Genomic DNA, 112,937 nt, shown 5'->3' with positions numbered 1-112,937 from the left:
GGGCCAGACCCAGTGGAGCTTCCTCTCCGCCACCACCGGCTGGACCCACACGGACAAGAACCCATGGGGCACCAAGTTCAACTACGACGACCCCAAGTTCCAGGACACCATCAAGTGGTGGGCGGGGCTGGCCGATAAGGGCTACATGCCCAAGCTCGAAACCACCGTCGGCGCCAGCGTTGCGGACGCCTTCGGCGCAGGCAAGGCAGCCATCAACACCAACGGCTCCTGGATGATCGGCCAGTACACCAGCTACAAGGGCGTCGAAACCGGCATCGCCCCCACCCCCAAGGGACCGAACGGCAAGCGCGCCAGCATGTTCAACGGCCTGGCGGACTCCATCTTTGCCGGCACGAAGTACCCGGCGGCCTCGGCCAAGTGGGTCGAGTACCTCGCATCCTCCGCCTGCCAGGACGTCGTCGCTTCCAAGGCTGTGGTCTTCCCTGCCCTCAAGACCTCCTCGGACAAGGCCGCTGCCGCGTTCAAGGCCAAGGGCATCGACGTCTCGGCATTCACGCAGCACGTCAAGGACGGCACCACCTTCCTCTTCCCCATCGCTGACAAGGCCGCGAAGGTGGACGGCATCATGAAGCCGGCCATGGACGCCGTCTTGTCCGGCAAGAAGGACGCCGGCAGCCTCACCGACGCCAACGGCCAGGTCAACTCCCTCTTCAAGTAGTGGCCCAACTGGGCGAGAATCAAAGTCCAGGCATCCACACAGCACCATCCCTGCGGGGCCGGAACAGCGCACACCGCGCCCGGCCCCGCAGCACCCCACATACCTATCTGCTTTTCACGAAAGAGACTTACCTATGGATCCCCTGCACCTCCGTTCCACCGGCACCAGCCTGGTGATCAGCTTCAACAGCGGGGAAGCCGAGGTCATCCACTGGGGTGCCGACCTTGGCGGTGAGCTCCCGGACCTTTCCATCCTCACGCCGGCCATCCCCAACTCCGCGGTCGACGTCACCGTCCCGGCCGGGCTGCTCCCGCAGGCGTCCTCCAGCTGGCGCGGCCGGCCGGCCCTGCGCGGCCACCGGCTTGCCGACGGCGTCTCCGGACTCGACTTCTCCGTTCGCCTGCGCACCGTGCGCGCCACCGTCAACGGCAGCTCCGCCGCCGTCGTCCAGCAGGATGCCGACGCCGGCATCACGGTCGAATCCACGCTCACCCTCCACGACGGCGGCCTGCTGGAACTGCAGCACACCGTCACGAACACCGGAACCACGCCGTTCCAGCTCGACGAACTGGCCGCTGTCCTCCCGGTGTCTCCCGACGCCGTCGAACTTCTGGACCTGACCGGGCGCTGGTGCCGGGAACGGCACCCGCAGCGCCGCCCCATCCAGCAGGGCACCTGGGTGCGCAGCGGCCGGCACGGCCGCACCGGGCACGACTCCTCGCTGCTGTTCGCGGCCGGCACCGCCGGTTTCGGCAACCGCCACGGCCGGGTCTGGGCCACGCACCTGGCCTGGAGCGGCAACCACGAACAGTTCGCGGACACGCTCGCCGACGGGCGCACCGTGATCGGCGGCTCCGAGCTGCTGGGTCCGGCCGAGGTCATTCTTGAGCCCGGCGCACGCTACGCCACGCCCAAGCTCTTCGCCGCATATTCGGACCGCGGCCTGGACGGCATCAGCGAGGCGTTTTACAGCTGGTTCCGTGCGCGCCCGCACCATGTTCTCCCGGCTGCCGGCGGCGGCAAGCCGCGCCCCGTGGTGCTCAACACCTGGGAGGCCGTCTACTTCGACCACAACCTGGACACCCTGGTCGAACTCGCTGACTCGGCCGCCGACCTCGGGGTGGAGCGCTTCGTCCTCGACGACGGCTGGTTCCGCGGCCGCCGCGATGACACTGCCGGCCTGGGCGACTGGTTCGTCGACGAGACACTGTGGCCGGACGGGCTGACGCCGCTCATCGAGGCCGTCACGACCCGGGGGATGGAGTTCGGCCTGTGGGTGGAACCCGAGATGATCAACCTCAACTCGGACGTCGCCCGGGCGCACCCGGACTGGATCGTGGGGCCGGCCGCCGCCTCGCACAAGGACGGCGGACGGCTGCCGCTGGCCTGGCGCAACCAGCACGTCATCGACCTCGTGAACCCGGAGGCCTGGCAGTACGTCTTCGGCCGGATCGACGCGCTCCTGCGCGAAAACAACATCAGCTACCTCAAGTGGGACCAGAACCGGGACCTCACCGAGCACGGGCACGCCGGGCGTTCCTCCGTCCACGAGCAGACCCTCGCCGCCTACCGCCTGTTCGAGGAGCTCCGGAAGGCCCATCCCGGCGTCGAAATTGAAAGCTGCTCCTCGGGCGGGGCCCGCGTGGACCTCGGCATCCTGGACCGCACCGACCGCCTCTGGGCTTCGGACTGCAACGACGCCCTGGAGCGGCAGACCATCCAGCGGTGGACCGGCGTCGTGGTTCCGCCCGAACTGGTGGGCGGGCACATCGGCCCCACCACCTCGCACACCACCGCCCGCACCCACGACCTGTCCTTCCGTGCCATCACCGCGCTATTCGGCCACTTCGGCATGGAATGGGACGTACGGGAGGTGCAGGGCGGGCAGCGCGAGGAGCTCAAGCGCTTCATCGCGCTGTACAAGGAGCACCGGGGGTTGATCCACAGCGGCCGGATGGTCCGGGCCGACGTCCCCGACGATTCGCTGATGCTCCACGGTGTGGTGGCCGATGCTGCCAGTTCCGTTGTTTCGGGTTCGACGGCGGCACTGTTCGCCCTGGTGAGCACGCGCACCTCGTTCGCCGAGCTGCTGGGGCGGGTGGCCCTGCCCGGGCTGGACCCGGCACGCCGCTACCGGGTGGAGGCCATCTTCCCGGCCCCGGCGGACGCCGACTATGGCCACACCTTCACCCAGATCCAGCCGCCGGCCTGGCTAGGTTCGGGGGCGGAAGCCAGCGGACGGTTCCTGGCCGAGGTCGGGCTGCCGATGCCCAACATCAACCCGGAGCACGCCCTGGTGCTGAAGGTCACGGCGCTCTAGAAACCCGTACTCGAGCCCCGCACCGCCGGCCTTCCCGCCGGCGGTGCGGGCGCGGCGTTTCCGTAACGGCCGTGTTTCCGTAATGAAGGTCCCGCCCTCGAAAGACCGGCAGGCCGACGCGATAGATTGGCAGTCATGACTGAAGCCCCCTCTGCCACCGAAGCCGGCCGCGGCACCATCCTGGTCCTGAACGGCCCCAACCTGAACCTCCTCGGCACCCGCGAGCCGGAAAAGTACGGCACGGCCACCCTGGCCGACGTCGAACAGCTCGCCAAGGACGCCGCCGCCGCCCGCGGACTCGACGTCGAGTGCTTCCAGTCCAACCACGAGGGCGCCCTGGTGGACGCCATCCACGCCGCGCGCGGCAAGGCCATCGGCATCGTGCTGAACGCCGGCGCCTACACCCACACCTCGGTGGCCATCCGCGACGCCATCTCCGCGGTGCAGCTCCCCGCCGTGGAAGTCCACATCACCAACGTGCACGCCCGCGAGGAATTCCGGCACCACTCCTACCTCTCGGACATCAGCAAGGCCGTCATCGCCGGCGCCGGGATCCTGGGCTACCGGTTCGCCGTGGAGTACCTCGCCGACCTGAATGCCGGCAAGGCCTGACCATGCCGGCGGCGGGGTCCGCTGCCGGATCCGGCACCGCAGAGTGGTACCGGCACTTCGGCACGGTTGATGCCCCCGGTTCCTCGCCCTGCTACGCCGACTGGTCGCTGCACGTCGCCGACGATCCCGGGCTGATTGCGCGGATCGACGAGTGGCCGTACAACAAGCGCCAGCCCCTGCTGATGCTCGCCGCCGCCCGGTTCCTGGGCGCCCAAGTCTCCCCGTACCCCGAGTTCCGGACATTCCTGGACGAGCACTGGGACGCGGTCTCCCGCACCGTCCTGTCCCGCGCCACCCAGACCAACGAGGTGGGCCGGTGCGCCACCCTGCTTCCCTCGCTCGCGGCCATCGCGGCCGCCGAGGGCAGGCCGCTCGCTTTGATCGAGGTGGGCGCCTCCGCTGGGCTTGCCCTGTTCCCGGACCGCTACAGCTACGAGTACGACGACGGCTCGTCAGTTGCGCGCTTGGGTCCCGTCCCGTTCGGCGAACTGCCGGAACCTCCCGTCCTGCGCTGCCGGACAGCCGGCCCGGTTCCCCTGCCCGACAGCTTGCCTGAAGTGGTGTGGCGGGCCGGAATCGACCTGAATCCGCTGGATGTGCGGAATCCCGACGACGTCGCCTGGCTTGAGGCGCTGATCTGGCCCGAGCAGGAGTTCCGCCGCGAGCGGCTGCGCCGGGCGATCGCCGTTGCGCGTGAAGATCCGCCTTTACTGGTGGCCGGCGACCTGAACGAGCAGCTGCCCGCACTGGCCGGCCAGGCGCCGGCCGACGCCGCGCTGGTAGTGTTCCACAGCGCCGTAATGGGTTACCTCAGCGCCGACGGGCGGGCCAGATTCCGGACAGCCATGCAGGCGCTGGCACAGGACCGGGGTTGCCACTGGCTGTCCAACGAGGGCGAGACGGTGATCATCCAGCAGGACGGCTCGGCGGTTGTCCCGGAGATGGACCCCAGCCGCCTTCGCGGGAACTTCCTGCTGCTGCACAACGGCGGGCCGGTGGCCATCACCGGCCCGCACGGCCAGAGCCTGGACTGGCTGTAACCGGCTGAACCTGGTGCCGGCTGCCCTTACAGCCGGATGCCCCCCTTATTGCTGGATGCCCTTATTGCTGGATGCACTGCCCGGACGACACGGGGCTGGACAGGCCCGGCGCCTCTGCAGCCACCGGCCGGAGGTCGATCATCGGAATCGCGAAGCCCAGGGCCGCATTGGACGTTGTCTTGGCGAAGATGACACCCGCCACCTCACCGTTGGTGGTAAGCAGCGGACCGCCCGAGTTGCCGGGCTGGACGTCGCCGGCAAGCTTGTACACCTCGTCGGGAACGGGGTTGTTGCCATAGATGTCCGGCACCAGCACGGTTGAAATGCCCTGCACGGTGGCCGGTTTGGACTGATAGGGGCCGCCGTGCGGGTAGCCGGCAAAGGCGGCGGAGGTTCCTGCGGGCAGGTCGGAGCTCAGCGGCAGTGCCGCGGTGGGCAGGCCATCCACGGCCAGGACGGCGAGGTCGCGCTTGCTGTCGAAATACACCACCCTGCCGGGCATGGCGCCACCGCCGGGGACTTCCACCACCGGTTGCGAGACACCTGCCACAACGTGCGCGTTGGTCACCACGCGTCCGGGCGATACAACAAAGCCTGTTCCGGTCTGGTTCTGCCCGCACTGGAACGCGGTCCCGGCAATCTTCAGGACCGAACCTGCTGCCCTGTTCAGCGCCGGGGTGTCCGTGCTGGCGTTCGGAACCGTAACCTGCTGGTCCTGTCCGATGCCCTCGATGAGCGTCGGGATGCCGTCGCCGATAACCGCCGAACGCAGCTGCGCCATCGCGGATTTGACCGGGTTGGGCGTCAGCCCGTCTATGAAACGGATCACCTTGGACTCGGCCAGTTGCTGCGACACGAATGGCACGCCAAGGGAGCTGATACTGAAGGCCAGCATGGACATGACCAGCGCGGACACGACCAGGTTTACGCCGCCGCCGATGAGCCTGTCCACAGCCCGAAGCGGCTGCATGCGCACTGCGCTGCGGATGCTGCGCCCGATCATGGTGCCGAGCGCGTTGCCCAGGACCACCAGCAGGACGGCGGTGCCGATGATGGCGGTCAGGCGCCAACCGCTGTCCTCCACGAAGTCGCTGACCAGCGGAACGGAGAGGAAAGCGGCCACGGCGCCGGCCGCGAAGCCGGCAAGGCCGCCGACAGTCACCAGGAAGCCGTTGCGCAGGCCGTAGATCAGATAGGACAAAAGCGTGAGAATCAACGCAAGGTCCAGAACGGTCAGGCCAAACACCGGGTCTCCTCAAAAGCAGCTAAGCCCCGATTCTACTGGCGAAGTCTGACAGTTTGCCGTGGATCGGCGGAGCCTACGCTGGTCTCGCGGCGTCTTTTAGGGCGTTTCAGCTGCCAAGTACGTCACAGAACGTTGAAAATTCTGAAACAATGGCACAAGCGCCCCAGACGACACTTTTACTCAGGAGAATTCATGGACATCGAGGTATTGCGCCGCGCACCCCTTTTCGCCACGCTGGACGACGACGCGTTCCGCCTGCTGACGGACGAACTGACCGAGGTCGACCTGTCCCGCGGCGCATCCGTCTTCCGCGAAGGCGACCAGGGTGACCAGCTCTACTTCATCGTCTCCGGCAAGGTAAAGCTCGGCCGCACCTCCCCCGACGGCCGCGAATCCCTGCTGGCCATCCTCGGCCCGGGCGAGCTCTTCGGCGAGATGGCCCTCTTCGACCCCAGCCCCCGCACCGCCACGGCCACCGCCGTCTCGGAAACCCGCCTGGCCGGGCTCAAGAACGAGAGCCTGAACTCCCTGCTGCGGACCCGCCCCGAGGTCTCCGCCCAGCTCCTGCAGGCACTGGCCCGCCGCCTCCGCCGCACCAACGATTCCCTCTCCGACCTGGTCTTCTCCGACGTGCCCGGCCGCGTGGCCAAGGCCCTCCTGGACCTCGCCGACCGCTTCGGCCGTCCCGCCACTGACGGCGTTCTCGTCGCCCACGAACTCACCCAGGAGGAACTGGCCCAGCTGGTCGGTGCCTCCCGCGAAACCGTCAACAAGGCACTCGCCGAGTTCGTCCAGCGCGGCTGGCTGCGCCTCGAGGCACGCGCCGTCGTGATCCTGGACATGCAGCGCCTCCGCCAGCGCTCCCGCTAACTCAGCCGCAAACAGTTCGAGGACACACAAAAGGTCTGGGGACACGCACATTCGCGTGTCCCCAGACCTTTTGCGTGTCCGGTGGACTTTCCTACCGTTCGCGCTGGGGCTCTCCGGCTACTGTTTTGGCTGCTTCGACTTCGAGCATGAGCGTTCCGTTTTCGTCGACGAGCCGGGGCTGGTAGACGTGCGGCGTGCGCTTGTAGCTGAGGTAGGCGATGCAGCCGTTGGCCTTGGCCATCTTCTCGAGCATGATTTCCGAGCCGGGAACCATGAGCTGGCCGAGGGTGAGGCCGACGGTGTTGTCCTGGCCGACCTCGTCGCCGAGGACAGTCGTGTCGCGTTCGGCGATGACCTTGGTGGCGCACACCCACCGGCCCCAGACGCCCTTGCTCTCCAGGATGGAGGGCTGCTGGTTCATGGGGACGGTGGCCGCGAAGTACCGGGTATTGAAGCGCCGGTGCGCGAAGTCCGGGCTGAGCCAGTTCACGAGCGGCTTGAGCAGGTCGGTGCGGAGGGAGAGGCCGCGCTTGGCCAGTTCCTCGGTGAACGATTTTTCCTGCGACGCCACCGCTTCCCGGGCCTTCATCCACTCGGCTGTGGACGTGGCCTCCACAGTGGAGGACAGATCCGGGCCCGCCAGCAGCACGCCGGTCTCCTCGAACAGTTCGCGGACCGCGCCCACCACGTGGCGGCGGGCGAGCCCGACGTCGTCCGTACCCATCTGCTCAGCCCAGTGCTGGGGTGAGGGGCCCAGCCAGCCGACGGCGTCGTCGTCGGACGCGTCCAGGGAACCGCCCGGGAAGGCGACGACGCCCAGCGGCGACTCCCCCGGACGGTAACCGAGCCAGGTTTCCAGGCCCGTGGGCGAATCCCGGAGGAGTACCACGGAGGAGGCGAAACGGGGCTTGCGGGGAGTCCGCTCGCCGTGTTCGAGCCAGCTTCTTGCCGCCCCTTCAAGGTCGGGAGGAAGAACAAAGAGCCGGCGTGCTAGGTGGGGCAAAGGAACCTACTGCTCCCTAACTGAATTCGGCGATCAGTTCGACTTCCACGGGAGAGTCGAGCGGCAGGACTGAAACGCCGACGGCGGAACGGGCGTGCTGGCCAGCGTCACCGAAGACGCGGCCCAGGAGCTCGGACGCGCCGTTGATGACGCCGGGCTGGCCGGTAAAGGAAGGATCGGAGGAGACAAAGCCCACCACCTTGACGATGCGCGTGATGCGGTCGAGGTCGCCGATGACGCTCTTCACGGCGGCCAGGGCGTTCACGGCACAGACGGCGGCGTATGCCTTCGCGTCTTCCGGCGACACAGTCGGCTCGTCCGAGGTTCCCTCGGTGCCGGCGGACACCTTGCCCGTAGCTTCGAGTTTGCCGTTAATAAACGGCAGCTGCCCGGAAGTGTAAACGTGGTTGCCGGAGACGACGGCCGGCACGTATGCGGCGACCGGCGCGGCAACTTCCGGGAGGGTCAGTCCCAGCTCGGCGAGACGCTGCTCGACGGCGGACGAAGGCGCCAGATCAGCGCTGGAAGCGGTTTCCTGGGGGGTGGTCATGCTACTGCTTCTCCCTCTTAAGGTAGGCGACAAGGCCGTTGCCGTCGGGTCCGGGGACTACCTGAACAAGCTCCCAGCCGTCGTCTCCCCACTGGTCCAGAATCTGCTTCGTGGCGTGGATGATGAGCGGAATCGTGGCGTACTCCCATTTGGTCATGAAATAAAGCCTAATCGTTGCCGGTAAACTGGAGAACATGGCGACTCGTAAGAACCCCATATTCGACACGGCCACCACCCTCGGAAAAATTTTTGGCTTCCTTGGCGTGAGCGCTATTTGTGGCGTCCTCGTGGCCGGCCTGCTGGTTCCTGCAGCCGCCGTTTCGGGCAGCACAGCCAGCGGCTCGATCGAATTCTTTGACACCCTTCCCGCTGAACTCCAGGTGGACCCGCCCAGCCAGTCCACCAAGGTCCTGGCCGCGGACGGGAGCGTGATCGCCAACCTTTACGCGGAGAACCGCACCCGCGTCCCGCTGGACCAGATCTCCCCGTTCATGAAGGACGCGGTGATCTCCATTGAGGACAGCCGCTTCTACGAGCACGGCGGCGTGGACACCACCGGCATCCTCCGCGCCCTGGTCGCCACGGCACGCGGCAACAAGCAGGGTGCCTCCACCATCACGCAGCAGTACGTCAACAACGTCCTCAACGCCAACCTTGAAGCGGAGGGCAACTCCGACGAGGTCAAGCTCAACGGCGTTAACAAGGGCGTCGGCGACAAACTCCGCGAAATGAAGCTCGCGATCGCCCTGGAGAAGAAATTCACCAAGGAGCAGATCCTTGAGGGCTACCTGAACATCGTCTTCTTCAACCGTGACGCCTACGGTATTGAGGCCGCCTCCAAGTTCTTCTTCAGCACCACCGCGAAGGACCTGACGCTCCCCCAGGCTGCGCTGCTCGCCGGCCTCGTGAACAGCCCGTCGGCCTTCGACCCGATCACCAACCCGGACAACGCCAAGAAGCGCCGGGACCTGGTGCTGAGTGCCATGCTCAACCACAACAAGATCACCAAAGCGCAGTACACCGCCGCCGTGGCAACCCCGGTCAAGCCGAAGGTGACCCCGGCTCGGCAGGGCTGCGCCTACTCGCCCACTGCCCCGTACTTCTGTGACTACGTCCTGCACCTCCTGCTGAACAACCCGGCGTACGGTGCGGATGCCACCGAACGCGAGAAGAAGGTGTTCCGCGGCGGCCTGACCATCAAGACCACCCTTGATCCGAAGGCGCAGAAGGTTGCCCAGGACCAGGTGAACGCCGCCGCCGGCTCGAACCCGGACAAGTGGGGCGCCGCGCTGGTGTCCGTTGAACCGGGCACGGGCAAGATCACCAACATGGCCCAGAACACCTCATGGTTTGCGGGCAAGGGCAAGTTCGACTCGCAGATCAACTTCAGCGTCGACCAGTACGACGACCAGGGCAACGACCTGAACGGCCTGGGTGGCGCACAGCCCGGCTCCACCATGAAGCCGTTCACGTTTGCGGAGTGGCTGAACGAAGGCAAGTCGATGAACACCATCGTTAATGCCGCCCAGCGCCGGTACCCGCAGGACTTCCCCTGGCAGAACACCTGCCCCACCCCCACGGTGGGCTGGTATGACAGCACCAACGGCACGGAGGACCTGCAGAACGCCGAAGAGGGCTACTACCGGAACATGACGGTGCTCGACGGTCTGAAGAACTCCATCAACACCGCAACGTTCGCCTCGGCCTCGCAGGTTGACCTGTGCGGCATCCAGAAGGTTGTGGACGCCGTCGGGCTGCACGGCGGCCTGCCGATCCGTGACAAGGACACCAACGCGATCGTCGACGCGAATCCGAGCATCACCATGACCACCCTTGGCAACCTGCTCGGCTCCACGCAGACCGCTCCGCTGACCATGGCCAGCGCCTTTGCCACGTTCGCGAACGACGGCAAGTACTGCGCCCCGATCGCCATCACCTCGGTGACCGACCAGACCGGTGCACAGCTGCCGGCCCAGTCCCCGGCCTGCCGGGACGCCCTCAAGCCCGAGGTGGCGCGCGGCGTGAACTATGCCCTGCAGAAGGTGCTGAACGAGGGGTCAGGCTCCCTGATTCAGCCGCGGATCTCCACGCAGACCAACTTCCCGATCGCGGCCAAGACCGGTACGTCCAACAACAACGGCTCCACCTGGGTTGTCGGCCACACCATGGGCCTCGCGACGGCTGCCTGGTTTGGTGACGCACTCGGTTCCCAGGGCCGGGCGGGCCAGAACGTGACGGTCAACGGCAAGTTCTACACCGGCATCGACGGCTACATGATCGCCGGGCCGATGTTCTCCAATTTCATGTCGCAGATCGCCCCGGGCTACGGCACGGAAGCCTTCCCGGAACCGCCGTCGAACCTGCTTTACGGCACGCCGCAGTTCGAGCCCACCGTACCCAACAACCCGTCCCAGGGCGGCAACACCGGCGGAGACACCGGTGGGAACAATGGCGGAAACACGGGCGGCAGCACCGGGGGCACCGGCAACAGCAGTAACGGAAGTGGAAATGGCAACCGCCCCAAGGGGAACGGCTGACCGTGGCTGACCTTTCACGCGTGGCAAGCCGCGTCCGTGGCATCGGGCGCGGCTTTGCCGTCACCGCAGGCGCCGGGACCGCGGCCGCCCTCGCCGCCACGGCCTACGGGCTGTGGGAGAAGAACCAGTTCGTGCTCCGCGAGGAGACCGTTCCGATCCTTCCGGCTGGCCAGGCTCCGTTCCGGATCCTGCACCTGAGCGACATCCACTTCGTTCCGGGCCAGAAGGCCAAGGCGGAGTGGCTGCAGTCGCTGGCAGCGCTTCGGCCGGATCTGGTGGTGAATACGGGTGACAACCTCAGCCACCCCAAGGCCGTGGACCCGCTCCTCCACGCGCTGGCGCCGCTCATGGAGTTTCCGGGTGTGTTTGTTCCGGGCTCCAATGACTACTACGCGCCCAAGCTGAAGAACCCCGCCGCCTACCTGATGGGCCCTTCCAAGGCGGCACCGGACCGGCAGGAACTCGACTGGCCGCGCCTGCGCTCCGGCTTCGGCATGAACGGCTGGATCGACCTGACCAACCGGCACCAGTCCGTGGTCCTGAACGGCATGCGGTTCGATTTCTCAGGAGTGGATGATCCGCACCTCAACCGCGAACGGTACGCCGGCTGGCCGCGCGGCACCAGGGGCCAGAACGCCAAGGACCACCTGCGCGTCGCGGTCATTCACGCCCCGTACCAGCGGGTCCTGGACCACTTCACCGAGGACGGCGCGGACCTGCTCCTGGCCGGCCACACGCACGGGGGCCAGCTCTGCATCCCGGGGTACGGCGCCCTCGTCGCCAACTGCGACATCCCCACCTGGCGGGCCAAGGGCCTCCACGACTGGAGCAGCAATGGAAGCACGACGCCGGTCAACGTCTCGGGCGGGATCGGCACCTCGCGCTTTGCACCGGTCCGCATCGCCTGCAAGCCCGAGGCCGTTCTGCTGACGCTCACCCCGCGCGCCTGACCGCCGGCCCGCTGTCTCCCGGCGGGCTGTTGGTCCTCCGGCGACAGGTCACCTGTGAAGCGTGCCGGCCATGGCATAGGGTAGTTGCTACGGGAAACTACATCAGTTCGAGAAGCGGGCATGGCCAAGCAGAGTTCATTTTTTCGATCCGTCAGCCGTCTCTATCCGCATGTGAAGCCGGTCCTGCCGCGGCTGATCATGGGCCTGCTGTCCGCGCTCCTGGCCAGCGTGGTTGCCCTGGCCATTCCGCAGGTGCTGCGCGTCCTCGTCAACGATTCCCTCCGGCCGGGGGCCACCGCCGGAGCCGTCTGGAGCTCGGCCGGCCTTATCCTGGCCCTGGGCGTCGCCGAAGCGGTGCTGGTAGCACTGCGGCGCACCTTCGTGATCAACCCGGCCACCACCGTGGAGACCCGGATGCGGGTCTCGCTTTACGGCCACCTGCAGGACCTCCCGGTCGCCTTCCACGACCGCTGGGGCTCGGGCCAGCTGCTCTCCCGGGCCATGACGGACCTCAACTTCATCCGGCGCTGGATGGCGTTCGGGGCCATCATGCTGGTGGTGACCACCCTGACCGTGGTGATCGGCGTCGTCGTCATGTTCACCATGAGCTGGCAGCTGGCCCTGATTTTCCTCGCCGCCGCCGGCCCCGTGATGGTGTACGGCTTCCGGTTCCGGACCCGCTTCAGCAAGGTTGCCCGGCGCAGCCAGGACCAGGCGGGCGACCTCGCCACCACCGTTGAGGAGTCCGTCCACGGCATCCGCGTCCTGAAGGCCTTCGGACGCAGCCGCGAAGCACTGGAAACCTTCAACGGCCAGGCCGAGGAACTGCGTCAGACGGAGATCGCCAAGGCCCGGCACCAGGCAGTCTTCAGCATGGTGGTGACGCTCCTGCCCGAACTGGCCCTGGGCGCAGGCCTGGTCACGGGCATTCTGCTCGCCGCCAGCGGCCAGCTCAGCATCGGCTCCCTTGTGGCGTTCTTCGCCACCGCCGCGGTCATCGCCGCGCCCGTGGAGTTCTCGGGCATGCTGCTGGCCATGGCGCTGACGGCAAAGACGGCGCTGGACCGGCACTTCGAGGTCATGGACTCCCAAAACACCATCACCGGCGGGGCGGCGGAACCCCGCCGCCCCGCCGACGTCCAGGGCGCCCTCAGCTTCAACAACGTCACGTTCGCCTTCGACGATGCCCCGGACAAACCGGTCCTGAAGGACATCAGGCTGGACATCTGTCCGGGCGAAACCATGGCGCTGGTGGGCGTCACCGGCAGCGGCAAGAGCGCCATGCTGCAGCTCGTGCCCCGGCTCTACGATGTCACGTCTGGTTGCATTGAGATCGACGGCGTGGACCTGCGGGAGTTCAGCGTCGAGGAGCTGCGCACCCTCGTGTCCGTGGCCTTCGAGGACACCACCCTGTTCTCGAGCTCGGTGCGCGACAACGTGCTGCTCGGCGTCCAGTCCGGGGACACGGACACCCGGGAGAAGATCCTGGAGGAGGCCCTGGACACGGCGCAGGCGCACTTCGCCTATTCGCTGCCCGAGGGGCTGGACACCCTGATCGGCGAGGAGGGCCTGAGCCTGTCCGGCGGCCAGCGCCAGCGCCTCGCCCTGGCGCGGGCCATCGCGGCCCGGCCCTCCGTGCTGGTCCTTGACGATCCCCTGTCCGCCTTGGACGTGAACACGGAGGAGCTCGTGGAAAACCGGCTGCGGGAGGTGCTGGCCGGCACCACCACGCTCATCGTCGCCCACCGGCCGTCGACGGTGGCGCTGGCCGACAGGGTGGCGCTGCTGGAGGACGGCCGCATCACCGCCGTCGGCACCCACACCGAACTGCTGGCCGGAAACAGCCATTACCGTTACGTGATCGCAAGCCTGGAAACGGAACCCCGGGACCTGGACTCTGAGCTGTCCGCCCTCGATGACGCAGAGGAGATCAGCCGATGAGCGCCACAGCCTTCGGAACCGCCAACGAGGACAACGCCAACCTGAGCAAGAGCGACAGCAAGGCAGTCCGACGCCGGTCGCTCGCCTTGCTGGGGTCGCTGATCCGTCCCGTGCGGCTAAGGTTCTGGCTCACCATCGCCACGGTGGTCCTGTCGCAGGCCGCCCGGGTGGCCGGTCCGGCGCTGATCGCGTTCGGCATCGACCACGCGCTGCCCGCCCTCCGGGCCGGCGACAACCTGCCGCTGGTGCTGACCGGCGCCGCCTACCTCATCACGGCACTCGCGGCGGCCGGGCTGACGGCCCTGTACGTGACCTCGACGGCGAAGCTCAGCCAGGCCATGCTGCTGGACCTGCGCCTGCGGGTGTTCCGCCACACCCAGCGGCTCAGCCTCGAGTTCCACGAAAAGTACACCTCGGGCCGGATCATCGCCCGGCAGACCTCGGACCTCGAGGCGCTGCGCGAACTCCTGGACTCGGGTGTCAGCTCGCTCGCCTCCGGGGCGCTGTTCATGGTGTTCACCGCCGTCACCGTCTTCGCCCTCGACTGGCGCAGCGGGCTGGTGGTGCTGGCCGCGGCCGTGCCCATGTTTCTCCTGGCCCGCTGGTACCAGAAGCACTCACAGATCGCGTTCCGGCAGTCCCGGGTGGTCTCGGCCCGGCTCATCGTGCACTTCATCGAGACCATGACCGGCATCCGGGCGGTCAAGGCCTTCCGCAAGGAGCGCGAAAACGCTTCACGCTACGGCGAACTCGCCGAGGACTACCGGCAGGCGACAGTCCGCTCCATCAACCTGAACGGCGTCTTCCAGCCCGGCCTCGTGCTGATCGGCAACGTCTGCGTGGCTGCCGTGCTGCTGTTCGGCGGCTTCCGGGTGCTGACCGGTGACCTCGCCGTGGGCGTGCTGCTCGCCCTGATGCTCTCCACCAAGCGCTTCTTCCAGCCCGTAGACCAGATGGCCATGTTCTACAACTCCTTCCAAAGCGCGCAGGCCGCGCTGGAGAAGGTCTCCGGCCTGCTCGAGGAGGTGCCCACAGTCCGGCCGCCGCGGAACGCCGTGGAGCTCCGGGACGCCCGCGGCGCCGTCGAATTCCGGGACGTCGAGTTCCGCTACGGCAGCGGCCCCCTCGTCATCCCCGCACTGAACCTCACCATTCCGGCAGGCCAGACCGTGGCGCTGGTGGGCCAGACCGGGGCCGGCAAGTCCACGCTGGCCAAGCTGATTGCCCGCTTCTATGACGTGTCCGCCGGGTCGGTGATGCTCGACGGCGTGGACGTCCGGCAGCTGGCCACCGCGGACCTGCGGCGGAACATCGTGATGGTCACCCAGGAGGCCTTCCTGTTCAGCGGCTCCGTGGCGGACAACATCGCCCTGGGCAGGCCAGACGCACCGCGTGAGGAGATCGAGGCGGCCGCGAAGGCCGTGGGCGCGCACGAGTTCATCATGGAGCTCCCCGAGGGGTACGACACCGACGTCAACAAGCGCGGCGGCCGCGTCTCCGCGGGCCAGCGCCAGCTCATCAGCTTCGCGCGTGCGTTCCTCGCCCGGCCCGCGGTGCTGATCCTGGACGAGGCCACGTCCTCGCTGGACATCCCCTCCGAGCGGCTCGTGCAGAGCGGGCTCGCTGGGCTGCTGCGCGGCATGGACGGCAAGGGGCCGGCACGCGGAACCGCCCGCACGGCGCTGATCATCGCGCACCGGCTGTCCACGGTGGAAACGGCAGACCGGGTGCTCGTGGTCCATGACGGGCAGGTGGTGGAGGACGGCACACCGGACGAGCTGATCAGTGGCCAAGGCCGCTTCGCACGGCTGCACAGCGCTTGGAAGGACTCGCTGGTCTGAGCCGGCTGGTCCAAGCCGGCGGCCTTCCCGGACCTCGATTTCACATGTTGGCCAAGTATCGGATATCCTTGTTCAGTTGCTTTCGCAGCAACGGATCGGGATGTAGCGCAGCTTGGTAGCGCGCTTCGTTCGGGACGAAGAGGTCGCAGGTTCAAATCCTGTCATCCCGACCATAACGAAAGAGGGTCTCCCCCAGGGGGAGGCCCTCTTTCTGTTTCTTCAGATACGGCTCCCGCCACCCAAGTAGGTAGCAGTTGTGGGGGTTCCCAGGGCTGGGAACGCCCTGAAGTGCTACCTAGTTGGGTGCCTGCGGGTTCAGTTGCCGTTCAGGCTCTGGTGGTTGATGTTCTGGGTCGCCTGCCCGTCACCCAGCAGCGGGACCCTGGGCTGGCGTGATCCGTCGTCCGCCAGGTAGTCGCCGCGGCTGTCGTAGCTTTGGACCTGGTTCAGGTAGCGGTGGCGCAAACGGAGGCCGACGGCGAAAAGCACCACCGACTCCAGCAGCGCCGCAATGCCGATCAACCCCCAGACGAATGTCCCGGCGTCGGCCGTTCCCTGAAACACCTCGACGACGGCGGCACCGGCGGCGGCCGCCACGATCAGCGACGTGCCTGCGATGGTCCAGAGAAAAAAGGCCCGCTGCTGGCCGTCTGCCACTCTCCGCGCTGTCCGTGCCATGGTCCCCACTCCTTAGTTACGGCTGCTGTTTCTGGGAAGAAAAACGGCCCCGGAACATGATGTGCGCATGTTCCGGGACCGTTCTCCTCATGGAAGCTGTTTACATGGGATCGGGCCAGTTGCCAATGGTGGTCTCTGACACCATGGGATCAGGCCAATTGCCGATAGTGGTCGTGTTCACGTCCTTGACGCGCATCGGATCCGGCCAGTTGCCAATGGCAACCGAGGTGCCCGCGTTGTCCGCGATCGAGCCTGCAGACAGAACGGCGGGAGCCGCAGCAGAAAATGCGAGGGCCCCCGCCAAAACGGCAGCGGCTGCTATCTTCTTCAACATGTGAGAGTTCCTCAATACGAGTCGGATTCGTTACCAAGTCAGCACAGTCCTTGTTGACATACATTGTAAAATGTTTTCCACAGAGGGTGTCAAGCATTCTGTACAAAGGCTGTCCGGAATAGGAGGAACCCCAGTGGGTAACGGATTCGGGGAGAAGCTCCGCGCTGAGCGGCTGGAGCGCGGACTGACCCAGGCCGAACTGGGCAAGGATCTCTACTCCCCCAGCTACATTTCCTTGCTGGAGACCGGCCGGCGTGAACCCACCGCCGACGTCATCGAAGAGCTCGCCCGCAGGCTGGAGCTCGCGCCCAAGGCACTGGAAGCGTGGAGCCAGCCCATCTCCGTCAGCGACGCCGAATACGTCCTGGCCGGACTCTACGCCCGGCAGGCCTGGGACCTGCGCGACTACGCCCTCGCGGCCGAGCACGCCGCCAACGCGGCCCGGATCGCCCTCGACGGCAAGAACACCAGCGCCTGGTGGAACATGACCTACATGCAGGCCGAATGCCTCATGAAGCAGGGCCAGCTCAAGGAATGCCAGAAGATCATGGAGCACCTGTCCGAGCATCCGATGGCCACCGAATCCGCCGGCCTCGGGGTCCGGGCGCGCCAGATGCTCGCCGCCCTGTGCCACGGACAGGGCCAGCTGAGCACCGCCGTCGAACATGCCGAGAAGGCCGTGGAGCTGTGCGCGCAGCTGCCCAAGGGCTCCACCCTGATCATCGGCGCGCTGCGGGCGCTGATCGGTGCTTTGGCCGAGAGCGGGCGGCTGGACGAGGCCTGGAAGTACTGCCAGGACATGAACGAGCAAATGGACGAGCACTCAATGTCCCAGCTCGCCGGCGAGGTGGCCTGGGTGATCGGGAACGTCGCCTTCATGCGGCACGACTACCCGGAGGGCATCAAACACCACGAGCGCGCCGCCAAGCTGCTCTCCCCCGCGAACGACATCGAGCTCTGGGCCCGCTTCAACAAGGCGTCGGCCGCCGTCCGCCTCTCCTCCGGAATCGTCGAGCCGGAGACCCTGTCCGCGATTGAACGCGCGGAACTGGCCCTGTCCATCGTGGGCGGCAACAAGACGGACCAGCTGGAGGTGGCGTTCATCCGCGCCCGCTGGCTCTACCTCACCGGCGACATCGTGGCCGCCGTGCAGAAGCTCCGCGACATCCACGCCGAACGCGCGGACCTGGCCCGGCACACGGCCGGCGAGGTCTCGCTGCTCCTGGGCAAGTCACTGAAGGCCGCGGGTGAGGCGGATGAGGCGCTGGTGCACCTGGAGGAGGCGCAGAAGGAGTTCAGCGCGGCCGGTGCGCAGGACCGCGTCCAGCAGGCCCTCGATGCCGTGCTGGAGATCCGGCTCGCCCAGCGCCGCGCCGCAGCTGCCGAAGCCAGCTGACACCGGAGGCCAGCTGACACCGGAGGCCAGCTCACAGCAGTAGCCAAAACAAAAGGCGCCCTCCGAAGAGGGCGCCTTTTGCTTTGAACTTCGCCGGAATCTAGCTGAACGTGCGGCCGGTCAGCTTCTCGTACGCCTCGACGTAGCGGGCGCGGGTACGCTCCACGATGTCCGCCGGAAGGGCCGGCGGCGGTGTGTCGGAGGCCTTGTCCCAGCCGGACTCAGGGGACGTCAGCCAGTCCCGGACAAACTGCTTGTCGTAGGAGGGCTGCGCCTGGCCGGGCTTGTAGGTGGCGGCGTCCCAGAAGCGGGAAGAGTCCGGCGTCAGGACCTCGTCGCCGAGGGTGATGGTGCCGTTGACGACGTCGTAGCCGAACTCCACCTTGGTGTCGGCCAGGATGATGCCGCGTTCACGGGCGATCTCCTCCGCCCTGGTGTAGATGCCCAGCGTCAGCTCGCTCAGGCGCGCGGCGATGTCGTCACCCACTATGGAGACGACGGCGTCGTACGTGATGTTTTCGTCGTGCTCGCCCACCTCGGCCTTGGCGGAGGGAGTGAAGATGGCGTGCTCCAGCCGGGAGCCGTCCACCAGGCCTTCCGGCAGCGGGATCTCGCAGACGGTGCCGGACTGCCGGTACTCCACGAGGCCTGAGCCGGTGAGGTAGCCGCGGGCGATGCATTCCACCGGGAACATGTCCAGCTTCTTGCAGATCATGGCCCGGCCCTCGACCTCGGCCGGGACGCCGTCCTCCACGGTGGACGCCAGGACATGGTGCTCCACGTCCAGCTGGTCGAACCACCAGAGGCTCAGCTGGGTCAGGATCCGTCCCTTGTCCGGGATTTCGCTGCTGAGCACGTGGTCGTAGGCGCTGATGCGGTCGCTCGCCACCACCAGCACGCATTCCTGCCCGAACTGCTCGTTGATGGAGTCGCTGGCCGGGACGTACAGGTCGCGGACCTTGCCCGAGTAGACGTGGTTCCAGCCGGGCAGCTCGATGTGCGGGGTGTCGAGGCCGCGGGGGCCTTCCTGTTCAGCCACTGTCACGCCTTCTCATCCGATGCGGAGCCGGCCTGGGCAGCCGACGGGGCCGCGACGGCGGCCGACACCTTGATCTCACCGCGTGCCGCCTTGCCTGCGATATCCGTGCGGAACTGGGCGCCTTCCAGCTGAACCAGCTCCACGCCGTCGTACGCCCGTTCCCGCGCCTCCACGAGGTCGGATCCCAGCGCCACCACGGCCAGCACGCGGCCGCCGGCGGAGACCACCTTGCCCTCGTCGTCGAGCTTGGTTCCGGCGTGGATCACGTGGACGCCGTCCAGTTCGTCCACCTTCTTGAGCCCGCGGATGCGGTCCCCCGTGCGCGGGGTGTCGGGGTAGTTTTCGGAAGCAACGACGACGGCGACTGCCGTGTCCTTGGACCAACGCAGCTCTTCTGCCTGGTCCAGTTCGCCCTTGGCAGCTGCCAGGAGGAGGGAACCAAGCGGCGTCTTGAGCCGGGCGAGCACCGCCTGGGTTTCGGGATCGCCGAAGCGGACGTTGAATTCGATGACGCGGGTGCCGCGCCTGGTCAGCGCGAGGCCGACGAACAGCACGCCGACGAACGGGGTGCCGCGGCGGGCCATCTCGTCCACGGTCGGCTGGGCGATGCGGTCGATGACCTCCTGGACGAGGCCGTCGGGGGCCCAGTCGAGCGGGGTGTACGCGCCCATGCCGCCGGTGTTGGGGCCTTCGTCGTTGTCATAGATGCGCTTGAAGTCCTGCGCCGGGGACAGTGCCACGGTGTTGCGGCCGTCGCACAGGACGAACACAGAGACCTCGGGGCCGTCCAGGAACTCCTCGATGACGACGGTTCCGCCGGCGTCGAAGCAGCTTTGGGCGTGGGCCAGGGCATCGTTGCGGTCGTTGGTGACCACCACGCCCTTGCCCGCGGCCAGTCCGTCGTCCTTGACCACGTAGGGGGCGCCGAAGGTGTCCAGCGCCGCGGCTGCCTCGTCCGCGTTGGCGGCTACCAGTGCCATGGCGGTGGGAACGCCGGCCTCGGCCATGATCTGCTTGGCGAAAGCCTTGGAGGCCTCGAGCTGGGCGGCAGCCTTGCTGGGGCCGAACACCGGAATGCCAGCCTCGCGCACGGCGTCGGACACACCGGCGGCGAGGGGGGCTTCGGGGCCAACAACGACCAGGTCGACGTCGAGCCGGGTGGCGAGCGCCGCCACTGCGTCCGGATCGTTCCCGTTGATGGCGTGCGTGGGGACGAGCTTGCTGATGCCGGCGTTGCCCGGAGCCGCGTGGACTTCCGAGACGTTGGGGTCGGCAAGGAGGGAGCGGACAATGGCGTGTTCGCGGCCACCGGGGCCAATGACGAGTACCTTCACAGTCTCCAAGGGTACTTTGTGCACCGTGCTGGCTCCTAAGCTGAGGCCCGGCCCTCAGTTGTGAGTGGGCACCAATTGCGGTGCGCCTCAGTTGTGGCCGGCGGACCATCCGGGTGGCCCGCCGCTCCGAACCCATGTCATGAAGAAGCTCATGAGGTGGCTTAGGGGACCGGCCGCACTGGCGGCCCTCGCCGGGGTGGCCGCCGCCGCCGTCGTTCTTTCCGTTGCGGAACTCGTTGGGGCGTTCTTTACGGCCCGCGCCACTCCCCTGATTGCCCTGGGCTCGACCTTCATCGACTTCACGCCGCCGTGGCTGAAGGACTTCGCGATTGCCACGTTCGGCACCAATGACAAGGCAGCGCTCTTCGTGGCGATGGGCCTGACGATTCTGGTGCTGGCGTGCGTGCTGGGCGTGGCGGCGTACCGGCGATGGGCGCTCGGGGCAGCGGGCGTGCTGTTCATGGGCGCGGTGATCGTGGCCAGCGTGGTGACCCGCGCGGGCGTCAGGCCGCTGGATGCCGTGCCGACGCTGGTGGGGACCGCGGCCGGGCTGGTTGTCCTCCGGCTGCTGGTCTCGCGGCTGTGGCGGCTGCGGGCTTTCCCGGATTCTCCGGCCGATGTGGCGGCCAAGGAGCCCGAACGCCCGGCAACGTCCCGGCGCGCCTTCTTCGGGGCCGCCGGGCTCACCGCCGCCGCGGCGGGTATCGCCGCCGCCGGGGGCCGGCTGCTCAGCACAGCGCGCAGCAATGTGGCCCGGGCGCGGGAATCCCTGCGGCTGCCGGCGCCGGCCCGGCCCGCGGCCGCGGTGCCCGCCGGGGTGCAGTCGGCCACGCCCGGCGTGACGCCGTGGCTGACGCCCGGCAATGACTTTTACCGGATCGACACCGCCCTCAGCGTCCCGGAGATCAAGGCCGAGGAATGGGAACTGCGGGTGCACGGGCTCGTGGAGCAGGAGGTCCGGCTCACCTTCCAGGACCTGCTCGACGCCGACCTGGTCGAGTCCCATGTGACCCTCACCTGCGTCTCCAATCCCGTAGGCGGCAACCTCGCCGGCAACGCCAGGTGGCTGGGACTTCCCATCCGCGAAGTGCTCAAGCGGGCCAGGCCCACCGCCGGCGCGGACATGGTCCTCTCCACCTCCATCGACGGGTTCAGCGCCTCCACGCCGCTGGAAGTCCTGCAGGATGACCGCGACGCCATGCTCGCCATCGGCATGAACGGCGAACCGCTGCCGCCGGAGCACGGCTACCCGGTGCGCATGGTGGTGCCGGGACTGTACGGCTTCGTGTCAGCCACCAAGTGGGTGGTGGACCTGGAGGTGACCCGCTTCGCCGACAGCAAGGCCTACTGGACGCAGCGCGGCTGGTCGGAGCGCGGCCCCATCAAGACCATGGCCCGGGTGGAGGTGCCCAAATCCTTCGCCACGGTGCCCGCCGGGAAGGTGGCCATCGGCGGCACGGCGTGGGCACAGACCCGGGGCATCACCAAGGTGGAGGTGCAGATTGACGGCGGCGACTGGGCTGCCGCCGTGCTCTCGGACGAGGCCTCCGTTGACACCTGGCGGCAGTGGTCCTTCACCTGGGACGCCAAGCCCGGCCCGCACTACATCAAGGTGCGCGCCACGGACGGGACCGGGGAAGTACAGACGGAGAAGCGCGCCGATCCTGTGCCCGACGGCGCGTCCGGCTGGCAGTCGGTCATGGTCACGGTTCAGTAGGCGGCCGCACCATAGACTTGGGCCATGGCCCTAAATTCGCACGCCACGTTCACTGTGGATTCCGCTGTCGAACTCGCCGTGGTTGAACGAAGCGGATTCGTGGAGTCCCGCCACATCGGGGCTGCCGTGGTCCTCGCCGCGGACGGCCACGTGGTCACCCAGCTTGGCGACATCTCCACCCCCATCCTGGCCCGGTCCACGCTCAAACCGCTGCAGGCCCTGGCGGCCATGCAGTCCGGCGTTCCCCTGCGCGGCGCCCAGGTGGCCCTCGCCTGCGCCAGCCACACCGGATCGCTCGACCACATGGACGTCGTCGAAGGCATGCTCAAGGCCGCGGGCGTCAAGGAGGACCAGCTGCAGTGCCCCACAGCGTGGCCGCAGGACGAGACGGCACGGACCTGGCTGACCCGGTCCGAGCGGGGCAAGTCCCGGCTGGCCTTCAACTGCTCGGGTAAGCACGCGGCGTTCCTATGGGCCTGCACCGAAAACGGCTGGGACACGCACAGCTACCTTGAGCCCAACCACCCGCTGCAGCAGCGCATCCGCACCGTGATCGAGGAGTACTCCGGCGAGAAGATCGCACACCTTGGCATCGACGGCTGCGGCGCACCGGTGGCGGCCATCTCACTGACCGGCCTGGCCCGCGCCTACTCGCTGCTTGCCAAGGCCCCCTCCGACAAATCCGCCAACGCCCGCGCCGCAACCATCGCCACCTCCATGCTGGACTATCCGTGGGCGGTCCAGGGCAGGGGCGAGGCCAACACGATCGTGATGGAGGAGCTGGACGTCATTGCCAAGATCGGCGCGGAAGGCATCCTGGTCATGGCCACGTCCCAGGGGGTCTCCGTGGCCCTCAAGATGCTCGACGGCAACCTGCGGGCCACCTCGCTGGTCGGCCTGACGCTGCTGGCGGCCTGCGGGGCCGTCGACATCCCGGGCGTGTCCAGCGTGCTCGAGAAGGTGGTGGAGCCGGTCCTCGGCGGCGGCCGTCCCGTCGGCAAGATCCGCCTTGGCCATGCCGTCTCGGCCCTGCTGGATTAACGTACTCATCGCTTTTCAAGGAGGAACCCGTGGCTGTTGCGCGCCGCAGAATTGACCCGGCCGAGGGCCGGGCGGCCCTGAACGAATGGGCGGCAGGTGCCGTCCCGCCGTCGGACGCTCCCCCGGCCGTTCCGGCGGGGCCGACCGCTCCGGCCGTGCCCCGGTCGGTGATTGCGACGGCGGTCCGCTACTCCCTGGAGGAGGTCACCGCCCGCGCCCCCGGCAATTCGGTGGAGGTGCGGGTGCCGCCGTTCGGCGTCACCCAGTGCGTGGAGGGCCCGCGGCACACGCGCGGCACTCCCCCGAACGTGATTGAGTGCGACGCCGCCACCTGGCTCGCGATGGTGACCGGCCGGCTGAGCTGGGCGGACGCCGTCGGCGCCGGCCGCGTTGCCGCCTCGGGCCTGCGGGCAGACCTGTCAGCCCTCCTCCCCCTCTGAGCACGGCGTTACCGGATTTGGAGCCGCCTGACTCGGTTTAAGACGCAGGACCGACATAGAGGCAGGACCGGACAAAGAGGCAGGACCCCGCCCGAGGCCGAACTGCTCAGCCAAGGACGGGATCCTGCCTCTATCCTTTGGAGTTTTTGTCCAGATATCGCGACTTCACGGGCCTTTAGCGGCCATTATCTGGACAAAAACTCCGTAGGCTATTCGTGGTTGATGGCTGCCGACGGCCTGCTCATCTCGAAGTCGGGCATCTCACCGGGGGTCGGGCCGCCGCGGAACTTGGGCGAAGCCTGGCCGCCCCCGCTGATCCGTTCCAGTTCCTGCTCCTGGAAGTCCTCCTCCACACCGAGCATGACGGCGGAATCGTGGTTGGTGATCTCGCCGCGGAACGCCCGGACCATGACGCTGCGGTCGAACTGGCCCTCCCACTTGGAGACCACGAAGGTTGCCACGCAGTTGCCGAGCAGGTTGACCACCACGCGCATGGAGTCCATGAGCCGGTCTGCCCCGAGGAGCAGGGCGACGCCGGCCACCGGGAAGATTCCGAGCGCGGCCGCCGTGGCGGACAGTGCCAGGAAGGACGACCCGGGGACGCCGGCCATGCCCTTGGAGGTCAGGAGCAGGACGCCGAGGGCGGCGAGCTGCTGGCCGAGGTCCAGATGGTGGCCGAAGGCCTGGGCGAGGAACAGCAGGGAGATGGACAGATAGATGGCCGCGCCGTCCAGGTTGAAGGAGTAGCCCGTGGGAACCACCAGGCCGGTGGTGGCCCGGGAGCAGCCCGCATTGGTCAGCTTGGTCATGATGCGCGGCATTACGGCCTCCGTGGACGCGGTGCCGAGGGCCAGCAGGAATTCCTCGCGGGTGTACTTGAGGAACTGCCACAGCGGAACCCGTGCGAAGCTCCAGGCCACGACGAACAGGAGTCCGATGAACACCACGGCGGCGCCGTAGCAGGCGGCAATCAGCATCGCGTAGGTGCCCAGGGTGTCCAGCCCGTACTGGCCGATGATGAAGGCCATGGCACCGAAGGCACCGATCGGGGCAACCTTCATGATCCAGGACATGATCTTGAAGATCAGTTCCAGGACCGTCTCCATGAGGCTGACCACCGGCTGGCACCGCTCGCGGCCGATGACGACAATCGCAGCGCCGAAGAACACCGAGAAGAAGAGGACCTGCAGCAGGCTGTTGTTGGCAAAGGCGCCAATGACGCTGGTGGGGATGACGTCCAGGATGAAGGCTGCTGCGTCCTTCGGCACGGCATGGCCGGTCTTGGCGTCCACGGCCTCCTGGGACAGGGTGCTCGGATCGATGTTCAGGCCGGCTCCAGGCTGAACGATGTTGCCGACAATCAGGCCGAAGACCAGGGCAAAAAGTGTGGCCGCTGTGAAGTAGAGAAGAGCCTTGACTCCTACCCTTCCGACCGCTTTGACGTCGCCGACGGCTGAGATTCCCGTGACGATCACGAGGAAGATCAGCGGCGCGATGATCATCTTGATGAGCTGGATGAAGCCGTCACCGAGCGGCCTCAGTTGAGCGCCTAGGTCCGGCCAGAAATGCCCGATGAGAACACCTGCCACGACGGCGATCAGAATTTGGAAGAAGAGCGACCTGTACAGGGGCTTCTTCTTCGACGGCACCGAACTCGCCTTCAGCGCCGAGGAATCTGGGATCTTCATTGATCTGTACCTATCAATTGGGAACAGCCCCGGATCGGGGTCTGTTTCCAACGTAACCCCGGTCACACTATTCCGCAAGAGGAAATCTTGTTTTCACGATGCGGAATGGATTTGGCCGGTCACAATTGGAGTTTTTGTCCACTTGTTGGGACTTTGGCGCCCTCCAGCGGCCGATATCTGGACAAAAACTCCTAGCGTTGCCAGCCCTGCTTGCGCAGCGCCTGCTTCACCCGGGAGACGACCCATTCCCGCCCATGGCGCATGTCGACGGTATTGACTTTGACCTGGCGCCAGCCCGCGTCCGACACGCGCTGGTCACGGTACGCATCCAGCGCCTGCTGCTCGGGGGTCAGGTGATGCAGCCCCTCGTACTCGATGCACGTCCGGAACCTCGGGCAGCCAAGGTCCGTCCAGACCGGCCTGTTGAAGACGTCGTCCACGCGGCAGTTGGGCGTGAACTCCGGCAGCCCGGCGTCGTCCAGCAGCAGGCGGAGCTTGCTTTCCTGCGGCGAATCGACGCCGACGCGCAGCAGGTCAAGGGCAAGCCGCGCTTTACGCACGCCGTGGATGCCTTTGGCGCCGTCCACAAACTTTCGGAGCTCGGCCAGCGGCACCATGGCCAGCCTGGGTGGCCCGAAATGCCTGGCATGCTCGCTGACGATGGCGTCGCCGGCCACCACAAGGTCGTCAATGGGCAGGACGGAGCCGAGGTCCACCCACGTCCGGGCCAGGGAAGTCAGCCTGAGCCCGTCGATCTCCACAAGATCGCCCTCGCGGATCTTGAGCCGGTGCCCGGCGATGCCGCGGCGGCGCGGCAGCGTGCCGAAGCTCTCCCTGGCGAGGTGGAGGAAACGTCCGGGCTCCCGGAAGTGCGGGCCGCTCTTCTTGCCCCATGGCACAGGTTCGACGACGGCGGTCACCGGCCCGCCGCCGTCGGGCCTGAACTCCGCCCACGGCGGCAGCGGCACGCCGTGGACTTTCGCTGCGGTGACCAGGCTCGCGAAGACGTCCGGACCAAGTGCGGTGTGCGAGCTGACGAGGGCGGGAAGGTCCGGACTGCATGACCTTGGCACGCGGATGCTCCTGCTTGGGCGGTGCATGTCGCGGGCAAAGAGCCTGCCAGCGGGGACGCCGGCCTCGGCCGCCTCGGGCACGACGAAAGGCCGGCTCCTGATTTCCTCGGGCAGCGGTGACAATCTGGTCATGCTCCATTGAGGCACCTTAAAGAGGCCGCCGGGACGTTATCCACAGGACGGACTTGGGGGCGCGAGTTTTTGTCCAGATATTCGCCGCTGGAGGGTGTTTAAGTCGCGGTATGTGGACAAAAACTCCAATGACAAAAACTCCAATGGGGAGGGCGGCCGGTGATAGGCGAGGGAGCATTAGCCGCGGCCGATGAAGGGCATTCCCGCGGCCGTGATGACCACCGAGCCCACGCTGGCCGACGGCGGCATCCCGGCCATCATCAGCACCGCACGGGCCGCGTCCTCCACCGGGAACATCGGTTCCACCCTGCGGCTTCCGTCGGCCTGGAGCGCCCCCGAGCCGACCCCGATGGTGTCCATGATTTCCGTGGCGGTGTTGCCGATGTCGATCTGCCCGCAGGTGATGCCGAATTCCCTGCCGTCGAGCTCGATGCTCTTGGTCAGGCCCGTCATGGCGTGCTTGGTGACGGCGTAGGCAACGGTCCGTGGCCGCGGTGAATGCGCCGAGATCGAGCCGTTGTTGATGATCCGGCCGCCCTGCGGCGACTGCGCCTTCATCGCCCGGACGGCCGCGCCGGCGCACAGCACCGAGCCGGTCAGGTTCACCGCAACGGTGGCCTCCCAGTCCGCCAGGCTGATCTCGTCCACCGACGCCGCCGGTCCAAAGACGCCGGCGTTGTTGAACAGGACGTCCACCCGGCCCCAGCGCCGGAGGACGGAAGCGAAAAGGCGTTCGACGTCGTCGGGCACGGTGACATCGCACGGCACCGCCAGCGCCTCCGGGTGGCCGTCCGCCGTTTCCAGGAGCTGCTGCTGGCGGCGGCCCGCCAGGGCCACCCGGTAGCCGTTCGCCAGCATCTGCCGGGCAACCGCCCGCCCGATGCCGGAGCCGGCGCCGGTGATGACGGCGACGCGGCCGGGAGTGGCTGGAACGGTCATGCTGCTTCTCCTGAAATTGTCGAAAACCTAGGCGGTCGCCGGAACGCTATCGGCCACCAGCGGCCAGCCTATGACGGTCTTGGGCCGCGGTGTGGCGTACGTCCGCACCTTGGACGTGGAGAGCCGCATCCGGACCAGGGACTCCGCGATGGTCACGGCGGACGCAACGCCGTCGACGACGGGCACTCCGGCCCGCTGCCGGATCTGCTCGTCAAGGCCCGCCATGCCGCCGCAGCCCAGGACGATGACCTCGGCCTTGTCCTCCCGGACGGCGAGCAGCGCCTGGCTGATGATGGCCTCGACCGCCCGCTCCGGCTCCTCCTCCAGTTCCAGCACGGCCATCCCGCTGGCCCGCACGGATGCACAGCGGGCGTCGAGGCCGGCCAGCTTCAGCCGGTCCTCGATCAACGGCACGGCCCGGTCCAGGGTGGTGACCACGGAATACTTGTGGCCCAGGAACATGGCCGTGCTGGCCGCCGCCTCGGTGATGTCGACGACGGGCACGTCCAGCAGCTCCTGCAGCCCCTCCCGGCCGTGCTCGCCGTAGCCGGCCTGGATGACGGCGTCGAACGGCTCCGGATAGTTGACTACCCGGTCCATCACGGCGATCGCGGCCAGGTAGCTCTCGAAGTTGCCTTCGCAGGAGTCGGCGCCGAAGCGCGGCGTGATGCCGACAATTTCCGTGCCGGGTGCAGCGATGCTGCGCGCCTGGGCGGCGATCGAGTCGGTCATGGACTGGGTGGTGTTGACGTTCGCAACGAGTATGCGCATGGTTCCTCCAGGGATGAGTGGCTCTTAGTGGGTGCTGGCGACGGCGATCGCTTCGCCGTCGGCATCCTCAAACCGCTGCCTGCGGTCGGCGATCACGTAGTAGCTCAGCGCACCGACGCCGGCGCCGAAGAACCAGGCAAACGGTGCGGCCGGCTCGAAGACCGGGAGGAAGGCGACGAGGATGGCCAGGACGGCCGCCGGCACCAGTGCGATGATGGCCCGCGGGTTGACGCCCCGCTTGTAGAAGTAGGCACCGGCCGGGTCCTCGCTGTACAGCTCGGGGACGTTGACCTTGCCGCGGCGGAGCAGCCAGTAGTCGGCCATGACCACGCCGAACAGGGGTCCGAGCAGTGCGCCGAGGCCGCCCAGGAAGTACACGATGACAAGCGGATTGTTGTAGAGGTTCCACGGCAGGATGACCAGGCCGATGGTGCCGCTGACCCATGCCGCCCGGCGGAAGTTGAGCCGCTTGGGGAACAGGTTGGTGAGGGCATACACGGGGGCCACAAAGTTGGCCATGAGGTTGACGGCGATGGTCAGGATCAGGATCGCGAGGCAGGCCAGCACCAGGAACAGCGTGTTGGGGATGCTCTGGACGATGTCCGACGGCGTTTCGATGATGGTGCCGTTGATCTTGTACTGCCCGCCGGCCAGGACCACCACGATGGCGCCGAACAGGAGCATGTTGATCGGGATGCCCCAGAAGTTGCCCTTGACGATGGACTTCTTGGACACGGCGGAGCGGGTGAAGTCGCAGAAGTTCAGCACGAATGTTCCGTAGATGGACACCCAGAGGGCGCCGCCGGCGAAGATGGTGCGCCACATCTCGCCGCCCTCGAGGCCACGGATGCCGGTCCACTGAATGGAACCGTGCGCCTCGGTGAAGACCCAGATGGCCAGCAGGACCATGGTCAGCAGGATAATCGGACCGGCAAAGGCCTCGTACTTGCGGATCATCTCCATGCCGAAGCTGACGATGACGAGCTGGACGATCCACAGCCCCACGAAGGAGATCCAGCCCAGCGTGGACAGGCCGAGGACGGAGTTGGTGTCCATCTCGTGGAGGGACGGCACCATGGCCACCAGCATGACCCGGAGCACCACCGAGGCGAGGAACGTCTGGATCCCGAACCACGCCACGGCCACCGCGCCGCGGATCAGGCTGGCGAGCTGGGCGCCGCGGATGCCGAAACTGATGCGGCTCATGACGGGGAACGGGACACCCGTTTTCTGCCCCATAAAGCCGGAGAAGCTGAGCAGCACGAAGAGGAGTGCCGCCCCGATGGCCAGGGCCGTGAGGATCTGCCAGCCTCCGAGGCCAAGGGAAAAGAGTCCGACGGCGAACGCATAGTTCCCGAGGCTGTGCACGTCGTTCGCCCAGAGGGTGAAGATGCTGTAGGCCGTCCAGCGGCGCCCTTGCCGCTGGGTGGGTGCGAGGTCGGTGTTGTAGAGGCTGGGGCTGATGTCGCGGCCGGCCGCGGCGCTGGCCGCTTCGCACAGGTCGTCGGTGGTGGCGGCGGAATGGACCGGCTGGCCCGACAGCGGTGTCGGCCCGTCCGTTTCGACGCTGACAGAAGGGGTCGTCTGCATCTGATTCTCCGGTTTCTGGGATTTTCGCGGTGGTGAGCCCTCGATCGGACGATGTTTCATCGTCGGATTATCGCTGTTATTCCACATCGCGAAATAAACTTGTTGAATAGTGAAATTATGGTATGACCTGGATCACCTTGGGGTCAAGGTGCGCCTCGATACGCAACGGTCACAATCGGCGCGTTGGGCCAGGGCGGCTCCGTTGATCACCGAGAGTGTCCGCGAGGTTTGACCCAGCTCCAATGCTCCCGATAATCTCGAATAGCAAGAATGTTTTCTCACAATACGAAAACATGAGCCCAACATTCAAAGATGAAACGAGGCTGCCGTGGCTGCAGGAGAAGATACCTCCCATATCCTCAGCGGGTTGACTAACCAGCTGCCTGATCGTGATCCGGAAGAGACCGCCGAGTGGGTTGAGTCCCTGGATGCGCTGATCAGGGAACAGGGCACGGAGCGTGCCCAATACATCATGCGCAGTCTCCTGCAGCGTGCCGGCGCGCAGAGCGTCGGGGTTCCGATGGTGACCACCACGGATTATGTGAACACGATCCCGGTGGACCAGGAAGCGCAGTTCCCGGGGAACGAGGAGTTCGAGCGCCGGTACCGGGCGTACATGCGCTGGAACGCCGCGGTGATGGTGCACCGGGCGCAGCGGCCCGAGATCGGGGTGGGCGGGCACATCTCCACCTACGCCGGCGCGGCGACCCTGTACGAGGTCGGCTTCAACCACTTCTTCCGCGGCAAGGACCACCCCGGCGGCGGGGACCAGGTGTTCTTCCAGGGCCACGCGTCCCCGGGCATGTACGCCCGGGCGTTCATGGAAGGCCGGCTCTCGGAGGAGGACCTGGACGGGTTCCGGCAGGAAAAGTCCAAGGAAGGCCACGCCCTGTCCTCCTACCCGCACCCGCGGCTGATGCCGCACTTCTGGGAATTCCCGACCGTGTCGATGGGCATCGGCCCGATGAACGCGATCTACCAGGCCCAGTCCAACCGCTACCTGCACAACCGGGGCCTGAAAGACACCTCGGACCAGCAGGTCTGGGCGTTCCTGGGCGACGGCGAAATGGACGAGCCCGAATCCCGCGGCCTGCTCCAGCTCGCCGCGAACGAGAACCTGGACAACCTGAACTTCGTGATCAACTGCAACCTCCAGCGCCTGGACGGGCCGGTGCGCGGCAACGGCAAGATCATGCAGGAACTCGAGGCGTTCTTCCGCGGCGCGGGCTGGAACGTGATCAAGGTCGTCTGGGGCCGGGAATGGGACGACCTGCTCACCCGCGACGCCGACGGATCGCTGGTAAAGATCATGAACGAAACCCCCGACGGGGACTACCAGACCTACAAGGCCGAATCCGGCGGGTTCGTCCGCGAGCACTTCTTCGGGAAAACCCCGCAGACCAAGGACCTCGTCGCGGACCTCTCCGATGACGAGATCTGGAACCTCAAGCGCGGCGGACACGACTACCGCAAGGTCTACGCCGCGTACAAGGCCGCGACCGAATTCAAGGGCAAACCCACCGTCATCCTGGCCAAAACGGTCAAGGGCTACGGCCTGGGCCCGCACTTCGAAGGCCGCAACGCCACCCACCAGATGAAAAAACTCACCCTGGATGACCTGAAGGAATTCAGGGACTACCTCCGGATTCCCATTTCAGACGCCCGGCTCGAAGAGGATCCCTACCGGCCTCCGTACTTCCACCCCGGTGCGGACGCTCCCGAGATTGCCTACCTCCTGGAGCGGCGGCAGGCTTTGGGCGGTTCCGTCCCGGAACGCCGATCCGGCCAGGGGGCCGTGGAAATGCCGGACGCCAAAACGTTCGACGTCGCCAAGCGCGGTTCGGGCAAGCAGCAGGCAGCGACCACCATGGCGTTCGTCCGCCTGCTCAAGGACCTGCTCCGCGACAAGAAGTTCGGGCACCGGATTGTCCCCATCGTGCCGGACGAATCGCGCACCTTCGGCATGGACGCCTTCTTCCCCACCGCCAAGATCTACAACCCCGGCGGCCAGAACTACCTGTCCGTGGACCGCGACCTGGTCCTGGCCTACAAGGAATCCGCCCAGGGCCAGCTGATCCACCCCGGCATCAACGAAGCCGGCGCCGTGGCAGCCTTCACCGCCGCCGGCACCGCCTACGCCACCCACGGCGTACCCCTGGTCCCGGTCTACGTGTTCTACTCCATGTTCGGCTTCCAGCGCACCGGCGACGCCTTCTGGGCCGCCGCCGACCAGATGACCCGCGGCTTCATCATCGGCGCCACCGCAGGACGGACCACCCTCACCGGCGAAGGCCTCCAGCACGCCGACGGACACTCCCCCCTGCTGGCCTCCACCAACCCCGCCGTGGTCACCTACGACCCCGCCTACGGCTACGAAATGGGCCACATCGTCCGCGACGGCCTCGAACGCATGTACGGCCACGACTCGACCGACCGTAACCTGATGTACTACCTCACGGTCTACAACGAACCGATCGTCCAGCCCGCCGAACCGGAGAACCTCGACGTCGAAGGCGTCATCAAGGGCATCTACAAGCTCGCAGCCTCCACCACCGAAGGCCCCAAGAGCCAGATCCTCGCCTCCGGCGTCTCCGTCCCCTGGGCCCTCGAAGCCCAGCGGATCCTCGCCGAAGACTGGGGCGTCTCCGCCGACGTCTGGTCCGTGACCTCCTGGAACGAACTGCGCCGCGACGGCCTCGCCGCCGAAGAGGAAGCCTTCCTCAACCCCGGCAAGGACGCCCGCCAGCCCTTCGTCACCAAACAGCTCGAAGGCGCCCAGGGCCCGGTCGTCGCCGTCTCGGACTACATGAAAGCCGTCCCCGACCAGATCCGCCAGTTCATCCCGAACGAATTCGCCACCCTCGGCGCCGACGGCTTCGGCTTCTCCGACACCCGCGCCGCCGCCCGCCGCTTCTTCAAAAACGACACCCACTCCATCGTCGTCAAAACCCTCCAACTGCTGGCGGCGAGGGGCGAGGTGCAGGAGGGCGCGCCGTCGTACGCCATGGACCGCTACAAACTCCTGGACGTGACGGCGGGAACAACGGGAGGAGCGGGCGGCGACTCCTGACGCCCTGCCGGTGACTCCCCCGCCCAAACCCGAGTTTTTGTCCAGATAATGGCCGCAAAACGGCCTTGAAGTCGCGACATCTGGACAAAAACTCCGGAGGGGGACGTTAGTTGAGCTGGCCGAAACCCGGGTCGCGGTAAAAACAACAAAAACGACGCCGGCCCTCACCTCTCATGGTGGGGGCCGCCGTCGTGCTTCTTTTGGGTAGGGTCAGGGACGCCGGCGGTCGACGACGAAGCCTGTGGCTGCGCTCTCCCGGACTGCCGTGATCCCGGCGGTGACGGCCTTGATGTTTGAGAAGCTGGGCGAAACCGCAACCACGGTTCCGTCGTCCGCCGTCAGCCTGAACCGGTACTGTCCTGCGCCTGCCGTCTCGATTACGAATGTGCCTGCCATATACGCTCCTTCCGCCAACTGCACCGTTGCAGCTGCCATTACGACCCCCAATTGCCAACACGACATATCCGACGTTAGCCGCCATTCACTGGACGAACCACCCCTACTACCGGGTAGTATTCCGCCGCGCGCCCGCTCCGGCATGATTTATGGTGATTCCATGACCGACTTCCCCCTCCCCCGGACCACCGGCGTGCTGCTGGCGGCCGGTGCCGGCACCCGCCTGGGGCGGGGCCCGAAGGCGCTGCTTCCGTTCCGGGGACGCACGCTCGTGGAGGTCCTGGCGGACATTATGCTCGACGGCGGCTGCCGCGAGGTTGTGGTGGTGCTCGGCGCGGGTGCCGGGGACGTCCGCGCCCGGACTGACCTGGCCCGGCACAGGGTGGTGGAGAACCCTGCGTGGGCCGGTGGGATGGGCAGCTCCTTCCGGTCGGGACTGGAGAGCGCGCTGGAGGAGGACCATGTGCTGGTGGCGCTAGTGGACCAGCCCGGCCTGACCGCAGAGACCGTCGCCCGGCTTTTGGGGGCGCACCGCCCGGGCCGGGTGACTGCCGCCGGGTACGCCGATGATTCGGGGAAGCTCCGGCGCGGCCATCCGCTGCTGCTCGACGCGACGCTGCGTGGGGAAGCTGCCGCGGCGGCGGGCGGCGACGCCGGTGCCCGCCGTTTCCTGCAGGCCCACCCGGAGCTGATCGACCTGGTGGACTGCACTCTGCCGCCCGGTTCAGGCCGGTCCGGCGGGGAGGACCTCGATACCCCGGACCAGCTGCACCTGCTGGGCTGAACTACTGGACCATCCCCGCCGCAAGGAGCTCCTGCAGACCCTGCTTGAAGCGGGCCCTCCCGCCGTGGGCCGGATGCCTGATTTTCGGCACGTCCAGGCCGCTGCGGCCTAGGCTCCGGTGCGCCACGTTCCCCACGGCCAGCACGGTTTCGATGGGGAAGATCCCGGTCAGGGCCTGCCAGAACGGCGTGCCCAGGGCGGCTTCCGCGGGCGTGGGTGTCCGGTTGGACAGCGGCTGTCCCGGCACGTGCGTATGCCAGGGGCAGGCGCTCCAGAGCAGCGGGAGGAAGTCGAGTTCTGCCAGCACCTCCCACATGACGGTGGCCGTGGGTTCGGCGGCGACGCCGGTAGCCTCCGGCGGGAGCACGTAACTGCTCCCCGAGCCGAACAGTCCGAAATGGTTGGCGTGCCCCTGGAACATGGTCCGGTTGGTGAAGGGAACGCCGGTGATCCGCATGCCCCTGAAACCCGGCGCTTCCCCCACCAGCAGCACCTTCGGGGCCCGGTCCAGCATGTCGCCGAGGTAGGCCGCCAGGTTCTGCCGGCGCAGGGCATTCGCCGGAACGGAGTGGTCGAAGAAGTTGGTGCACCCCGGGGGTGTTTCGACGGCGGCGAGCCGGGCAATGAAGTCTTCGATCGACGATGATCCCATCCGCCCGCCTCCCTTCAGCCCGTGGATCCAAGCAACGCGGGGTCAGATATCGCCCAATGGAGGCCCTTCATTGGGCGGTAAGTGACCCCGCGTTGCTTTTACCAGCGGCCGTGACCCCGCGTTGTAGTTACCAGCGGGGGTGGATCGCCTCGCGGAAGTAGTGGTCGTAGATCCAGCGCACGCCCTCGTCGAACTCCGGGCTGAGCACTGTGGCGGCCGCGGCGGCGTTGGCCCGGGCCTGCTCCACGGAACGGGCACCGGGGATGACCGAGGTGACGCCGTCCTGCGCCGCCACCCAGGCGATCGCAGCCTGCGCGGTGCCCGAGCCCTCGGGCACCAGCTGCTCGAACTCGGCCACTGCCTTGAGCCCCAACTCGAAGTCCACGCCGGAGAAGGTTTCGCCGACGTCGAAGGAGTCGCCGCCACGGTTGTAGTTGCGGTGGTCGTCGGCGGCGAAGACGGTTTCCTTGGTGTATTTGCCGGACAGCAGGCCGGAGGCAAGCGGAACCCGGGCGATGATGCCCACCCCGGCGGACTTCGCGGCCGGGAGCACCTCATCCAGCGGCTTGAGCCGGAAGGCGTTCAGGATGATCTGCACCGAGGCGGTGCCGCCGTGGAGCAAGGCTTCGAGGGCCTCGTCGGTGCGTTCCACGCTGACGCCGTAGTTCCGGATGGCGCCCTCGGCGACGAGCGTATCCAAGGCGTCGTACACCTCGGCGCGGCTGTATACGGGGGTGGGCGGGCAGTGCAGCTGGACCAGGTCCAGGGCGTCGGTGCGGAGGTTGCGGCGGGACCGGTCCACCCACTCGCGGAAGTTGGCCAGGTTGTAGTTTTCCGGGCGCTGTTCCAGCCTGCGGCCCATCTTCGTGGCCACCGTGATGCCCGTGCCGGGGTTGTCGGCCAGGAACGCTCCGATGGCCTGCTCGCTGCGGCCGTCCCCGTAGACGTCCGCCGTGTCGAAGAAGGTTACGCCGGCCTCCGCCGAGGCCGCGAGGATGGCCTGAGCCTGGGCCGGGTCAACGTTGCCCCAGTCCGCGCCGAGCTGCCAGGTTCCCAATCCAACGACTGAAGCGTTCCGTCCGGTCTTGCCTAAGATGCGCTGTTCCATCCCCCGACTATATGTTGCCAACCCCACGTGGGGTCACTTCGGGCCCTCCGGCGGCGCTTCATTGGGCGCAAAGTGACTCCGCGTTGCCTGGACCTGCGGGAACACGGCCTGCGGGAACGCTCGCCGGAACGAGCCCCGCCTCCTTCAGCCCCAGGTAGATCTTGTCCCGGGCGATCGGCAGCTCCGCGAACCGCACCCCGGTGGCATTGCGGATCGCGTTGGCCAGCGCGGGTGCCACGGGGTTGAAGGGGCTTTCACTCATGGACTTGGCCCCGAGCGGACCCAGGGAATCGTTGGTGTCGGCGAAGTACACCTCGCTGCGCGGCACGTCCGCGAAGGACGGGATGTGGTACTGCCGGAGGATGTCCGTGGTGACCCGGCCGGCGTCGTCCACCCGGACCTCCTCATAAAGGGCGGCACCCAGGGCCTGGGCAATCCCGCCCTCGATCTGGCCCCGGCACTGCCGCGGATTCACCACGACGCCGGCGTCGGCCGCCTGCACGCTCTGCAGGATCCGCAGCTCCCCGGTTCCGGTGTTGACGGCCACGCGGAAACCATGGACGTTGAAGGCCACCGAGCGCGGCGTTCCACCCCAGCGCCCCTCGGCCTCAAGTTCGACGCCGGCCTGCCGGGCGGCGTCGGACAGTTCAGTGAGCGGCACCCTGGTTCCCTCGCAGACGACGGCGTCGCCGTCGAGTACGCAACCGGAGGACTGGATCTGCCGGACGCCGGCGGCGAACGCGCGGATCCGGACGGCCAGTTCCTCGGCGGCGGCCAGCGTCGCCTTCCCGGCCACCACGGTGCCGGCCGAGCCGAAGGCGCCGGTGTCATGCTCGATCAGGTCCGTATCCGACTGCCGGACGGCGACCCGCGTGGCCTCGGTGGACAGCGCCGTCGCCGCCAGCTGGGCGTGCACCGTGGTGGTGCCGTTGCCGAATTCGGCGGTTCCGACGTCGGCGGCGTACGTTCCGTTGGCCAGGAGCCGGAGCCTGGAATGGGCGAAGTGGCCGCGCGGCGGCACGGTGTCGATCATGGACAGCGCCGTGCCCTCCCCCGTGACCCAGTCCGGCCCCAGGTCGTCGAGGCCCGCCGCCCGGTAGCGTTCGCGGCCGCGTTCCAGCGCGTCCTGCACCAGGCGCGTGCACTGGTCCAGCCCGTAGCTGCCGTAGTGGACGTCCTCTTCGGGTTCGGAGTGGGTGGAGAGCATGTCGTCGCCCTCGCGGACCATGTTGCGGCGGCGGAATTCCAGCGGGTCCATGCCGATGCCCGCGGCCAGTTCGTCGATGGCCGATTCAATCGCGAAGATCATCTGGCTGAGGCCGTAGCCGCGGAACGCCCCGGACGGCACGGTGTTCGTGTAGGCCGCGACCGCGTCCACCTTCTTGTTGGCGCACTTGTAGACGGCCAGGGACTCGCCGCAGCCGTGGAACATGACGCCCGGGGCGTGGTTGCCGTAGGCGCCAGTGTTGGTGAGGACGTCCAGCTGCAGCGCCGTGAACCGGCCGTCATTGTTGGCGCCGGCTTTGAGCTTGATGGTGAACGGGTGCCGTGTGGTGCTGGCGGTGAACTGCTCCGTCCGGGTGAATTCGAGCTGCACGGGCCGCCGCAGTTTCAGGGCCGCGAGCGCGGCGATGTCCTCCGTCAGCACCTCCTGCTTTCCGCCGAACCCGCCTCCCACGCGGCCGGCCACCACATGGACCCGGTCCTCCGGCAGCCCGAACAAGCGGCAGAGCGTGCGGCGGACCAGGAACGGCACCTGGCTGGAGGTTCGCACCTGCAGCCGGCCGTCGTCGTCCACGGAGGCGATGGAGGCATGGGTTTCCAGGGCCACGTGCTGGACGCGCTGGGTGCGGTAGGTCTGCTCGTGGATGAAGTCGGCCGCCGCGAAGCCCTCGCTGACGCTGCCGAGTTCGGAGTGCAGCTCGGCCACGATGTTCCGCTCCGGCCGGGCGATCCGCGCCGTGCCGGCGTCCTTGTCCCCGTGCAGGGCTGGCGCGCCGGGCAGAACGGCGTCCTGCGGCGTGAACACCGCGGGCAGTTCCTCGTATTCAACGCGCACCGCGCGGACACCCGCTTCCGCAGCACCCACCGATTCGGCGACGACGGCGGCCACCCGCTGCCCGCGGAACCTCACCACGGTGTCCAGCAGCCGGGTGTCGTCGGGGTCGTCGGTGTAGAGCTCGTGCTGGGCACTGGAGTACAGCTGGTCCGGGGCGTCCTCGGCGGTGAGGACGGCCACGACTCCCGGGACCTCCAGCGCAGCCGAGGTGTCGATGGACAGCACCCGGGCGTGGGCATGCGGCGAGCGCACGAGTTTCATGTGCAGCAGGCCGGGCAGCGTCTCGGCCGCGACGTCAAGCGTGTAGCGGGCATGCCCCGTGACCACCGCGCGGCTGGCGGGGGCCGGAACGTCGTCGCCCAGCCGGCCGGGCTCCGGGGCGGGCTGGCCCGCACCGGCAATCCCCGAGCCGGGGCCTTCCGGGGCCGGGTGGCCCTCGTGGCCGCAGACGGCGTCCGCGATGGCGCGATATCCGGTGCAGCGGCACAGGTTGCCCTTTAGGTTGCGCGGCAGGTTTTCCTTCTGCGCGTCGTCGAACGTGGCCGCCGTCATCACCATGCCGGCCGTGCAGAAGCCGCATTGGAAGCCCTGGCGGTCCAGGAACTGCTGCTGCACCGGGTGCAGGTCAGTCCCCTCGCTCGTGGCCGCGAGGCCTTCGATCGTGGTGACCGCGTGGCCCTCGGCGCGAACGGCCGGGTAGATGCAGCTGTGCACCGGGGTACCGTCCACGTGCACCGTGCAGGCACCGCAGTCGCCGCCGTCGCAGCCCTTCTTGACGCCGAAGTTCCCCTGCTCCCGGAGGAACGTGCGCAGGCACTGGCCCGGCCGCGGCTGCGCCTGCACCGGCGCGCCGTTGATTTCGATGGCCATGCTCAGGCCCCTCTCGTTGTCTGTTGCGGCGGAGTCTGCCGGGTCTGCCGTGCGCTCTGCTGCGGCGGCCAGAAGTCGCCGGACACCGCCGTCGGCGCTCCGGCTGGCAGGCCGAGTTCCGCCCGGATTTCCTCGGCCAGGCGGTGCGTCATGTCGCGGCGCCATGCGGGCAGCCCGTGGATGTCGTCGTGGTACAGGCCCGCCGGGATGGCGGCCTCAAGTTCGTCCGCCAGCTCCGGCGCGTCCGGCAGCGATTCGAACCGGAGCTGCACGGGCCGCTTGGTGGCGGCGGTGACGGTGAGCGTGAACCGGCCTCCGCCGTCGAGCCTTCCGATCAGCAGGACGCCGGACCTGCCGAGGTTGCTCAGCGAGAGGCGGCGGAACGCCACCCGGGAGGACAACGACGACGCCGGCAGGCTGACGCTGCGGAGCAGCTCGCCGGGCGCCAGGGCGTTTTGCCCGTCCCCGGTGATGAGGTCGGCCACCGGCAGCTCGCGGCGGGTGCCGCCCGGACCGAGGATGGTGGCCGTGCCGTCCAGTCCCGCGCACAGCGAGATCATGGGGCCGGCCGGCAGCGACGTGCACAGGTTGCCGCCCACGGTGGACATGTTCCAGACCTTGAAGGACGCCACGAAGGAGTCACAGCAGGGCCGGATCAGGTCCAGCCCCGGCCAGCCCTGAGCATTCACTGCCCAGCCCGCCGAGCCGCTTTCGTCTGCCAGTTTTTCCGGGAGCGCGTAGAGTTCGGCGATCGTGCAGGTGGCGGCGAGCTCGATGCCGTCCGCGGTCACCGTGACGGCCTGCCATCCGGCGGAGCCGAGATCCAGCAGGCGCCGCAGCGGCTCGGGTCCGAAGGCCGTGCTGCCGTAGGAGAAGAGGACGGTGCCGCCCGCGAGCCAGGCGTCGCCGTCGCGCCAGTCGGCGGGGTCGGTGGTGCGGACCACCGCCTCGATGGTGTTCATGTCCATGCGATCTCCTGGGATGCCTGTTCTGTAGTGAGTGCCGGTTGGTGGCTTAGCGCGGGCTCTCTGCGGCCGGCGGGAAGGGAATGGATGGGTCCGCTGCCGTCCCGCAAGGGAGTGCAGGCGGCGGCACCGGTACGGGCTGCGATCAGCTCCGCGGTAATGGAGACGGCCACCTCCGCCGGGGTGACGGCGCCGAGATCCAGGCCGATGGGCGAATGCAGCCGGGCCAGCCGCTCCGGTGCCACGCCGGCCTCGAGCAGCCCGTCGATGCGCTGCCGGTGGCTGCGGCGCGAACCCAGGGCACCGACGAAGGCAACATCAAGCTCCAGTGCTTCCTGCAGCAGCGGAATGTCGAACTTGGGGTCGTGGGTGAGGACGCAGATGACCGTGCGGGAGTCGATCCGGCCTGCGGCGGCTTCCGCCTCGAGATACCGGTGCGGCCAGTCGGTGGCCACTTCGTCCGCGGCGGCAAAGCGCTCCTGCGCCGCGAACGCCGGGCGGGCATCGCACAGCGTGACGCGGTAGCCGAGCAGCTTGGCGGCCGGCACCAGCGCCGCGCCGAAGTCGTTGGCGCCGAACACCAGCAGCCGGGCCTGCGGCAGGCGGCTCTCCACCAGCACGGTCACCGGTTCAGGCAAGGCCATCGCGCCGTCGGTTCGGTTGTTTCGGTCAGAAACACTGCAGCCCTGCGGGGGCGCCAGCCGGACCAGCCCCGTCCGGCCGCCGCGCAGCAGCGGTTCGACCTGGGCCGCGGCCGCCAGGAGTGCTTCCCGCCTGGCGCCGGCGTCCAGGTTCAGGGAGTCCAGCCCGAGCAGGGCCGCGAGGCGGGCAGATCCCGCAGCCACAAAGGTGCCAGGATCAGGAACCACGACGACGGACGGCCGCTCGGCGGCCGCGTTCACCAGAGTTCCGTTCACCAGAGTTCCGGTCACCTGGGTTCCGGCAGCCTGGGTTCCGGCAGCCCCCAATGCGCTGCCGGCAACGGCTAGACCCGGCGCGTCGATGCGCCGGATCAGGGCCAGCGGCCGTTCGGGATCCCCGGCGGCGAACGTCCGGAGCGCGCCGAACCCGGCGGCGCTGCCGTCCAGCGGCTGGATGTGGACCTCCAGCTCCCCGCCGCAGGTGAGCCCGACGGCGAATGCGTCCTCGCTGCTGAAGCCGAACGCCTCAAGGCGGGTGCCGCCGTCGGCCATCACCTCCAGCGCCGATGCAACCACGGCGCCTTCAACACAGCCGCCGGAGAGGCTGCCGAGGATCTCCCCTGATTCGGACACCAGCATGGAGGTCCCGGGCGGGCGCGGCACGGAGCCGCTGGCGGCGATGATGGTGGCGACGGCGCACCGTTCCCCGGACGCCGCCGGGCGCCAGCCGGCCAGAGAAGGCATCAGATCCAGCATGGCAGCACTCCCTCTTCCCGTGCGATGGTGCCCATATTCTCGTTCCTATTCCTGGTAGTTGAAAGCATTCGACGCCGGTCCGGTCCGGCGACGCGCAAACGGTCCGGGGATGCGCGGATTCCCGTGTCCTCCGGCCGTTTGCGCGTCGCGGGGCATTTTGCGCGTCGCGAGCGGGTCTACGCCCCGAGCAGTGCCCCGATCGGACCCCGGGCGAAGTAGATGACGAAGCCCACGGTCACCACCCACATCAGCGGGTGGATCTTCTTCGCCTTGCCGGAGGCCGCGCCGATCACCGCCCAGGTCACGAAGCCCACCCCGATGCCGTTGGCGATCGAGTAGCTCAGCGGCATGGTGACGATCGTCAGGAAGGCCGGCAGCGCCACCGCGAACTTGCTGAACTTGATCTCGCGGATCTGCGCCATCATCATCGCGCCCACCACCACCAGGGCGGCGGCTGCCACCTCGAGCGGCACCACGCTGGTGAGCGGGGTGAGGAACATGGAGCCCAGGAACAGCGCGCCGGTGACGACGGAGGCCAGCCCGGTGCGCGCCCCCTCACCGATGCCCGCGGCGGAGTCGATGTACACGGTGTTGGAGGAACCCGACGTCGCGCCGCCCGCCACCGCGCCCACGCCTTCGACGATGAAGGCGGACTTGAGCCGGGGGAAGGTGCCGTCCTTGTGCGCCACGCCTGCGCTCTTCGCGAGCCCGGTCATGGTGCCCATGGCGTCGAAGAAGTTGGTGAACACGAGCGTGAACACCAGCATCGTCGCGGCCAGGCCGCCGATCCGGCCAAACGCGCCGAACAGGTCGAACTGACCCACCAGGCCGAGGTCCGGCGCGGAAACCAGGTGTCCGGACAGCACCGGCGTGTTCAGGTGCCAGCCGCCCGGGTTGGTTTCGCTGGCCGGGCCGATGTGCAGGAAGGCCTCGACGACGGCGGCGAGCGCCGTGGTGGCCACGATGCCGATGAGCAGGCCGCCCTGGACCTTCCGTGCCACGAGGATTCCCATGACCAGGAGGCCCACGATGAACACCATGGTGGGGATGGAGGTGATGGATCCGTTGTCGCCAAGCTGGACCGGAGGCCCGCCGGCGGTGGCCTTCACGAAGCCCGAGTCCACGAACCCGATGAAGGCGATGAACAGGCCGATGCCCACCGTGATGGCGGCTTTCAGTTCCTTGGGCACGGCCCGGAAGATCGCGGTCCGCGCGCCGGTGACGCCGAACAGGACGATCAGGATGCCGTTGATGACCACCAGGCCCATCGCCTCGGCCCACGTGACCTCGTGGATGACTGCCACCGCGAGGAAGGAGTTGATGCCCAGTCCCGCGGCCAGGCCGAACGGCAGGTTGGCGATCAGGCCGAACGCGATGGTCATGACGCCGGCTGTCAGCCCGGTGACTGCGCCCACCTGCGCGGCCGAAAGCCAGCCGCCGGCGACGTCCGTGGGGGCGTTGTCCGCGCTGAAGCCGCCGAGGATCAGCGGATTCAGGATGACGATGTAGGCCATCGTGAAGAAGGTGACCAGTCCGCCCCGCACCTCGCGGCCCACGGTGGAACCACGGCGGGTGATGTGGAAGAACCGGTCAAGGAAAGAGTTCGACGCCGGGGGCCTGGGGCCGCTGCCCCGTTGCGTTTTGGCGGTGGTCTGGTGCATTTCGAGTGCCGCTGTCTGCCCTGCGCCCTGAAGCGCAGCCTGCTGTTCAGCGGTATTGTCCAGGATTGTCATCTCAGCCACCGGGCCCTAGTAGTCAATCCTGGAGTCGAGCGTGTTCCAGGTGTTGAACGGTTCCAGGATGGCCGGGGCTTCGGGGTGGCCCAGTTCGAGCTTGGAGACCGGCATCAGGGCGTGCCGGTCCTCGTTGTCGAAGTACTCGTAGAAGACGGCGTCGTCGAAGCCCACGGAGGCGGCGTCGTGCCGGTCGGCGGCGAAGACAACCCGGTCGATGCGGGCCCACAGCGCCGAGGCGAGGCACATGGGGCATGGCTCGCAGCTGCTGTAGAGGGTGGCTCCGCGGAGGTCGAAGGTGCCAAGACCGCTGCAGGCTCGGCGGATGGCCGTGACCTCGGCGTGGGCGGTGGGATCGTTGTCGGCGGTGACCCGGTTGACGCCGTCGAACGCCTGACCGTCGGCGGAGACGATCACGGCGCCGAACGGGCCGCCGCTGTTCAGGACGTTGGCGGTTGCCAACTGGATGGACCTGGCCAGGTATGCCTCGGCCGTGACGGTGGTACTCATGATGCGACTCCCTTTGCTGTGGAAGCCGGTACCCCGCGACGGAACGGAAAGGACCAAGTGCGACGGTTACCAGGCTTCAGCATGTGCTTTTGAAGGTTAAGTTGCGCCTGGTAGATAGCTTCCCCGGAGTCCGGGTGCCCGCCTTTGGCAACATCGAGATTAGCACCGGAATGTGGTCCGCGCCATAGTTTTCTGGAAATTTAATTTCGCAATGTGAAATGAATGATGCGGAGCGCCACACCGGAGCGCCGCCCAAGCTGCCACCCGGGCCTGTCACAAAGCACCGCCATTGACCGCCTCGCCGCACCCGCCCTACGCTGGTGCCGACCGCCGCCCGGACGTCACCTTGCAGGGACGTCACCTTGCAGGGCAGCACGTCCCCTGGATCAGCAGACAGGACCACTGAGCTGGCAAGTATCAGCACGCTCAGACAAGGACCCCCATGACCCAGCCCTTTGATCTTCCACCGACGCTTCCCCAGCCGGCGCCCGAATCCCGGCTCTGGATCCGGAACCCGCTGGCGGCCTTCACCGCCAACGGCCTCGACGCCTCGGGCGGCCTCGTAATCAGCGGCGGCACAATCGTGGAGGTGCTCGGCGCCGGCCAGACGCCCTCCGTACCCTGCGGACAGACCTTCGACGCCGGCAGCCATGTGGTGCTGCCCGGTCTGATCAACACGCATCACCACTTCTACCAGACACTCACCCGCGCCTGGGGTCCGGTAGCCAACGCGCCGCTCTTCCCCTGGCTGCAGAACCTGTACCCGGTCTGGGCGAGGCTGACCCCGCGGGACCTTGACCTCGCGGCCACCGTGGCCCTCGCCGAACTGCTCCTCTCCGGCTGCACCACCTCCGCCGACCACCATTACCTCTTCCCCGCCGGGATGGAGGACGCCGTCGACGTCGAAATCGGCGCCGTCCGGCGCCTCGGCATGCGGGCCACGCTGACCCGCGGCTCCATGACGCTGGGAGAGGACGACGGCGGGCTGCCGCCACGGTCGACGGTGCAGGCACCGGAGGTGGTGCTCGCCGACAGTGAACGGCTCATCCGCGAGTACCACGAGCGTGGCGACGGCGCCGTGATCCAGACTGCGCTGGCGCCCTGCTCGCCGTTTTCGGTCACCAAGGAGATCATGGCCGAGAGCGCCGCCATGGCGGACCGGCACGACGTCCGGCTGCACACGCACCTCGCGGAGACCCTTGATGAGGAGCAGTTCTGCCTCGAGACATTCGGCCTGCGCACCGTGGACTACCTGGACAGCGTGGGCTGGCTGACGGACCGGACGTGGCTTGGCCACGGCATCCATTTCAGCGACGCGGAAATCGCCCGGCTGGGAGCGGCGGGGACCGCCGTCGCCCACTGCCCGACGTCGAACATGCGCCTCGCGTCCGGCACCGCCCGGGTGCTCGAACTGGAGGACGCGGGAGTTCCCGTGGGGCTGGGGGTGGACGGATCGGCGTCGAACGACGCCTCCAACATGATCCTGGAGGCGCGGCAGGCGCTGTACCTGCAGCGGCTGCGCTACGGCGCGCAGGTTCCGGTGGAGCGGGCGCTGGGCTGGGCCACGCGCGGGTCGGCGGCTGTACTGGGGCGGCCGGACCTGGGCCAGCTGGCGCCCGGGATGCAGGCGGACCTGGCCCTGTTCCGGCTGGACGACCTGCGGTTTTCCGGCAGCCACGATCCGCTCGCCGCCCTGCTCCTGTGTGCAGCCGACCGCGCGGACCGCGTGATGGTGGCCGGGCAGTGGCGGGTGGTGGACGGACAGATTCCGGGACTGGACGTGGCTGGCCTGATCGCGGAGCATTCGGCGGCGGCGCGGCGGCTGGTGAACGGCTGACGTCCCGGCATCTCCCGCCATTTCGACGGTTCCCCGTGCAGACGACGATTCGCAACGTCTAGTGCGCACGGAACCATCGAAACGGGGCCGGCCAACTGCTACCGTGGCGGCATGACTCCGTCGAAGACGCCGGCCGAGATCCTGGACATTGCCGGCACCGAGGTCCGCATCTCGAGCCCGGACAAGGTGGTGTTCCCGGAGCCGGGGCTGACGAAGCTCGACCTGGTGCGTTATTACCTGGCGGTCGCGGAGGGCGCGCTCCGGGGTGCCGGCGGCAGGCCGATGGTGCTCAAGCGCTTCCCGAAGGGCATCGACGCGGAGCCGTTCTTCCAGAAGCGTGTCCCGGACAACCATCCGGACTTCATCGACACCACGACGCTGCACTACGCGTCGGGGACGTCGGCGGAGGAAGCCGTCATCCGGGATGCCGCAGGCCTGGCGTGGGTGGTGAATCTTGGCTGCCTCGACCTGAACCCCCATCCGGTGCGCGCCGAGGACCTCGAGCATCCGGACGAGCTGCGGGTGGACCTGGACCCGATGCCGGGCGTCGACTGGTCGCAGATCGTCGACGTAGCGTATGTGGCGCGGGAGGTGCTCGACGACATGGGGCTTGCGGGGTGGCCGAAGACGAGCGGCTCGCGGGGACTGCACATTCTGGTGCGCATCGCGCCGCAGTGGTCGTACCGCGACGTGCGGCTCGCCGCCGAGACGCTGGCCCGGGAGGTTGAAAACCGCGCTCCCGGCCTCGCCACCGCGAGGTGGTGGAAGGAGGAGCGCGGCGAGAGTGTGTTCGTGGACTTCAACCAGAACGCGAAGGACCGCACCGTGGCCTCGGCGTACTCGGTGCGGCCGCTGCCGGACGCCCGGGTCTCGACGCCGCTCACCTGGGATGAGGTCCGCTCCGCCCGGCCGGATCAGTTCACGGTGAGGACGGTGGTGGAGCGTTTCGCCGAGGTGGGCGACCCCCACGCCGGCATCGACGACGCCGTCGGAGGGCTTGACGGACTGCTCGCGCTGGCGGCCGAACTCGGCCCCGCCGAGAAGGCACCGCGCGCCGGAAACGGCTCCGGCCGCCGGCAGTCGGTGATGCCGCTCATCGAGGTGGCGCGCACCAAGAGCAAGCCGGAAGCATTAGCCGCGCTCGAGGAGTGGAAGGCCCGGCATGCTGAAGTGGTGCCGTCGCTGCATCCGGCAGATGTGCTGGTGGACGGAATGCGCGGCTCGAGTTCGCTCTGGTACCGGGTGCGGGTGAACCTGCAGCATGTCCCCGACGCGGAACGTCCTGCGCAGGAGGAGCTTATTGCCGACTACGATCCCTGGGCCGGCAAGGAGTGGCCGGGGCGTCCCGGGTCTTCGCCTGCGGACTGAGGACGCGGATACTGCCCCGCGACACAGAAATGGTCCGGCGACACCTATTTTCGGGTGTCGCCGGACCCTTTGCGCGTCCTGCGGCGATTGCTGCGTCTTAGGGGCGTCGGCCGAAGACCGGAAGCGCCCACAGCCAGCGCGACAGGCCGCCGGAGCGCCGGTCGCAGTCGGCCGGGATGTAGAAGTCGGGATCCGTGGCGCCAAACGGCAGGTACAGCTCCTGGCCGGGTGCCGGGAATTCCGCGACGTTGTTCTGATCCTGCGAGTCCATCTGTTCCTCCTCGTTTCTTGCGCTGATCCGCTCAGAAATTTCGCTTAGCGGAAATTAGTTTTTGATATGTGAAATCTTACGGACGACCAGCGGGCGGCGTCAAGACCCGCCGGCCCGGCCATCCGACGTCGTCGGTCACAAACGGTTTTTTGAATTTGTGATGTACACCACCGGAATGCTGCGCTACGCTTGAAGGCAATTCGTGGCGCACGTCACGTAACCTGGGAGCAGCAGGCAGGGTCGTAATGAGCTGGCATCACAACTGATGTCGGCTCACTTTTTTGTTTGGGTCGACGCCACAGAAACGCGTGGGAAACACGCACTTAATTTCTATGTGGGACCTTCGTTCCACATACCGGAAGTTGGGAACAGACCATGAGCAACAAGATCGTCCTCGGCCACAACCAGTACGGCAAGGCTGAAGTCCGCGTCGTCAAGATCACCCGCGACACCGACCGGCACGAGATCGAGGACCTGAACGTCACGTCGCAGCTCCGCGGGGACTTCGAAGCCGCCCACCTCGAAGGCGACAACGCCCACGTTGTGGCCACCGACACCCAGAAGAACACCATTTACGCCTTCGCCCGGGAAGGGGTCGGCTCCCCCGAGGCTTTCCTGCTCCGCCTCGGCGAGCACTTCACCTCCAGCTTTGACTGGGTTACCGGCGGCCGCTGGGAGGCAGAGTCCTACGCCTGGGAGCGCATCCAGGCACACGGCAGCGCGCACGACCACTCCTTCGTCCGCAAGGGCCAGGAAGTCCGCACCGCCGTCCTGGTCCGCGACGGCGCAGCCACCCACCTGATCTCCGGACTCAAGGACCTGACCGTCCTGAAGTCCACCCAGTCCGGCTTCGTCGGCTACCCGAAGGACAAGTACACCACCCTGCCGGAGACCACCGACCGCATCCTCGCCACCGATGTCTCGGCCCGCTGGCGCTTCAAGGCCGGCACGGACTTCGCCTCGCTGGACTTCAACAAGAGCTACGAGGACGTCAAGAGCCTCCTGCTTGAAGGCTTCACCGAGAAGTACTCCCACGCCCTGCAGCAGACCCTGTTCGACATGGGCGCCAAGGTCCTGGAAGCCCACAGCGAGATCGAGGAAATCAAGTTCTCGATGCCCAACAAGCACCACTTCCTCGTGGACCTCTCGCCGTTCGGACTCGACAACCCCAACGAGGTCTTCTACGCCGCCGACCGCCCGTACGGACTCATCGAGGCGACCGTGCTGCGCGACGACGCCGAGGCAGCCGACGCCGCGTGGTCAGGCATCGCCGGCTTCTGCTAAAACGGGCGCCTGGCCGGCCCGCGGACACAGAGGTCTCCGCGGGCCGCCGGCACCCCACAAGCACCACCGGCTCCGAGTTTTTGTCCAGATATCGCGACCTCGGAACCCCTAAACCCCCAATAAGTGGACAAAAACTCCGGTCCCAGCCGGCCACTCGAGCCACGGGGCACCAGGAACATTCCACCAAGACTCAAATTGTTAGCCAGACATTGTTAGCCAGACGAAGGCGTCTGCCATGAACCAAGAAAGTCTGCCATGAACATCACCAAGAAAAGCCGCCCAGCGGCGACCCGCCCGGAAGATCAGCGCCTCTCGATCGGCAGCACTTTCGCCTACGGGTTCCAGCACGTCCTCACCATGTACGGCGGCATCATCGCCCCACCCCTGATCATCGGCGCCGCGGCCGGCATGTCATCCCAGGACATCGGCCTGCTGATCGCCGCCTGCCTCTTCGTCGGCGGCCTCGCCACCATCCTCCAGACCGTCGGCATCCGGTTCTTCGGCTCCCAGCTTCCGCTCGTCCAGGGCGTCTCCTTCGCCGGTGTCTCCACGATGGTGGCGATTGTCCACGGCGGCGGCGGAATCCAGGCGGTCTTCGGTTCGGTGATCGCAGCCTCGCTGATCGGACTGCTGATCACACCGCTGTTCTCCAAGATCATCAAGTTCTTCCCGCCGGTTGTCACGGGCACCGTGATCACCACCATCGGCCTCACGCTGATGCCGGTTGCCGCCAACTGGGCCATGGGCGGCAACAAGGCAGCCCCCAACTACGGCAGCATGGCCAACATCGGACTCGCTGCCGCCACCATGGCGATCGTCCTACTACTGAGCAAGGTGGGCAACGCCGCCATCTCCCGGCTGTCCATCCTGCTCGCGATGGTCCTGGGCACCCTGATCGCGCTTGCCTTCGGCATGGCGGACTTCTCCAAGGTGGGCACCGGCGAGATCGTCGCGTTCCCCACCCCGTTCGCCTTCGGTCCGCCGACGTTCGAGATCGCGGCCATCATCTCCATGCTGATCGTCATCCTGGTGACGCTCACCGAGACCTCCGCGGACATCATCGCGGTGGGAGAGATCGTGGGCACCAAGGTCGACTCCAAGCGGATCGGCGACGGACTGCGAGCAGACATGCTCTCCAGCGCCATCTCCCCGCTGTTCAACTCCTTCACGCAGAGCGCCTTCGCCCAGAACGTGGGCCTCGTGGCCATCACCGGCGTCAAGAGCCGCTTCGTCGTCAGCGCCGGCGGCCTCATCCTCGTCATCCTCGGCCTGCTTCCGGTCCTTGGCCGGGTAGTCGCGGCGGTGCCGACGCCCGTCCTGGGCGGTGCCGGCGTCGTACTCTTTGGAACCGTTGCCGCCAGCGGCATCCGCACGCTCTCCAAGGTGGAGTACCGCAACAACATGAACCTGATCATCGTTGCCGCGTCCATCGGTTTCGGCATGATCCCGATCGCGGCGCCGGCCTTCTACGACCAGTTCCCGTCCTGGTTCAGCACGATCTTCCACTCCGGCATCAGCTCGGCCGCGGTCATGGCCATCCTGCTGAACCTGCTGTTCAACCACTTCAAGGCGGGCAATTCGGACAACCAGTCAGTGTTCGTGGCGGGCACCGGGCGCGTGGTCAAGGAGGAGGACCTGCACTGCCTGGCCGACGGCGACCGGTTCGAAGGCGGGAAGCTGATCGACTGCGACGGCAAGGAAGTCCCCATCGAGACATCCTCCACGTCAGAGCACTAGCCAACGCCGGCACAGCGCGAACAAGCAGGTAATGCCCTCAAATCCAGGATTTGAGGGCATTACCTGCACGTTCGCGCTTCGTGCGCGCGGAGAAAGCGCGTCAGTTTTGGTTGAGCTCGTCCGAGATGGCCTGGGCTGCTTCGCGGAGGAGCGGCACGGCGCGGTCGGCGAAGGCCTGGTCCACACGGGAGACCGGCCCGGAGACGGAGATGGCGGTGGGGGTGGGCGCGTTGGGCACGGCCATGGCGAAGCAGCGCACGCCGAGCTCCTGCTCCTCCTCGTCGATCGAGTAGCCGCGTTCCCGGATCCGGTTCAGGTCGGCAATGAGGGAATCAAAGTCGCCGATGCTCTTGGCCGTGGGCGTGGGCATACCGGTGCGGGTCACGATGCCGCGCACCACCTCGTCGTCCAGCTGCGCCAGGATGGCCTTGCCCACGCCGGTGTCGTGCGTGTGGGCGCGGCGGCCCACCTCGGTGAACATGCGCATCGAGTGCAGCGACGGCACCTGGGCCACGTAAATCACCATGTCGGAATCCAGCACGGCCATGTTGGAGGTCTCCCCCAGCCGGTCCACGAGGGACTTCAGCTGCGGCCGGGCCAGGGCACCGAGCTGCTTGTTGGCGCCTTCGCCCAGGCGGATCAGCCGCGGGCCGAGGGCGTAGCGGCGGTTGGGCAGCTGCCGGATGTACCCCAGCGCCACGAGCGTGCGCAGCAGCCGGTGGATCGTCGGCAGGGGCAGGTCCGTGGAGGAGGAGAGCTCGCTGAGCGTCACGTCGCCGCCGGCGTCGGTGATCAGTTCCAAAAGTTCAAAGACGCGCTCAACCGACTGCACCCCTCCGCTGGCCTTCTCAGCCATGTAGCACTCTCCTGTTGCCTCGAATACGACAACTCTTATCCGCATCGTGAAAAAAGTTGCTTAGACAGCCAAAGATACAGCACGGCGCCCGGCCACGTCGATGGAAGCAATCAGGGCTTGTGTTTCCATAAAGTAGATAATAATATCCATAATACGAAAACATTCAGCTGACGAAACCGCCCCCACGGCGGACCTAACCAGGAGGACATTCAATGGCGAACCCGAGCCCCGGAAACTCAATCACCCTGCGCGTGGAGGCCCCCTCGAGCTTCTCCGCCACCAGCGAGCTCGCGGCAGCCGTCGGCGCGGCCGGTGCGGCGATCACCGCACTGGACGTCACCGAGTCCCACCACGAGACCCTGGTTGTCGACGTCACCTGCAACACCACCGACCAGGACCACGCGGACCGCGTGAAAGATGCGCTCAACGCGCTCGACGGCGTCACCGTCCGCAACGTCTCGGACCGCACCTTCCTGATGCACCTCGGCGGCAAGCTCGAAGTGGTGCCGAAGGTTGCCCTGCGCAACCGCGATGACCTCTCCCGCGCCTACACCCCCGGCGTCGCCCGCGTCTGCCTGGCCATCGCCGAAAACCCCGACGCCGCCCGGAACCTGACGGTCAAGCGGAACACCATCGCCGTGGTTACCGACGGTTCAGCCGTCCTGGGCCTCGGCAACATCGGCCCCGCAGCTGCGCTTCCCGTCATGGAGGGCAAGGCGGCGCTGTTCAAGCAGTTCGCCAACGTTGACGCCTGGCCGGTCTGCCTGGACACCCAGGACACCGAGGAAATCATCAAGATCGTCAAGGCCCTCGCGCCCGTCTACGGCGGCGTGAACCTCGAGGACATCGCCGCGCCGCGCTGCTTCGAAATCGAAAACCGGCTCCGCGAGGAACTGGACATCCCGGTCTTCCACGACGACCAGCACGGCACCGCCATCGTCACGCTCGCCGCCCTGGTCAACGCCCTCCGCGTCGTGGGCAAGAAGCTCGCCGAGGTGAAAATCGTGGTCTCCGGCGTCGGCGCCGCGGGCTCCGCGATCATCCAGCTCCTCAAGGCCCAGGGCGCGCAGCACATCATCGCCGCCGGCCGCTCCGGCGCCATCCACTCGGGTGAGAAGTACGACGACGAGCACCGCACCTGGATTGCCGCCAACACCAACGCGGAAGGCTTCGACGGCACCCTGCACGAGGCCCTCAAGGGCGCCGACGTGTTCATCGGCGTCAGCGCCCCGCACGTGATCGGCGAGGAGCAGGTCGCCTCGATGACCAAGGACGCGATCGTCTTCGCCATGGCCAACCCCACGCCGGAAATCGACCCGACCGTGGCCTCCAAGCACGCCGCCGTCGTGGCCACCGGCCGCAGCGACTTCCCCAACCAGATCAACAACGTCCTGGCCTTCCCGGGCTTCTTCCGCGGGCTGCTGGACGCCGGCGCATCCGACATCACGCCGGAGATGCTGGTGGCTGCCGCCGAGGCGATCGCCAACAGGGTTGCTGACGACGAGCTCAACGCCAGCTACATCATCCCCAGCGTCTTCGACCCGCACGTGGCCGCCGACGTTGCGGCAGCAGTCGCCGCCGCGGCCCACGCCGCAGCGGGTACTGGCGCCGCGGCAGCATCAGCGGAAGACTCAACAGAAGAGGCAGCGCCCGCGGACGCGGCCCTCGCCAACGCCTGAATCAGCCCTGGAAAGGACCCACAATGGCTATTACAGTCACAGACCCCCGGCCGATCGAGCGTGCGGAGGAAATTCTCACCCCGAAGGCCCTCGCGTTCGTGGAGGAGCTCCACAAGCGCTTCGCCGGCCGGCGCGGTGAGCTGCTCACGGCCCGGAAAGCCAAGCGTGAGCAGGTGGCCCGGACCGGCAGCCTGGATTTCCTGCCGGAAACCAAGAACGTGCGCGACGGCGACTGGAAGGTTGCGCCGGCACCGGCGGCCCTGCAGGACCGCCGGGTCGAGATGACCGGGCCGGCGTCGCCGGCCAAGATGGCCATCAACGCCCTGAACTCCGGCGCCAAGGTGTGGCTCGCCGACCTTGAGGACGCCAGCACCCCCACCTGGGGCAACGTCATCGACGCCATCCTCAACCTCCGCGACGCCGCCACCGGAACCCTGAGTTTCACCTCCCCCGAGGGCAAGGAATACCGGCTCCGCACCGACGCCCCGCTGGCCGTCGTCGTGGCCCGTCCGCGCGGCTGGCACATGGAGGAGCGGCACCTGCTGCTCGACGGCGAACCCGCCGTCGGCGCGCTGGTGGACTTCGGCCTGCACTTCTTCCACATCGCCAAGCAGTTGGTGCTCAACGGCCACGGCCCGTACTACTACCTGCCGAAGATGGAGAGCCACCTCGAGGCACGGCTGTGGAACGACGTGTTCGTCTTCGCCCAGGACTTTCTCGGCCTCGGCCAGGGCACCATCCGCGCCACCGTCCTGATCGAAACCATCCCGGCCGCGTTCGAGATGGACGAGATCCTCTACGAGCTGCGGGACCACGCCTCGGGCCTGAACGCCGGCCGCTGGGACTACCTGTTCAGCATCATCAAGTACTTCCGCGACGCCGGCGCCAGCTTCGTGCTGCCGGACCGCGCCACCGTGGCCATGACGGCGCCGTTCATGCGGGCCTACACGGAACTGCTGGTGAAGACCTGCCACCACCGCGGCGCCTTCGCGATGGGCGGCATGGCTGCGGTCATCCCCAACCGGCGCGAACCCGAGGTCACCGCGCAGGCCTTCGAAAAGGTCCGCGCGGACAAGACCCGCGAGGCGAATGACGGCTTCGACGGCTCCTGGGTTGCCCACCCGGACCTGGTGCCCGTCTGCCAGGAGGTCTTCGACTCCGTACTCGGCGACAAGCCCAACCAGCTGGACAAGCAGCGCCCGGAGGTTTCGGTCACGGCCGGCCAGCTGCTGGACATCGCCTCCGCCGAAGGCCAGGTCACGGAAGCCGGCCTGCGCCTGAACCTCTACGTCGCCGTGGCGTACACCGCCGTCTGGATCTCCGGCAACGGCGCGGTGGCCATCCACAACCTCATGGAGGACGCTGCGACGGCGGAAATCTCCCGCTCGCAGGTCTGGCAGCAGATCCGCAACGAGGTGGTCCTCGCGGACACCGGCAACAAGGTCACCCGCGAACTGGTCACCCGCATCCTCGCCGAGGAAACCGAGAAGCTGCGCGGCGAGGTGGGCGAGGAAGCGTTCGCCCGCTACTACCAGCCTGCCAGCAGCCTGATCGGCGACATCTGCCTCTCCGAGGACTACACGGACTTCCTCACCACCCCGGCCTACGAACTGGTGGGCTGACATGGCGGTACCCGAAGCATCGCTCACCGCGGCCGACCTGGCCCGGATCGACGGGCAGCTGGCGGACACCGACCGGCTGCTTGAGCAGAACTACCCGGGCGACGACGGCTCACGCCAGCCGGTCCACACCGTCTACGTCCCCGCCGACCGGTTCACGCCGTCGCTCGCCGCCGACTGGGGAACCCAGGCCCTGGCGACGGCGGCCGCCCACGGCGGGCTGGCCCGGCTCGGTTCGCTGCTGGGCCAGGACGCCGAACTCGCCGGGGCAGTCGCTTCCCGGGTGGAGGCGAAGCTGGGCAGCGAGCCGATCGAGGACCTCCGGCTCGACTTCGAGGACGGGTTCGGGGACCGGGGCGACGACGCCGAGGACGCCGCCGCCGTTGCCGCGGCGTCCGCCGTGGCCGCCGCAGTCTCGGCCGGCTCCGCGCCGCCGTTCATCGGGATCCGGTTCAAGTGCTTCGAGGCGCCCACCCGCGCCCGCGGGCTGCGCACCCTGGACCTGTTCGTCTCCGGCCTGGCCGCCGCGGGCGAACTGCCCGAGGGCCTGGTCCTGACGCTGCCCAAGGTCACCACCGTGGCGCAGGTGCAGGCGATGGACTACGCCGTCTCTCGCCTCGAGGAGATCCACTCGCTCCCGTCCGGCCGGCTCCGGTTCGAGGTGCAGGTGGAGACGCCGCAGCTTATCCTCGGACCGGACGGGACGTCACCGGTGGCACAGCTGCCGCATGCCGTTCCCGGGCGGATCAGCGGCCTGCACTACGGCACGTACGACTACTCGGCCTCCCTGCAGATCTCGGCGGAGTACCAGTCGATGGAGCACCCGGTGGCCGACTTCGCCAAGGAGGTCATGCAGCTGGCGGTGGCGGGCACCGGCATCCGGCTCTCCGACGGTTCCACCAACATCATTCCCGTGGGCGACAACGTGGAAAACGCGTGGCAGCTGCACGGCCGCCTGGTGCGCCGTTCCCTGGAGCGCGGCTACTACCAGGGCTGGGACCTGCACCCGGCCCAGCTGCCCAGCCGCTTCGCGGCAACGTATGCCTTCTACCGCCAGGGCCTGCCGGCTGCGGCGGCCCGGCTGCGGAACTACGTGGAGCAGACGGAAGGCGGCGTGATGGACGAGCCGGCCACGGCCCGCGCGCTTGCGGCGTTCGTGCTGCGCGGCGTGCAGTGCGGCGCAGTCGGTGCTGAGGAAGTGCTGGCCCTGGCCGGCGTCGCAATCCCCAAACTCACCGGACTGGCCCACCCACGGCTGGCCCAGACCACATCAAAGTAAGGATCCACTGATGGGCAACTACTACTACCCGCAGGGCGGCCTGCCGCCGCAGACCCACCTCACCACGGAACGGGCCATCGTCAAGGAGGCCTACACGGTCATCCCCAAGGGCGTCCTGACGGACATCGTCACGTCCAACCTGCCGGGCTTCTCCAACACCCGCTCCTGGATCATCGCCCGACCCATCTCCGGGTTCGCCACCACGTTCTCCCAGCTGATCGTCGAGATCGCCCCGGGCGGCGGCGCACCGAAGGCTGAGTTCGAGGCAGGCGTCGAAGGCGTTGTCTTCGTCACCAAGGGCAAGCTCAACCTGACGCTCGACGGCGAACTGCACCTCCTCGAGGAGGGCGGCTACGCTTATCTCGCCGCCGGTTCGGAGTGGGGCGTGGAGAACGTCTCGGACGACATCGTCTCCTTCCACTGGATCCGGAAGGCGTACGAGCGGCTGGAGGGGTACGAGGCCAAGTCCTTCGTGACCAACGAGAAGGACGTTGAGCCCACCGCGATGCCGGACACCGACGGCGTCTGGAAGACCACCCGCTTCACGGACTCCAGCGATCTGGCCCACGACATGCAGGTCAACATCGTCACCTTCCAGCCCGGCGGTGTGATCCCGTTCCCCGAGACCCACGTCATGGAGCACGGCCTGTACGTGCTCCAGGGCAAGGCCATGTACCTGCTCAACAATGACTGGGTGGAGGTGGAGGCCGGCGACTTCATGTGGCTGCGGGCCTTCTGCCCGCAGGCCTGCTACGCGGGCGGCCCGGGCGAGTTCCGCTACCTGCTGTACAAGGACATGAACCGCCAGGTCCGCCTGACGTAGCTCAATCCCCGCATCGCCGAAACCGCCGGAAGCCTGCCCGCACGCTGGAAGCTTCCGGCGGTTTCGCGCGTCTCCGGCGTTTTCGCCTCCGTCCACGTGAACGTAGCCAAACCCCTTGCGTCACAACTGGTCGCGCGGAAGCATGAAGGCATGCTGACGATCGGAACGACAGTCCTTGGCGTCGACGACGTGGCCCGCGCCACCGCTTTCTGGTGCGATGCCCTCGGCTACATCCCGCGGGACGACGGCGACGAAACCTGGGTGGTGCTGGTCCCGCAGAAGGGCGACGGCGCCCGGCTCGCCCTCATGCTCAGCGAGACCCCGGTGCAGTCCCATCCTCGCCTTCACCTCGATCTCTACGCCGATGACCAGGCCGCCGAGGTGGAACGTCTCGTCGAGCTCGGGGCGTCCCGGGTGGACTGGGACTCCTATCCGGACGACCCGGACTTCGTTGTGCTGGAAGACCCGGACGGAAACCGCTTCTGCGTGGTGGATGCGGCAGCCTGAGGACCTGAAAGGACGGACCGTGATCTTCTCGCCCGAATTCTCCCCCCGCACAGCCATCGTCACCGGCAGCGATTCCGGGATCGGCCGCGCCACCGCCGTGGCACTTGCACAGGCGGGGCTGGACGTCGGCGTCACCTGGCATTCGGACCGGGAAGGTGCCGAGCGGACGGCCGAGGAGGTCCGGGCGGCGGGCCGGAATGCGGTGGTCCGGCAGCTGGATACCACCGACCTGCTGACCTGCGCCGGCGTCATCGACGGCCTCGCGGAGGACCTGGGCGGCGTGGACGTGTTCGTCAACAACTCCGGCACGGGCGACGGCACCGGGTTCCTCGAACTGAATTACGAGACCTGGGCTAAGACTCTGGACACCAACCTGAACGGCGCCTTCCTGTGCATCCAGGCGGCCGCCCGCCGCATGGTCGACGCCGGGCGGGGCGGCCGGATCATCGCCGTCACCAGCGTCCACGAGACGCAGCCGCGGGTCGGCGCGTCAGCGTACGACGCGTCCAAGCACGGGCTGGGCGGCCTCATCAAGACCATTGCGCTGGAGCTGGCCAGCCACGGCATCACGGCCAATTCCGTGGCACCCGGCGAAATCGCGACGCCGATGACGGGTCAGACCGACGAGGACCCCCACACCAAGGACCGGCCCGGCGTTCCCCTCGGCAGGCCCGGCGACGCCCGGGAGGTGGCCGCCGTCATCGCATTCCTTGCCTCGCCGGCGTCGAGCTATGTCACCGGGGCATCCTGGGCGGTCGACGGCGGGATGCTCCAGATGGGGCCGCAGGCCGGCTCCCACATCACCGGCCACGAGTGGCGTGAGCAGTAAACCCAGTAAGAACAGGGCAGCCCTTAACGGAAAGCGGCTGACGGGTGAGTCGCCCGCCAGCCGCCGTCCCGGACCTCGCTGCTAAAGCCCGGCGTCTCTAAAGCCCGTCAGGGCTTGAGGACCACCTTGATACAGCCGTCCTCTTTCTTCTGGAACTTTTCATAGAGTTCAGGCGCCTCAGCCAGCCCCGCGGTGTGGGTGACCAGATCCATCACGCCCAGCGGATCGGCGTCGTCCTCCACCAGCGGAAGCAGCTCATCCGTCCACCGGCGGACGTTGCATTGGCCCATCCGCAGCTGGATCTGCTTGTCGAACATGGTGAGCAGCGGCATGGGGCTCGCCGTGCCGCCGTAGACACCGCTCAGCGAAACAGTGCCCCCGCGCCGGACCGAGTCGATGGCGGTGTGGACCACGGCGAGCCGGTCCACGCCGGCGGTTTCCATGGCCTTCTGCGCCACCTTGTCGGGGAGGAGGCCGAGTGCCTGGTGGGCGAATCCCGCCACCGGTGAGCCGTGCGCTTCCATCCCGACGGCGTCCACCACCGCGTCCGGGCCCCTTCCCCCGGTCATTTCCCGCAGTTCGTCGGATATGCCTTTGGCATAGTCCAGGACCTCGACGCCGTGGCGCGCCGCCATCTCGCGGCGCTCCGGCACGGGATCAACACCGATGACCCGCTGGCCGAGGTAGGTGCCCACACGGGAGGCGAACTGCCCCACCGGACCGAGCCCGAAGACGGCCAGCGTGCCGCCGGCCGGCGAGTCGGCATACTTCACGGCCTGCCAGGCGGTGGGGAGGATGTCCGAAAGGAACAGGTACCGTTCGTCGGGCAGCTCCTGCCCCACCTTCACGGGACCGTAGTCAGCGAACGGCACCCGCAGGTACTCGGCCTGGCCGCCGGGAATGGAGCCGTAGAGTTCCGAGTAGCCATAGAGCGCGGCGCCGGAGTTCTTTTCCCGGACCTGGCTGGTTTCGCACTGCGACTGGAGGCCCTGCGAGCACATGTAGCAGTGGCCGCAGGAAATGTTGAAGGGAATGACCACGCGGTCACCCTTGGCCAGGTTGGTGACTGCGCTTCCTACCTCTTCCACGATGCCCATGGGTTCGTGGCCCAGCACATCGTCCTTGTGCATGTAGGGGCCCAGCACCTCGTACAGGTGCAGGTCAGAACCGCAGATTGCCGATGACGTGATCCTCACGATCGCATCCGTGGGCTCCTGGATGACGGGATCCGGTACTTCCTTCACGCTCACCGAGCGCTTGCCCTGCCAAGTAAGTGCCTTCATGGAATGCCTTCCTGTCGCTGCACGTCGCGTCCTTTCGACCGTAGCCCGATCCGGCGCCGATGTGAAGGTCAGTATGCTTATCAATTTTTCCAGGTTACAAAAACCGGAAAGTAAGCATCCTTGCTTTTCTCTTGTTTCGGCCGGAGAACGCTCCTAGCGTAGGAACTGATCTTGCCCCCTAGGAAAGGCGCCCATCATGTCGCTCTACCAGCCCGAACCGGTGGAAATCTCCACGCGCATGCGTCCCGGCGAATGGACGGAGGCCAGCCTCGAGGAACTGGTGACCACCTACCGCGCGAAGATCCTCGCCATGGGGGCGGCGGTTTCGGAAGTGCTCACCCAGGTGGTCAGGAACGACGACGGCTCAGTCGCCGTCGCGGTGTCGTGGAACAAGGGCGCCTACGCCGACGAGCCCGGGGGCGGCGGGTTCACCAACACCGAATCCACTGTGGACACGGCCGAAGCCTGACCCGCTAACCCCCTATCCCTCGAGCAGCTTTCCGATCGCGCTGCGGCCCAGGTTGTCCAGCAGCTGCCGCGGACCGTCGTAGACCTCGACGGCCCCTGCATCGCGCAATTCCGCCTCACTGGTGCCGCCGCACGTGAGGGCAATGGTGGGCATGCCCAGCCTGCTGGCCGCCATGACATCCCACACGGCATCCCCCACATAGACCGCCCCGGAGGCCTGAACCCCCACGGCCTTCAGCGCCGCAATCAAGATGTCCGGCTCGGGCTTGCTGTTTTCCGCATCGTTGGAGCTCGTCGCCGCGTCGATGAAGTCATCCGCCGACAGGGCCGAGCGGAGTGCTTTCAGATCCTGCTCCCTCGCGGACGAGGCCAGCGCCACTGCCAGCCCGCCCTGGCTGCACCTGGCCAGCAGGTCCCGGGCACCGTCGAGGGCGCGGAGTGACGGCCAGAACGTGCCGAAAACCCCGGAATGGGCCGACAGGATATCCTCGTCAATTTCCTTGTCCCGGGAGTCCGGCAGCAGGCTGTCCACCAGGCGCGCCCCGCCCATCCCCACGCAGCGGTGGATCCGGGCCATGGGCACGTCGAAACCCGACTGGCGGAACGCCTGCCACCAGGCAAGGGTGTGGATGTAGGCCGAATCGATCAGCGTCCCGTCAACATCGAACAAGACACCCTTCCGCCCGGCCACCGGCTCCGGCCCGCCCGCCTGATCCGGCCCGTCCACCGGCCTCAGCGCTTCGCCAGCAGCGGTGCAGGCACCCGGGGAGCCGCGGGCACCCGGTCAGCCACGGCTTTCGGTGATCCGTAGCCGACGCCCACCGCCGGCTTCACCGGCTTTCGTGCCGGTTTTCCATGGCGCTTCGGGGCGGGGCGCCGCACTGCGTCCTTGCAGAGGTCGCGGATCAGGCCGGTACCGGCAATTTCCCTGGCCTGGGCGACCCCGGCAACGGCTGCACGCTTGGTCGGAAACGTGACGGACACCGCCATCAGTGCCCCCGTTCCGTCCAGCAGCCGGATCCTGTACCCGCCGTCGGGAGCGTCCACCAACTCGAAATATCCAGACATTTGGCTCTCCTCCTTCTTCACCCTTCGGTGACGTGTTTAGTAAGTATACTTACCTAACGCCGGAGGCGAGCGGCATCAGCCGGCAGCGGCCTTCGAGGGAAGCGGCTTGTCGCTCCGGCGGGGCCGCCGCTGGTTCAGCTCCAGGGCGCTGGTCACCAGCGCGAAGTGGCTGAACGCCTGCGGGGTGTTCCCCAGGTGCCGGCCGCTCTGGACGCCCCATTCCTCACTCAGTAGGCCGACGTCGTTGCGCAGCGACAGCAGCCGCTCGAACAGTTCCGTGGCTTCCCTGCGCCGCCCCGCCCCTAGCAGCGCCTCCACGAGCCAGAAGGAGCAGGCGAGGAAGACTCCCTCTCCCCCCGGCAGGCCGTCGTCGCTCACCTGGGGCCGGTACCGGAGCACGAACCCGTCCTCCGTCAGTTCCCGCTGGATGGCTTCGATGGTGCCGACCACCCGGGGGTCGTCGGGCGGGAGGAAGCCCACACGGGGAATGAGGAGCAGGCTGGCATCAAGTTCAGGCCGGCCATAGCTCTGCGTGAACGTGTTCCTGCCGGGGTCAAAGCCGTTCTCCATGACTTCGGCATGGATCGTGTCGCGGAGCGCCTCCCACCGGTCCGCGGGACCGGGAAGCCCCGAATCCCGGACACCTTTGACCATCCGGTCCGCAGCCACCCATGCCATCACCTTGGAGTGGGTGAAATGGCGGCGCGGGCCGCGCATCTCCCACAGCCCGTTGTCCGGCTGGTCCCAGGCGCCCTCGAGGTATTCCATCAGCGCCACCTGGACGTCCCAGGCTTCGTCCGTGTGCTTCAGCAGGGAGTTGCGGGTCAGGGCAAGGCAGTCCAGCACCTCACCCCAGACATCCAGCTGCAGCTGTCCCGCCGCCGCGTTGCCCACCCGGACCGGCGCCGAATTCTCGTAGCCGGCCAGCCAGGGCAGCTCCAGCTCCGGCAGCCTGCGTTCGCCGTGGATTCCGTACATGATCTGCAGGTCGGCCGGGTCCCCCGCCACGGCCCGCAGCAGCCAGTCGCGCCAGGCCGCCGCCTCGGAGGTGTAGCCGGCGGCGAGCAGGGCCTGCAGCGTCAGCGTGGCATCGCGGAGCCAGCAGAAGCGGTAGTCCCAGTTCCGGGGACCGCCCAGTTGCTCGGGCAGCGATGTGGTCACGGCCGCAACGATCCCTCCGGTGGGCGCGTAGGTGAGGGCCTTGAGGGTGATAAGTGAGCGCTGCACGGCGTCCTTGTACGGCCCGGACACCTTGCATTTGTCCGTCCATTCCCGCCAGAACCGTTCGGTGGAGTCAAGGACTTCCTCGGCGTCCACGGACCGGGGCCGGCGGACATGGCTGGGCGCCCACGTCAGCACGAACGGCACCCGCTCTCCGGCCTTCACGGTGAAGTCGCTGACGGTGTGCATGCGTTCGCCGCGCAGCGGGGCGGTGGTCACCAGGTAGGCAGAGTCCGGCCCGGCGATGGCATGGAGGCCGTGGCTGTCCCGGCGCACCCAGGGCATGATGTGGCCGTAGTCGAACCGCAGGGCGAGTTCGCTTCTCATCCTGACGTGTCCGTGCAGCCCCACGACGATCCGGACGATGTCCGCCACCTCGTCGCGGGGCGGCATGAAGTCGATGACCCGGACGGCGCCGTCGTCGGTTTCCCACTCGGTTTCCAGGATGAGGGTATGACGGCGGTAGCGGCGGCGCGTGCAGCCGCCCCCGGCCGCCGGGGCCAAGAGCCAGCGTCCCGCCTCGGGGGTGTCCAGGAGCGCATTGAAGCAGGCCGGCGAATCGAACCGCGGCAGGCACAGCCAGTCAATCGACCCTTCAGTGCTGACCAGGGCTGCCGTGTGCAGATCCCCGACCACCGCATAATCCTCAATGCGTACCATGCCCTTACAGTGCCACAGCAGGCCCCGCTGCACGAGAGGTGCCCGGGTGTAGCCTGAAGTTAGGCGGAGCGGCCGCCGGACCCAGTCAGCATTACCCAGCCAGCCGTAGCAGCCGGCATTGCCCGTCCCCGGCGGCGCCGGCACGGGGGCGGAAGTGGAGCCTTGCGTGGATAGTCCCGTGAACGAAGCCGACGTGGTGGGGCGCGTCCAGGACATGCTGCTGGACACCCAGGACGTGCAGGATTTCCTCGACGAACTGGCACGGTTCTCCGCCGAGAGCATGTCCGGTCCGCGCGGCCAGATCTATTGCGGCATCACCCTCCTGCGGCACCGTTCGGCGGCCACCGTGGCCAGCAGCGGCGAGCACGCCCAGGCCCTGGACGAAATCCAGTATCAGTTCGGCGACGGCCCGTGCCTCCGCTCCTGCCGGGAGGGCGTCCTGGTCCATGTTCCGGACTTTGAACTCGACACCGAGTTCCCGGATTACAACGACACCGTGCTGAAAAACGGCATCCGGTCGGTTCTGGCGGTCCCGGTCGAGCTGCCCGGCGCTGACGCCCGGGCCGGGCTCAATCTGTACTCCGAGAAGCCGAACGTCTTTGACCCCCGGGCCGTGGAGAGCGCCATCAGCTATGTCCGCCAGGCCTCCAAGGGCCTCCGGCTCGCGGTCCTGCTCGCCCAGCGCAACGACAACGCCGCCAACCTGAAGCGGGCCATGGAGTCACGGACCATCATCGACACCGCCGTCGGGATCATCATCGCGCAGAACCGCTGCAGCCAGGAGGACGCCATCAACCTCATCAAGTCGGCGTCGAGCACGCGCAACCTGAAGCTGCGCGACGTCGCCGCGGCCATCGTGGAGTCCGCCGGCGGCGGCACCGTGACCACCCACTTCGACTGACGGCCGACGGGTGAACATCCACATCGGCACGTCCGGCTGGAGCTACGACCACTGGGAAAACGTGCTGTACCCGCCAGGGCTTCCCACCAGGGACAGGCTGCAGCACTACGTGGCACGGTTCAGCACGGTTGAGCTGAACGCCAGCTTCTACCGCTGGCCGCGGGACACCACGTTCGCCGGCTGGCGGACCAGGCTGCCGCCCGGTTTTGCCCTGTCCGTCAAAGCCCCACGCGGGCTCACCCACGCCAAGAAGCTGTACGGCCCGGAAGTCTGGATCGAGCGGATCTCGCGGTGCTGGCACGAGCTTGGCGACAAGCGCGCGGTCTTGCTGGTCCAGCTGCCACCCGGCATGGAGCGGGATGACGCCCGCCTGGACTATTTCCTCGGCGCCATGCCCGGCTGGATCCGGGTGGCCGTGGAGTTCCGGCACCCAAGCTGGGAGCAGCCGGAGGTGTACGGGCTGCTGGAACGGCACGGTGCCGCGTACACCGTCATGAGCGGTGCCAATCTGCCCTGCAACCTGCAGGCGACCGCCCCGTTCGTCTACGTCAGGCTGCACGGGCCGGACCACCAGTACCTCTATGGCGGCTCCTACTCGGACGAGGAACTGGGCTGGTGGGCGGACAGGATCAGGGAGTGGCGCAACTCCGGCCGGGACGTCTTCGCGTACTTCAACAACGACGGCGGCGGGAACGCCGTGCGGAATGCGGCCACCCTGCGCGGCATGCTGGGAGACGGCGAGTAACAGAGCGCAGGCGGGCAGCCCATGGGCCGCTGCCCTGTGGCAGAGTGAAGGCATGGACATGGCGTCACAGGAATCACCGTTGTCAGAGGCGAGTTTGTCAGGGACGCGCGTCTTCCGCCTGGCCCACCGGCTATCCGATGCGATCAACACGGCGCGCCTGAAGGTCGCCCGGCGCTGGAAGTTCGAACCCAAGACCATCGCCTACCAGGGCTACGGGTCCACGGAGTGGGTCCGGGTTTTGGGCCGCGTCGTGCTGGCCAGCAAGCCCGTCCCCGGCAGCCGCGCCGACCATGCCGCCCGGAACGGCACCGAGAATGTGCGCGGCTGGCGCGCCTTCACCAGCGTCCCCATTCCCCGCTCGGACGTGGAAATCGAGATCGGCGGAACGGTCACGAAGGTCAAGGCCGACCGCGGCGGACTGGTGGACATCGACATTCCGGTGTCCCTCTCGCCCGGCTGGCACACCGCCATCCTCCGCTGCGAGGGCACCGAACCGGTGGAAGCCAGCATCTTCGTCATTGCCCCGGACACCAAGTTCGGCATCGTCTCCGATATCGACGACACTGTCATGGTCACGGCACTGCCCCGGCCCTTCCTGGCGCTTTGGAACACTTTTGTGCTGAGCGAGCGGGCCAGGATGGCCACCCCCGGGATGGCGGTGCTGCTGGACCGGCTCACCGTGGAGCATCCCGACGCGCCGGTCATCTATCTTTCAACGGGCCCGTGGAACGCGGCGCCCACGCTCGCACGGTTCCTGACCCGGAACATGTATCCGGCAGGACCGCTGCTGCTCACGGACTGGGGGCTGACCCAGGACCGCTGGTTCCGCAGCGGCCAGGAGCACAAGCGCCGCAACCTTGAGCGGCTGGCGGCGGAATTCCCGCACATGCGCTGGCTGCTGATCGGCGACAACGGCCAGCACGACGAGCAGATCTACTCGCAGTTCACGCAGCACAACGCGGACAAGGTCGCGGCCATCGCCATCCGGCAGCTGTCAGTGAGCGAGGCCGTCTTCGCCGGCGGCCACTCCGAGGACGGGGACCACAGCGCTTCAACGGTGCCGTGGATCTACTCCCCCGACGGCGCCGGCATAGCCCGCCAGCTCCGGCGACTCGAACTGCTCTAGCTGCACGAACTGGTGACCGGTCCGCCTAGGTGACCGGTCCGCCGTCGGGCGCGCCGCCGTCGGACATCCCGGCGTCTGTCAGCATGCCCTCAGCCACAGCGCTGTCCGGCCCGGCTGCCGCGGCGGCGACGGCGGCATCCGCCGAGGCTGCCAGCTTCCGTTCCTCCTGGAGTTCCTGGAACCAGTAGAACGAGGCCTTCGGCGTGCGCGCCTGGGTCTCGAAATCCACGTGGACCAGGCCGAACGGCTGCTTGTAGCCGCCCGACCATTCGAAGTTGTCCATGAATGACCAGACGTAATAGCCGCGCAGGTCGATCCGTTCGGCCTCGCCGCCGGGGGCCGTGGCACGGAGGGCGGTGCCGATGTGGTCGGAGAGGTAGCGGAGCCGCCGCTCGTCCGGGATGAAGGTCTGGTTGGTGGACTTGTCGCGGACTTTGACGTCCACGAAGCTCGCCCCGCCTTCGGTGATGATGACGGGCGGAAGATTCGGGTACCGTTCGGCCATTTCCTTGAGTGCGACGGCCATGTACTCCGGCTTCACGGGCCACCCGTAGGCAGTGGTTTCGGTGTCCGGCCATGGCTCGATGTGCAGCGGGGCACCGGGCGTGGCGTCCCTGAGGTCGTCCCCCATCGCCTCCGCCATGGCCGCCGGGACGGGGCTGTCGCCGCCGCCGGCCGCCACCCGGGTGGGCATGTAGTAGTTGAGGCCGTAGAAATCCAGCGGCTGGGAAATGATGGCCATGTCCTCGTCCGGATGGTCGAAGGACGAAAAGAACTTCCCGAGGCGAATGAGGTCAGGATATTTCCCGGTGAGCACCGGGTCCGCATAAAGCCGGTTCTGCGCAATGTCCATCGCTCCGGCGCTCATCCAGTCGAGAGGGTTGCCGGAGTGGGCCACCACGGGCGAGTACACGTTGGTCATGCCGATTTCGCCGGGCACCTTCGCGGCCCGCAATGCCTGCAGGGCCAGGCCGTGGCCCAGCAGCTGGTGGTGCACGGTGGGCAGGCCGTTGGCGAAGTCGGCCTTCCCCGGGGAGTGCAGGCCCAGGGCGTAGCCGTTGGTGGTCACGGTGGCGGGCTCGTTGATGGTCACCCAGCGGGCCACGCGGTCGCCGTATGCGGCAGCGGCGATGGCGGCGAACTCCCCCAGCCGGTAGGCGGTGTCGCGGTTGAGCCAGCCGCCGTCCTCATCGAGGGCCAGCGGCGTGTCCCAGTGGTAGAGCGTGACCATGGGCGAAATTCCGTTGGCCAGCAGCTCATCCAGCAGCCGGTCGTAGAAGTCCAGGCCGGCCCGGTTCACCGCCCCGCGCCCGTCCGGCTGGATCCGCGGCCACGCGAGCGAGAACCGGTAGGAGTCGATGCCCAGTTCCTTCATCAGGGCCACGTCCTGCGGCATGCGGTGGTAGTGGTCGCACGCCACGGCGGGGCTGTGGCCGTCCACGATCGTCCCGGGCCTGGCTGCAAAGACGTCCCAGCCGGCGGGTCCGCGGCCGTCCTCTTCGAGTGCACCTTCGATCTGGAACGCGGCGGTGGCCACGCCCAGGGTGAAGCCGGTCGGAACCATGGCGGCCAAGTCTTTGGCGGAAGGATGCATCGCTGGACCTCTGTGACGTTGTGAAAGGCCGGTGGGCCGAAACTTCAGATTGCCGGATTCTACCGCTCAGGGCGCGGCGCTGTCCGTGCCGGCGCTGCCCGGATTGATCACCGAAATCACGTTGCCGGCCGGGTCCTTGAACCAGGCGATGTCCGGGCCCATCCCGCGGGCAATTCCTTTGTCGTCCGTGGGCAGGCCGGGATCGTCGTAGATCTTGGTCTGCACGCCGGCCGCGTTGAGCTCATCAACGGCTGCCTCGACGTCGTCCACTACCAGGTTCAGGACGGTGAAGGTGGCCGGCTCGTGGTTGTCCTTGGGGTAGACAAAAATCGTGTGGCCCTCGGGCATGGACAGCTCCAGTGTGCCCATCGCGCCATCGGACACGGACAGGCCCAGCGTCTGCCCGTAGAACTCCCTGGCGCGCGCCACGTCGTCAACGCTGAAGCTGGAAAACGAATCCTTGGGCGCAAACATGGCCTTCTCCTTCGACGGCTCCGGTCCTTCGGCAGCTCGGGAGGATTGCGGCAGCTCCAGGCTGCGGCACCTCCGGACTGCGTACCTCCCAGAATGACACAGGCCGGGGCCGCTGACGAGGGGACCTTGACGGCCGCTGGTAGGGTCGGCGGCATGGATGAAAAATTGGGGAAGTTCATCGACAATTTCGCACAGCTGGTGGAAATCGCACAGTCGGGCCAGCACCGCGTCAAGGCCGGCACGCAGCTGCTGACAACCATCACCGAACATCTGGCCGTGCCGGCCGAATCACTCGCGGTGGTGGTGGAGGAGGTCCCGGCGCACCGGTTCGTCGACGCAGACATCCTGATGGCCGAACTCGCCGGCGAGGATCCTGGGTTCCGGCTGGTGGGCATCGGCGGTGGTGACCAGCGGCACCACCAGTCCCTGAGCGACATGCTCCAGCAGTCGCAGTTCTTCCCCCAGTTCCCGCTGTCCCAGCCCGATTACATCAACCTCGCGGTGGGCCCGGACGAACAGCGGCAGGCCGTGGCCCTGGGACTGTGGCTCTTCCGGCACGCGGGCAGCCCGGTTGCCGTCCTGCAGCGTGACGCGGCGCCGCGCTACGGCCGGCAAACGGCCTGCCTCGAGGTCCTGGCTGCGGATGCAAAGAACGCGGCGGACTTCCTGGCCGAGTTCGGCAGGCGGATGCAGCGCGGCAGCATCCTGAAAGGCCAGGTCATTTCGCTGGTCATGGGCGAGTACGGGCCCAGCAGCGGCGGCGTGACGTTCCATGCACGGCCGGAACTCACTGCTGCCGACGTCATCCTGCCGCAGGGGCTGCTCCAGAAGGTGGCCGATCACGCCCTGGGCATCGCCGAGCACCGGGAGTCGCTGAAGGAATACGGCCAGCACCTCAAGCGGGGCATCCTGCTGTATGGCCAACCCGGCACGGGCAAGACCCACACGGTGCGGTACCTGCTGAGCCAGAGCGCCGGCATCACGGCGGTCCTGCTGTCCGGAGGGTCCCTGGCCAGGATTTCCGAGGCGGCCGCCATGGCCCGCGCGCTGCAGCCGTCCATCGTGGTGCTTGAGGACTGCGACCTGATCGCGGAGGACCGGAGCTTCGGGCACGGGCCGCAGCCGCTGCTGTTCGAGGTCCTCGATGCCATGGACGGGCTGGACCACGACGCCGACGTCGCGTTCGTCCTCACCACCAACCGCGTGGACATGCTCGAGCGGGCCCTCGCCCAGCGCCCAGGCCGCGTTGACCTGGCCGTCGACATTCCGCTTCCCGCCCTGGATGAGCGCATCGGGCTCGTGACGCTTTATGGGCGCGGTATACCGTTCAGCCCGGACGCCGTCCGGGACGCGGCCGCCCGCACCGAGGGAACCACGGCGTCATTCGCGCGCGAACTGGTCCGCCGGGCCGTCGTGCGTGCCGCACTGGACGGTGCCCCCGTCTCGGACGGCCACCTGCTTGAGGCGGTGGAGGAACTGATGGCCGACGGCGAGACCCTCACCAGAAGCCTGCTGGGCAGCGGCCCCGCCGGCGGCGGGGACGGGCAGGGCGGTTTCGGCGGCCCCGGCTTCCCGGGACCGGGCTTTGGCGGGCCGGGCTTCTTCCCCGGGCCCGACTTTGGCGGCGTCGGCTTCACCGGACCGGGTTAGACGATATGAAGTGTGGTCGGGGTCCTACACGTCCGGGCCGGCCATTATCGCCGGGCGGTCCTGCAGCGCCAGCTTGATGTGGGTCGGTGCCATGTTCCGAGAGGGTGGCGCTGCAGGGCCTGTTCCCGGCGGTGATGTCCTTTATCCCGGGACGGGCAGGTTCTGGCAGGAGTACGAGGGGCCGGGGCCTTCTGTTTCACAGCGTCCGTGGGTTGCCATTAGCGGCTCCCGTGGCCTGCGAAGCTGCTGCGGGGTGCAATGGTAGTGCCACATGTGAGGTTGGGAGGTCCCGGCTATGTTCGAGCATACTTTCATTGGTCTTGATGTTCACGCGGTCAACGTCGTTGGGCACGCATTGAACCCGGACACTGGTGAGATCACACGGCATACCATGGCGCCTGACCCGGCCGTGGTGCTGGAGTGGGTCAGTCGGTTCGAGCCGCCCGTCAAGGTCGTCTACGAATCGGGCCCGACAGGGTTTGTCCTGGCACGCCATCTGCGGGTTGCGGGGATCAATTGCGTGGTCGCAGCATCCTCGAAGCTGCTGCGCGCACCCGGGGACCGGGTGAAAACCGACCGGCGGGACGCCAGGGTGCTGGCCGAAATGCTCGCGGTCGGTTCGGTCACCGAGGTCCGCATCCCGGACCCTGACGAAGAGTCCCTGCGGGATCTGTCGCGGCTGCGCTCCGGTGCGGCCAGGGACCTCGCGCACGCCCGCCAGCACGTGAACGCCATCCTCTTGCGCCACGGCATCCGCTATCCGAAAGCCACCCGGTGGACAAAAGAACACCGTCTTTGGCTGCACCGCCAGCACTTTGACGAACCGGCGCTTCAGTTCACCTACGAGGCCGATGTCGAGCAAGCCGAGCTGCTCGCCGCGCACCTGGCACGCATCGACAAACAGGTCGCCGCCACTGCCGGTGCGTGCCGCTATGCTCCAGTGATTGCCGCCCTGATGTGCCTTCGTGGCATCCAGCTCACGACCGCCTTCGGGCTGGCCGTGGAGATCGGCGACTGGACCCGCTTCACCGGCTCGACCATCGGGTCCTATCTCGGCCTGGTTCCCAGCGAAGAGTCCTCCGGCCCGTCACGCCACCAAGGCCCGATCACCAAGGCCGGGAACACCTACGCCCGCAAACTCCTGATCGAGGCAGCCTGGCAGCACCGACGCCCCTACGCCCGGCCCGGGGAACGGCTGCTGCGCCAGCTGGAGCTCGTCGCCCCGGCAACCCGCATCCGCGCCCTGGAAGGAAACCACCGGCTGCATCACAAATGGGAAGCCTTCGATCACCGCCACAAGATGTCAGTGAAGGCCAACACCGCAATCGCCCGCGAGTTGGCAGGCTGGTGCTGGTCACTGGCCACCCCGCTCCAGCAAAGGCAACCCATGGCAGAACCCTGACCAGAACGTGCCTCCGAAAACGGTGGAAATGCGCTGGCAAGCAACCGGAGCCAACTCGAGAATGGACTATGAGCAGGCGGATCCAACCGTCGACGCTCGACCTTAGACACCGATAACGCTCCCGGCCGAACACATCGTCATGCGGTACCCAACCCGCGAATATCAGTCTGACACTGCCCAGTCGACACAAGACCCGCCACCGCACACCCCACCAGACCGGACCGCACAGGATGAGCGGCCCCCGGAACCAAGTCCGGGAGCCGCTCATCTATGCCTCTTGACAACTGAAGCTACATATCAGTCCACCAGCGGCGGCGGGCCGAAGAGGAATTCGTTGGCGTGGGATACGGCTTTGCGGAAGGCGTCGTTGAGCAAAGCCACCAGGTTAGCGGAGCCGTCCTCGCCCGGTTCGAGGAAGCCGGTCAGGCCCGGGCGAAGCACCCAGATGTCCCCGGCCGGAGGCAGGTAAAAGACCCCAAAGGTGCGGTGCTGGTGGTCGTCGTCCGACCAGATGGGAACGACGGCCAAGGCAGCACCGGTTGTGGGATTGATCCACTGCGCGCGCGGAAGCGGCTCCTCGTGGGCCTCTGGATCCAGGAACGGGGCTGTACCCTTGCCCCAGCGTTGTTCGAAGCGCTCGTGGAAGGCCGGGATCAGGTGGGAGTCGTAGCGGCGCCAATCACTCATGGCCATGGTTCTCCTCTGAACTTCGGATCGGTTATCAGGCCCACGGTCCGCTCTCCCACCGGACAGGGGTGACACGAAACGGCGGCTCCCGGGGCCGGACTACGCGGACCGGAATGTCTTGTGGTTGCCTGGCGGAGTCGCCGGCGGCACTTGGAGTACCGGGAAACTCGGCGTCGTAGGCGGCGCGGCGCTGCGGATCCCGGAGCACGGCGAAAGCCTCCATGATCGGTTGCAGTTCGGCCGGCACCGCGTCACCGCTGGCGACATCCGGGTGGTGGCGGCGCATCAGGGCACGATAGGCGCGGGCGATTTCCTGCTGCGTCGCGCCGCGCGGAATCCGCAGCACGGCATAGTAATCCGGTGAGGGGCTTGTCATCGCTGAAGCCTGTTGCAGTTGCGTTGCTGGTTGCCGCGGCCCGGGCGGCCTGCGGGGTTCCGGCTGGAACCCCGCAGGTCGCCCTGTCTGCGCGCCGGCCGGCTACGTCTCGATCTGGTGCAGCTGGCCCTTGCTTTCGATCTCGATCTTCCGCGGCTTAGCCTGCTCGGCAACCGGGATCCGCAGTGTCAGCACGCCAAGATCGTAGCTGGCCTTGATGTTGTCTGCGTCCAGGGTGTCGCCGAGAATGAGCTGGCGGCTGAAGACGCCGCGCGGCCGCTCGGAGACCACCAGTTCAACGTTGGGCTGGGTGGCATCCCGGCGTTCTGCCCGGACGGTGAGGACATTCCTCTCGACGTTCAGGTCCACGGCGTCAGGCGAGATGCCGGGCAGGTCAAAGGCCACCACGAATTCCCCGTCTTCCTGCCACGCATCCATCGGCATGGCTGCCGGACGGGCTGCTGTTCCGAACACCTGCTGGGTGAGCCGGTCCAGCTCACGGAACGGGTCAGTACGGATTAGCATCATTTCCCACTCCCTTCAGCATGTAGGTTTTATGGCTACCCACCAGCTCATATCTATGGTGATGGATATAGATTTTTTATAGCACCAGTGACAAACTGGGGCAAGAGGAAAATCCAGGAAATCCGAACGGGGACTCACATGGCCAACCGGGGCAGCGCCGGTCGCGGGTTATACGCCATTTCCGTGGTGGCGGAGCTCGTGGGAACCGGCCAGCAAAACATCCGGCTCTATGAACGCCGCGGCCTGCTGACCCCCGAAAGGACCGACGGCGGCACGCGCCAGTACAGCGACGCCGACCTTGCGGTCCTGCGCCGCATCGCTGAACTCCTGGATGACGGCCTCAATCTGGCGGGCGTGGCCAAGGTGCTGGAACTGGAGCTGGACAACGCCCGGCTCCGCCTTCAGCTGCAACGCGCCCGCTCCCGCGGTGCCGGCCCGCAGCCAGGCACCGATCCCGACGCCGAGACGTAAAAACACCGGCGACGAAGGACCTACAGGCGGCCGCCGGCCAGCAGGAAGGAGTCTTCGAGCAGTTCGGCGAGCTGGTCGCCGTCGACCCTGGAAAGCCGGACAAGGACCAGCTGCGGCGACCGCTCATGGTGCGGTGTCCAAAAGTACGTCTCCGGATCCGTTCCGGACAAAGCCTCGCGCTCCGCTGTCTTGACCGTGAGCACACCGGTTTCCCAGATACGCGCCATCAGGGTCTTGGCGAACCACGCGGGCTGGTTCCAGCTGGGGCGCTCGGTTACACCCGGCAGGGCAAGGCAGATCCGGCGGACATCAGCTTCGTTGGCCATGCCGTCAGTCCGGGGAATCTGCCTTGGACAGCTCGCCGGTAACCCGTTCCCCGGGCACGCGGGCGGTGCGCCAGGTGTCCACGGCGATCACGGCACCGAGCACCACCAGCGAGAGCGCAACGGAGGCCACGGCGTCGCTCACCCAGTGGTAGCCGAGGTACAGGCGGCTGACGGACGCCAGAATGACTCCGATGATGGCAAAGACAAAACCGACCACCGTGGTCTTTGGTTTCCGGAGGCGTGAAAAGACCAGGAACGCCGTTATGAGCAGGAAGTCCGAGGCCCCCAGAACATGCCCCGACGGAAAGGAGAAGGTGTGGTCTGCGCCGAACAGCATCTGGTCCACCGGAGGGCGTTGCCTGTCCACGGACCTGCCGATGAGCTGCGCCAGTCCCACGCCGGTCAGCATTGCCGCCGCCAGCAGAATCGGACGCCAGGCGTGCTTGGCCAGAATGCCCCATGCCACCGTGACAACGAGGACGATGATGGGCAGCGCCACGGGCCCGAAAATGACAGCCAGGACAATCATCACCACGGTCAGCACCTGGCTGCGCGTAGTCAGGAGCCAGCTCCACGATTCTTCATCTGCGCTGGCCAGCCCGTCATGGTCCTGGACACCTGAGAGAGCAAAGAAGAAGACGGTTGCCCCCACAAGGGCAAGGATGATCGCCGTCACGTAAAGGCCTTTTCTGGCGCCGGGTTCCATATAGCGTTCTTCCACCACGAACTTGTCGTGGAAGACCCGCCACCGGCCCTGCTTGCGCGTTGATTCTTCTGCCACCTGAAAGACCACCTGTGCACTGAGGAAAACTGTCTAGATGTGAAGGTTATCCCCGGTGCCAGAAAATCCTAAGCCCCCTTACGGATGCCCTCCCCCGCTGTTACGGTAAAACTTCCAGCCCCACAAGGTCTCAGGAGACAACATGAGCACTGAAGGAACCGGCCAGGACCGCCAGAACAGCGGCACTTCACCACAGACTGATCCACCTCAGACCCAGGGCGACGGCGTCCCGGACTCCGGCTCCGGCGTCGCCGTGGGAGCGGGCGAGCCGAACACCTTCGAACCGGAAGAGGGCACGGACAGCACCGGAGCCAAAACCCCCAGCGACAGCCAGATTGCCACGGCGGAGGACACCCCGGACGTGGAGGAAACACCGGTGGATACCACCGAACCGAGCTGACCGGGCTGCAGCCCCGCCGACCAGGCAGAACCGATAGACCGGTTCCGGTAGCCCTGTCCGGAATGACAGCCGCGGTGGATAATTAGTCACACATTGAAGTGGCAACGGGGCTACGGAGGCTGCCGTGAGGATCATCGGAACGCTTGTGGTCATCTGGCTCATCGTCGGCGTGTTCGCCGCGTTCCAGCGGGGCTACTTCAGCGGCTCCCCGGACTCCTGCACGGAGGCCGGGACCGTGGCGATCACCATCGCCGCCGGACCGCTGAACTACATGGGCGCGAACCCCAAGCTGACCTGCGAAGTGCCCCAGCCGTCCAAGTAGCGTCGCTCAGCCTGGCTGCACGCCGCTTCGCCGGACGGCGTGTTACCGTTCACTCGCGATTCACGCGCGCGTCCTCGCCCGTCCAAGCTGCCTCGTTAGGTTCGGGGCCATGGACATTACGCGCAGAACACTCATCACCAGCAGCCTCGGCGCCGGCCTCGTTATCGCCCTGCCGGGCACCGCCGTCGCCGATCCCCGGAATGCCGAGGCGAGCCTTCCCACCGACCCCTTCACCCTCGGCGTCGCGTCCGGCGACCCGTGGCCCGACGGCTTCGTACTCTGGACCCGGCTCGCGCTCGAACCGCTCGCGGAAGACGGCCTGGGCGGCATGCCCTCCCGCGTGGTCACCGTGGCCTGGGAGGTCGCCGAGGATGCCGGCATGAGGAACGTGGTCCAGCGCGGCGTGGAGCAGGCCCTGCCGGAAAGCGCCCACTCGGTCCACGCGGAGCTGCGCGGCCTCAAGCCGGGGCGCGAGTACTTCTACCGGTTCCGCGCCGGCCGCCACATCAGCCCCGTCGGCCGCACACTGACCAGCCCGGCCTGGTACGAAACGCCGGCCGCCCTGGCCATGTCCTTCGCCAGTTGCGCCCAGTATGAGCACGGCTTCTTCACGGCATACCGCCGCCTCGCCGAGGACCAGCCGGACCTGGTCCTCCACCTCGGCGACTACCAGTACGAGTACAAGAAGGGCTCCTACGTGACCGCCGGCGGGAACGTCCGCGACCACGAGGGCCCGGAAACGGTGACGCTGGAGAACTACCGCCAGCGCCACGCCCAGTACAAGGCCGACGCCGACCTGCAGGCTGCGCATGCCGCCGCGCCGTGGCTGGTGGTCTGGGATGACCACGAGGTGGACAACAACTGGGCCGACGAGGTACCCGAAAACGCGGACCCGGCCCAGCTGAACGACACTGCGGCCAACTTCCGGAAGCGCCGTGCAGCCGCGTTCCAGGCATACTACGAGAACATGCCGCTGCGCGCGCCGTCCATGCCTGCCGGTGCGGACATGAAGATCTACCGCACGGTTCAGTGGGGCCAGCTCGCCAACTTCCACATGATGGACACGCGCCAGTACCGCGACGACCAGCTGGCCGGGGACGGCTGGCGGAAGAACGTCGAGGAGCGCCTGGCGGACAACCGCACCATCACCGGGGCCGAGCAGGAGCAGTGGCTGCTGGACGGTTTCCGGAAGTCCAAGGCGCGCTGGGACCTCCTGGGCCAGCAGGTGTTCTTCGCCGAGCGGGACCGCAACCAGGCCGCCGACATCGACGACATGTCCATGGACGGCTGGGACGGCTATGCATCCTCCCGCCGCCGCATCACCCAGGGCTGGGTGGACGCGAACGTGCGCAACGCCGTCGTCCTCACCGGCGACGTGCACCGCAACTGGGCCAACAACGTCAAGGTGGACTACAAGAACCCGGATGCACCCGTGGTGGGTTCGGAGCTGGTGTGCACGTCCGTCACCTCCACCGGCAACGGGACGGGTTCCGTCACAGACCCCACGATGGCCTGGAACGAGCATCTGAAGTTCTACAACGACCAGCGCGGCTACGTCCGGACCACCATCACCAAGGATTCCCTGACGGCTGACTTCCGCGTGCTGGACTACGTCAACGCCCCGGGTTCCGCGGTCAGCACCAAGGCGTCCTTCCGGATCGACGACGGCGTGCCCGGCCTCCAGCCCCGCGCCTGACCGCCCGCTCCCCGCGGGACAGCGCGAACGTACACTTGTGGCCCCTGGGAAGCGCTTCCCAGGGGCCACAAGTGTACGTTCGCGCTCAGCTCACGGCGCTCAGTCCTCGGTGGGCGTCGTGCGGTTGGAGTGGTAGGTCCGCCAACTGTGTTCGGGCGCGTAGCCGAGGAGCCGCTTGGCCTTGTCGATGGACAGCAGGGTCTCGTGCTCGCCCAGTTCCTTGGTCACCTGCACCTGCGGGAACACCTCTGCCGCCAGGCTGGCACTGGAGCGGCTCATGACGGTGTCCTCGTTGGCGACGATGAAGGCCTCGAACCCCGGCGTGCGGTAGTCCAGCGCGCGTGCCACCGCCTGGGCACCGTCGCGCGCGTCGATGTAGCCCCAGAGGTTCCACTTGCGCAGGGCGGCGTCCGAGTCGAAGGACGGGAACTCCTCGTAGTCCTCCGGGTCCATGACGTTGGAGAACCGGAGGCCAACGATGCTCAGCTCCGGGTCCCAGCGCGTCATCTGGATGGCCATCTGCTCCTCCAGATGCTTGACCAGCGAGTAGGTGCTCTCCGGGCGGGCCGGATACTCCTCGTCCACCGGGATGTAGGGAGGGTCGACGTCGAACGGCAGTCCCAGCACCGTCTCACTGGAGGCATACACAATTTTCTTGATGCCGGCCCTGCGGACCGCCTGGAACACGTTGTAGGTGGACAGCATGTTGTTTTCAAAGGTAGCGGCGTCGGGCACCAGGCCCGGAGCCGGGATGGCGCCCAGGTGGACCACCGCGTCGACGCCCTGATGCCTGTCGTCCAGGCCCAGGATGACGTCCACAACCTGCCCGTAGTTACGCAGATCCACGGCGGCAAAGCCAGGACCCCGGCTGCCGGTCCGGTCCAGGTTGAGGACCGAATGCCCGTCCGCCACAAGCCTGCGGACCACGTTCCGTCCGAGCTTTCCGCTGCCTCCCGTTACGGCAATTTTCACCGTGGCCTCCTCCTGTTGGCTGGCCGGCCCTGGCCCGGGCGGCCGTACTCCGATGGCCGCAGCGGCTTCTGCCGCCCGGCACCTTCCCCCAGCCTAGGGCCCGGGCCTGTAACCACGGCCATGGCGCGTGCGGTTCTGGTGTATATTTTCTCGGTACGGTTTAGCAGAAGGCCGTTGGATTGTTGTTCGATCCGGCACCTTGCTTGCTGCTACCGCCCCGGCCACGGGGTCCCCTGCGCTGCGCCCGCCGGTTCGTCTTGACCTGAGCGAAACGGTACCGAAAAATCGTGGCCAGCGAGTCGACCGCAAAACCTGAAACCTCAATCACGGAACACCTCAACGAGCTTGTGCTCACCAGCTCCGACGTGGGCGAATTCCTCCACGAGCTTGCCCGGATTTCCGCACGCAGCCTGTCCGAACCCGGTGACGAAGTCCTCTGCGGCGTGACCCTGTTGCGGCACCGCAAGGCAGCAACCGTGGCGAGCAGCAGCCCCGAGGCGCAGGCCATGGACGAGATCCAGTACGACTTCGGCGACGGCCCCTGCATGACGGCATCCAGGGACCAGGTCACCATCCACATCACAGACCTTGAGAAGCACGACCGCTGGGGCAGCTACGCGGAGAAGGTTCTGGGGCAGGGCGTCCGATCCATCCTCGCCATCCCGTTCGTCCTCGAGGGCGAGACCCGGGCCGCCCTGAACCTTTACTCGCACCGTCCGGGCCGCTTCGAGGGCCGGGTCCTGGAACTGGCCCAGGACTTCGTCAGCCAGACCTCAATGGCCCTGCGGCTGGCCGTGCGCTTCGCCCACTACAGCGACGCTGCCGCCAACCTCAAGGCCACCCTGGAAACCCGCACCGTCATTGACGTCGCCGTCGGCGTGATCATGGCCCAGAACCGGTGCAGCCAGGAGGAAGCCTTCGACCTGCTCAAGGCGGCGTCGAGCACCCGCAACATCAAGCTGCACAGCGTTGCGACGTCAATCGTTGACGCCCTCGGCCGGGGCCCGGCGCGGACGCACTACGAGGGCTGACATGCCGGCCTAGGGGCCGCCGAAACTCTGGCCTTGGGGGTCCTGCCCCGCAGGGCGCGCGGTACCCTCCGATCCCGCGCCGCGGGAGACGCGGATCTTGTGGCCGCCCGCAGCGGGCTCCTCGGTCAACGGAACGCGAACTTCCAGGACGCCGTCGGTGTACGAGGCACGGATGTCCTCCTGATTCACCGGGGCGGGAAGGCTTACGGTCCGTGAAAACGTGCCAAACCGGAATTCCGAACGGTACCCTTCCCGCTCCTTGTGCTCCGACTTTTCCTCACGGCGGACCGTGATCTGCAGCTGGCTTCCGGCGAGGGTGATGTCGACGTCGTTGTCGGGGTCGATACCCGGCGCTTCGGCCCGGACCACCAGGGAGCCGCTCTCACGGTATTCCTCCACCCGCAGCCAGGCGTCCAAATCTCCCTCCAGGAGACGCCGGAAGGGTTCCGGGATGTCGACGCCGGCACGCCTGAATATGTTGGTCATCGCTGTTACCTCCTGTCAGCTTCCGGCCCCATTGCAGGATGCGGAGGACCGGATCGGGTCCCAACACCAACAAAGCTACGCCCATGCGGGGCGCTTGTCTCTTGCCGAAGGCAGTCCACGGCCGCGTGAATCCTGAGAGTTTCCTTGTGAAAAACCCGGAACTTTCCCGCGGCAGCGGCCGCCGTCCGCCCTGGCCGATGCCTTTCCACCGCATGGACCCCCCAATTTCCGCCCGGCGCGTTCCCATCGAGGGGTCCCCGGAACGAGGTTTTCACAGGAGACCTGCCGCACATTGGCAGCATGCAAGAATCATGCCGCCGATGGAGGAGCCGCGATGAAGAACGCAGTGAAGACGCTGGAGGAAGACGCGACCACTTCCGGAGGTCCCGATGGACGCTAATGCCCACTCCCCTGCTGAGCCTGAAGGGGTGAAGACGGCCACGGAACCGGGCCGGTGCGCCGAGGATTCAGCGGACGCGCTGGAGGTCTTCTGCAGCGACTCGCTGAGGTCGATCGACCGGACCGTGATGCGCGCCCAGGTCATCGAGCTCATCCTGGACATCCTCGCCACCACGGATGTCCAGTCGGACGCCCGGCGCCGGCTGCTCCAGCACCTGGCCTCGCATCCCGGGTCCCCCGAGCAAGCGCTGCTGTGCCATCTGAGTGAGAACGCCTGCCTCCCGCCGGCAGCCGGCGCCTTGGAGGCGCCAATGGAAAGTGCTGAAAACCAAGCTGACGGACCAAAGCCGAAGTGGCTCCCGGCTCCGTTGCGGAACCTGTTGCGGCTCGACTGAACGGGCTGGCCGGCTCAGTTCCGGTGGTGTGCGATCAGCCAGCCGGCCATCTGCTGCGCCCGCTTGTTGGCGAGGAAGTCGCCTTCGGTCGCGGAAATGATGGAGCCCTTCATCAGGATGTGCCACGAGCGGGCAAATTCGTCAGTGCGTTCCAGGCCCGCCTCCTCGGCGAGTGCCTGGATGTGGCCGCGGATCCTGGCGAGGTAGCCTATGCTGGCCTCCCCCAGCGGATGCCCGGGACCCATCTCAAGGAGGACGTTGATGAAGGTGCACGCCTCGAAATCGTCCCGCTGGAACCAGTCGCCGAAGACGTCGAAGATGGCCAGCAGGCGTCCTTCGGGGGTGGTTCCCCGGCGCCTGGCCTCGGAGACAATCAGGTCCACGGTCCAGACTTGGTCGCGAAGTGCCAGGAATGCCAGGACCAGTGCGTCCTTGGACGGGAAGTGACGGTAGAACGTGGACTTGGCCACTCCGGAGCGCTCGATCAGTTCATTGATTCCGACGTCGCGGACACCGCGGTGCGAAAAAAGCTCGTAGGCGGTAGCGAGGATCCGGTCCACTGGTTCACTATGGCCGGTACGCACCTCTTCAGGCAGCAAGGCATCCCCGGTTGCATCAGGAGCACTCATCAGAGAATCAGTGTACCTTGGCACTGGCAGAGACAGACCTGTCTGTCTTATTGTTTTAGGAACATGACACTTCGTCTGGGAGCAGTTGCAGCTCCCCAGACAGTAGGAGTCACTGCAATGGGGCAGAAACAGGAGGGTACCGATGGACGAAGACATCCGCGCGGTGGAAGAAGCCGTGGCGACGCTGGAATCCGCAGCAGTAGAGCATGACCCCGCGGCTGCAACCCTGCAAAGTGCAGTTGCCGCGGCCGTAACGCACGGCAAGCCGATCCGTGAAGTGGCGGCAGCCGCGCACATGACCGCGCTGGAAGTGCTGGACGCCGCCGACGCCGCCACGTATCCCCAGCACGCGCTCCAGCCCTGGATGATGGCCCCCTGACGGCAGAACAAGTGGCTGCAGAACATCTTGCGGAAACTTGATTGGATCCCGGGCTAAACCTGCGGCAAGCCTGATCGGCCGGCGCCACCCTTAATGCATCAGCCCCTGGAGGAGCGATCCGTCCAGGGAAAGCATGCAACGAGGACCGCAAGGAAGCGGGGGGCCGTCATGAACCAGTCAGCAACTCTTGAAGAAGTCGTCGAAGTCGGCGGTGTCATCACCGACCGCCAGCCGCTGGACTTCTACCGGCTGGGGCTGGCCGGCTGCATCGACAGGCTCACGGTCCCCTTGCGCCGCCAGGGTACGTGCGTGCGCTGGGAGACACCGCACCACGGCGTGGAGATCTCATCCGGCTGCGCCTCCCTGCTCTACCAGTCTGCCCAGGAGGCGCTGAGCAACACGTTCAAGCACGCACACGCCACGGATGTGACTGTCCGGCTTGCCGCCGTCTTCCATGGCATCCGCCTCATGGTCGCGGACAACGGCACCGGCTTCGAATCCGTTCCGCCGGCGCCGGGAGAAGTCAACGGCCACGGACTGAGCACCATTTCACAGGCGGTCGAGGAAGCGGGCGGCACCCTGAGCATCACCTCGGCCCCCGGAACCGGCACGGCGATCACCATCACCATTCCGCTCGACTGAACCCCCTCGACTGAACCTCCGCCCGTCACCGCACACGCCTGCATCCCGGGCCTCGCCTAGGATGCTGTGCATGACCCTTCCGAACGCCGAGCCGCGGTCCCTACAGGCTTTCGAATCCGCGGAAATCCAGCAGGCCGTCGCCCAACTGCGCAGCCGACTGAGCGCCGGTACACGGCTTCTCCTCGGCGTAGCCGGCTCGCCGGGGTCCGGCAAGTCCACCTTCTCGGCCTGCCTCGCGGACGCCCTCGGCTCCGACGCCGCCCTCGTGGTGCCCATGGACGGCTTCCACCTGGGCAACGCCATCATCGACGGCACTCCGCTGCGGCAGCGCAAGGGCGCGCCGGACACGTTCGACGTCGGCGGTTACCTTTCGCTCCTGCAGCGGCTTGCGCGCCGGGACGAGGAGGTTGTGTACGCCCCGGATTTCCGGCGGACGCTCGATGAGCCGGTGGCCGCATCGCTGGCGGTTCCGGCCGCAGTCCCCGTCATCATCACCGAGGGCAACTACCTGCTCAACGACGATCCGCGCTGGCAGCAGGTGCGTGCACAACTGGACGAGGTGTGGTTCATCGACACGCCGCATGAGCTGCGCCTTGCCCGCCTGGTTGAACGGCACATGCTCTTTGGCATGGACCGTGCCGCGGCCGAGGCATGGGCCAACGGGCCAGACGCGGCCAATGCGCGCCTGATCGAAGCCACGCGCTCCCGCGCCGACAGGATCATCCCCTGGCTTTAGCTACCTGTCCTCGGCGTCCCACAGCCCCGATTCGTCCGCGGCGTCTTCCGGCTTGTGTCCGCCCTCCGGCGCCCCGCTGCCCACATAGCTGGCGGGCACCGTGCCTCCCGCCTGCGTCATCTGTTCCTCACGGATGTTGTGCGGCGTGCCGGCCTCGGGATGGGGCTGCGCCTGTTCGACGGCGTCCGGGTCGCCAGGGCCCCGAAGGTCGCTGGGCTCTTCCGGATTGCGTTTGCTGTCGGTCATGCCACTGCCTCTCACTCGGAAATGCCGGTCGCGTCCCAGTCTAGGCACAGCCGCCGGGACCGGCGCCGGAACTAGGCCAGCCGCAGCGAACTTACCAGGATCCAGAGCGTCCAGACCAGGATGAGAACGATGCCGGCGAGAGTGGGCACGGTGTTGCCGCCGGAGAAGCCTGCGGCCCCGATGATCCAGCCCTGGGCCAGGTATGAGACCCCGGATAGTCCCATGAGGTCGCCCACCGGCCGCGGGAACCCGCGCGAGCTGCCCACCGCGGCGCCAATCAGGATGAGTGCCGCCCCCAGCACGAAGCTTTGGCAGCTGCGCATCCGGGAGGAACCGTTCAATGCCAGTAGGTTACGCCTGCTCCCGGACTTCCCGCGGCGCCCATCCCAGGACCGGGGCCACGTGGCGGGCGATGTTACCCAGCAGCTTCGCGTTGTACTCCACGCCAAGCTGGTTGGGGACGGTGAGCAGGAGCGTGTCCGCCGCCTGCACCGCGGCATCCGCGGCAAGTTCCGCGGCGATGGCATCCGGCTCACCGATGTAGCTCTTGCCGAAGCGGGCCAGCGTGCCGTCGAGCGCGCCAACCTGGTCGCGGCCTTCGCGGAGGGCGCTCAGCCCGAAGTACTGGCGGTCCTCGTCGTCGGCCAGCGGCAGAACACTGCGGCTGACTGAGACCCGCGGCTCGCGGCCATGCCCGGCCGCTGCCCATGCCTCACGGAACATCGCAATCTGCTCGGCCTGCAGCTCATGGAACGGCACCCCGGTATCCTCGGTGAGCAGCGTGGAACTCATCAGGTTCATCCCGCGCTCGGCCGCCCAGACCGCCGTCTTCCGGGTCCCGGCGCCCCACCAGATCCGTTCGGAGAGCCCCTCGGAGCGGGGCTGGACGGGCAGCAGCCCGGTGGCCCCTCCGGCGTACCGCGGGTCGGCTTCCACCACACCGGCGCCGGCGATCGCCCGCCGGAACTCCTCGGCGTGCCGACGCGCCATGTCGGCATCCGTCTCGCCCTCCCACGGCGCGTAACCAAAGGCACGGGCGCCGTTGCGGGCAGGCTCGGGTGAACCGCGGCTGATGCCGAGCTGGAGCCTGCCGCCGCTGATAAGGTCCGTGGCCGCCGCCTCCTCCGCCATATACAGCGGATTCTCGTAGCGCATGTCGATGACCCCGGTGCCAAGCTCAATGCGGCTGGTGCGCGCCGCGGCGGCCGCCAGCAGCGGGAACGGCGATGCCTGCTGGCGTGCGAAATGGTGCACGCGGAAGAACGCGCCATCGATGCCCAGCTCCTCCGCGGCAACGGCCAGCTCGATACCCTGCAGCAGCGCATCACGCGCCGTCCGGGTGCGGGAACCCTGCACCGGGCCCCAGTGTCCGAAGGAGAGGAAGCCAATTCGTTTCATGCCCTGCACAACATCCCGGTCCCTGCTGCCATTCCTGCAGGCTACGCCCTGTGACGGGCCGCGCGCCGGCACTCAATCCCGTCCGGCCCGCGATCCCGATAGGTTGGTACCACCGCTTGAGGACGTCCGTTCTCACGAGACCGAAGGGAATGCTGACATGGCTTACATCACCGTTGGACAGGAAAACAGCACCGACATCGAGCTCTACTACGAAGACCACGGAACCGGACAGGCTGTTGTCCTCATCCACGGCTACCCCCTGGACGGATCCTCCTGGGAAAAGCAGACAGCCGCCCTGCTGGACGCCGGCTACCGGGTCATCACGTACGACCGGCGCGGCTTCGGAAAGTCCAGCAAGCCCACCACCGGCTACGACTATGACACCTTCGCGGGCGACCTCAACACCGTCCTCACCACCCTGGACCTGAACGACGCGGTGCTGGTGGGCTTCTCGATGGGAACCGGCGAGGTGGCCCGGTACCTCTCCACCTTCGGGTCGGCCCGCGTGGCCAAGGCCGCCTTCCTCGGGTCCCTGGAACCGTACCTCCTGCAGACCGACGACAACCCCACCGGAGTGCCTCAGTCCGTGTTCGACGGCCTCGCCGAGGCAGTCAAGGCAGACCGCTACGCCTTCTTCACCGAGTTCTTCAAGAACTTCTACAACAGCGACACCTTCCTCGGCACCCCCCGGCTCAGCGAGGAGTCCGTCCGGGCGAGCTGGAACCTCGCCGCCGGCTCCGGCGCGTTCGCCTCGGTGGCCGCCCAGCCCACCTGGATCACCGACTTCCGCGCCGACATCCCCAAGATCGACGTCCCCGCACTGATCGTGCACGGCACGGCGGACAACATCCTGCCGATTGACGCCACCGGCCGGGAGTTCAGCAAGGCCCTGCCGGAGGCTGAGTACGTGGAGATCGACGGCGCCCCGCACGGCCTCCTCTGGACCCACGGAGCAGAGGTCAACGAGGCGCTGCTCAACTTCCTGCGCCAGTAGCCCCGCGCACGGTGACGGCGGCCGGCGCCGGGACAGCCCGCCGTCGGCCGCCCTTCCGGCCTCTTTCCCGTAGCGGCCCACCGCCGTGAAACAACCGCTACCGGTTGACAATTCCGGTAAATAAGGGTTGACACCCACTTCTGGGGGTAAAATTTTGACACCGGACCCCGGCGAATTGCCTTGAAAGCGGATCCGGCTCCAGGGCCACCCGGCTCGTCCGGGTGGACGATCATAAAGCGGACATAAGTGGTTGATGGGTCTCCACGCGTCACGTGATCGGCCAGTGATGCCCGAACACACCTCGCGGGAGAAACAATGACAACCACCATGCCATCACGGCAGCGGCGCCCTCTGGCAGCCCGTCTCGCATTAGTATCAGCGGCATCCTTGAGCCTGATCGGGGGTTCCTTGGCGGTCGCGGGACCGGCGTCGGCTGCGGGCTACGACTACAAACCCGACAAAAAGATCGAGTGCTGGGTCAAGGCCAAGGACGTGAATGAGAAGGCGTACTACGGCAAGTACGCCAAGAACTCAGCGGACGTAAAGTTCGAGTTCAAAGTCTGGTGCAACAAGAAAACCGACGTGAAGTTTGACCACTGGATCTTCCAGAAGAAACACGGCAAGTGGGTGCTGATCAAGGACCGCTACGGCAAGATTGACAACGTCAAGGACAAGGTCACGAAGCACACCAAGGCCGAGGTCAAGGACACTGGCCGCAAGGGTGGCGAGGAGAAGGTGTTCCACGTCGTCAAGATCAGCTTCAAGGACAAGGACGGCAAGTACTCCCATACCGTAACCAAGAAAGACAGCGCCTACGGGACGGTCGATTTCGGCCACAGCTACTAACATTGCCAGCCGTTTCAGGCTGACCCTTCATCCAAGCAACTGAAAAGGCCGACGGCGGCACGCGGGTGCCGCCGTCGGCCTCTGTTTTGCCTGGCTCAGAGGGAACCGGTGGTGAACGACCAGCTGGCGGACTTCAGCGGGTTGCCCGCCAGGTCACGGACCGCCGCGTCGCCGCCGGTCACGCTCACCGTGTAGGCGGTCCGCGCGGCCAGGGTTGCCGAGGGGTTCAGGATCCACTGGTTCGTGGTGCCGTTGCGGGTAACAGTGGCGGTCACCTTGGCGCCGGTGGCGGTGTTTTTCAGCGTGACGGTGCCGGTGCCTGCACCCTGGATGGCCTCGCTGAAGGTCACCGCGATGTTGTTGGCGCGGCGCACCAGCGTGGCGCCAGGGCGCGGCGTCATGGCCATGATGACGGGGGCCGGGCCGGTGGTGAACGTCCAGCTGGTGGTGGCCAGCGGGGTGCCTGCGGCGTCGCGGACGCCGGCTGGCCCGCCTGTCAGGGTCACCGTGTACCTGGCGTCACTGGCGAGGTTGGCCGCGGGGTTCAGCGTGGCGGTCCGGGCGGTGGCGCTGTAGGTGACGGCCGCCGGAACAACGGTGCCGCCCGGGCCGTGCAGCACGAAGGTGCTGCCGCTGATGCCCTGTACACCGGCGCTGAAGGTGGCCGTAATGTTGCTGCCGGCCGCGACGGCGGTGGCGTTCGCGCCGGGCGTGCGTGAGGTGACCGTGGGGGCCGCGGCGGTGGTGAAGGACCAGCTGCCCGTTACGAAGGGGGTGCCTGCGGCGTCGCGGATGGCGGCGGTTCCGCCGGTCAGCGTGGCCGTGTATTTCTGCGATGCTCCGAGCAGGCCCTCGGGGTTCAGGGTTGCGGTGTGCGTGGCGGCGTCGTAGCTGACGGCAGCGGGCACCGTTGCTCCGGAGGCGTTCCGGAGGATGAAGGTGGAACCGCTCACGCCCTGGACCGCCGAGCCGAAGGTGGCGGTGACGTTGGTGGCCACGGCGGTGCCCGAGGAGTTGGCTGCCGGGCTGAGGGCCGTCACTGCCGGCGCGGTGAGGACCGCGGCGGCGGGGTCGGTGAACAGCAGGCGGTTGGGGGTTCCCGCGGTGGCGGCGGAGACTGCACCGGAGGTGGCGGCGGAAAGCAGCTTGGCCGTCACATCCGCGGGGAGCATACCCGGCGAGCGGGACAGCAGCACGGCTGCCGCGCCGGCCACGTGCGGGGACGCCATGGAGGTGCCGCTCATCAGCGCCGTGGCCGTGGTGGAGGCAGGGGAAGCGGACTTGATGCCGACTCCGGGTGCATACAGGTCAACGCAGCTGCCGTAGTTGGAGAAGGACGCCTGCTTGTCAGCGGAGTCGCTCGCGGCGACGGTCAGTGCGCCGGCCACGCGCGCCGGGGAGCTGTTGCAGGCATCGGCAGCGGAGTTCCCGGCGGCGACCACAGCAGTGACGCCGTCGTTGATGATGCTCTGCACCGCGGCGTCCACCATGGCGCTGGCGGTGCTGCCGAGGCTCAGGTTTGCCACGGCCGGGGTGCCTGCCTGGTGGTTGGAGGCCACCCACTCAAGCCCGGCGATGACGTCCGAGTTGAAGCCCGATCCGCTGCAGTCCAGCACGCGGACGGGGATCACGGTGGCCGCCTTGGCCACGCCGTAGGTCTTTCCCGCGATGGTGCCGGCGACGTGCGTGCCGTGGCCGTTGCAGTCTCCGGTGCCCAGCCCGTCGGAAATCGCCGTCCAGCCCTGTGCGACGCGGCCGCCGAACTCCGCGTGCGCAGACAGCACGCCGGAGTCGATCACGTAGGCGCTCACGCCGGCGCCGGAGGATGCCGAGGTGTAGGTCCCGGACAGCGGCAGGGCGCGCTGGTCAATGCGGTCCAGACCCCACGTTGCGGACTGCTGGGTGTCGGCGGCCGTCACGGGGGCATCGAGTTCGACGGCGGCAACGCCCGCCGCGCGCTTCAGTTCCGCGGCCTGACCCGGCGTTGCCGTCACCACGGCGCCGCGGATGGCCTTGGCGAAGGTGCGCCCTACGCCGATGTTCCGCGAGCGCAGATTCCGCACGGCCGAGGAAACGTCGGTCCCGGCGGAGTAGCGCACGATGTAGCGGGCGGGGGCTGCAGCCCCGGTTTCCGCGGCGGCGGCCGTACCGGCGTCGGCGGTGCCCGGCGTGACCCCCGCGAAGGCGGCGGCAAAGCCGGTGAGCAGCAGCGTGGCCAGGGCAGGACGGAGAACAGACGAAGCGCGAATTTTGGGGTTCCTTCGAAAGCTGAGGGCCGGCAGGAAGAGCCGGTGGACGGCTGATTCCAGTGTATTTTCCGCGGTCCCGCGCCGGAGCGGAGCTGCACGGAAGCTTCGATGAAGCTTCGGCTCCTGCGGAAAAACCGGTGTAAACCTGCGCTTTCCCTAGATCCAGTTGTTGTGTTTGAAGGCGGCGTACAGGATCAGCCCCATGCCGATCATCAGCCCCAGCGCCATGGGATACCCGAAGATCCAGTCCAGTTCGGGCATCGTGTGGAAGTTCATCCCGTAAATCGTCCCGATGAGCGTCGGCGCGAAGAGGATGGCCGCCCAGGACGAGATCCGTTTGACCTGCTCGCTCTGCGCGAAGCTGGATTCGGTGAGGCGGCGCATCTCGTCGTTCTGACGCTGGGCCACGAGTGCCGCATTGACGGCGAGGGCGTTCTGCAGCAGCGCCCGGAAGGACGCGATCCGGTCGTTGAGCCGCAGGACGTGGTCCAGCACGTCGCGGAGGTGGTCCTGGAGTTCAGGGCCAGGATGGTGGTCCGGCGCCCCGGTGATCAGGGCCTGCAGGATTCCGGCCAGCGGACCGGTGGCACGCTGCACGGTGATGACCTGGCGCGAGAGTTCGTAGATGCGGCGGGACACCTCCGGGTCCGCACCGAACAGCTCGTCCTCGATCTCGTCGATGTCGTTTTCCAGGCCTGCCGCAACAGGCTCGTACTCGTCAACCACCTGGTCCACGATGGCGTACAGCACGGCGTCGGGACCCAGGGCGAGGAACTCGGGCTGCGATTCCATCCGGCGGCGCACCCGCGCCAGGTCCGGTGATTCCGCGCGGCGGACGGTGACCACGAAATCCGGCCCGGCAAAGACGTGGATCTCGCCGAACTCCACCTTTTCGACGTCGTCGAGGTACCGTGCCGGGCGCAGCACCAGGAAGAGGGTTTCACCGTAGTGCTCAAGCTTGGCGCGCTGGTGGCCGGTCAGCGCGTCCTCGACCGCCAGGGGGCTGAGGTCGAACTCGTCCGCCACCGACCGCAGCTCATGGGGGTCGGGACGGTAGAGGCCGATCCAGGCCATGCCCTCGCGCTGCCGCAGCAGGAAGTAGGTCTCCTCCAGCCCCTCCGGATCAGCCGTCCGACGTCCGGCCACGTACACGGCGTTGTCGATAATGGCCATGACAGCGACTCCTCAGCTGGACCGGCACCCCATGGCAGTGACGTTATCCCTTCCGGGACGCCGTGCCAATAAGGGCCGCGGGCCAGGCCGCCGCGCGGGCCACTCAGATTCTGGCGTGCAGGCCGCGGCTGACCGGCCGCCCGAAGGACGCCGCGCCGAGGAATTCAACCGCCACGAACGGCTCGGACCCCACCACCCACTCATCGTGCCCCGGAGGAATCGCATATGTGTCATTGGCACGGATGAAGGAGCGTCCCCCCTCCGGTGTCTCCACCTCCATGGCACCGGAGATGCAGAACCCGAGGTGGTTGTGCTGGCAGAAGGGTGTCTGTTCCGTGGGCTTGGTGCATTCGGACCAGCGCCAGCCGGGGGCGAGGATCAGCCGGGCGACCGAGAAGTCGTTGACGCTGACCAGGTCAACCTCGGCTTTGTCCGGGCATCTCTTCTTGTCCGGTTCATCGAAGGACTTGACGGCTAGGGCAGTAATGAAATTGGCGGTCATGGACGGTACCTGCAGATTTGGTTGAGACCTGAAATATGAAGGTGGCTCCGGTGCGAAGCCCCACGCTGGCGAGGTGCGGACTGCCGCCGAGGCGTGACCGTGCAACAGCCGCATATTTTGGTGCGGCTGCCCCCTCGCCGCACGCGCACGCAACAGATCAATGTTGCGTAGTTCAACCGTAGACCTCCGCAGGCCGAAGTCAATGGGCAGCGTTGGGCGGCGAAAGATGGCCGCACGCGCACCATTTTGGCCACGGCCTCGGCGGCGGTCATCACCGCTTCGGCCATCGGCGGCACGGCCGTCGCACAGGCATCCCAAGGCGAGCGCCACTCGCCGGAAACCGCCGTCGCCGACGGGTTTGCCGCCGTCGACCGCGCTACGGCCTGGCGGCTGACCGGCAAGCTGAAGCTGGATTTCCACCCCGGGCAAGGGCAGGGCCACCTCTTGGTGGGCAACACCTGGGGTTCGCGCCGCTTCGTCGAGTGGAACCTGAAAGGCAAGGAACTGACCACGTGGCAGGCTCCGGACAACTTCATACAACGGCGAAGAGGGCAATGGCACCGAAATCCTCACCTACGAGGCCACGGTGACCCGGCGCACTAAGCGCCGTACAGCAAAACGGAAGCGGACGACGGCGGGGGCGTCCCGCCGTCGTCCGCCTGCGCTATCGCTGTGCTTACTTGCCGTAGAGCTTCACGAAGTTCCGCAGGATCTTCATCGGTTCGGTGGCCGTGTAGGTCCTGGCCTCGGCCATCAGCTGTTCGGCTGATTCGGGCGGGAAGTATCCGGCATGGCGGTAGATGTCGATCCTGGTCACCAGGCCTTCGGCGTCGAGCTCGGGGTGGAACTGAGTGGCGTACAGGTTCTGCTTGATCCGGAACATGTGCACCGGGCAGGCGGCCGAGCTTGCCAGCAGCACCGCGTGCGGCGGCAGCACCGTGCAGCCTTCCTTGTGGCCGGTGAAGGCGGTGAACTGCGCGGGCAGGCCGGCAAGCAGCGGGTCCGCCAGGCCTTCCGGGCTCAGGCTGATGGTCACCCCGCCCAGCTGCTCACCGTAGGTCCGGTCGATCACGGCGCCCTGGTGCAGGCCAAGGGTGCCCACGCCGTAGCAGGCGCCCAGGAACGGGAAGTCCTCCGCCACGATCCGGTCCAGCAGCCCGGACAGTTCGCGCTCCACTCGGTGCTGGGCCTCGCTCTTCTTCGCGGGCGGGTCGCTCGAGGTGAAGGGGCTGCCGCCGACGATGATGCCGGAATAGTCATCCAGGTCCAGCTCCGGCAGCGGCGCCCGCTCCATCCGGATCCGCTTCAGCTGGTCCGGCTCCAGCCCGCCAAAGCGCAGGTACGCCTCGTATTCGTCCTCCGCGGCGACGTCCTCGGCCCGCGAGGCGAGCAGCAGAAACGGCTTCACGGCTTACTTCAGCAGGGCGACGTCGGACACAAGGGTGATGTGGTCCAGCATGGCCGTCGCGGCGGCCTCCGAATCCTGGGCCCGGATGGCGTCCGCGATCTTGCGGTGCGAAGCCAGTGACTGCTCCGGCCGGCCGGGCTGCCCCAGCGACTCGAGCCGCGTTTCGAGGATCATCTCGGCAATGAAGGTCATGAGCTGGGCCAGCACGCCGGAGTGCGCCGCGGCGGTGATGGCCTGGTGGAACAGCTCGTCGCCATGCGCCCCCTTCGCGCCCGCAGCCACCTCCTCCGCCATGACGTCGAGTGCCTTGTCGATCGCCTGCATGTCCTCGTCCGTGCGCCGGACGGCGGCAAGCTCGGCCAGCTTGACCTCGAGCGTGCTGCGGGCTTCGACGATCTCGGGAAGACGGCTCCGGTGCTCGCGCAGTCCCTTAAGCACGGAGGGAACGTTCGGCCGGTAGACCAGGACCGCGCCGGTGCCGTGCTGGACGTCGATAACGCCGAGGACCTCCAGGGCCACCAGCGCCTGGGCAAGCGTGGCCCGCGAGACGCCCAGCCGTTCGGCCAGGTCCCGCTCTGCGGGCAGGGTGTCGCCGGGCCCCAGCTGTGCGGACTCGATGAAGTCCATCAGCTGCTCTACGAGCTGCTCGTAGAGCCGCGGGCGCGCGACGCGGGAAATCTGTTGCGTTGCGGTCTTCTTGGGCATGCGCATCCTTCCGGCGTTCTTGCATCAGCTTAGCGGAGGAGTATTGACAAAGTCACCTAGTGTCTAGGAGGCTAGGCCAGTGAGCCTGTAATCCCCATCACATCAACTCTCATCCCCGGAGGAACAACGATGTCCGCTCCCATCCTTTCCATCATCATCCTGGCGGTGATGTTCCTGCTGGCCACGGTGCTGCCCCTCAACATGGGCGCCTTGGCCTTCGTAGGCGCCTTCCTGCTCGGCTCGGTGGTCCTCGGAATGTCCACCAGCGACATTCTTGCCAACTTTCCCGGCGGCCTGTTCCTGACGATCGTCGGCGTCACCTACCTCTTCGCGATCGCGCAGAACAACGGAACCATCGACCTGCTGGTCCGCGGCGCGGTCCGGATGGTGGGCAGCAAGGTGGCCCTCATCCCCTGGGTCATGTTCGCCATCACCGCGGTCATCACCGCGGTCGGCGCCCTGTCTCCCGCCGCCGTCGCCATCATCGCCCCCATCGCCCTGAGCTTCGCCGCCAAGCACAAGATCAACCCCCTGATGATGGGCATGATGGTGATCCACGGTGCCCAGGCCGGCGGCTTCTCCCCGATCGCCGTCTACGGCGTCACGGTCAACGGCATCATCGCCAAGACGGACCTCGAGGCCAGCCCCATGGCGATCTTCCTCGCCAGCTTCGTCTTCAACCTCGCCATCGCCGTGGTGCTCTTCATCGTCCTGGGCGGCAGCAAGCTGCTCGCCACCAAGACCGGCCGGCTCGTGGAGCAGGCCGCCGAGTCCCGGATGGCCGTGAGCGTGGGCGCCCGCGCCGCCGGCGTCACCCTGCAGGGCTCCGGCTCCGACATCTCCTCCTCCGGCGTCGCCCGCAAGGGCACCTCCGGCTCCTCCGCAGCCTCTGACACCGCCGCCTCCGGCGCCCGGGCCACCGTCCCGCAGCTGGTCACGATTGCCGGCCTGATCGCGCTCGCCGTCATCTCGCTCGGCTTCAAGGTGGACGTCGGGTTCGTCTCCATCACCATCGCCATGGTCCTGGCCCTCGTCTCGCCCGCCGCCCAGAAGGGCGCCGTGAACAAGATCAGCTGGTCCACCGTCCTGCTCATCTGTGGCATGCTCACGTTCGTGGGCGTCCTCGAGGAAGCCGGCACCATCAAGTTCGTGTCCGACGGCGTCGCCCACCTCGGGATGCCGCTGCTGGCGGCCCTGCTGATCTGCTACATCGGCGCCGTGGTCTCGGCCTTCGCCTCCTCCACCGCCATCCTGGCCGCCCTCATCCCGCTGGCCGTCCCGTTCCTGTCCACCGGTGAGATCGGCGCCGTCGGCGTGATCGCCGCCCTGGCCGTCGCCGCCACGATCGTGGACGTCTCCCCGTTCTCCACCAACGGCGCGCTGGTACTCGCCAACGCCCCGGAGGACGTGGACAAGGACAAGTTCTACAAGCAGATCCTGGCCTACAGCGGCATCGTCGTCATCGCCGGCCCCGCCATCGCCTGGCTGGTCATGGTGCTCCCCGGCTGGATGTAGCCGCCCGAACGCAAATACCCCGGCCCAGCACCAGCAGCCCCTCAAGCAAGAGAAGGAACACCCAGCATGAGCCAAGAATCCACGCCCCAGCCCGAAGGCCCCCTCGCCGGCTACCTCGTGGTGGACCTGAGCCGGGCCCTGGCCGGACCGCACGCCGGCATGATGCTCGCGGACCTCGGCGCCCGGGTCATCAAGGTCGAGAACCCCGGCACCGGAGACGATACGCGCGGCTGGGGGCCGCCGTTTGTCGGCCCCGAGGACGATCCCCAGGCCACGTACTTCCTCTCCTGCAACCGCAACAAGGAATCCATCGCACTGGACCTGAAGAGCGACGACGGGCGGACGGTGCTGCGCGAACTGCTGGAACGGGCCGACGTCGTGATTGAAAACTTCCGGCCCGGAGTGCTGGACCGGCTGGGATTCTCCGCCGCGGAGATGCACGCACTGAACCCTGCGCTGGTGGTCCTGTCCATCACCGGTTTCGGCCACGACGGCCCCGAGTCCCGCCGCAGCGGCTACGACCAGATCCTGCAGGGAGAGGCCGGGCTGATGTCCCTCACCGGCTCCGGCCCGGACGACCCCCAGCGGGTGGGCGTGCCCATCGCGGACCTGCTCTCCGGCATGTACGGGGCGTTCGGCACGCTCGCGGCGCTGCTGCAGCGCGAACGGACGGGCCGGGGCCAGATCGTGCGGACCTCCCTGCTTGCCGCGCTGATCGGTGTGCACGCATTCCAGGGAACCCGGGCCACCGTTGCGGGCGAGGTGCCCAAGGCGCAAGGCAACCACCACCCGTCCATCGCGCCCTACGGCCTGTTCAACTGCCGGCAGGGCCGCGTGCAGATCAGCGTGGGCAGCGAGAAGCTGTGGCGCACGTTTGCCGCGGCGTTCGGCATCGATGCGGACCGGCCGGAGTTCGCGTCCAACGCCGAGCGCGTCCGGAACCGGGAAAAGGTCATCGAGGAGGTGGAGCGCGTCTTCGCCGAATATGAGGCGGAGCCGCTGCTGGCCATGCTGAACGAGGCCGGGATCCCGGCGGGCAAGGTCCGCACGCTGGACGAGGTCTACGCATGGGAACAGGTCCATTCGCAGGGCCTGGTGATCGACGTCGACCACAAGATCCTGGGGAACGTCACCCTGCCGGGGCCGCCGCTGCGCTTCTTCAGCGCCGCGGACACCGCGGAAACCACGCTCAAGGCTCACACGGCTCCGCCGCTGCTGGACCAGGACGGCGACCGGATCCGGCACTGGCTGGGGCTTGTTCCCGCCGACGCCGTTGCCGCCTCCGCCTCTGCGGGCGCCGCCGGGGAGGGCCGCCGAGCATGACTGCAGCCCACAAGGCCCGCCACCTGGACGCCACCGAACTCATTGCCGCCGTCCTCGACCCCGGTTCCTACCGCACCTGGGACTCGCCCGTGACGGACCCCGATCCCAGCCCGGAATACCGGCAGGAACTGGAGGCGGCCCGCGAAAAGACCGGCGTGGACGAGTCCGTCCTCACCGGTGAGGGGCTCATCCGCGGCCGGCGGGTGGCTGTCATCGTCAGCGAGTTCCGATTCCTTGCCGGTTCCATCGGCCTCGCCGCAGCGGAACGCATCGTGAACGCCGTCGAACGGGCCACCCGGGAGGGGCTTCCGCTCCTGGCCGGACCGGCGTCGGGCGGCACCCGCATGCAGGAGGGCACCATCGCATTCCTCTCCATGGTCAAGATCAGCGCGGCTGTCCGGGCGCACCGGCAGGCCGGCCTCCCTTATCTCGTGTACCTCCGGCACCCCACCACGGGCGGCGTCATGGCCTCCTGGGGTTCCCTCGGGCACATCACCGTGGCCGAGCCGGGCGCCCTCCTCGGGTTCCTCGGGCCGCGCGTCTACGAAGCCCTGTATGGTTCCCCCTTTCCGGAGAACGTCCAGGTGGCCGAGAACCTGTTCGACAAGGGACTCGTGGACGCGGTGGTCCCGCCGTGGCAGCTGTCCGACGTCGTGGACCGCGCTTTGAGCATTCTCGTCGCCGGCCCGCCGGCGCGGGTCCGTCCGCCGCGCACGCTGTCCGTGAAACCGTCCGACGCCGGCGCCTGGGAATCGATCGAAATCTCCCGGAACCCGCGCCGCCCGGACCTGCGGCAGCTGCTGGCCTACGGTGCCCGTGATGTGCTGCCGCTGAACGGCACCGGGCAAGGGGAAAAGGACCCCGGACTGCTGCTGGCGCTGGCCCGTTTCGGCCAGAAGTCCTGCGTGGTGATCGGGCACACCCGGCCCCGGCCCTCGCAGCAGACCGCCATGGGCCCGGCGTCGCTGCGCGAAGCCCGGCGCGGCATGCGGCTGGCCGAGGAACTCGGGCTGCCACTGGTGACAGTGATCGACACGGGCGGCGCGGCGCTGTCCAAGGAAGCGGAAGAGGGCGGGCTGGCCGGCGAAATCGCCCGGTCGCTCCACGACCTCATCGGGCTCAACTCCCCCACCGTCTCCGTGCTGATGGGGCAGGGCACCGGCGGCGGCGCCCTGGCGCTGTTCCCGGCCGACCGCACCATCGCAGCACAGCACGCGTGGCTGTCCCCGCTGCCGCCCGAGGGTGCGAGCGCCATCGTGCACCGCAGCACCGAGTTCGCCCCGGCGATGTCCGAGGCGCAGGGAGTCAACGTCGCCTCGCTCTACGCCCACGGCATGGTGGAGCACATCGTGGACGAGCGCGGCGACGCCGCCCTCGAGGGCAGGGCGTTCTGCCAGCGGCTGGGACAGGCCATCGAGTACGAGCTGGCCGCGCTCTCAACCGCCGGCGTGGCGGAGCTCCTGCCGCAGCGGCTCGAAAAGTACCGCCACCTCGGGGGCATGGTCCCCCTATTGGCTGTCCAACCCTGACCGAAGCCCGGGAGGATCATAGGGTCGGCCTCTTACGCTCTTGCAATGAGGCTTCTGTACATAACAGAAAGCATGCCCAACAGGGACCCTGTCCTCGGTGACGGCAGCTCGATGATTCCCTTCGAAGTGCTGGGAAACCTGCCTGCGGATGTGGCCGTGACGCTGCTGACCTTCGCAGGCCCCGTGCAATGCCCGGCAGATGTTCGCGGCCGGTGTGAGGCAGTACATGAACTGTCCCCGCGGGGGCATCCGTGGGCGTTGGCCCGGTCCGTGTTCAGCGTTCATGATGTCGGCGCCCAGGAACGTGCCACTGCCGCGGCAATCACAGCCGCATCGGAACTCTCAGCACAGTGCGACGCCACGCTGGTGCACGGGCCGCACGTCCTTTTCCTGGCCCACCATGTGCGCAGTCCCATGGTTCTGCAGACGGTTGACCCGTGGTCAATCCGGATCGGCATGGAGAGCGCCCTGGTGCGGGGATGGCGTGCGGCCTACAGAAGGTTGAAAGGAATGCTGGCCCTTCGGGCCGCACGTCAGCTGCCGGCAAGGGCACGTCTCTTGACGGTAGGCGCGCAGGATGCCGCCGAGTGGTCCAAACTCCTGGGCCGGCCGGTGCGCAGCATACCCAACGGCGCCAGGCCGGTGACCCGGACGGCGGACAGGGACGGCAGTCCCACCGTGTGTTTCGTCGGCAGCCTGAATTACGCTCCCAACATAGACAGCGCGAAGGCGCTGATCGGAAAAATTGCTCCCCTGGTGTGGCATGAGGTTCCCGAAGCCAGGTTTGTCATCGCCGGCCGCCTCCCCCCGCCGGAAATACTCTCGCTCGCCGGCCAGCGGGTGGACGTTCTCGCCAACGTCCCTTCGGTTGCCGAGGTGTTCCAGTTGGCGGACGTCGCCGCATTTCCGGACGAATTCGGAGTGGGCATCCGCAATTCTGTACGGGAGGCCCTGGCGGCGGGCCTGCCGGTCGTGGCAACGCCCGTGGCCGCCCGGGAACAGGACGCACACTGCTTGCTAACCGTGGAAGGGGATACTGGGAAGTTCGTTGAACACGTGCTGCGGCACCTGTCGGCGGAGCGCGCCGACCCGTGCAACGTTGAGGGCGATCTGGCGGCCGGCCGCACATGGAAGGCAGCAGCCCAGGACTACATGGACGAGCTGCGGGACGCCATCAGCGGGACAGTTCCTGTCCTAAAGGCCGCCGGGCATGAACTTCAGTAAGGGGAAACCGGGGGGAGCCGATCCTTCCGGAGTTGGTACAGACACAGCGGACAGCCGTCCGGCCCCTCCCGGAGAGATCGCCCGGGCAGGCGCCCGGGGCGCCCTCTGGCAGGGACTGGCATTCGCCGTCGGTAAGGCGATAGTCCTCGTCACCACCGTGGTGCTGGCCCGCCTGCTGTCCCCTGAACAGTACGGGCTGGTGGCGCTCGCCCTTGTCCTGATGGCATATGCCGAAACCGTCGCCGATGCCGGCGTGGCCCAGGCGCTGGTGTACTTGCCACGCACCCGGGACGCCGCGCGGGCGGCACTCCTGATCTCTGTTCTCATGGGCGGGCTGCTCACGGCCGGGGCAATCATTTCCGCCCCGCTTATTGCCGCATTTTTCGACCGCCCGGACGTAGCTCCCCTCGTCAGGGTCCTGGCACTGTCGCTGCTGGCGACGGCCTTGGCAGCAGTCCCTGAAGCCCTGCTCCGCCGCGAACTGCGGTTCCGGCAACTGACCGCCGCCACCGTCACCAGGGCCTGCGCCGCGGGCTCGGTCACTCTGGTGCTCGCGTTCGCGGGATACGGAGCGTGGTCACTCGCCATTGGCACCCTGGCCGGTTCTGCGGCGTACGCAACCGCGTGCTGGATCCTGCTTCGTGAGCAGCTGGACTGGCAGATATGGCGTGTCCGGAAGCAATCCCTACGGGAAAGCCTCGGCTTTGGTGCACCGGCGGCCGGGAGCACCCTGCTGGCCCGCCTGATCTTTGACGTCGATTACCTCATTATCGGCCGGGTACTGGGAGCATCCGCTCTGGGTTACTACACGCTGGCGTTCCGCTTGCCGGAGCTCCTGATCATCAATGTGTTCTTCGTCTTGTCCACGGTGATGTTCCCGCTGTACGCCCAGGTCCGCAACGATCAGGGCCGGCTCCGCTCCGGATACCTGAAGAGCGTCCAGCTCCAGTCGCTCTACGGCCTGACGGCCGGCGTGGGCCTGGCAGTCATTGCCCCCGTCCTTGTTCCTGTGCTGTTCGGGGGGCAGTGGACGGACGCCGTGCTCCCGCTGGTCTTCCTGTCGCTCTACGCCGCGGCCCGGTCCCTTGGAGCCGGTGCCAACGACCTGTACAAAGCCCTGGGCCGCCCCGGACTTTCGATCTGGATCTCCCTCGTTCGGCTGGTCATCCTGCTGCCGGTTCTGGTGCTCAGCACCCGGTGGGGCATACCGGGCGTCGCGTGTGCCCAGTTTGCCGTTGCTGTGCTGTTCGCCATCGGGATGCAGGCCGTGGCCGCCAAGGTAATGCGGCTGCAGGCACGGCAACTGCTGGCGGCCGCCCTCCCCGGCCTCGTTTGCGGAGTGGCCGTTGCCGTGACTGGACTGGCCGTGCGGGCGATTCCGCTGCCCGGCGATGTGCTCTCGGCGCTAGCCGTGATCCTCACGTGCGTCGGCGTGGTCTACGCGGTTCTGCGGTGGGCTTTCCCGTCCCTGCACGATGAACTTCTGCAGCTCGTCCGGCATCGCTAGCCGGGCCGCTGCCATGGGGCGTCCACTACGTGGCGCCACAGCCAGAAATCCCGGTCTGAGAAGACCGCCGCCCGGACCTGGCCCGCGCTCTGGTCCTCCTGAACCAGTAGCCGGTCCGCCAGCGTGGCCGCCGACCGCGCCCAGGTGGCGATGATCAGCAGCGGGATCAGGTCCTGATCGACGCCCCTCATCTGCAAGTGTTCGCGCAGTGGCTCACGTCCCCATCCGGCAGGCCCGAAGGCCTTGTCAAAAGCCTTCAGCTGATTGCTTCGCGTAAAGGCATGCTCGAAGGATTCACTCAGATACTGCAGGTAGAACACCAGATCGTGTCCGGGCACGCCGTCGGACGACGCCCGCTCCCAGTCAACCACCTGCAACTGGCCACTATCCGGAAGGAACAGGTTCGGATGGCTCAGGTCACCGTGTTCGACGACCGCCGGCAGCTGCACCGACCGCAGCGGTGCCAGAACCTTGTGGGTCCGCTCCACCAGTGATCCCACCTCTCCGTCCCCTGGCAGCATGCGGGACAGTCCGTGCAAGGGACGGCGGATTTTTCGCTCGTACCATTCCTTGTTGGAGTCCGCGGGCAACGTCCGCGGCAACTGCGACAGGAAGCTCGTACCGGCTTCCACAGCGCCCGCCAAGTCCCCGGCAACCTGCCGCGGATCCAATTGCGCGCCTGCCAAGGCGGTTTCCACCAGCACACAGTGGGGACCGACGTCGAGCAGCCCGACCACCTCCGGGATGCCCGGCATCCCGCCGCCTCCGGCGGAGCGCAACTGGCGCAACACATCTGCCTCCCGCCGGACACCTCCGTTGTCTCCGGGCCGCCGCGGGATCTTCACGACGAGGACGGGCTGCCGGGCATCACGCGCAAAGACCAACGCCACCACATGCCGCGAAGTCACGAACTGCGGCGTGAGGAGCACGCTGGCCCATTTCCTGCCGAGACCGTACCGGCCCAGGCCAAGTTCCTCGTAATGGTCCTGAAGGATCCGGTCAGCGAAGTTCATGGCAGCCGGCTCCCCGGACGGCGGCCCGTCACAGTACCCTCCGGGATGACCAGCTCGAACACCCGAAGCGCCAAGGCCAGCCGCCCAATCAACTCTTTGACGGCACCGAACGGGATGGCTTGGTGGCGAGCCAGCGTATCCCTCACTGCGGACCCTGAGGCCAGCGGCACCATACGCGATGGATGCCTGAGCCCGGGCGCATGCCACTGGACGGAGACGTCACGGAAGCCGTTGCGCACAAAAGCGCGCCTCCACCCGTACAAAGTGCGGGGACGCGTTGAGCCGGAGAGGGACCGCCTGAACTCGGCACACATCCAGCCGCCCGGCTGCATCCTCTGGGCGGCGGCCTCGAGGAGTTGCAGATCTGGTGACGAGAGCAGGACGACGTCGAACGTCGGGCCCGGGGGGCCGCCGTCGGAATCAATGCGTCCGGCGCCCGGATCGAGCAGCCGCAGGGCGGCCAGACTCTCACGGTCCACGGCGCCGCCGTAGCCCAGGTTTCGGGGCTGCACGACGGGAAGCAGGAACCGCCAGTCGAGGAGTCTCCACTGTTCCAGAGAAAGCGGCCCGGCGTTTCCCGCTTCTGTTGGCGGCGTGACGTCCGTCATCCCGGTATTTCCTTCCGCTGCTGCGGGCGCTTTCCTCCCGAACTGCCGGCTTTTCCGGCAAGGCTTCCCCACACGATGTCGGCGGCCTGCGTCCGGAGCATCTCCAGCGGTTGACACGCGTCCAGGACCCGGGATCCGGGCAGCCTTCGCGCCAGGTCCAGATAGGCGCGTCTCCGCTGCTCCAGAACTTCGGCGGAATGTTCCCCTTTCCTGGAAAACATCACCTCGCCCGGTGCATCCAGGACCATCACGACGTCAGCATTCGGGACCAGACGGAAGGCAAGGGCCGCAGCTATCCGGCCGCCGGCGCTGCTATCCACCGAGCCAGGCAGTATTGCGTCGTAGGGCAAGCGATCCAGAAGGACCAGACGTCCCCGTACCCTGTGGTAGCGCGCAACGACGGTTGCCCGGGCGAGCCTGACCATCTTCTTACCCAGCCGTCCGCCCGGAACCCTGCGGAGCAAAGGGTCCCAGGAGCCGGTGCTCCACATCCCCATGTACACATACTTTCCCGGAACAGGAAAAGTGCCTGCCAGGAGGTGCAGCAGGCTTGTCTTCCCGGCGCCGTCGGGTGCCATCACTCCCACAACCAGACCGGAGCCGGACCGCCCCTGAAGTGCCGGACCCAGCAGGCGCAGTGCCCGGTTGACGGCCCCTCGCCCCCGCGAGCCGACTGGAACCGCGGCAGTCCAGGCGGACCGTAGCTTCTCCGCCACCGCCGGGACATCGCCCGGGTTGGCCGATCGGAACGCATTCAAGACGGACGCCGCGCTTCCCTCGCCGAGTCGTTGATCGAGGAACTGGGCGACCGCATCGTCGGCAGTTGCAATCCCGGCGGCACGCCCGGCGGCCTCGGCACGGGCCAAAGGAATCTGCCCTTTGTCCATGACCAGGTGAAGCAATTGCAGCCATGCCTGGTCGGCAGGGGCCGGGAGCCACAGACCACATGTCCGAATTCGGCGTGCGAGGCTGGGTGCTCCGAGCGGGGTCCGCCATTGCTGGTACGGGCCAAACGCGATCTCGGTGACGATGTCCAATTTGACCCAAAGATCGTCAGCTCCGGCGTAACTGAAGTAGAACCGGTGGGTGCCGTGGCCTGGGGCCACTACGCGGTGGAAGCCAGCCTCCCTCATGAGGCTGTCAAGATCCGCTGGCTGTTTTTCCGCGACGAGGATGTCAACATCCCCTGCAGGACGGGCCAGGTCGTTCTCGCCACGCAACAGCATCCAAGGCGCGCCCCACTCCTCGAGGGCCTCGAAGGCCTTGGCGACCAGTGGATGAATCCCTCCCGACGGCGGCCTATCGAGTTGGTTCGTAGGCATACTGCACCACCCAATCTATCTGCAAGTGCCCATCCGGAGCGCTTTCCGGTGCGGGCGTGCCGTCCCTGGTTTCGGCCTGCAATGTCCAGCGCAGCTTCGTGAACGGCACACCGGATGGCAGCGATGTTTTGCTGACCAGGACACCGTCCCAGAACCACTTCACACCTCCTGGAGTCCATTCGGTGGTGGCCACATGCCAGTCCGTGGCATCCGTCGACGAGTATCCCCGGACAGGTGGATCGAATTCCATTCCAGACCCGTCGAATGATCCCCTGACTGCCGAAGTGGCGTAGAATTTTCTGCGGTCCAATGTCCCTTCAGGCCAGTCAATCTCGCCTTCATTCCAGTCATTGCTCAAGGGCCAGAGCATAAAGGCAACTTTATAGTCAGGCAGAATGTCCGAGCGGAAGCGAATGGAATATCGTCCGTATTTCTGGCCGGAATAGCCAAAGGGAACCACGCAGGCCACGCGCGGAATTTCATCCTTCAAGTGGAGAAACAAATCAAGCTTGCCATCGGCCACGGAAACCACTGAATCGGGGTCATAGACGCCACGTTTTGATGTATCCGGAAACCCCGAATAACCGCGCATATCTTCGCCATAAATCTCCCCAATCCGCCCCAGTGCAGCTGGAGTTGCGAAATCCTGGGCCTGGGTCTGCCGCCACCCGGGGAGATCGCCTATCGGCATATCGGCTGCATTCCTGCCGGAAGAAGCGAGGACCGTACCTGCAATTACGAGAATGACTGCCCCTCCCATCAGGTGCATGCCGGGCTTCATCTTTGTTCAACTCCAATGGGCTTGGGCATCTGGCCTATCTCATAGATTCGTACGGCTCCATTGTTGAAGACAATGTGTGCACTGCTGTCTGCAGCAAACTCCCGTTCGAGCCTGGGCAGCATGGCTGCATCGAAGAGTTGATGCGCAACAGCGTGCCGCTGCTGCCGGTCGGAGAATATAACAAAAGCCCTTTCATAGCTGCGAACTGTATTCGCATGTTTCCGCACTTCGTCGGGTGTGACAGTGTTCGTTGAGGATTTCAGGAAACTGGACAGTGATGATACGCGCCCGGACTCCAGGTAAAGCGGATAGTTGGAACCGATAAGCAGCGGGAAAAAGAAGTTTGTTTCGAAGATCAGGTCGCCTGGTTCGACTCGGGCATCAAGCCAGCGTCCTGCAGCCACGTCATCGCTGGAAACCCGGTAGTCCGCCTCCGGCTGGAAATAGACCGCAGTGAACAAGAGCGCCGTCGCCGTCAGCGAGGCACTGGCACCCAGGAGGGCTTTGCGGGTTCGTACTGGCCCTGACCAGAAAAGCCAGGCAACCCCGATGGCCAGCCACGGCAACGCGAAAAGATAGACCCGGAAACGCCCCTCGCCGCCGTACGACTGGCCGACCAGCCCGAGAACAGGCGCAACCGCCAACCACGCGACCATCACTGTTGTTCGGACCTCGCCCCGCACCAGCCGGCGAACATAGCCAGCCATCGCCAGGACACCAATCACACCCGAGAGCACCTGCGCAGCCCGTGCCTGCCATCGGCCCGCATCGGTTAGCTGCCCAGCTTGCGGGGGGTTGTAGCTGGCATTGGCAAACACATCGAAGCCGCTGAACAGCCCGTAATTCGACCGGACATAGTCGAGATTGGGAAGCAGGTACGCCACGGCGATCACCAGCAGCGCCGGCCCCAGCCATTTGGGCCTGAAGTATCCGAAAACAAAGAGCGGGAGGAGCCCCACGACGGCCAGGTAGGGGGTCAGCTGGTGGCTCACGACGATCACCGCCTGGAGGACCAGGATTCCCGCGATTGCCGCATTGCGGAGCGCCCGGCCAACAGGCGCCGCCGGCTCCTCCAGGTCCGGGTGATGCCGCCGTTTCCTGAGCCTCTCCTCGATGAAAGTCACCCACCGGACACGGGTGCCCCGGAGAAAGGTCAGTGCGGCGAGGCACACGGTCAGATACAACGTGAACGAGATGGCCTGCGGGGAGTAATAGTTCTGATTGACCCAATTGCCCAGGGTAAACACGAGCGTGGCGGTCCAGTGGAGGCGGGGGTTCCGCGTGATTGTCCTGGCGATGGCCAGGACAACCACAACATCGATGAGGGCAAAGCCGAGTTCGGCCCAGGGCGCGTAGTCAATGGCGTCCGGCAGCCCGACTGCTTCGCCGGTGAACGCACTGAGGGCGAAGAAGCCGGGCCACCGGTTGTAAATGTCGACCGACGGATCCACCCGTCCTGTAACGGCGATGAAATCCGTCACCGCGATGTGCTTGTAGGTCCAAGGTAGCCGGGGGACGCTGGAGAGCAGACTGGCCGACGCGTACAGGATTAGGACCAGTCCCGTCATTGAGACGCTCATGAGCCAGGGTGAAGCGACCCTGCGTGCCACGACCCCCCGGATGCACTGTGCAGACACAAGGGCTACGGCGACATACCAGGCCGGTCCCAGCGCCGGCAGCAGGCCCAGGTCGCCCAGCTGCCCGTCACTGGTGCCCGCCAGGCCGATGACCCAGAGCACCATTCCCACCACCACCATGAACCACGGAAGCAGGCCCCCGAAGGTTGGGCGGGCACTTAGGGCCGGGCGTCTGGCAGAAGGCAACGGCCGCCTCACGTAACCTGCCGGCACGAGCACAACGGCGGCGGACGCAAGCACCAGTGTGGCCGCGGCTATCGGACGGGGGTACCAAAACTGTGACCATACAAGCGACACGGCCAAGACGCTGTACAACGCCGCGCTGGAAACCAGCGTCCAGACCAGCCGGGCCACAGGGTCGGCCTTTGCAAGCTGACGCATGAGGGACCACCCGGGCAAAATAAGGCACGCGCCGAACTTGAAGGGGGCGGCAGCCGGGCCGCCGGCGTCAAGCAGGATGGCGGCAGCAGCCACCAGGCCGTAGAGGGCGAGGGAAGATTCCAACGGGCTACGCACCGCCCACTTCGATCCGCTCTGCAGCAGCGGTGGTGGCGCGGCGACATCAAGCTGTCCGAAACTGCTCATCTGGCATGCCACCTTTCTGGCCAGGGCTCGGCCGGCTCCGGGGACGGCGCCAGGAGGACGAGGCCATTCATTCGTCCGCGTCCTCCCCCGACCTGCGTTGCAGCAGGTAATTTATGGGCCCGATGGCAACCCAAAGCACTTCCAGCCAAAGCGCCATGGCAATTCGTGGACCCCATGAATCAAGCAGCAGGTCACGCTCCGGCGTGTCGCCGGAGGAAGGACGCCGGGCGTTCCGCCAAAAGCCGCGGACTGCCCGCGGGCTCCGGGCGAGTGCCAGTCTTGCCGTGCGCGGGTTGAGCAGAATTTTGGTGATCCAGGCACCTAAGCCGTTGCCGTAACCCTTGGCCTGGGTGCGCAGTGCCGCCAGGTCGTCGCGGTGGCGGTGCCAGACGATCGCTGAAGGCTGGAACACAAGCGAGTGCCCGCCCAGGATCACCCGCGTAAACATATCGATGTCCTCGCCGCCGCCTGTGCGGGTTCCGACGCCCAGTGACGTGTCAAAGGCGCCCAAGGCCAGTGCAGCGCAGCGATCAACAGCGAAATTTGCGCCGGTACCGAAAGCACCGACACAAAACGGGAAGGTTGGCAGGTCAACGGGCGGTTCTGCGAGCGAATATACCCTTGGTGACAGGCGCTTGGACCAGCTGACCCTGTCCTCGAAATACCCCTGGGCCTCTGAACGCATTTCGCCGGCGGGAACAAGGCCCGTGACACACTTCACGTCACCGGCCCGCGCAAAGCCGGCTGCGAGCTCCCGCAGCCACCATTTGTCGACCACGACGTCGTCGTCGGTGTACGCGACAATTTCCGACTGCGAATGGCGAAGCCCCGCGTTGCGCGCGTGGGACAACCCGGGAACCGGCTCGGTGACAAGGCGTACCCGCGGGTCTGGAAAAACGACCCGCACCAGATCACTGGTGGCGCTGTCTGTCGGTGCGTTGTCCACCACCACGACGTCAAACGTTGGGTAGTCCAGGCGTAAAACCGCGCTGAGCGATTCACGCAGCATCTCTGCCCGGTCCCTGGTGCAGATGACCACCGTGATGGCGGGCGTCGGTGCGCTATCGGGTACGGGCTCCGCCGCAGGAAGTGAGGCCGCCGCAGCCTCAAGCGCCCGCCGGTCTAAGATTCCGCCGCGGGCCTGGACGTCGACAAAGCCCCGCACGGAGAGTCCTTCCCGAACGAGCAATCGCGCCCGGGAGTAACCTTCGGAGTTTCGCAGTTTGAGGACTGCATGGCCTAAGAGGCAGTCGATGTCAATCGCGCCGATCCATCTGGCCCCCTGCCATTTGGGCTTCACATGGCTCGGCATGGCCTGGACAAGTTCCAAAACAAAATTTTTTGCGGCGGGAAGAAGTTCCCTGTCCTGCTCGGCCATTTCATTTTCTTCCCGATATTTGCACGGGTGCATTAATCATGGCCCTGACAGAAGCCTTCACGGTGAATGTATCCGTTTCAGGCAGAATTATGGAAGGTTGAGGTAAAAACGCCACGAGTCTCACCACTTCATAACAATCACGATCCGGAGCCGGCGTGGGTTATGGCACCGTGCCATTCCTGACCAGTTCAGAATCCTAAGGACGATACGGAATTGTTAATGGATATTTGAGCGAGACCCTTGAAGCTTGCAAACACATAAATCTGGCACTGGACCGGTGTTGGCCAGGCCTTCTCCCCTGATTCGCACTGCGGCTGGGTATGCCGTGCAGAATAGCCTAGGGCGTCCTCAATCCATCGTCGCGAGTAGCAGCTACTCGTCTTCCCACCAGACCGACTACTTACTTTCCTGCTTTCAGGCGGACACTACTTGTTTTCCGTCAGGCAGCGAGGGCAATGATGGGGCAACCTCCTTCCAAATGCCGGAAAAATGAATATAATCGGACATCCGGGGCGCTCGATTTAATGATGGTGAAGCAAACCGAGACTTCGCTCTACCATCCGGGGCTTTGTGCCTAATTCATTCGAACGCAAACCCGAACGCTAGGAAGAAATCGGCGATGGAGAAGAATAATATTGCCGGCAGGTTTGGACAGTTCCTCGTCCTGGCTCTCATCACGTCCGGCAGCATGCTGGGGATACCCGGTGGTGCAGCGGCCGAGAGCAGTTACGGCTTCCAAAGCATCAGTTACTCGGGGGTGAGCAACCCGCCGACGTCGGATAAGCCGCAGAGCAAACTCTGGTGGAACGACGGCTCCTGGTGGGCGGACATGTGGACAACAGGCAGCGGGTGGCATATCTACCGCCTGGACAGGGGCACAAAGACCTGGGTCGACACCGGCCTGCTCAATGACAGCCGCAACACCACGTTGGCGGACACCTTGTGGGACGGAACGCATCTTTACATCGCGTCCCACGTCGTCACTGTCTCCGGCGACAACGCGACCGTGCCGTCGGAGTCAGGCCAACCGGCCAAGCTGTACCGCTACAGCTACGCCAATGGAACGTACACCCTGGACATCGGTTTCCCGTCCGTCATCTCCGACCGCAGCAGCGAGTCCATGACAATCGACCAGGATTCGACCGGGGCGATCTGGGCGACCTGGACGCAAGTCTCCGGCAGCTCGTCAACGGGCTACACGAACACGGTCTACGTCAATTATTCTGTGCCGGGGGGTTCCAGCTGGGCCCAGCCCTTCGTGATACCAGCTCCCGACGCCCACCCTGCTCCTGATGACATCTCGGCCGTCGTGGCCTATGGAAACAACAAGATTGGCGTGATGTGGAGCGACCACCTCGACGGAACGGTGTACTGGGCAACCCGCAACGACCGGACCGCCCCCGAGGCTTCCTCATCCTGGAACGTCCAGCCGGCCATCCGCGGACCAGGCCTGCCCGATGATCATCTGAACCTCAAGGCACTGCTGTCCGACAATGCCGGCCGGGTGTTTGCCGCGGTCAAGACCAGCCTCAATGATTCTTCCTCCGACCCAAACCTGCCGCAGTTGCTGCTGCTCGTGTTCAAACCCGGCACGGGGTCCTTCTCCCAATCGGTCATTTCCACGACCGGTGACTGCGTCTCGCGTCCCCAGATCCTGCTGGACACCCAAAACAACCAGGTCCACGCATTCCACACCGCACCCTCCACCTCGGTCAGCGGCTGCGCCTTTTCCGGAGTGGCAGGGAGTATCTACGAGAAAACCGCGTCCATGGACAATCCGGTCTTTGCACCGGGGCGCGGAACGCCTGTGATCCAGGACGCCGGCTCAGCGAACATGAACAACGTGACCACCACAAAGCAGGGTGTGGACAGCGTAACGGGCCTGGTGGTCATGGCGAGCGACAACGTGGCTAAGCGCTACTGGTTCGCCGACAGGAGCCTGGCTCCGGTTGTACCCCCCGTTGCGGCCTTCACTGCCACCCCGGGCTCAGGCACGGCACCGCTGACGGTGAACTTCACCGATAATTCCACTGCCGCCCCGACGTCATGGGCCTGGACCTTCGGCGACGGAGCTACGTCAACACTCCAGAACCCCAGCCACATCTATTCCGACGCCGGAAATTACGCCGTGAAGCTAACGGTCTCCAACAGCGGGGGGTCCGCGTCCACCACCTCGACGGTTACAGTTGCACCGGCCACGGCGCCGACTGGGATAAGCGTCCGGAGCTCGAGCAGCGCATTTTCAGCAACCGCAGCATCCGCCGTCACGCTGGCAGCACCGGCCGGAACCTCGGCCGGTGACGTGCTGGTCGCGTCCATCACGGCGGACTTGAACCCCAGCATGGCGTCCGCGCCGGCAGGCTGGACTCCCATGGTCAGCGCCCTGTCCATCAATAGCTCATCCACCTCCGGCGCACGCGTATTCGCATACTGGCACGCTGTGACGTCCAGCGATCCGGCAAGCTATCGCTGGACCCTGAGCACGGCGGTGAAGTGGGGCGCCGGGATGACTGCCTACCGCGGCGTCAACACCGCGACACCGGTGGACAGCACTGTTGCCACTGCCGTAGACACAAGCTACTCCGCCACGAGTATTACTGTCCCGAGCGTCACTACTGCCAGTAACGGCGCAATGCTGATCGGCGGGGTCGGCGTGGACGCCGCCGCCCCGGCCATCACCGCCCCCGCCGGCTGGACAGAGCGCTGGCAGGCCGCAGGCGGCCAGATCGCGGCACTGGCTGACAGGGCGCAGCCAGCGGCCGGCGTCTCCGGCACCGCAACCTGGACACTCGGGGCGGCCAGGGCGGCTGCCGCATGGCGTACTGCCCTTAAGCCAGCCGGCTGACGCTCCCCCGGTGAGGCAGCGCGGAGCCGGTTCTTGACAGCCCTGCCGGTGCGGTAGCTAGATGAACCTAAGCGATGGCCACCAGCACACAACCGCAACAGAGGAGCGGCAGTCATGAGCGAAAATCCGGAGATGCTGCAGCGCATCCACAGCGAAGCCCCCGCCGAAGGCGATGAAACGGCCGACCCCACCGACATCCGCATGCATTCGCAGGATCCGGCCGAGGGCGCTGACGACGTCGGCGGAACCACGTCCTGACCTGCGTCGTGATTTCGTCCGACGGCGCTGCCCGCCGTCGGGCGGTCCGGTGCAGTCACGCGGTCCGGGACACTTGAGAAAATAGCCGCATGGACGTTGCCCTGGGGTTGTTGGCGCTCGCCGCCGTGGTCTGCGCGGTTAGCGCCCTTGGCCGGAAGCTTGATATATCGGTCCCGCTGCTCCTGGTACTCGCCGGAGTGGCCGGCTCCTTCCTCCCGTTCATCCCCCGGGTCGACCTCAACCCTGAGCTGGTCCTCGTAGGGCTGCTGCCGCCGCTGCTGTATGCCGCGGCCCTGCAGACGTCGCTTTACGACTTCCACTCCAACAAAAGGGCCATCGGGCTGCTCTCGGTGGGCTACGTCATCTTCGGCACCGCCGCCGTCGGACTGGTGGTCTGGTGGCTGTTCCCTGAGATACCGCTTGCCGCGGCCATAGCCCTGGCTGCCGTGGTGGCACCTCCGGATGCGGTGGCCGCGACGGCCATTGCACGGAAGGTGGGGATGCCACGCCGGATAGTCAGCATCCTGGAAGGCGAGTCGCTGGTCAACGACGCAACCGCCCTGGTTTGCCTGCGCGCAGCCGTCGCGGCCATCGCAGGAAGCGTGTCCGCGCTGGAGATCGGTGCCGACTTCCTGCTCGCTGCGGGCGGCGGCCTGGTGGTGGGGCTCGCCGCGGCCTACGTCCTGACCCAACTGCGCCTGCGGATCCGCAACGTTGCCATCAATACCTCGACGTCGCTGATGGCACCCTTCGTGGCCTACCTGCCGGCGGAGGCAATCCACGCGTCCGGCGTCCTGGCCGTGGTGGTCACGGGCCTGATCATGGGAACCAAGGCGCCCTCCATGCCCAGCGGGGCCGCCCGGCAGAGCCAGCGGAGCAACTGGGAGACGGTGCAGTTCCTGCTGGAAAACTCGGTGTTCCTCCTCATCGGGCTGCAGGTCCGGACCATCATCGACGGCGTCCAGGATGACTCCCTGGGCGCCGCCAGGATCTGGGCCGGGTGTGCGGTGATCCTGCTGTCCGTGCTCCTGCTCCGGCCTGTCTGGGTTTTTCCGGCCACCTACCTGCCCAGGCTCATCCCGGCCGTGGCCCGTAAGGACCCGGCTCCGCCCTGGCAGTACCCCGCCATCATCTCGTGGGCCGGCATGCGCGGGGTGGTCACGCTCGCCGCGGCCCTCACCCTGCCCGAGGAGCTGGAGCACCGCACGGTCCTGATCCTGGCGGCGCTGGTGGTGGTGGGCGGGACCCTGGCGCTGCAGGGGTTCACGCTGCCCGCCCTGGTCCGGCTGCTCCGCGTAGAGGGTCCCGATCCGGGCGAGGACGCGCTGGCCCAGGCGGACCTGACGCAGCAGGCCACAGCAGCGGGGGTGGAGCGGCTGCACCAGCTGCAGACGGATGACGACCCGCCGGAGGTGGTGGCCATGCTCAAGCGGAGGACGCAGGAGCGCGGGCTGGCGGCATGGGAGCGCCTTGGGAGGCCGACGGCGGAAGCCGCCACCCCCAGCCAGCGCTATGCCCAACTCCGGCTGGCCATGCTTGAGGCGGAGCGGGCGAAAGTCCTCGAACTCAGGAGCGGCGGGAACTACCCGCACGAGGTCCTCAGCAGCGTCCTGGAGCGGCTCGACGTCGAAGAGTCGATGCTGGACGCCGTCATCGAGGAGGCCGATGTTACCGGCTCCCGCGCCGTCTCCAGGCCGGGCGGCGAGTGCGAGCACCTGGAGGCAGCCCGCGAACCCGAAGTTCCCGGCGATGCACGCTGTGACGCCTGCCTCCGCGAAGGGACCACCACCGTCCACCTGCGGATGTGCCTGGAGTGCGGCAACGTGGCCTGCTGCGATTCCTCGCCTGCCACCCATGCCTCCCGGCATTTCCAGTCGACTGGTCACCCGGTCATGCGCAGCATCGAACCGGGTGAGGACTGGCGGTGGTGCTACGTGGACGACCTGCTCGGGTAGCCCGGGACAGGATCGCCAAACGGACCTAACAGCCCCGTAACCCGCCGTTAATCCCGCTCCGGGAGACTGGAGGCCTAGGATCCGCACGACTGGCCTTGCAAATTTGGGGGCAGCCACTCGACGAGGAGCTCACCAGACATGAACCAATTCGACGACGACAGCAAGCCAGTAGCCGACGGCCCACCCTCCGTTCTTCCGGCCGGCAGCACGGAACGGCCCGATCTCAGAAGCTTCCATGTCCGCGAAGACGTGGCCTTGGCCGGCCATTGCGGCAATGTCCACCTGGCCACCGGCCGGACCTGCATCCTGCCCGAACGCCACCCGGGCTCCTGCGACTTCGTGGGCCCGGAGGATGCCAGCGCGGTGGCAGGCTAGGAGGACGGGCCGTACCTCAGCCAGCGGGCAGGTGATGATCCCCCGATGCCATCGGCACGGCCGGCACCGATTCACCCGCAAAGTCCGCGGCCGGGGTGAGGACCCAGCGTTCCCCGGCCTGTTCATAACTGATCACCATCGGCATGGCGGCCGTGCTGGCCTCATCCACGGCGAGCAGCAGTGCCGCCTGCATACGGCCGGCATGCCCGAACCGTGCGTTCGAGGTGCCCTCAAGGTCGCTGTTGTCGATCAGAATGTAGGCCTTGCCCTCGGCCACGGCCTTGATCGAATACCCGCGTTCCTCGTGGACCGATCCGCGGGATGCGGCAATCTCCGTGACCCTGTCGGCCCGCACCAGTCCATGGTTGATCGTGCGGATCCACACGTCACCCATGGCCACTCCTTTGCTGCCGTCGGGCTGGAAATTGCCTCTACTTGCAAACGGTAGTCCGTGACAGCCCGGTTGTAAGCCCCCCAAACGGTGCAACCGCCGTCGGACTCCATCCCGCCAGCAAGTTTTCCCCAAGCTCCGGCAGGGTTTTCCCAAAGCTCGTTGGGAAATAGTGGTCTGGACCAGGGATTATCCCTGGACGGTCTCAGAGCATCGCCCAACGCGCAGCGTTCGGGCGATGCCCGCGACCGCCGGGTTCCTAGGGGGAGAGATGTTTCAAACCTTTTGGCGGTTCCGCGGGGCGATAGCCCCACATGTCTGGGCGCTGGCAGGCGGTGCCCTCCTGGTGGTTTTTGTCGCCGCCATGGAAGTGGCCCTGCCGTGGCCCATGAAGGTCATCGTCGACGACGTGCTGCAGCCGACGGGCAGCTCCAAGCTCCATGAGATGCCCGCCTTCCTCGGACTGGCCGGCCTGAGCCAGCTCCAGCTGCTCCTGCTCGCCGCCTCGGCGCTGCTCGCGATGACGGTGCTGAATGCGGGGGCGGACTACCTCGGCACCCGCCTGCTCAACGGCGTCGGTGAGAGGGCAATGGCCACGATCCGGGCCGAAGTCTTCACCCATTTGCAGCGGCTGTCGCTGGCCTTCCACGACAAGCAGCGGCTGGGCGACCTGGTCACCCGCACCACCACGGACGTCGACTACGTGCGCGCCCTCATGGTGTCCATCCTGTCGGTGCTGCTGCCCAACATCTTCATCCTCGGCTTCGTGATCACCATCTGCGTGCTGATCGACCCGACCTTTGCAGTGATCGGCCTGGCGGTCTCGCCGCTGCTGTTCATCACGGTGCTCTTCTACCGGCGCCGCATCAAGGGCGCGTCGAAGGAGGCCCGCAGCAGGGACAGCGACATCGCGGCGGCGATGTCGGAGACGTTCGCCTCGGTCCGGGTGATGCAGACCTACACAAGCGAGGCGCGCCACGAGGAGGACTTCCGGACGCGGAACGACGGCCGGCGTGACGCCGGGCTGAGGGTCATCCGGCTGCAGTCCATGTTCTCGCCGCTGGTTGACATCATCGCGACCCTGGGGACGGTGCTGGTCCTCTGGATCGGCGCCCAGCGGGTGCTGGACGGGTCCCTGACGCTGGGGCTGCTGCTGGTCTTCCTCGCCTACCTCAAGGCCCTGTACTCCCCCATGAAGTCGCTGGCCAAGCTCACCACCGTCATCAGCCGCGGCCAGGCCAGCGCCGAGCGCATTCAGGAAATCCTGGACACCGCACCTGCCATCTCGGACCTGCCCGGTGCCCGGCCTGCGCCGCGGCTGGCCGGCGCTGTGGAGCTGCGCTCGGTGAGCTTCGGCTACCAGGGCGACCGGCACGTACTGCACGGGATCGACCTCAAGGTGGAGCCCGGCAGCGTCGTGGCGATCACCGGCCCAACGGGAGCGGGCAAGTCGTCTGTCGTCAGCCTGATTCCACGGCTCTACGATGCGGCGGAGGGGGAAGTTCTGCTTGACGGCATCGACGTGCGGGAGCTGCAGGTGGCCACCGTGCGCAGGCAGGTCTCCATGGTGCTGCAGGAATCCATCCTGTTCCGCGGGACCATCTACGACAACATCGCCTACGGCTCGGAGGGCGTCACCCGCGGGCAGGTCCTGGCCGCGGCCGAGGCAGCCCACGTGGACGAGTTCGTCCGCGCCCTGCCCCTGGGATACGACACCCTGGTGGCCGAGCGCGGCGTTACGCTCTCCGGCGGCCAGCGCCAGCGGATCGCCATCGCCCGCGCGCTGGTCCGGGATACCCCCATCGTCATCCTCGATGAGCCGACGTCGGGCCTGGACGCCATCTCGGAGCAGTACGTCATGCGGGGCCTCGAGCGGCTTATGGCCGGGCGCACGGTGATCGTCATCGCGCACCGGCTCTCAACCCTCAAAC

105 protein-coding genes and 1 tRNA gene (2 of these 106 running past the window's edge) are annotated in these 112,937 nt (G+C 67.0%); 54 read left to right on the top strand and 52 right to left on the bottom strand.

Features of this window, described 5'->3' with window-relative positions; translation table 11 throughout:
* From R5O87_RS17770 to R5O87_RS17755, 4 genes are all read left to right on the top strand, one after another.
* Positions 1 to 679: the 3' portion of an ABC transporter substrate-binding protein gene (locus tag R5O87_RS17770; protein WP_410557224.1), read on the top strand. It extends 665 nt beyond the left edge of the window; only the last 679 of its 1,344 coding nucleotides appear in the window; the start codon falls outside the window, past its left edge; the stop codon is at positions 677 to 679.
* 133 nt (positions 680 to 812) lie between these two features.
* The gene (locus R5O87_RS17765; protein ID WP_410557223.1) at positions 813 to 2,999 is read left to right on the top strand and encodes an alpha-galactosidase; all 2,187 of its coding nucleotides are present in this window, start codon (positions 813 to 815) and stop codon (positions 2,997 to 2,999) included.
* 135 nt (positions 3,000 to 3,134) lie between these two features.
* Positions 3,135 to 3,611 (top strand): type II 3-dehydroquinate dehydratase, encoded by a 477-nt coding sequence (gene aroQ / locus R5O87_RS17760; protein WP_377948473.1) that lies wholly within the window; start codon positions 3,135 to 3,137, stop codon positions 3,609 to 3,611.
* A 2-nt stretch (positions 3,612 to 3,613) separates the two neighbouring features.
* The gene (locus R5O87_RS17755; RefSeq protein WP_410557222.1) at positions 3,614 to 4,651 is read left to right on the top strand and encodes a DUF2332 domain-containing protein; all 1,038 of its coding nucleotides are present in this window, start codon (positions 3,614 to 3,616) and stop codon (positions 4,649 to 4,651) included.
* A 61-nt stretch (positions 4,652 to 4,712) separates the two neighbouring features.
* Here the strand turns inward: R5O87_RS17755 and R5O87_RS17750 are convergent, their stop codons facing one another.
* The gene (locus tag R5O87_RS17750; protein ID WP_410557221.1) at positions 4,713 to 5,897 is read right to left on the bottom strand and encodes a MarP family serine protease; all 1,185 of its coding nucleotides are present in this window, start codon (positions 5,895 to 5,897) and stop codon (positions 4,713 to 4,715) included.
* A 192-nt stretch (positions 5,898 to 6,089) separates the two neighbouring features.
* Here R5O87_RS17750 and R5O87_RS17745 point away from each other — a divergent pair, with 192 nt between their 5' ends.
* Complete coding sequence (locus R5O87_RS17745; RefSeq protein WP_003797871.1) at positions 6,090 to 6,767, top strand: Crp/Fnr family transcriptional regulator; 678 nt, start codon at positions 6,090 to 6,092, stop codon at positions 6,765 to 6,767.
* Positions 6,768 to 6,858: 91 nt separating this feature from the next.
* Here the strand turns inward: R5O87_RS17745 and R5O87_RS17740 are convergent, their stop codons facing one another.
* The 3 genes from R5O87_RS17740 to R5O87_RS17730 are packed head-to-tail and all read right to left on the bottom strand — an operon-like array spanning position 6,859 to position 8,477.
* Complete coding sequence (locus R5O87_RS17740) at positions 6,859 to 7,770, bottom strand: NUDIX hydrolase (protein ID WP_410557220.1); 912 nt, start codon at positions 7,768 to 7,770, stop codon at positions 6,859 to 6,861.
* 16 nt (positions 7,771 to 7,786) lie between these two features.
* Positions 7,787 to 8,320 (bottom strand): RidA family protein, encoded by a 534-nt coding sequence (locus tag R5O87_RS17735; RefSeq protein WP_378001071.1) that lies wholly within the window; start codon positions 8,318 to 8,320, stop codon positions 7,787 to 7,789.
* Between the two features lies 1 nt (position 8,321).
* Positions 8,322 to 8,477 (bottom strand): DUF4177 domain-containing protein, encoded by a 156-nt coding sequence (locus R5O87_RS17730; protein WP_003797879.1) that lies wholly within the window; start codon positions 8,475 to 8,477, stop codon positions 8,322 to 8,324.
* 37 nt (positions 8,478 to 8,514) lie between these two features.
* Here R5O87_RS17730 and R5O87_RS17725 point away from each other — a divergent pair, with 37 nt between their 5' ends.
* From R5O87_RS17725 to R5O87_RS17705, 5 genes are all read left to right on the top strand, one after another.
* Positions 8,515 to 10,857, top strand: a complete 2,343-nt coding sequence (locus R5O87_RS17725; protein ID WP_410557219.1) for a transglycosylase domain-containing protein — start codon at positions 8,515 to 8,517, stop codon at positions 10,855 to 10,857.
* A 2-nt stretch (positions 10,858 to 10,859) separates the two neighbouring features.
* Positions 10,860 to 11,807 (top strand): metallophosphoesterase, encoded by a 948-nt coding sequence (locus tag R5O87_RS17720; RefSeq protein ID WP_410557218.1) that lies wholly within the window; start codon positions 10,860 to 10,862, stop codon positions 11,805 to 11,807.
* Between the two features lie 120 nt (positions 11,808 to 11,927).
* Positions 11,928 to 13,748, top strand: a complete 1,821-nt coding sequence (locus R5O87_RS17715) for an ABC transporter ATP-binding protein (protein ID WP_410557217.1) — start codon at positions 11,928 to 11,930, stop codon at positions 13,746 to 13,748.
* Positions 13,745 to 15,589 carry an ABC transporter ATP-binding protein gene (locus tag R5O87_RS17710; RefSeq protein ID WP_410557216.1) on the top strand — a complete coding sequence of 615 codons (1,845 nt, stop codon included), beginning with the start codon at positions 13,745 to 13,747 and terminating at the stop codon, positions 15,587 to 15,589. The genes R5O87_RS17715 and R5O87_RS17710 overlap by 4 nt, the downstream gene beginning before the upstream one ends.
* 96 nt (positions 15,590 to 15,685) lie before the next feature.
* Positions 15,686 to 15,762: transfer RNA gene (locus R5O87_RS17705), tRNA-Pro, on the top strand.
* 142 nt (positions 15,763 to 15,904) lie between these two features.
* Here R5O87_RS17705 and R5O87_RS17700 read toward each other — a convergent pair.
* Both R5O87_RS17700 and R5O87_RS17695 read right to left on the bottom strand, forming a co-directional pair.
* Positions 15,905 to 16,267: a hypothetical protein gene (locus tag R5O87_RS17700; RefSeq protein WP_410557215.1), complete on the bottom strand. Its 363-nt coding sequence runs from the start codon at positions 16,265 to 16,267 to the stop codon at positions 15,905 to 15,907.
* 100 nt (positions 16,268 to 16,367) lie between these two features.
* The gene (locus R5O87_RS17695; RefSeq protein ID WP_102971609.1) at positions 16,368 to 16,601 is read right to left on the bottom strand and encodes a hypothetical protein; all 234 of its coding nucleotides are present in this window, start codon (positions 16,599 to 16,601) and stop codon (positions 16,368 to 16,370) included.
* A 133-nt stretch (positions 16,602 to 16,734) separates the two neighbouring features.
* On the opposite strand from R5O87_RS17695, the gene R5O87_RS17690 reads away from it, so the two are divergent.
* On the top strand, positions 16,735 to 17,997 hold the full coding sequence (locus tag R5O87_RS17690) for a helix-turn-helix domain-containing protein (protein WP_003797893.1): 1,263 nt from the start codon (positions 16,735 to 16,737) through the stop codon (positions 17,995 to 17,997).
* A 100-nt stretch (positions 17,998 to 18,097) separates the two neighbouring features.
* On the opposite strand, the gene R5O87_RS17685 is transcribed toward R5O87_RS17690, so the two are convergent.
* A complete protein-coding gene (locus R5O87_RS17685; RefSeq protein ID WP_410557214.1) occupies positions 18,098 to 19,036 on the bottom strand; it encodes a phosphoribosylaminoimidazolesuccinocarboxamide synthase in 939 nt (312 codons plus the stop codon).
* A gap of 2 nt (positions 19,037 to 19,038) precedes the next feature.
* Positions 19,039 to 20,370, bottom strand: a complete 1,332-nt coding sequence (purD, locus tag R5O87_RS17680) for a phosphoribosylamine--glycine ligase (RefSeq protein ID WP_410557274.1) — start codon at positions 20,368 to 20,370, stop codon at positions 19,039 to 19,041.
* Between the two features lie 139 nt (positions 20,371 to 20,509).
* Between purD and R5O87_RS17675 the strand changes: the two genes are divergently transcribed.
* The 3 genes from R5O87_RS17675 to R5O87_RS17665 are packed head-to-tail and all read left to right on the top strand — an operon-like array spanning position 20,510 to position 23,568.
* A complete protein-coding gene (locus R5O87_RS17675) occupies positions 20,510 to 22,087 on the top strand; it encodes a molybdopterin-dependent oxidoreductase (RefSeq protein WP_410557213.1) in 1,578 nt (525 codons plus the stop codon).
* 24 nt (positions 22,088 to 22,111) lie between these two features.
* Positions 22,112 to 23,128, top strand: coding sequence for an asparaginase (locus R5O87_RS17670; protein WP_410557212.1), 1,017 nt, complete (start codon positions 22,112 to 22,114; stop codon positions 23,126 to 23,128).
* A 29-nt stretch (positions 23,129 to 23,157) separates the two neighbouring features.
* A complete protein-coding gene (locus tag R5O87_RS17665; RefSeq protein ID WP_410557211.1) occupies positions 23,158 to 23,568 on the top strand; it encodes a sterol carrier family protein in 411 nt (136 codons plus the stop codon).
* Between the two features lie 209 nt (positions 23,569 to 23,777).
* Here R5O87_RS17665 and dctA read toward each other — a convergent pair whose 3' ends face one another.
* From dctA to R5O87_RS17640, 5 genes are all read right to left on the bottom strand, one after another.
* A complete protein-coding gene (gene dctA, locus R5O87_RS17660; RefSeq protein ID WP_410557210.1) occupies positions 23,778 to 25,256 on the bottom strand; it encodes a C4-dicarboxylate transporter DctA in 1,479 nt (492 codons plus the stop codon).
* Between the two features lie 191 nt (positions 25,257 to 25,447).
* Positions 25,448 to 26,461 carry an endonuclease domain-containing protein gene (locus R5O87_RS17655; RefSeq protein ID WP_410557209.1) on the bottom strand — a complete coding sequence of 338 codons (1,014 nt, stop codon included), beginning with the start codon at positions 26,459 to 26,461 and terminating at the stop codon, positions 25,448 to 25,450.
* Positions 26,462 to 26,638: 177 nt separating this feature from the next.
* On the bottom strand, positions 26,639 to 27,400 hold the full coding sequence (locus tag R5O87_RS17650; RefSeq protein ID WP_410557208.1) for an SDR family oxidoreductase: 762 nt from the start codon (positions 27,398 to 27,400) through the stop codon (positions 26,639 to 26,641).
* Between the two features lie 27 nt (positions 27,401 to 27,427).
* Positions 27,428 to 28,171: an aspartate/glutamate racemase family protein gene (locus R5O87_RS17645; RefSeq protein WP_410557206.1), complete on the bottom strand. Its 744-nt coding sequence runs from the start codon at positions 28,169 to 28,171 to the stop codon at positions 27,428 to 27,430.
* Between the two features lie 24 nt (positions 28,172 to 28,195).
* Positions 28,196 to 29,761 carry an NCS1 family nucleobase:cation symporter-1 gene (locus R5O87_RS17640; RefSeq protein ID WP_410557205.1) on the bottom strand — a complete coding sequence of 522 codons (1,566 nt, stop codon included), beginning with the start codon at positions 29,759 to 29,761 and terminating at the stop codon, positions 28,196 to 28,198.
* 328 nt (positions 29,762 to 30,089) lie between these two features.
* On the opposite strand from R5O87_RS17640, the gene aceE reads away from it, so the two are divergent.
* On the top strand, positions 30,090 to 32,831 hold the full coding sequence (gene aceE, locus R5O87_RS17635) for a pyruvate dehydrogenase (acetyl-transferring), homodimeric type (protein ID WP_462836327.1): 2,742 nt from the start codon (positions 30,090 to 30,092) through the stop codon (positions 32,829 to 32,831).
* Between the two features lie 210 nt (positions 32,832 to 33,041).
* On the opposite strand, the gene R5O87_RS17630 is transcribed toward aceE, so the two are convergent.
* Entirely contained in the window at positions 33,042 to 33,227 is a 186-nt protein-coding gene (locus tag R5O87_RS17630) for a YegP family protein (RefSeq protein ID WP_102974445.1), read from the bottom strand.
* Positions 33,228 to 33,387: 160 nt separating this feature from the next.
* On the opposite strand from R5O87_RS17630, the gene nboR reads away from it, so the two are divergent.
* Positions 33,388 to 34,011, top strand: a complete 624-nt coding sequence (gene nboR, locus R5O87_RS17625) for a nicotine blue oxidoreductase (protein ID WP_410554324.1) — start codon at positions 33,388 to 33,390, stop codon at positions 34,009 to 34,011.
* 1 nt (position 34,012) lies between these two features.
* Here the strand turns inward: nboR and R5O87_RS17620 are convergent, their stop codons facing one another.
* The 7 genes from R5O87_RS17620 to R5O87_RS17590 all read right to left on the bottom strand — a co-directional run bounded on the left by R5O87_RS17620 (position 34,013) and on the right by R5O87_RS17590 (position 43,305).
* The gene (locus tag R5O87_RS17620; protein ID WP_410554325.1) at positions 34,013 to 34,663 is read right to left on the bottom strand and encodes a uracil-DNA glycosylase; all 651 of its coding nucleotides are present in this window, start codon (positions 34,661 to 34,663) and stop codon (positions 34,013 to 34,015) included.
* A gap of 127 nt (positions 34,664 to 34,790) precedes the next feature.
* A complete protein-coding gene (locus tag R5O87_RS17615) occupies positions 34,791 to 35,771 on the bottom strand; it encodes an aldo/keto reductase (RefSeq protein WP_410554326.1) in 981 nt (326 codons plus the stop codon).
* Positions 35,772 to 35,829: 58 nt separating this feature from the next.
* A complete protein-coding gene (locus R5O87_RS17610) occupies positions 35,830 to 38,700 on the bottom strand; it encodes a molybdopterin-dependent oxidoreductase (protein WP_410554327.1) in 2,871 nt (956 codons plus the stop codon).
* Between the two features lie 2 nt (positions 38,701 to 38,702).
* Positions 38,703 to 39,668, bottom strand: coding sequence for an FAD binding domain-containing protein (locus tag R5O87_RS17605; protein ID WP_410554328.1), 966 nt, complete (start codon positions 39,666 to 39,668; stop codon positions 38,703 to 38,705).
* Complete coding sequence (locus R5O87_RS17600) at positions 39,659 to 41,062, bottom strand: XdhC family protein (RefSeq protein ID WP_410554329.1); 1,404 nt, start codon at positions 41,060 to 41,062, stop codon at positions 39,659 to 39,661. Before R5O87_RS17600 ends, R5O87_RS17605 begins: the two co-directional genes overlap by 10 nt.
* Positions 41,063 to 41,238: 176 nt before the next feature.
* Complete coding sequence (locus R5O87_RS17595; protein ID WP_410554330.1) at positions 41,239 to 42,804, bottom strand: NCS2 family permease; 1,566 nt, start codon at positions 42,802 to 42,804, stop codon at positions 41,239 to 41,241.
* Positions 42,805 to 42,810: 6 nt separating this feature from the next.
* Complete coding sequence (locus R5O87_RS17590; protein WP_410554331.1) at positions 42,811 to 43,305, bottom strand: nucleoside deaminase; 495 nt, start codon at positions 43,303 to 43,305, stop codon at positions 42,811 to 42,813.
* 442 nt (positions 43,306 to 43,747) lie between these two features.
* On the opposite strand from R5O87_RS17590, the gene R5O87_RS17585 reads away from it, so the two are divergent.
* Together R5O87_RS17585 and ligD are read left to right on the top strand one after the other, a co-directional pair.
* Positions 43,748 to 45,142 carry an 8-oxoguanine deaminase gene (locus R5O87_RS17585; RefSeq protein ID WP_410554332.1) on the top strand — a complete coding sequence of 465 codons (1,395 nt, stop codon included), beginning with the start codon at positions 43,748 to 43,750 and terminating at the stop codon, positions 45,140 to 45,142.
* Between the two features lie 111 nt (positions 45,143 to 45,253).
* Positions 45,254 to 46,510 (top strand): non-homologous end-joining DNA ligase, encoded by a 1,257-nt coding sequence (gene ligD, locus R5O87_RS17580; RefSeq protein WP_410554333.1) that lies wholly within the window; start codon positions 45,254 to 45,256, stop codon positions 46,508 to 46,510.
* A gap of 97 nt (positions 46,511 to 46,607) precedes the next feature.
* Here the strand turns inward: ligD and R5O87_RS17575 are convergent, their stop codons facing one another.
* Positions 46,608 to 46,781: a hypothetical protein gene (locus tag R5O87_RS17575; protein WP_410554335.1), complete on the bottom strand. Its 174-nt coding sequence runs from the start codon at positions 46,779 to 46,781 to the stop codon at positions 46,608 to 46,610.
* Between the two features lie 375 nt (positions 46,782 to 47,156).
* Between R5O87_RS17575 and pucL the strand changes: the two genes are divergently transcribed.
* Both pucL and R5O87_RS17565 read left to right on the top strand, forming a co-directional pair.
* Entirely contained in the window at positions 47,157 to 48,065 is a 909-nt protein-coding gene (pucL, locus tag R5O87_RS17570) for a factor-independent urate hydroxylase (protein WP_410554336.1), read from the top strand.
* Positions 48,066 to 48,320: 255 nt separating this feature from the next.
* Positions 48,321 to 49,802, top strand: coding sequence for a nucleobase:cation symporter-2 family protein (locus R5O87_RS17565; protein ID WP_410554337.1), 1,482 nt, complete (start codon positions 48,321 to 48,323; stop codon positions 49,800 to 49,802).
* A gap of 100 nt (positions 49,803 to 49,902) precedes the next feature.
* Here R5O87_RS17565 and R5O87_RS17560 read toward each other — a convergent pair whose 3' ends face one another.
* On the bottom strand, positions 49,903 to 50,658 hold the full coding sequence (locus R5O87_RS17560) for an IclR family transcriptional regulator (RefSeq protein ID WP_377952783.1): 756 nt from the start codon (positions 50,656 to 50,658) through the stop codon (positions 49,903 to 49,905).
* Positions 50,659 to 50,870: 212 nt separating this feature from the next.
* Between R5O87_RS17560 and R5O87_RS17555 the strand changes: the two genes are divergently transcribed.
* The 6 genes from R5O87_RS17555 (at position 50,871) to R5O87_RS17530 (ending at position 57,394) form a co-directional block, all read left to right on the top strand.
* On the top strand, positions 50,871 to 52,337 hold the full coding sequence (locus R5O87_RS17555; protein ID WP_410554338.1) for an NAD-dependent malic enzyme: 1,467 nt from the start codon (positions 50,871 to 50,873) through the stop codon (positions 52,335 to 52,337).
* Between the two features lie 23 nt (positions 52,338 to 52,360).
* Entirely contained in the window at positions 52,361 to 53,959 is a 1,599-nt protein-coding gene (gene aceB, locus R5O87_RS17550) for a malate synthase A (protein WP_410554339.1), read from the top strand.
* Position 53,960: 1 nt separating this feature from the next.
* A complete protein-coding gene (locus tag R5O87_RS17545) occupies positions 53,961 to 55,235 on the top strand; it encodes a DUF6986 family protein (RefSeq protein ID WP_410554340.1) in 1,275 nt (424 codons plus the stop codon).
* A 10-nt stretch (positions 55,236 to 55,245) separates the two neighbouring features.
* Entirely contained in the window at positions 55,246 to 56,058 is an 813-nt protein-coding gene (locus R5O87_RS17540) for a bifunctional allantoicase/(S)-ureidoglycine aminohydrolase (protein WP_410554341.1), read from the top strand.
* A gap of 150 nt (positions 56,059 to 56,208) precedes the next feature.
* On the top strand, positions 56,209 to 56,565 hold the full coding sequence (locus R5O87_RS17535) for a VOC family protein (RefSeq protein ID WP_410554342.1): 357 nt from the start codon (positions 56,209 to 56,211) through the stop codon (positions 56,563 to 56,565).
* A gap of 19 nt (positions 56,566 to 56,584) precedes the next feature.
* Positions 56,585 to 57,394, top strand: coding sequence for an SDR family oxidoreductase (locus R5O87_RS17530; RefSeq protein ID WP_410554343.1), 810 nt, complete (start codon positions 56,585 to 56,587; stop codon positions 57,392 to 57,394).
* A 107-nt stretch (positions 57,395 to 57,501) separates the two neighbouring features.
* Here the strand turns inward: R5O87_RS17530 and R5O87_RS17525 are convergent, their stop codons facing one another.
* Positions 57,502 to 58,677, bottom strand: a complete 1,176-nt coding sequence (locus R5O87_RS17525; protein ID WP_410554344.1) for a zinc-dependent alcohol dehydrogenase — start codon at positions 58,675 to 58,677, stop codon at positions 57,502 to 57,504.
* Between the two features lie 196 nt (positions 58,678 to 58,873).
* Between R5O87_RS17525 and R5O87_RS17520 the strand changes: the two genes are divergently transcribed.
* Entirely contained in the window at positions 58,874 to 59,146 is a 273-nt protein-coding gene (locus R5O87_RS17520) for a hypothetical protein (protein WP_410554345.1), read from the top strand.
* Positions 59,147 to 59,158: 12 nt separating this feature from the next.
* Here the strand turns inward: R5O87_RS17520 and R5O87_RS17515 are convergent, their stop codons facing one another.
* The 3 genes from R5O87_RS17515 to R5O87_RS17505 form a co-directional block, all read right to left on the bottom strand.
* Positions 59,159 to 59,815: an HAD family hydrolase gene (locus tag R5O87_RS17515; protein ID WP_410554346.1), complete on the bottom strand. Its 657-nt coding sequence runs from the start codon at positions 59,813 to 59,815 to the stop codon at positions 59,159 to 59,161.
* A 62-nt stretch (positions 59,816 to 59,877) separates the two neighbouring features.
* Positions 59,878 to 60,213, bottom strand: coding sequence for a YegP family protein (locus R5O87_RS17510; RefSeq protein ID WP_410554347.1), 336 nt, complete (start codon positions 60,211 to 60,213; stop codon positions 59,878 to 59,880).
* 75 nt (positions 60,214 to 60,288) lie between these two features.
* Positions 60,289 to 62,094 (bottom strand): glycoside hydrolase family 15 protein, encoded by a 1,806-nt coding sequence (locus R5O87_RS17505; RefSeq protein WP_410554348.1) that lies wholly within the window; start codon positions 62,092 to 62,094, stop codon positions 60,289 to 60,291.
* A gap of 214 nt (positions 62,095 to 62,308) precedes the next feature.
* Between R5O87_RS17505 and R5O87_RS17500 the strand changes: the two genes are divergently transcribed.
* The 3 genes from R5O87_RS17500 to R5O87_RS17490 are packed head-to-tail and all read left to right on the top strand — an operon-like array spanning position 62,309 to position 64,866.
* The gene (locus tag R5O87_RS17500) at positions 62,309 to 62,995 is read left to right on the top strand and encodes a GAF and ANTAR domain-containing protein (RefSeq protein ID WP_410554567.1); all 687 of its coding nucleotides are present in this window, start codon (positions 62,309 to 62,311) and stop codon (positions 62,993 to 62,995) included.
* Between the two features lie 10 nt (positions 62,996 to 63,005).
* Positions 63,006 to 63,740 carry a DUF72 domain-containing protein gene (locus R5O87_RS17495; protein WP_410554349.1) on the top strand — a complete coding sequence of 245 codons (735 nt, stop codon included), beginning with the start codon at positions 63,006 to 63,008 and terminating at the stop codon, positions 63,738 to 63,740.
* Between the two features lie 52 nt (positions 63,741 to 63,792).
* Complete coding sequence (locus tag R5O87_RS17490; RefSeq protein WP_410554350.1) at positions 63,793 to 64,866, top strand: App1 family protein; 1,074 nt, start codon at positions 63,793 to 63,795, stop codon at positions 64,864 to 64,866.
* 25 nt (positions 64,867 to 64,891) lie between these two features.
* Here the strand turns inward: R5O87_RS17490 and R5O87_RS17485 are convergent, their stop codons facing one another.
* Entirely contained in the window at positions 64,892 to 66,460 is a 1,569-nt protein-coding gene (locus R5O87_RS17485) for a GH1 family beta-glucosidase (protein ID WP_410554351.1), read from the bottom strand.
* Positions 66,461 to 66,526: 66 nt separating this feature from the next.
* Positions 66,527 to 66,934 (bottom strand): VOC family protein, encoded by a 408-nt coding sequence (locus tag R5O87_RS17480; protein WP_410554352.1) that lies wholly within the window; start codon positions 66,932 to 66,934, stop codon positions 66,527 to 66,529.
* 153 nt (positions 66,935 to 67,087) lie between these two features.
* On the opposite strand from R5O87_RS17480, the gene R5O87_RS17475 reads away from it, so the two are divergent.
* Complete coding sequence (locus R5O87_RS17475; RefSeq protein ID WP_410554353.1) at positions 67,088 to 68,584, top strand: AAA family ATPase; 1,497 nt, start codon at positions 67,088 to 67,090, stop codon at positions 68,582 to 68,584.
* 295 nt (positions 68,585 to 68,879) lie between these two features.
* A complete protein-coding gene (locus R5O87_RS17470; protein WP_462836326.1) occupies positions 68,880 to 69,986 on the top strand; it encodes an IS110 family RNA-guided transposase in 1,107 nt (368 codons plus the stop codon).
* A 297-nt stretch (positions 69,987 to 70,283) separates the two neighbouring features.
* Here the strand turns inward: R5O87_RS17470 and R5O87_RS17465 are convergent, their stop codons facing one another.
* From R5O87_RS17465 to R5O87_RS17455, 3 genes are all read right to left on the bottom strand, one after another.
* Positions 70,284 to 70,673, bottom strand: a complete 390-nt coding sequence (locus R5O87_RS17465; RefSeq protein ID WP_410556908.1) for a hypothetical protein — start codon at positions 70,671 to 70,673, stop codon at positions 70,284 to 70,286.
* A 34-nt stretch (positions 70,674 to 70,707) separates the two neighbouring features.
* Complete coding sequence (locus R5O87_RS17460; RefSeq protein WP_410556907.1) at positions 70,708 to 71,049, bottom strand: J domain-containing protein; 342 nt, start codon at positions 71,047 to 71,049, stop codon at positions 70,708 to 70,710.
* A 102-nt stretch (positions 71,050 to 71,151) separates the two neighbouring features.
* Positions 71,152 to 71,574, bottom strand: a complete 423-nt coding sequence (locus R5O87_RS17455; RefSeq protein WP_410556910.1) for an Hsp20/alpha crystallin family protein — start codon at positions 71,572 to 71,574, stop codon at positions 71,152 to 71,154.
* A gap of 138 nt (positions 71,575 to 71,712) precedes the next feature.
* Here R5O87_RS17455 and R5O87_RS17450 point away from each other — a divergent pair, with 138 nt between their 5' ends.
* Entirely contained in the window at positions 71,713 to 72,045 is a 333-nt protein-coding gene (locus R5O87_RS17450) for a MerR family transcriptional regulator (protein WP_410556906.1), read from the top strand.
* 20 nt (positions 72,046 to 72,065) lie between these two features.
* Here R5O87_RS17450 and R5O87_RS17445 read toward each other — a convergent pair whose 3' ends face one another.
* Positions 72,066 to 72,371, bottom strand: coding sequence for an MmcQ/YjbR family DNA-binding protein (locus R5O87_RS17445; RefSeq protein ID WP_410556905.1), 306 nt, complete (start codon positions 72,369 to 72,371; stop codon positions 72,066 to 72,068).
* Positions 72,372 to 72,375: 4 nt separating this feature from the next.
* A complete protein-coding gene (locus R5O87_RS17440; RefSeq protein ID WP_410556904.1) occupies positions 72,376 to 73,152 on the bottom strand; it encodes a phosphatase PAP2 family protein in 777 nt (258 codons plus the stop codon).
* 142 nt (positions 73,153 to 73,294) lie between these two features.
* Between R5O87_RS17440 and R5O87_RS17435 the strand changes: the two genes are divergently transcribed.
* The 3 genes from R5O87_RS17435 to R5O87_RS17425 all read left to right on the top strand — a co-directional run bounded on the left by R5O87_RS17435 (position 73,295) and on the right by R5O87_RS17425 (position 75,570).
* Complete coding sequence (locus R5O87_RS17435) at positions 73,295 to 73,552, top strand: hypothetical protein (protein WP_410556903.1); 258 nt, start codon at positions 73,295 to 73,297, stop codon at positions 73,550 to 73,552.
* 124 nt (positions 73,553 to 73,676) lie between these two features.
* Positions 73,677 to 73,874 (top strand): hypothetical protein, encoded by a 198-nt coding sequence (locus R5O87_RS17430; RefSeq protein WP_331575395.1) that lies wholly within the window; start codon positions 73,677 to 73,679, stop codon positions 73,872 to 73,874.
* Between the two features lie 109 nt (positions 73,875 to 73,983).
* Positions 73,984 to 75,570, top strand: a complete 1,587-nt coding sequence (locus tag R5O87_RS17425; protein WP_410556902.1) for an alkaline phosphatase D family protein — start codon at positions 73,984 to 73,986, stop codon at positions 75,568 to 75,570.
* 99 nt (positions 75,571 to 75,669) lie between these two features.
* On the opposite strand, the gene R5O87_RS17420 is transcribed toward R5O87_RS17425, so the two are convergent.
* Entirely contained in the window at positions 75,670 to 76,542 is an 873-nt protein-coding gene (locus R5O87_RS17420) for an NAD-dependent epimerase/dehydratase family protein (protein ID WP_410556901.1), read from the bottom strand.
* A gap of 287 nt (positions 76,543 to 76,829) precedes the next feature.
* On the opposite strand from R5O87_RS17420, the gene R5O87_RS17415 reads away from it, so the two are divergent.
* Positions 76,830 to 77,573, top strand: coding sequence for an ANTAR domain-containing protein (locus tag R5O87_RS17415; RefSeq protein ID WP_410556900.1), 744 nt, complete (start codon positions 76,830 to 76,832; stop codon positions 77,571 to 77,573).
* Between the two features lie 9 nt (positions 77,574 to 77,582).
* Here the strand turns inward: R5O87_RS17415 and R5O87_RS17410 are convergent, their stop codons facing one another.
* A complete protein-coding gene (locus R5O87_RS17410; protein ID WP_410556899.1) occupies positions 77,583 to 78,059 on the bottom strand; it encodes an Hsp20/alpha crystallin family protein in 477 nt (158 codons plus the stop codon).
* Between the two features lie 389 nt (positions 78,060 to 78,448).
* Between R5O87_RS17410 and R5O87_RS17405 the strand changes: the two genes are divergently transcribed.
* A complete protein-coding gene (locus tag R5O87_RS17405; protein ID WP_410556898.1) occupies positions 78,449 to 78,853 on the top strand; it encodes a hypothetical protein in 405 nt (134 codons plus the stop codon).
* Positions 78,854 to 78,867: 14 nt separating this feature from the next.
* Here the strand turns inward: R5O87_RS17405 and R5O87_RS17400 are convergent, their stop codons facing one another.
* Positions 78,868 to 79,482, bottom strand: a complete 615-nt coding sequence (locus tag R5O87_RS17400) for a TetR/AcrR family transcriptional regulator (protein WP_410556897.1) — start codon at positions 79,480 to 79,482, stop codon at positions 78,868 to 78,870.
* A gap of 142 nt (positions 79,483 to 79,624) precedes the next feature.
* Between R5O87_RS17400 and R5O87_RS17395 the strand changes: the two genes are divergently transcribed.
* The 3 genes from R5O87_RS17395 (at position 79,625) to R5O87_RS17385 (ending at position 81,239) form a co-directional block, all read left to right on the top strand.
* Positions 79,625 to 79,861 (top strand): hypothetical protein, encoded by a 237-nt coding sequence (locus R5O87_RS17395; RefSeq protein WP_410556896.1) that lies wholly within the window; start codon positions 79,625 to 79,627, stop codon positions 79,859 to 79,861.
* 168 nt (positions 79,862 to 80,029) lie between these two features.
* Positions 80,030 to 80,503, top strand: a complete 474-nt coding sequence (locus R5O87_RS17390) for a sensor histidine kinase (RefSeq protein ID WP_410556895.1) — start codon at positions 80,030 to 80,032, stop codon at positions 80,501 to 80,503.
* 70 nt (positions 80,504 to 80,573) lie between these two features.
* Complete coding sequence (locus tag R5O87_RS17385; protein ID WP_410556894.1) at positions 80,574 to 81,239, top strand: nucleoside/nucleotide kinase family protein; 666 nt, start codon at positions 80,574 to 80,576, stop codon at positions 81,237 to 81,239.
* On the opposite strand, the gene R5O87_RS17380 is transcribed toward R5O87_RS17385, so the two are convergent.
* From R5O87_RS17380 to R5O87_RS17370, 3 genes are all read right to left on the bottom strand, one after another.
* Positions 81,240 to 81,485, bottom strand: a complete 246-nt coding sequence (locus tag R5O87_RS17380; RefSeq protein WP_410556892.1) for a hypothetical protein — start codon at positions 81,483 to 81,485, stop codon at positions 81,240 to 81,242.
* Positions 81,486 to 81,556: 71 nt separating this feature from the next.
* The gene (locus R5O87_RS17375; RefSeq protein WP_410556891.1) at positions 81,557 to 81,808 is read right to left on the bottom strand and encodes a hypothetical protein; all 252 of its coding nucleotides are present in this window, start codon (positions 81,806 to 81,808) and stop codon (positions 81,557 to 81,559) included.
* 28 nt (positions 81,809 to 81,836) lie between these two features.
* Positions 81,837 to 82,883, bottom strand: coding sequence for an LLM class flavin-dependent oxidoreductase (locus R5O87_RS17370; RefSeq protein ID WP_410556889.1), 1,047 nt, complete (start codon positions 82,881 to 82,883; stop codon positions 81,837 to 81,839).
* 157 nt (positions 82,884 to 83,040) lie between these two features.
* Between R5O87_RS17370 and R5O87_RS17365 the strand changes: the two genes are divergently transcribed.
* Positions 83,041 to 83,877, top strand: coding sequence for an alpha/beta fold hydrolase (locus tag R5O87_RS17365; RefSeq protein ID WP_410556887.1), 837 nt, complete (start codon positions 83,041 to 83,043; stop codon positions 83,875 to 83,877).
* Positions 83,878 to 84,264: 387 nt separating this feature from the next.
* Entirely contained in the window at positions 84,265 to 84,723 is a 459-nt protein-coding gene (locus R5O87_RS17360) for a hypothetical protein (RefSeq protein ID WP_410556886.1), read from the top strand.
* Positions 84,724 to 84,818: 95 nt separating this feature from the next.
* On the opposite strand, the gene R5O87_RS17355 is transcribed toward R5O87_RS17360, so the two are convergent.
* The 3 genes from R5O87_RS17355 to R5O87_RS17345 form a co-directional block, all read right to left on the bottom strand.
* Entirely contained in the window at positions 84,819 to 86,786 is a 1,968-nt protein-coding gene (locus R5O87_RS17355) for an Ig-like domain-containing protein (protein WP_410556885.1), read from the bottom strand.
* Positions 86,787 to 87,128: 342 nt separating this feature from the next.
* Positions 87,129 to 88,145: a magnesium and cobalt transport protein CorA gene (locus R5O87_RS17350; protein WP_410556884.1), complete on the bottom strand. Its 1,017-nt coding sequence runs from the start codon at positions 88,143 to 88,145 to the stop codon at positions 87,129 to 87,131.
* Positions 88,146 to 88,248: 103 nt separating this feature from the next.
* On the bottom strand, positions 88,249 to 88,647 hold the full coding sequence (locus R5O87_RS17345; protein WP_410556883.1) for a cupin domain-containing protein: 399 nt from the start codon (positions 88,645 to 88,647) through the stop codon (positions 88,249 to 88,251).
* Between the two features lie 246 nt (positions 88,648 to 88,893).
* On the opposite strand from R5O87_RS17345, the gene R5O87_RS17340 reads away from it, so the two are divergent.
* Positions 88,894 to 89,250, top strand: coding sequence for a hypothetical protein (locus R5O87_RS17340; protein ID WP_410556882.1), 357 nt, complete (start codon positions 88,894 to 88,896; stop codon positions 89,248 to 89,250).
* A gap of 73 nt (positions 89,251 to 89,323) precedes the next feature.
* On the opposite strand, the gene R5O87_RS17335 is transcribed toward R5O87_RS17340, so the two are convergent.
* Positions 89,324 to 90,055, bottom strand: a complete 732-nt coding sequence (locus R5O87_RS17335; RefSeq protein WP_410556881.1) for a glutamine amidotransferase — start codon at positions 90,053 to 90,055, stop codon at positions 89,324 to 89,326.
* 3 nt (positions 90,056 to 90,058) lie between these two features.
* The gene (locus R5O87_RS17330) at positions 90,059 to 90,760 is read right to left on the bottom strand and encodes a FadR/GntR family transcriptional regulator (protein ID WP_410556879.1); all 702 of its coding nucleotides are present in this window, start codon (positions 90,758 to 90,760) and stop codon (positions 90,059 to 90,061) included.
* Between the two features lie 129 nt (positions 90,761 to 90,889).
* Here R5O87_RS17330 and R5O87_RS17325 point away from each other — a divergent pair, with 129 nt between their 5' ends.
* The 5 genes from R5O87_RS17325 to R5O87_RS17305 all read left to right on the top strand — a co-directional run bounded on the left by R5O87_RS17325 (position 90,890) and on the right by R5O87_RS17305 (position 97,858).
* Positions 90,890 to 92,275 (top strand): SLC13 family permease, encoded by a 1,386-nt coding sequence (locus tag R5O87_RS17325; protein WP_410556878.1) that lies wholly within the window; start codon positions 90,890 to 90,892, stop codon positions 92,273 to 92,275.
* 66 nt (positions 92,276 to 92,341) lie between these two features.
* A complete protein-coding gene (locus R5O87_RS17320) occupies positions 92,342 to 93,598 on the top strand; it encodes a CaiB/BaiF CoA transferase family protein (RefSeq protein WP_410556876.1) in 1,257 nt (418 codons plus the stop codon).
* On the top strand, positions 93,595 to 95,127 hold the full coding sequence (locus R5O87_RS17315; RefSeq protein ID WP_410556875.1) for a carboxyl transferase domain-containing protein: 1,533 nt from the start codon (positions 93,595 to 93,597) through the stop codon (positions 95,125 to 95,127). Before R5O87_RS17320 ends, R5O87_RS17315 begins: the two co-directional genes overlap by 4 nt.
* A 72-nt stretch (positions 95,128 to 95,199) precedes the next feature.
* Positions 95,200 to 96,351, top strand: a complete 1,152-nt coding sequence (locus R5O87_RS17310) for a glycosyltransferase (RefSeq protein WP_410556874.1) — start codon at positions 95,200 to 95,202, stop codon at positions 96,349 to 96,351.
* Positions 96,338 to 97,858, top strand: a complete 1,521-nt coding sequence (locus R5O87_RS17305) for a lipopolysaccharide biosynthesis protein (RefSeq protein ID WP_410556873.1) — start codon at positions 96,338 to 96,340, stop codon at positions 97,856 to 97,858. Before R5O87_RS17310 ends, R5O87_RS17305 begins: the two co-directional genes overlap by 14 nt.
* On the opposite strand, the gene R5O87_RS17300 is transcribed toward R5O87_RS17305, so the two are convergent.
* The 6 genes from R5O87_RS17300 to R5O87_RS17275 form a co-directional block, all read right to left on the bottom strand.
* The gene (locus R5O87_RS17300) at positions 97,855 to 98,787 is read right to left on the bottom strand and encodes an aminoglycoside phosphotransferase family protein (RefSeq protein WP_410556871.1); all 933 of its coding nucleotides are present in this window, start codon (positions 98,785 to 98,787) and stop codon (positions 97,855 to 97,857) included. The genes R5O87_RS17305 and R5O87_RS17300 overlap by 4 nt on opposite strands.
* Positions 98,788 to 98,867: 80 nt before the next feature.
* Positions 98,868 to 99,479: a hypothetical protein gene (locus R5O87_RS17295; RefSeq protein ID WP_410556870.1), complete on the bottom strand. Its 612-nt coding sequence runs from the start codon at positions 99,477 to 99,479 to the stop codon at positions 98,868 to 98,870.
* On the bottom strand, positions 99,476 to 100,801 hold the full coding sequence (locus R5O87_RS17290; protein ID WP_410556869.1) for a hypothetical protein: 1,326 nt from the start codon (positions 100,799 to 100,801) through the stop codon (positions 99,476 to 99,478). Before R5O87_RS17290 ends, R5O87_RS17295 begins: the two co-directional genes overlap by 4 nt.
* Entirely contained in the window at positions 100,779 to 101,570 is a 792-nt protein-coding gene (locus R5O87_RS17285) for a glycoside hydrolase family 16 protein (protein WP_410556868.1), read from the bottom strand. The genes R5O87_RS17290 and R5O87_RS17285 overlap by 23 nt, the downstream gene beginning before the upstream one ends.
* 8 nt (positions 101,571 to 101,578) lie before the next feature.
* Entirely contained in the window at positions 101,579 to 103,816 is a 2,238-nt protein-coding gene (locus R5O87_RS17280) for a hypothetical protein (RefSeq protein WP_462836325.1), read from the bottom strand.
* A gap of 55 nt (positions 103,817 to 103,871) precedes the next feature.
* A complete protein-coding gene (locus R5O87_RS17275) occupies positions 103,872 to 105,182 on the bottom strand; it encodes a glycosyltransferase family 2 protein (protein ID WP_410556866.1) in 1,311 nt (436 codons plus the stop codon).
* 619 nt (positions 105,183 to 105,801) lie between these two features.
* Between R5O87_RS17275 and R5O87_RS17270 the strand changes: the two genes are divergently transcribed.
* From R5O87_RS17270 to R5O87_RS17255, 4 genes are all read left to right on the top strand, one after another.
* Positions 105,802 to 108,027, top strand: a complete 2,226-nt coding sequence (locus tag R5O87_RS17270) for a PKD domain-containing protein (protein ID WP_410556864.1) — start codon at positions 105,802 to 105,804, stop codon at positions 108,025 to 108,027.
* 114 nt (positions 108,028 to 108,141) lie between these two features.
* Positions 108,142 to 108,285: a hypothetical protein gene (locus R5O87_RS17265; RefSeq protein WP_410556863.1), complete on the top strand. Its 144-nt coding sequence runs from the start codon at positions 108,142 to 108,144 to the stop codon at positions 108,283 to 108,285.
* Between the two features lie 89 nt (positions 108,286 to 108,374).
* Positions 108,375 to 110,240: a Na+/H+ antiporter gene (locus R5O87_RS17260; protein WP_410556862.1), complete on the top strand. Its 1,866-nt coding sequence runs from the start codon at positions 108,375 to 108,377 to the stop codon at positions 110,238 to 110,240.
* A gap of 138 nt (positions 110,241 to 110,378) precedes the next feature.
* The gene (locus R5O87_RS17255; protein ID WP_410556861.1) at positions 110,379 to 110,615 is read left to right on the top strand and encodes a hypothetical protein; all 237 of its coding nucleotides are present in this window, start codon (positions 110,379 to 110,381) and stop codon (positions 110,613 to 110,615) included.
* Between the two features lie 16 nt (positions 110,616 to 110,631).
* Here R5O87_RS17255 and R5O87_RS17250 read toward each other — a convergent pair whose 3' ends face one another.
* Complete coding sequence (locus R5O87_RS17250; protein ID WP_410556860.1) at positions 110,632 to 111,009, bottom strand: hypothetical protein; 378 nt, start codon at positions 111,007 to 111,009, stop codon at positions 110,632 to 110,634.
* Between the two features lie 268 nt (positions 111,010 to 111,277).
* On the opposite strand from R5O87_RS17250, the gene R5O87_RS17245 reads away from it, so the two are divergent.
* Positions 111,278 to 112,937, top strand: partial view of an ABC transporter ATP-binding protein gene (locus R5O87_RS17245; RefSeq protein ID WP_410556858.1) — the 5' portion only. Its footprint extends 218 nt past the window's final position; only the first 1,660 of its 1,878 coding nucleotides appear in the window; the start codon lies at positions 111,278 to 111,280; its stop codon lies off the right edge, out of view.

The sequence above is a fragment of the Arthrobacter globiformis genome (assembly GCF_046536215.2).
Taxonomy (GTDB): domain Bacteria; phylum Actinomycetota; class Actinomycetes; order Actinomycetales; family Micrococcaceae; genus Arthrobacter; species Arthrobacter globiformis_E.
The sequence above is the reverse complement of the archived record's forward strand: the minus strand, read 5'-3'. Positions and strand labels throughout refer to the sequence as shown.

Coding starts and splice junctions, on each gene's coding strand:
- R5O87_RS17395 (WP_410556896.1), top strand. CDS start 79,625: ATGGACGAAGACATCCGCGCGGTGGAAGAAGCCGTGGCGACGCTGGAA.
- R5O87_RS17520 (WP_410554345.1), top strand. CDS start 58,874: ATGTCGCTCTACCAGCCCGAACCGGTGGAAATCTCCACGCGCATGCGT.
- R5O87_RS17555 (WP_410554338.1), top strand. CDS start 50,871: ATGGCGAACCCGAGCCCCGGAAACTCAATCACCCTGCGCGTGGAGGCC.
- R5O87_RS17725 (WP_410557219.1), top strand. CDS start 8,515: ATGGCGACTCGTAAGAACCCCATATTCGACACGGCCACCACCCTCGGA.
- R5O87_RS17365 (WP_410556887.1), top strand. CDS start 83,041: ATGGCTTACATCACCGTTGGACAGGAAAACAGCACCGACATCGAGCTC.
- R5O87_RS17255 (WP_410556861.1), top strand. CDS start 110,379: ATGAACCAATTCGACGACGACAGCAAGCCAGTAGCCGACGGCCCACCC.
- R5O87_RS17275 (WP_410556866.1), bottom strand. CDS start 105,182: ATGGCCGAGCAGGACAGGGAACTTCTTCCCGCCGCAAAAAATTTTGTT.
- R5O87_RS17290 (WP_410556869.1), bottom strand. CDS start 100,801: ATGCCTACGAACCAACTCGATAGGCCGCCGTCGGGAGGGATTCATCCA.
- R5O87_RS17620 (WP_410554325.1), bottom strand. CDS start 34,663: ATGGGATCATCGTCGATCGAAGACTTCATTGCCCGGCTCGCCGCCGTC.
- R5O87_RS17535 (WP_410554342.1), top strand. CDS start 56,209: ATGCTGACGATCGGAACGACAGTCCTTGGCGTCGACGACGTGGCCCGC.
- R5O87_RS17510 (WP_410554347.1), bottom strand. CDS start 60,213: ATGTCTGGATATTTCGAGTTGGTGGACGCTCCCGACGGCGGGTACAGG.
- R5O87_RS17610 (WP_410554327.1), bottom strand. CDS start 38,700: ATGGCCATCGAAATCAACGGCGCGCCGGTGCAGGCGCAGCCGCGGCCG.
- R5O87_RS17390 (WP_410556895.1), top strand. CDS start 80,030: ATGAACCAGTCAGCAACTCTTGAAGAAGTCGTCGAAGTCGGCGGTGTC.
- R5O87_RS17755 (WP_410557222.1), top strand. CDS start 3,614: ATGCCGGCGGCGGGGTCCGCTGCCGGATCCGGCACCGCAGAGTGGTAC.
- R5O87_RS17410 (WP_410556899.1), bottom strand. CDS start 78,059: ATGACCAACATATTCAGGCGTGCCGGCGTCGACATCCCGGAACCCTTC.
- R5O87_RS17745 (WP_003797871.1), top strand. CDS start 6,090: ATGGACATCGAGGTATTGCGCCGCGCACCCCTTTTCGCCACGCTGGAC.
- R5O87_RS17470 (WP_462836326.1), top strand. CDS start 68,880: ATGTTCGAGCATACTTTCATTGGTCTTGATGTTCACGCGGTCAACGTC.
- R5O87_RS17575 (WP_410554335.1), bottom strand. CDS start 46,781: ATGGACTCGCAGGATCAGAACAACGTCGCGGAATTCCCGGCACCCGGC.
- R5O87_RS17565 (WP_410554337.1), top strand. CDS start 48,321: ATGAACATCACCAAGAAAAGCCGCCCAGCGGCGACCCGCCCGGAAGAT.
- ligD (WP_410554333.1), top strand. CDS start 45,254: ATGACTCCGTCGAAGACGCCGGCCGAGATCCTGGACATTGCCGGCACC.
- R5O87_RS17670 (WP_410557212.1), top strand. CDS start 22,112: ATGGCCCTAAATTCGCACGCCACGTTCACTGTGGATTCCGCTGTCGAA.
- R5O87_RS17325 (WP_410556878.1), top strand. CDS start 90,890: ATGTCCGCTCCCATCCTTTCCATCATCATCCTGGCGGTGATGTTCCTG.
- R5O87_RS17285 (WP_410556868.1), bottom strand. CDS start 101,570: ATGCACCTGATGGGAGGGGCAGTCATTCTCGTAATTGCAGGTACGGTC.
- R5O87_RS17585 (WP_410554332.1), top strand. CDS start 43,748: ATGACCCAGCCCTTTGATCTTCCACCGACGCTTCCCCAGCCGGCGCCC.
- R5O87_RS17270 (WP_410556864.1), top strand. CDS start 105,802: ATGGAGAAGAATAATATTGCCGGCAGGTTTGGACAGTTCCTCGTCCTG.
- R5O87_RS17615 (WP_410554326.1), bottom strand. CDS start 35,771: ATGGAACAGCGCATCTTAGGCAAGACCGGACGGAACGCTTCAGTCGTT.
- R5O87_RS17370 (WP_410556889.1), bottom strand. CDS start 82,883: ATGAAACGAATTGGCTTCCTCTCCTTCGGACACTGGGGCCCGGTGCAG.
- R5O87_RS17265 (WP_410556863.1), top strand. CDS start 108,142: ATGAGCGAAAATCCGGAGATGCTGCAGCGCATCCACAGCGAAGCCCCC.
- R5O87_RS17640 (WP_410557205.1), bottom strand. CDS start 29,761: ATGCAGACGACCCCTTCTGTCAGCGTCGAAACGGACGGGCCGACACCG.
- R5O87_RS17560 (WP_377952783.1), bottom strand. CDS start 50,658: ATGGCTGAGAAGGCCAGCGGAGGGGTGCAGTCGGTTGAGCGCGTCTTT.
- R5O87_RS17715 (WP_410557217.1), top strand. CDS start 11,928: ATGGCCAAGCAGAGTTCATTTTTTCGATCCGTCAGCCGTCTCTATCCG.
- aceB (WP_410554339.1), top strand. CDS start 52,361: ATGGCTATTACAGTCACAGACCCCCGGCCGATCGAGCGTGCGGAGGAA.
- R5O87_RS17400 (WP_410556897.1), bottom strand. CDS start 79,482: ATGAGTGCTCCTGATGCAACCGGGGATGCCTTGCTGCCTGAAGAGGTG.
- R5O87_RS17250 (WP_410556860.1), bottom strand. CDS start 111,009: ATGGGTGACGTGTGGATCCGCACGATCAACCATGGACTGGTGCGGGCC.
- R5O87_RS17675 (WP_410557213.1), top strand. CDS start 20,510: ATGAAGAAGCTCATGAGGTGGCTTAGGGGACCGGCCGCACTGGCGGCC.
- R5O87_RS17405 (WP_410556898.1), top strand. CDS start 78,449: ATGGACGCTAATGCCCACTCCCCTGCTGAGCCTGAAGGGGTGAAGACG.
- R5O87_RS17345 (WP_410556883.1), bottom strand. CDS start 88,647: ATGACCGCCAATTTCATTACTGCCCTAGCCGTCAAGTCCTTCGATGAA.
- R5O87_RS17600 (WP_410554329.1), bottom strand. CDS start 41,062: ATGCTGGATCTGATGCCTTCTCTGGCCGGCTGGCGCCCGGCGGCGTCC.
- R5O87_RS17305 (WP_410556873.1), top strand. CDS start 96,338: ATGAACTTCAGTAAGGGGAAACCGGGGGGAGCCGATCCTTCCGGAGTT.
- R5O87_RS17710 (WP_410557216.1), top strand. CDS start 13,745: ATGAGCGCCACAGCCTTCGGAACCGCCAACGAGGACAACGCCAACCTG.
- R5O87_RS17605 (WP_410554328.1), bottom strand. CDS start 39,668: ATGGACATGAACACCATCGAGGCGGTGGTCCGCACCACCGACCCCGCC.
- R5O87_RS17385 (WP_410556894.1), top strand. CDS start 80,574: ATGACCCTTCCGAACGCCGAGCCGCGGTCCCTACAGGCTTTCGAATCC.
- R5O87_RS17730 (WP_003797879.1), bottom strand. CDS start 8,477: ATGACCAAATGGGAGTACGCCACGATTCCGCTCATCATCCACGCCACG.
- R5O87_RS17735 (WP_378001071.1), bottom strand. CDS start 8,320: ATGACCACCCCCCAGGAAACCGCTTCCAGCGCTGATCTGGCGCCTTCG.
- R5O87_RS17380 (WP_410556892.1), bottom strand. CDS start 81,485: ATGACCGACAGCAAACGCAATCCGGAAGAGCCCAGCGACCTTCGGGGC.
- R5O87_RS17695 (WP_102971609.1), bottom strand. CDS start 16,601: ATGTTGAAGAAGATAGCAGCCGCTGCCGTTTTGGCGGGGGCCCTCGCA.
- R5O87_RS17310 (WP_410556874.1), top strand. CDS start 95,200: ATGCCCAACAGGGACCCTGTCCTCGGTGACGGCAGCTCGATGATTCCC.
- R5O87_RS17700 (WP_410557215.1), bottom strand. CDS start 16,267: ATGGCACGGACAGCGCGGAGAGTGGCAGACGGCCAGCAGCGGGCCTTT.
- R5O87_RS17765 (WP_410557223.1), top strand. CDS start 813: ATGGATCCCCTGCACCTCCGTTCCACCGGCACCAGCCTGGTGATCAGC.
- R5O87_RS17650 (WP_410557208.1), bottom strand. CDS start 27,400: ATGACCGTTCCAGCCACTCCCGGCCGCGTCGCCGTCATCACCGGCGCC.
- R5O87_RS17465 (WP_410556908.1), bottom strand. CDS start 70,673: ATGAGTGATTGGCGCCGCTACGACTCCCACCTGATCCCGGCCTTCCAC.
- nboR (WP_410554324.1), top strand. CDS start 33,388: ATGACCGACTTCCCCCTCCCCCGGACCACCGGCGTGCTGCTGGCGGCC.
- R5O87_RS17330 (WP_410556879.1), bottom strand. CDS start 90,760: ATGCCCAAGAAGACCGCAACGCAACAGATTTCCCGCGTCGCGCGCCCG.
- R5O87_RS17315 (WP_410556875.1), top strand. CDS start 93,595: ATGACTGCAGCCCACAAGGCCCGCCACCTGGACGCCACCGAACTCATT.
- R5O87_RS17505 (WP_410554348.1), bottom strand. CDS start 62,094: ATGGTACGCATTGAGGATTATGCGGTGGTCGGGGATCTGCACACGGCA.
- R5O87_RS17460 (WP_410556907.1), bottom strand. CDS start 71,049: ATGACAAGCCCCTCACCGGATTACTATGCCGTGCTGCGGATTCCGCGC.
- R5O87_RS17655 (WP_410557209.1), bottom strand. CDS start 26,461: ATGACCAGATTGTCACCGCTGCCCGAGGAAATCAGGAGCCGGCCTTTC.
- R5O87_RS17450 (WP_410556906.1), top strand. CDS start 71,713: ATGGCCAACCGGGGCAGCGCCGGTCGCGGGTTATACGCCATTTCCGTG.
- aroQ (WP_377948473.1), top strand. CDS start 3,135: ATGACTGAAGCCCCCTCTGCCACCGAAGCCGGCCGCGGCACCATCCTG.
- R5O87_RS17425 (WP_410556902.1), top strand. CDS start 73,984: ATGGACATTACGCGCAGAACACTCATCACCAGCAGCCTCGGCGCCGGC.
- R5O87_RS17630 (WP_102974445.1), bottom strand. CDS start 33,227: ATGGCAGGCACATTCGTAATCGAGACGGCAGGCGCAGGACAGTACCGG.
- R5O87_RS17475 (WP_410554353.1), top strand. CDS start 67,088: ATGGATGAAAAATTGGGGAAGTTCATCGACAATTTCGCACAGCTGGTG.
- R5O87_RS17540 (WP_410554341.1), top strand. CDS start 55,246: ATGGGCAACTACTACTACCCGCAGGGCGGCCTGCCGCCGCAGACCCAC.
- R5O87_RS17490 (WP_410554350.1), top strand. CDS start 63,793: ATGGACATGGCGTCACAGGAATCACCGTTGTCAGAGGCGAGTTTGTCA.
- R5O87_RS17645 (WP_410557206.1), bottom strand. CDS start 28,171: ATGCGCATACTCGTTGCGAACGTCAACACCACCCAGTCCATGACCGAC.
- R5O87_RS17545 (WP_410554340.1), top strand. CDS start 53,961: ATGGCGGTACCCGAAGCATCGCTCACCGCGGCCGACCTGGCCCGGATC.
- R5O87_RS17485 (WP_410554351.1), bottom strand. CDS start 66,460: ATGCATCCTTCCGCCAAAGACTTGGCCGCCATGGTTCCGACCGGCTTC.
- R5O87_RS17590 (WP_410554331.1), bottom strand. CDS start 43,305: ATGAGTACCACCGTCACGGCCGAGGCATACCTGGCCAGGTCCATCCAG.
- R5O87_RS17455 (WP_410556910.1), bottom strand. CDS start 71,574: ATGCTAATCCGTACTGACCCGTTCCGTGAGCTGGACCGGCTCACCCAG.
- R5O87_RS17260 (WP_410556862.1), top strand. CDS start 108,375: ATGGACGTTGCCCTGGGGTTGTTGGCGCTCGCCGCCGTGGTCTGCGCG.
- R5O87_RS17445 (WP_410556905.1), bottom strand. CDS start 72,371: ATGGCCAACGAAGCTGATGTCCGCCGGATCTGCCTTGCCCTGCCGGGT.
- R5O87_RS17375 (WP_410556891.1), bottom strand. CDS start 81,808: ATGCGCAGCTGCCAAAGCTTCGTGCTGGGGGCGGCACTCATCCTGATT.
- R5O87_RS17320 (WP_410556876.1), top strand. CDS start 92,342: ATGAGCCAAGAATCCACGCCCCAGCCCGAAGGCCCCCTCGCCGGCTAC.
- R5O87_RS17435 (WP_410556903.1), top strand. CDS start 73,295: ATGAGCACTGAAGGAACCGGCCAGGACCGCCAGAACAGCGGCACTTCA.
- pucL (WP_410554336.1), top strand. CDS start 47,157: ATGAGCAACAAGATCGTCCTCGGCCACAACCAGTACGGCAAGGCTGAA.
- R5O87_RS17500 (WP_410554567.1), top strand. CDS start 62,309: ATGCTGCTGGACACCCAGGACGTGCAGGATTTCCTCGACGAACTGGCA.
- dctA (WP_410557210.1), bottom strand. CDS start 25,256: ATGAAGATCCCAGATTCCTCGGCGCTGAAGGCGAGTTCGGTGCCGTCG.
- R5O87_RS17295 (WP_410556870.1), bottom strand. CDS start 99,479: ATGACGGACGTCACGCCGCCAACAGAAGCGGGAAACGCCGGGCCGCTT.
- R5O87_RS17350 (WP_410556884.1), bottom strand. CDS start 88,145: ATGGCCATTATCGACAACGCCGTGTACGTGGCCGGACGTCGGACGGCT.
- R5O87_RS17480 (WP_410554352.1), bottom strand. CDS start 66,934: ATGTTTGCGCCCAAGGATTCGTTTTCCAGCTTCAGCGTTGACGACGTG.
- R5O87_RS17525 (WP_410554344.1), bottom strand. CDS start 58,677: ATGAAGGCACTTACTTGGCAGGGCAAGCGCTCGGTGAGCGTGAAGGAA.